General features: G+C 62.2%; 85 protein-coding genes, 1 rRNA gene and 1 pseudogene (1 of these 87 only partly in view). 54 read left to right on the top strand and 33 right to left on the bottom strand.

Going from position 1 to position 95,380, the window contains the following annotated elements; translation table 11 throughout:
* The 3 genes from F6S08_RS04140 to F6S08_RS04130 form a co-directional block, all read right to left on the bottom strand.
* A 16S ribosomal RNA gene (locus tag F6S08_RS04140) occupies positions 1-378 on the bottom strand; the annotation flags it as partial.
* 627 nt (positions 379-1,005) lie between these two features.
* A complete protein-coding gene (locus F6S08_RS04135) occupies positions 1,006-2,499 on the bottom strand; it encodes a CoA-acylating methylmalonate-semialdehyde dehydrogenase (protein WP_065925519.1) in 1,494 nt (497 codons plus the stop codon).
* A 39-nt stretch (positions 2,500-2,538) separates the two neighbouring features.
* Complete coding sequence (locus F6S08_RS04130) at positions 2,539-3,888, bottom strand: aspartate aminotransferase family protein (RefSeq protein ID WP_065925520.1); 1,350 nt, start codon at positions 3,886-3,888, stop codon at positions 2,539-2,541.
* 126 nt (positions 3,889-4,014) lie between these two features.
* Between F6S08_RS04130 and F6S08_RS04125 the strand changes: the two genes are divergently transcribed.
* From F6S08_RS04125 to F6S08_RS04100, 6 genes are all read left to right on the top strand, one after another.
* Positions 4,015-4,935 (top strand): LysR family transcriptional regulator, encoded by a 921-nt coding sequence (locus F6S08_RS04125; RefSeq protein ID WP_027607943.1) that lies wholly within the window; start codon positions 4,015-4,017, stop codon positions 4,933-4,935.
* A gap of 88 nt (positions 4,936-5,023) precedes the next feature.
* The gene (locus tag F6S08_RS04120; RefSeq protein ID WP_065925521.1) at positions 5,024-6,418 is read left to right on the top strand and encodes a uracil-xanthine permease family protein; all 1,395 of its coding nucleotides are present in this window, start codon (positions 5,024-5,026) and stop codon (positions 6,416-6,418) included.
* 87 nt (positions 6,419-6,505) lie between these two features.
* Entirely contained in the window at positions 6,506-7,165 is a 660-nt protein-coding gene (locus F6S08_RS04115; protein ID WP_027607945.1) for a TetR/AcrR family transcriptional regulator, read from the top strand.
* A 12-nt stretch (positions 7,166-7,177) separates the two neighbouring features.
* Complete coding sequence (locus tag F6S08_RS04110) at positions 7,178-7,759, top strand: IMPACT family protein (RefSeq protein WP_065940975.1); 582 nt, start codon at positions 7,178-7,180, stop codon at positions 7,757-7,759.
* A gap of 56 nt (positions 7,760-7,815) precedes the next feature.
* On the top strand, positions 7,816-8,502 hold the full coding sequence (locus F6S08_RS04105; protein WP_315871309.1) for an SDR family oxidoreductase: 687 nt from the start codon (positions 7,816-7,818) through the stop codon (positions 8,500-8,502).
* A 146-nt stretch (positions 8,503-8,648) separates the two neighbouring features.
* A complete protein-coding gene (locus tag F6S08_RS04100) occupies positions 8,649-10,007 on the top strand; it encodes an 8-oxoguanine deaminase (RefSeq protein WP_065925524.1) in 1,359 nt (452 codons plus the stop codon).
* A gap of 104 nt (positions 10,008-10,111) precedes the next feature.
* Here F6S08_RS04100 and F6S08_RS04095 read toward each other — a convergent pair whose 3' ends face one another.
* On the bottom strand, positions 10,112-11,203 hold the full coding sequence (locus F6S08_RS04095) for a calcium:proton antiporter (protein WP_065925525.1): 1,092 nt from the start codon (positions 11,201-11,203) through the stop codon (positions 10,112-10,114).
* A gap of 194 nt (positions 11,204-11,397) precedes the next feature.
* Between F6S08_RS04095 and F6S08_RS04090 the strand changes: the two genes are divergently transcribed.
* Positions 11,398-12,351: an adenosine deaminase gene (locus F6S08_RS04090; protein ID WP_043051475.1), complete on the top strand. Its 954-nt coding sequence runs from the start codon at positions 11,398-11,400 to the stop codon at positions 12,349-12,351.
* A 72-nt stretch (positions 12,352-12,423) separates the two neighbouring features.
* Here the strand turns inward: F6S08_RS04090 and F6S08_RS04085 are convergent, their stop codons facing one another.
* Both F6S08_RS04085 and F6S08_RS04080 read right to left on the bottom strand, forming a co-directional pair.
* The gene (locus F6S08_RS04085) at positions 12,424-13,119 is read right to left on the bottom strand and encodes an ArsR/SmtB family transcription factor (RefSeq protein WP_065925527.1); all 696 of its coding nucleotides are present in this window, start codon (positions 13,117-13,119) and stop codon (positions 12,424-12,426) included.
* A gap of 134 nt (positions 13,120-13,253) precedes the next feature.
* Entirely contained in the window at positions 13,254-14,183 is a 930-nt protein-coding gene (locus tag F6S08_RS04080; protein WP_065925528.1) for a LysR family transcriptional regulator, read from the bottom strand.
* Positions 14,184-14,298: 115 nt separating this feature from the next.
* Here F6S08_RS04080 and F6S08_RS04075 point away from each other — a divergent pair, with 115 nt between their 5' ends.
* From F6S08_RS04075 to F6S08_RS04065, 3 genes are all read left to right on the top strand, one after another.
* On the top strand, positions 14,299-14,592 hold the full coding sequence (locus F6S08_RS04075; protein ID WP_065925529.1) for a putative quinol monooxygenase: 294 nt from the start codon (positions 14,299-14,301) through the stop codon (positions 14,590-14,592).
* A 24-nt stretch (positions 14,593-14,616) separates the two neighbouring features.
* On the top strand, positions 14,617-15,630 hold the full coding sequence (locus F6S08_RS04070) for a zinc-binding alcohol dehydrogenase family protein (RefSeq protein WP_315871308.1): 1,014 nt from the start codon (positions 14,617-14,619) through the stop codon (positions 15,628-15,630).
* A 147-nt stretch (positions 15,631-15,777) separates the two neighbouring features.
* Positions 15,778-15,960 carry a hypothetical protein gene (locus F6S08_RS04065; RefSeq protein ID WP_027607955.1) on the top strand — a complete coding sequence of 61 codons (183 nt, stop codon included), beginning with the start codon at positions 15,778-15,780 and terminating at the stop codon, positions 15,958-15,960.
* Positions 15,961-15,968: 8 nt separating this feature from the next.
* Here F6S08_RS04065 and F6S08_RS04060 read toward each other — a convergent pair whose 3' ends face one another.
* Positions 15,969-17,162, bottom strand: a complete 1,194-nt coding sequence (locus F6S08_RS04060) for a multidrug effflux MFS transporter (RefSeq protein ID WP_027607956.1) — start codon at positions 17,160-17,162, stop codon at positions 15,969-15,971.
* A gap of 85 nt (positions 17,163-17,247) precedes the next feature.
* The gene (locus tag F6S08_RS04055; protein WP_027607957.1) at positions 17,248-17,445 is read right to left on the bottom strand and encodes a heavy-metal-associated domain-containing protein; all 198 of its coding nucleotides are present in this window, start codon (positions 17,443-17,445) and stop codon (positions 17,248-17,250) included.
* A gap of 147 nt (positions 17,446-17,592) precedes the next feature.
* On the opposite strand from F6S08_RS04055, the gene F6S08_RS04050 reads away from it, so the two are divergent.
* The 3 genes from F6S08_RS04050 (at position 17,593) to cueR (ending at position 20,653) form a co-directional block, all read left to right on the top strand.
* Positions 17,593-17,973, top strand: a complete 381-nt coding sequence (locus tag F6S08_RS04050; RefSeq protein WP_027607958.1) for a hypothetical protein — start codon at positions 17,593-17,595, stop codon at positions 17,971-17,973.
* Between the two features lie 65 nt (positions 17,974-18,038).
* A complete protein-coding gene (locus F6S08_RS04045; protein ID WP_315871307.1) occupies positions 18,039-20,255 on the top strand; it encodes a heavy metal translocating P-type ATPase in 2,217 nt (738 codons plus the stop codon).
* Positions 20,252-20,653: a Cu(I)-responsive transcriptional regulator gene (gene cueR / locus F6S08_RS04040; RefSeq protein ID WP_065925533.1), complete on the top strand. Its 402-nt coding sequence runs from the start codon at positions 20,252-20,254 to the stop codon at positions 20,651-20,653. Before F6S08_RS04045 ends, cueR begins: the two co-directional genes overlap by 4 nt.
* A gap of 97 nt (positions 20,654-20,750) precedes the next feature.
* On the opposite strand, the gene F6S08_RS04035 is transcribed toward cueR, so the two are convergent.
* Together F6S08_RS04035 and F6S08_RS04030 are read right to left on the bottom strand one after the other, a co-directional pair.
* Positions 20,751-21,650: a PA4780 family RIO1-like protein kinase gene (locus F6S08_RS04035; protein WP_027607961.1), complete on the bottom strand. Its 900-nt coding sequence runs from the start codon at positions 21,648-21,650 to the stop codon at positions 20,751-20,753.
* Positions 21,651-21,783: 133 nt separating this feature from the next.
* A complete protein-coding gene (locus tag F6S08_RS04030; RefSeq protein WP_074848679.1) occupies positions 21,784-23,061 on the bottom strand; it encodes an acetyl-CoA C-acetyltransferase in 1,278 nt (425 codons plus the stop codon).
* A 103-nt stretch (positions 23,062-23,164) separates the two neighbouring features.
* Between F6S08_RS04030 and F6S08_RS04025 the strand changes: the two genes are divergently transcribed.
* Together F6S08_RS04025 and F6S08_RS04020 are read left to right on the top strand one after the other, a co-directional pair.
* On the top strand, positions 23,165-24,508 hold the full coding sequence (locus F6S08_RS04025; protein ID WP_315871306.1) for a 3-oxoacyl-ACP reductase: 1,344 nt from the start codon (positions 23,165-23,167) through the stop codon (positions 24,506-24,508).
* A gap of 2 nt (positions 24,509-24,510) precedes the next feature.
* Positions 24,511-25,359 carry a MaoC family dehydratase gene (locus tag F6S08_RS04020; protein ID WP_065925536.1) on the top strand — a complete coding sequence of 283 codons (849 nt, stop codon included), beginning with the start codon at positions 24,511-24,513 and terminating at the stop codon, positions 25,357-25,359.
* Between the two features lie 128 nt (positions 25,360-25,487).
* On the opposite strand, the gene F6S08_RS04015 is transcribed toward F6S08_RS04020, so the two are convergent.
* Positions 25,488-25,661, bottom strand: coding sequence for a hypothetical protein (locus tag F6S08_RS04015; protein ID WP_155954386.1), 174 nt, complete (start codon positions 25,659-25,661; stop codon positions 25,488-25,490).
* Here F6S08_RS04015 and F6S08_RS04010 point away from each other — a divergent pair.
* A complete protein-coding gene (locus tag F6S08_RS04010) occupies positions 25,660-27,129 on the top strand; it encodes a collagen-like triple helix repeat-containing protein (RefSeq protein WP_137211571.1) in 1,470 nt (489 codons plus the stop codon). The two genes, F6S08_RS04015 and F6S08_RS04010, sit on opposite strands and share 2 nt — an antisense overlap.
* A gap of 185 nt (positions 27,130-27,314) precedes the next feature.
* Positions 27,315-28,997, top strand: coding sequence for a ShlB/FhaC/HecB family hemolysin secretion/activation protein (locus tag F6S08_RS04005; protein ID WP_315871305.1), 1,683 nt, complete (start codon positions 27,315-27,317; stop codon positions 28,995-28,997).
* 8 nt (positions 28,998-29,005) lie between these two features.
* Here the strand turns inward: F6S08_RS04005 and F6S08_RS04000 are convergent, their stop codons facing one another.
* Together F6S08_RS04000 and F6S08_RS03995 are read right to left on the bottom strand one after the other, a co-directional pair.
* Positions 29,006-29,410 (bottom strand): response regulator, encoded by a 405-nt coding sequence (locus F6S08_RS04000; RefSeq protein WP_027607967.1) that lies wholly within the window; start codon positions 29,408-29,410, stop codon positions 29,006-29,008.
* 53 nt (positions 29,411-29,463) lie between these two features.
* The gene (locus tag F6S08_RS03995; protein ID WP_065947179.1) at positions 29,464-29,661 is read right to left on the bottom strand and encodes a Flp family type IVb pilin; all 198 of its coding nucleotides are present in this window, start codon (positions 29,659-29,661) and stop codon (positions 29,464-29,466) included.
* Between the two features lie 319 nt (positions 29,662-29,980).
* Between F6S08_RS03995 and cpaB the strand changes: the two genes are divergently transcribed.
* From cpaB to F6S08_RS03955, 8 genes are read left to right on the top strand one after another with little or no spacing between them, the layout of a single operon-like run.
* Positions 29,981-30,913: a Flp pilus assembly protein CpaB gene (gene cpaB, locus F6S08_RS03990; protein ID WP_065925539.1), complete on the top strand. Its 933-nt coding sequence runs from the start codon at positions 29,981-29,983 to the stop codon at positions 30,911-30,913.
* Positions 30,914-30,932: 19 nt separating this feature from the next.
* Positions 30,933-32,150, top strand: coding sequence for a type II and III secretion system protein family protein (locus F6S08_RS03985; protein ID WP_315871304.1), 1,218 nt, complete (start codon positions 30,933-30,935; stop codon positions 32,148-32,150).
* Positions 32,147-33,340, top strand: a complete 1,194-nt coding sequence (locus tag F6S08_RS03980; protein WP_065947176.1) for a pilus assembly protein — start codon at positions 32,147-32,149, stop codon at positions 33,338-33,340. Before F6S08_RS03985 ends, F6S08_RS03980 begins: the two co-directional genes overlap by 4 nt.
* Positions 33,337-34,605 (top strand): CpaF family protein, encoded by a 1,269-nt coding sequence (locus F6S08_RS03975; protein WP_065925542.1) that lies wholly within the window; start codon positions 33,337-33,339, stop codon positions 34,603-34,605. Before F6S08_RS03980 ends, F6S08_RS03975 begins: the two co-directional genes overlap by 4 nt.
* Before the next feature lie 10 nt (positions 34,606-34,615).
* Positions 34,616-35,497, top strand: a complete 882-nt coding sequence (locus F6S08_RS03970; protein WP_315871303.1) for a type II secretion system F family protein — start codon at positions 34,616-34,618, stop codon at positions 35,495-35,497.
* Between the two features lies 1 nt (position 35,498).
* Entirely contained in the window at positions 35,499-36,386 is an 888-nt protein-coding gene (locus F6S08_RS03965; protein ID WP_027607974.1) for a type II secretion system F family protein, read from the top strand.
* 11 nt (positions 36,387-36,397) lie between these two features.
* A complete protein-coding gene (locus tag F6S08_RS03960; RefSeq protein ID WP_074848671.1) occupies positions 36,398-37,108 on the top strand; it encodes a tetratricopeptide repeat protein in 711 nt (236 codons plus the stop codon).
* A 10-nt stretch (positions 37,109-37,118) separates the two neighbouring features.
* Positions 37,119-37,379, top strand: a complete 261-nt coding sequence (locus tag F6S08_RS03955) for a DUF3613 domain-containing protein (RefSeq protein ID WP_027607976.1) — start codon at positions 37,119-37,121, stop codon at positions 37,377-37,379.
* 10 nt (positions 37,380-37,389) lie between these two features.
* On the opposite strand, the gene F6S08_RS03950 is transcribed toward F6S08_RS03955, so the two are convergent.
* On the bottom strand, positions 37,390-38,169 hold the full coding sequence (locus F6S08_RS03950; protein WP_065947172.1) for a response regulator transcription factor: 780 nt from the start codon (positions 38,167-38,169) through the stop codon (positions 37,390-37,392).
* Between the two features lie 126 nt (positions 38,170-38,295).
* Positions 38,296-38,745, bottom strand: coding sequence for a prepilin peptidase (locus F6S08_RS03945; RefSeq protein ID WP_315871302.1), 450 nt, complete (start codon positions 38,743-38,745; stop codon positions 38,296-38,298).
* Positions 38,746-38,817: 72 nt separating this feature from the next.
* Here F6S08_RS03945 and F6S08_RS03940 point away from each other — a divergent pair, with 72 nt between their 5' ends.
* Complete coding sequence (locus F6S08_RS03940) at positions 38,818-39,261, top strand: TadE/TadG family type IV pilus assembly protein (protein ID WP_065925547.1); 444 nt, start codon at positions 38,818-38,820, stop codon at positions 39,259-39,261.
* A complete protein-coding gene (locus F6S08_RS03935; RefSeq protein WP_315871301.1) occupies positions 39,258-41,996 on the top strand; it encodes an ATP-binding protein in 2,739 nt (912 codons plus the stop codon). The genes F6S08_RS03940 and F6S08_RS03935 overlap by 4 nt, the downstream gene beginning before the upstream one ends.
* Here the strand turns inward: F6S08_RS03935 and F6S08_RS03930 are convergent.
* From F6S08_RS03930 to pbpC, 6 genes are all read right to left on the bottom strand, one after another.
* A complete protein-coding gene (locus F6S08_RS03930) occupies positions 41,981-43,930 on the bottom strand; it encodes a pilus assembly protein TadG-related protein (protein ID WP_315871300.1) in 1,950 nt (649 codons plus the stop codon). The two genes, F6S08_RS03935 and F6S08_RS03930, sit on opposite strands and share 16 nt — an antisense overlap.
* Positions 43,931-44,015: 85 nt before the next feature.
* Positions 44,016-44,573: a DUF4136 domain-containing protein gene (locus F6S08_RS03925; protein WP_065925550.1), complete on the bottom strand. Its 558-nt coding sequence runs from the start codon at positions 44,571-44,573 to the stop codon at positions 44,016-44,018.
* A 44-nt stretch (positions 44,574-44,617) separates the two neighbouring features.
* On the bottom strand, positions 44,618-45,220 hold the full coding sequence (locus F6S08_RS03920) for a DUF4136 domain-containing protein (protein ID WP_065947169.1): 603 nt from the start codon (positions 45,218-45,220) through the stop codon (positions 44,618-44,620).
* Positions 45,221-45,244: 24 nt separating this feature from the next.
* Positions 45,245-45,994: a methyltransferase domain-containing protein gene (locus F6S08_RS03915; protein WP_315871299.1), complete on the bottom strand. Its 750-nt coding sequence runs from the start codon at positions 45,992-45,994 to the stop codon at positions 45,245-45,247.
* Complete coding sequence (locus tag F6S08_RS03910) at positions 45,987-46,295, bottom strand: MazG-like family protein (RefSeq protein WP_058423592.1); 309 nt, start codon at positions 46,293-46,295, stop codon at positions 45,987-45,989. The genes F6S08_RS03915 and F6S08_RS03910 overlap by 8 nt, the downstream gene beginning before the upstream one ends.
* Positions 46,296-46,390: 95 nt before the next feature.
* Positions 46,391-48,721, bottom strand: a complete 2,331-nt coding sequence (pbpC, locus tag F6S08_RS03905; protein ID WP_083244880.1) for a peptidoglycan glycosyltransferase PbpC — start codon at positions 48,719-48,721, stop codon at positions 46,391-46,393.
* Between the two features lie 90 nt (positions 48,722-48,811).
* Between pbpC and F6S08_RS03900 the strand changes: the two genes are divergently transcribed.
* Positions 48,812-49,105: a hypothetical protein gene (locus F6S08_RS03900; RefSeq protein WP_027607987.1), complete on the top strand. Its 294-nt coding sequence runs from the start codon at positions 48,812-48,814 to the stop codon at positions 49,103-49,105.
* 138 nt (positions 49,106-49,243) lie between these two features.
* Here F6S08_RS03900 and F6S08_RS03895 read toward each other — a convergent pair whose 3' ends face one another.
* Positions 49,244-54,139, bottom strand: a complete 4,896-nt coding sequence (locus F6S08_RS03895) for an alpha-2-macroglobulin (protein ID WP_315871298.1) — start codon at positions 54,137-54,139, stop codon at positions 49,244-49,246.
* 213 nt (positions 54,140-54,352) lie between these two features.
* Between F6S08_RS03895 and F6S08_RS03890 the strand changes: the two genes are divergently transcribed.
* Complete coding sequence (locus F6S08_RS03890; RefSeq protein ID WP_065925554.1) at positions 54,353-55,690, top strand: MATE family efflux transporter; 1,338 nt, start codon at positions 54,353-54,355, stop codon at positions 55,688-55,690.
* Positions 55,691-56,114: 424 nt separating this feature from the next.
* Here F6S08_RS03890 and F6S08_RS03885 read toward each other — a convergent pair.
* The 5 genes and pseudogenes from F6S08_RS03885 to F6S08_RS03865 form a co-directional block, all read right to left on the bottom strand.
* Positions 56,115-56,702, bottom strand: a pseudogene (locus F6S08_RS03885) (alpha/beta hydrolase); the annotation flags it as partial.
* Between the two features lie 155 nt (positions 56,703-56,857).
* Positions 56,858-58,771 (bottom strand): arginine decarboxylase, encoded by a 1,914-nt coding sequence (gene speA / locus F6S08_RS03880; protein ID WP_315871297.1) that lies wholly within the window; start codon positions 58,769-58,771, stop codon positions 56,858-56,860.
* A 143-nt stretch (positions 58,772-58,914) separates the two neighbouring features.
* Positions 58,915-59,286 (bottom strand): translation initiation factor Sui1, encoded by a 372-nt coding sequence (locus F6S08_RS03875; RefSeq protein WP_027607992.1) that lies wholly within the window; start codon positions 59,284-59,286, stop codon positions 58,915-58,917.
* 316 nt (positions 59,287-59,602) lie between these two features.
* Entirely contained in the window at positions 59,603-60,139 is a 537-nt protein-coding gene (locus F6S08_RS03870; protein ID WP_065925557.1) for an NUDIX hydrolase, read from the bottom strand.
* A gap of 2 nt (positions 60,140-60,141) precedes the next feature.
* Complete coding sequence (locus tag F6S08_RS03865; RefSeq protein ID WP_370671257.1) at positions 60,142-61,119, bottom strand: DUF2333 family protein; 978 nt, start codon at positions 61,117-61,119, stop codon at positions 60,142-60,144.
* 389 nt (positions 61,120-61,508) lie between these two features.
* Here F6S08_RS03865 and F6S08_RS03860 point away from each other — a divergent pair, with 389 nt between their 5' ends.
* The 13 genes from F6S08_RS03860 to F6S08_RS03800 all read left to right on the top strand — a co-directional run bounded on the left by F6S08_RS03860 (position 61,509) and on the right by F6S08_RS03800 (position 78,443).
* Positions 61,509-63,179, top strand: a complete 1,671-nt coding sequence (locus F6S08_RS03860) for a PleD family two-component system response regulator (protein WP_074848656.1) — start codon at positions 61,509-61,511, stop codon at positions 63,177-63,179.
* 53 nt (positions 63,180-63,232) lie between these two features.
* Entirely contained in the window at positions 63,233-65,194 is a 1,962-nt protein-coding gene (locus F6S08_RS03855) for a methyl-accepting chemotaxis protein (protein ID WP_315871296.1), read from the top strand.
* Between the two features lie 319 nt (positions 65,195-65,513).
* Positions 65,514-65,969, top strand: coding sequence for a type II 3-dehydroquinate dehydratase (aroQ, locus tag F6S08_RS03850; protein ID WP_065925560.1), 456 nt, complete (start codon positions 65,514-65,516; stop codon positions 65,967-65,969).
* Positions 65,970-65,993: 24 nt separating this feature from the next.
* The gene (gene accB / locus F6S08_RS03845) at positions 65,994-66,455 is read left to right on the top strand and encodes an acetyl-CoA carboxylase biotin carboxyl carrier protein (protein ID WP_027607997.1); all 462 of its coding nucleotides are present in this window, start codon (positions 65,994-65,996) and stop codon (positions 66,453-66,455) included.
* A 17-nt stretch (positions 66,456-66,472) separates the two neighbouring features.
* Entirely contained in the window at positions 66,473-67,834 is a 1,362-nt protein-coding gene (gene accC, locus F6S08_RS03840; RefSeq protein ID WP_027607998.1) for an acetyl-CoA carboxylase biotin carboxylase subunit, read from the top strand.
* 174 nt (positions 67,835-68,008) lie between these two features.
* Positions 68,009-68,887: a 50S ribosomal protein L11 methyltransferase gene (gene prmA, locus F6S08_RS03835; RefSeq protein ID WP_027607758.1), complete on the top strand. Its 879-nt coding sequence runs from the start codon at positions 68,009-68,011 to the stop codon at positions 68,885-68,887.
* A gap of 30 nt (positions 68,888-68,917) precedes the next feature.
* Complete coding sequence (locus F6S08_RS03830) at positions 68,918-70,156, top strand: DUF3426 domain-containing protein (protein WP_065925561.1); 1,239 nt, start codon at positions 68,918-68,920, stop codon at positions 70,154-70,156.
* A gap of 185 nt (positions 70,157-70,341) precedes the next feature.
* Positions 70,342-71,355 (top strand): tRNA dihydrouridine synthase DusB, encoded by a 1,014-nt coding sequence (gene dusB, locus F6S08_RS03825; protein WP_065925562.1) that lies wholly within the window; start codon positions 70,342-70,344, stop codon positions 71,353-71,355.
* The gene (gene fis / locus F6S08_RS03820; protein ID WP_002555375.1) at positions 71,352-71,672 is read left to right on the top strand and encodes a DNA-binding transcriptional regulator Fis; all 321 of its coding nucleotides are present in this window, start codon (positions 71,352-71,354) and stop codon (positions 71,670-71,672) included. Before dusB ends, fis begins: the two co-directional genes overlap by 4 nt.
* 81 nt (positions 71,673-71,753) lie before the next feature.
* On the top strand, positions 71,754-73,361 hold the full coding sequence (gene purH, locus F6S08_RS03815; protein ID WP_315871295.1) for a bifunctional phosphoribosylaminoimidazolecarboxamide formyltransferase/IMP cyclohydrolase: 1,608 nt from the start codon (positions 71,754-71,756) through the stop codon (positions 73,359-73,361).
* A gap of 171 nt (positions 73,362-73,532) precedes the next feature.
* Positions 73,533-74,825, top strand: a complete 1,293-nt coding sequence (purD, locus tag F6S08_RS03810; protein ID WP_065925564.1) for a phosphoribosylamine--glycine ligase — start codon at positions 73,533-73,535, stop codon at positions 74,823-74,825.
* A 102-nt stretch (positions 74,826-74,927) separates the two neighbouring features.
* Complete coding sequence (locus F6S08_RS03805) at positions 74,928-77,699, top strand: hybrid sensor histidine kinase/response regulator (RefSeq protein ID WP_027607753.1); 2,772 nt, start codon at positions 74,928-74,930, stop codon at positions 77,697-77,699.
* Positions 77,700-77,846: 147 nt separating this feature from the next.
* A complete protein-coding gene (locus F6S08_RS03800; protein ID WP_003217330.1) occupies positions 77,847-78,443 on the top strand; it encodes a MarC family protein in 597 nt (198 codons plus the stop codon).
* Here the strand turns inward: F6S08_RS03800 and F6S08_RS03795 are convergent.
* From F6S08_RS03795 to cobG, 5 genes are all read right to left on the bottom strand, one after another.
* Positions 78,440-79,219, bottom strand: coding sequence for a hypothetical protein (locus F6S08_RS03795; protein WP_065925566.1), 780 nt, complete (start codon positions 79,217-79,219; stop codon positions 78,440-78,442). The two genes, F6S08_RS03800 and F6S08_RS03795, sit on opposite strands and share 4 nt — an antisense overlap.
* Positions 79,220-79,456: 237 nt before the next feature.
* On the bottom strand, positions 79,457-81,094 hold the full coding sequence (cobJ, locus tag F6S08_RS03790; RefSeq protein WP_315871294.1) for a precorrin-3B C(17)-methyltransferase: 1,638 nt from the start codon (positions 81,092-81,094) through the stop codon (positions 79,457-79,459).
* The gene (locus F6S08_RS03785) at positions 81,094-81,825 is read right to left on the bottom strand and encodes a precorrin-2 C(20)-methyltransferase (RefSeq protein WP_065925568.1); all 732 of its coding nucleotides are present in this window, start codon (positions 81,823-81,825) and stop codon (positions 81,094-81,096) included. The genes cobJ and F6S08_RS03785 overlap by 1 nt, the downstream gene beginning before the upstream one ends.
* The gene (locus tag F6S08_RS03780) at positions 81,825-82,451 is read right to left on the bottom strand and encodes a precorrin-8X methylmutase (protein WP_065925569.1); all 627 of its coding nucleotides are present in this window, start codon (positions 82,449-82,451) and stop codon (positions 81,825-81,827) included. The genes F6S08_RS03785 and F6S08_RS03780 overlap by 1 nt, the downstream gene beginning before the upstream one ends.
* Entirely contained in the window at positions 82,444-83,790 is a 1,347-nt protein-coding gene (gene cobG, locus F6S08_RS03775) for a precorrin-3B synthase (RefSeq protein WP_074848646.1), read from the bottom strand. The genes F6S08_RS03780 and cobG overlap by 8 nt, the downstream gene beginning before the upstream one ends.
* Before the next feature lie 38 nt (positions 83,791-83,828).
* Between cobG and cbiE the strand changes: the two genes are divergently transcribed.
* The 4 genes from cbiE (at position 83,829) to F6S08_RS03755 (ending at position 86,648) form a co-directional block, all read left to right on the top strand.
* Positions 83,829-85,034, top strand: coding sequence for a precorrin-6y C5,15-methyltransferase (decarboxylating) subunit CbiE (gene cbiE, locus F6S08_RS03770; RefSeq protein WP_074848644.1), 1,206 nt, complete (start codon positions 83,829-83,831; stop codon positions 85,032-85,034).
* Entirely contained in the window at positions 85,031-85,756 is a 726-nt protein-coding gene (locus tag F6S08_RS03765; RefSeq protein WP_065925572.1) for a cobalt-precorrin-6A reductase, read from the top strand. Before cbiE ends, F6S08_RS03765 begins: the two co-directional genes overlap by 4 nt.
* Before the next feature lie 128 nt (positions 85,757-85,884).
* Complete coding sequence (locus F6S08_RS03760; protein ID WP_065925573.1) at positions 85,885-86,163, top strand: hypothetical protein; 279 nt, start codon at positions 85,885-85,887, stop codon at positions 86,161-86,163.
* Complete coding sequence (locus F6S08_RS03755; RefSeq protein WP_027607744.1) at positions 86,160-86,648, top strand: PIN domain-containing protein; 489 nt, start codon at positions 86,160-86,162, stop codon at positions 86,646-86,648. Before F6S08_RS03760 ends, F6S08_RS03755 begins: the two co-directional genes overlap by 4 nt.
* 58 nt (positions 86,649-86,706) lie before the next feature.
* Here F6S08_RS03755 and F6S08_RS03750 read toward each other — a convergent pair whose 3' ends face one another.
* A complete protein-coding gene (locus tag F6S08_RS03750) occupies positions 86,707-86,958 on the bottom strand; it encodes a DUF6124 family protein (RefSeq protein ID WP_027607743.1) in 252 nt (83 codons plus the stop codon).
* Between the two features lie 518 nt (positions 86,959-87,476).
* Here F6S08_RS03750 and F6S08_RS03745 point away from each other — a divergent pair.
* The 8 genes from F6S08_RS03745 to F6S08_RS03710 form a co-directional block, all read left to right on the top strand.
* Positions 87,477-87,785 (top strand): type II toxin-antitoxin system RelE/ParE family toxin, encoded by a 309-nt coding sequence (locus F6S08_RS03745; protein WP_065925574.1) that lies wholly within the window; start codon positions 87,477-87,479, stop codon positions 87,783-87,785.
* A gap of 3 nt (positions 87,786-87,788) precedes the next feature.
* Entirely contained in the window at positions 87,789-88,076 is a 288-nt protein-coding gene (locus tag F6S08_RS03740) for an addiction module antidote protein (protein ID WP_065925575.1), read from the top strand.
* Positions 88,077-88,173: 97 nt separating this feature from the next.
* Complete coding sequence (locus tag F6S08_RS03735) at positions 88,174-88,569, top strand: DUF2946 domain-containing protein (protein WP_065925576.1); 396 nt, start codon at positions 88,174-88,176, stop codon at positions 88,567-88,569.
* Positions 88,570-88,616: 47 nt separating this feature from the next.
* Complete coding sequence (locus F6S08_RS03730) at positions 88,617-89,099, top strand: copper chaperone PCu(A)C (protein ID WP_074848636.1); 483 nt, start codon at positions 88,617-88,619, stop codon at positions 89,097-89,099.
* 11 nt (positions 89,100-89,110) lie between these two features.
* Positions 89,111-89,512: a DUF2946 domain-containing protein gene (locus F6S08_RS03725; RefSeq protein ID WP_108573609.1), complete on the top strand. Its 402-nt coding sequence runs from the start codon at positions 89,111-89,113 to the stop codon at positions 89,510-89,512.
* 93 nt (positions 89,513-89,605) lie between these two features.
* Complete coding sequence (locus F6S08_RS03720; RefSeq protein ID WP_315871293.1) at positions 89,606-91,675, top strand: TonB-dependent copper receptor; 2,070 nt, start codon at positions 89,606-89,608, stop codon at positions 91,673-91,675.
* A 132-nt stretch (positions 91,676-91,807) separates the two neighbouring features.
* On the top strand, positions 91,808-93,190 hold the full coding sequence (locus F6S08_RS03715; RefSeq protein ID WP_315871292.1) for a PepSY domain-containing protein: 1,383 nt from the start codon (positions 91,808-91,810) through the stop codon (positions 93,188-93,190).
* A gap of 152 nt (positions 93,191-93,342) precedes the next feature.
* Positions 93,343-95,380, top strand: the 5' portion of a protein-coding gene (locus F6S08_RS03710; protein WP_315871291.1) for a TonB-dependent receptor. Its footprint extends 71 nt past the window's final position; the window shows 2,038 of its 2,109 coding nt (coding positions 1-2,038); it begins with the start codon at positions 93,343-93,345; its stop codon lies beyond the right edge, outside the window.

Below are 95,380 nucleotides of genomic sequence, written 5' to 3'. Positions count from 1 at the left end.
CTTTCGCCCATTGTCCAATATTCCCCACTGCTGCCTCCCGTAGGAGTCTGGACCGTGTCTCAGTTCCAGTGTGACTGATCATCCTCTCAGACCAGTTACGGATCGTCGCCTTGGTGAGCCATTACCCCACCAACTAGCTAATCCGACCTAGGCTCATCTGATAGCGCAAGGCCCGAAGGTCCCCTGCTTTCTCCCGTAGGACGTATGCGGTATTAGCGTCCGTTTCCGAACGTTATCCCCCACTACCAGGCAGATTCCTAGGCATTACTCACCCGTCCGCCGCTCTCAAGAGAAGCAAGCTTCTCTCTACCGCTCGACTTGCATGTGTTAGGCCTGCCGCCAGCGTTCAATCTGAGCCATGATCAAACTCTTCAGTTCAAACATCTTTGGGTTTTTAAGAAACCCTAAACTTGGCTCAGCAATCGTTGGTTATTCTTTGATTTCTCGCGGAGTAACTTGTGATGCTGATAATCTTGTTGACTATCAGTCTGACTCCACAAGCACCCACACGAATTGCTTGATTCAGTTGTTAAAGAGCGGTTGGTTAAGAGCTTTCGTCTCAACCGAGGCGCGCATTCTACAGCAGCCTCATTTGCTGTCAAGTGATTATTTTCAGAAGCTTTCGAAGATTTCTTCAACAACTTCAACCACTTGCGCTTCCGATCTCTCGTTAGCGGGAGGCGAATTCTACAGCGTTACACGCTGCTGTCAACACCTCTTTTTCTCCGCTTTCGACCGAGAAGATCGAATCGTTAATAGCGTCAAACAACATGACTCTATCAACTCCTTCTGGGCTTCGATGAACTGAAGCAATCCGCTGCCTTATTCTGCATAACTCTTTGTTTACCAAGGAGTTTTACGTTTCGACTGCGCCGGAAGTGGGGCGAATTATAGACTTCCAGGATCTGCCGTCAACCTTCTTTTTCATCTTTCTGTCATATAAGTCAAAAACGCCCAAAAACGCAAAAGCCGGCCCCAAGGGGCCGGCTTTCTGCTTGCTGAGCCTTATAGGCTAGGGAACGCGAATTGCGACGCTTCATGGCTGGCCCGCTGCGGCCAACGCTGGGTGATCGCCTTGCGGCGGGTGTAGAAACGCACCCCATCCGGCCCATAGGCGTGCAAGTCGCCAAACAACGAACGCTTCCAGCCACCAAAGCTGTGATACGCCACCGGTACTGGCAATGGAACATTCACACCGACCATACCCACTTCAATTTCGTCACAGAACAGACGCGCCGCTTCCCCGTCACGGGTGAAGATGCACGTACCGTTGCCATACTCGTGATCGTTGATCAGTTGCATCGCCGCTTCCAGGCTGCTCACCCGGACCACGCACAATACCGGCCCGAAGATCTCTTCCTTATAGATGCGCATCTCAGGCGTCACACGGTCAAACAGACTGCCCCCCAGGAAGAAGCCGTCTTCATTCCCGGCAATACTCAGTCCACGACCATCAACCACCAACTCCGCACCAGACGCAACACCGTCCTCTATATAGCCGCTGACCTTATCCCGCGCCTGGCCCGTCACCAGTGGCCCCATATCCAGCCCACAGGTAGTGCCCGCACCGATCTTCAGCGCCTTGATCTGCGGCACCAGCTTGGCGATCAACGCATCCGCCACCTGGTCACCGACACACACCGCCACCGAGATCGCCATGCAGCGTTCGCCGCAGGAACCATAGGCCGCGCCCATCAAAGCACTGACCGCGTTATCCAGGTCAGCATCCGGCATCAGCACCGCATGGTTCTTCGCCCCACCGAGCGCCTGTACGCGCTTACCGCGCTTGGTCGCTTCGGAATAGATGTACTCGGCAATCGGCGTCGACCCCACAAAACTCAACGCCTTGACTTCCGGCGCCTCGATCAACGCATCCACCGCGCCCTTGTCGCCATGTACAACACTGAGCACACCTTTGGGAAGACCGGCTTCCTGCAGCAGTTGCGCGATCAACAACGTCGAACTCGGATCACGCTCCGAAGGCTTGAGGATGAAGCAGTTACCGCAAACAATCGCCAGCGGATACATCCACAGCGGCACCATCGCCGGGAAGTTGAACGGGGTAATACCCGCCACCACACCCAACGGCTGGAAATCAGACCAGGCATCGATATTCGGCCCAACATTGCGGCTGTACTCGCCCTTGAGAATCTCCGGCGCCGAACACGCGTACTCCACGTTCTCGATCCCGCGCTTGAGTTCGCCTGCGGCATCTTCCAGCGTCTTGCCATGCTCCTCACTGATCAGCTGCGAGATGCGCGCTTCGTTCTGCTCCAGCAATTGCTTGAACCGGAACATGACCTGGGCGCGCTTGGCTGCCGGTGTGTTACGCCAAGCCGGAAAGGCCGCCTTGGCCGAGTCGATAGCACGTTGAATGGTTTCGCGGCTGGCCAGTGGCACCTGGTGAATCACCAGGCCGGTGGACGGGTTATACACATCGGCAGTACGGCCGGATTCACTGACCAACTCCCCGTTGATCAAATGCTGGATAAGGCTCATGCAGGGCTCCTGAAAAGTTGTTCTATATAGAAGGAGAAATCAGTCGATCTTGCTCAGCACTTCGCCGACCGCATCGAACAGACGATCCAGGTCCTGCGGTTTGCTGTTGAAGGTTGGCCCGAACTGCAGAGTGTCACCACCAAAGCGCACATAGAAGCCGGCTTTCCACAGAGCCATGCCGGCCTCGAATGGACGCACGATGGCATCACCGTCACGCGGCGCAATCTGAATCGCACCGGCCAGGCCGTAGTTACGGATGTCGATCACGTTCTTGCTGCCCTTCAGGCCGTGCAGCGCATTCTCAAAGTGCGGGGCGACTTCGGCCACGCTCTGCACCAGGTTTTCCTTCTGCAGCAGGTCCAACGCCGCCAGGCCGGCCGCGCAGGCAACCGGGTGCGCCGAGTAGGTGTAGCCGTGGGGGAATTCCACAGCGTACTCAGGCGTCGCCTGGTTCATGAAGGTCTGATAGATCTCGCTGCTGGCAATCACCGCGCCCATGGGGATCGCGCCGTTGGTGACTTGCTTGGCGATGCACATCAGGTCCGGGGTCACGCCAAAGCTGTCAGCGCCAAACATCGAACCGGTACGACCAAAGCCCGTGATCACTTCGTCGAATACCAACAGAATGTTGTGCTGGTCGCAGATCTCACGCAGGCGCTTGAGGTAACCCTGTGGCGGCACCAGCACGCCAGCGGAGCCGGCCATTGGCTCGACAAACACCGCGGCAATGTTCGACGCGTCGTGCAGTTCGATCAGTTTGAGCAACTCATCGGCCAAGGCGATACCGCCCTGCTCCGGCATGCCCCGGGAGAACGCATTGCTCGCCAGCAGGGTATGCGGAAGATGATCAACATCCATCATCGCCTGACCAAACATCTTGCGGTTGCCGTTGACGCCGCCCAGGCTGGTACCGGCGATGTTCACACCGTGATAACCACGGGCGCGACCGATCATCTTGGTCTTGGTGGCCTGGCCCTTCAGACGCCAGTAGGCACGCACCATCTTCACCGCGGTATCGGCGCACTCGGAACCGGAGTCGGTGAAGAACACGTGATTCAGGTTGCCTGGGGTCAAATCGGTAATTTTTTCCGCCAGCTGGAAGGACAGTGGATGGCCGTACTGGAAGCCTGGGGAGTAGTCCAGCGTGCCCAGTTGCTTGGCGACCGCCTCCTGGATTTCCTTGCGCGTATGCCCGGCGCCACAGGTCCACAGGCCCGACAACGAGTCGTACACCTTGCGCCCCTTGTCATCGGTCAACCAGCTGCCTTCGGCGGCCACGATCAGGCGCGGGTCACGCTGAAAGTTACGGTTGGCGGTGTAAGGCATCCAGTGAGCGTCCAACTTCAATTGGCTGGCCAGGGACGATGGGGCGTTTTCGGGCATGTTCATCAGCAAAACCTCGCAGGGCAAAAGGCAGCGTCGGGATTGAAAAAGCGTTGTTGCAGCTAAATTGCCACGGGGATAAAGTCGGTGAAATCCAACTCTTCTAACCTTCAGTCAGGCCTTCACTAAACTATGAGCAGCCGTCGACCCGATCCCCTGGCCCAAGTCAGCGACTTCGATATTCGTCTGTTGCGCATCTTTCGCAGCGTCGTGGAGTGCGGCGGCTTCTCGGCAGCGGAAACCGTGCTCGGCATCGGCCGTTCCGCCATCAGCCAGCAAATGAGTGATCTTGAGCAGCGGCTCGGATTAAGGCTTTGCCAACGCGGCCGTGCCGGTTTCTCGCTGACCGAAGAAGGCCGCGAGGTCTACCAATCGGCCCTGCAACTATTAAGCGCCCTGGAAAGTTTCCGCACAGAGGTGAACGGCCTGCACCAGCACTTGCGCGGCGAGTTGATCATCGGCCTCACCGACAACCTGGTGACCCTGCCCCACATGCGCATCACCCACGCCCTGGCACAGTTGAAGGAGCGTGGACCGGACGTACAGATCCAGATCCGCATGATCGCCCCCAACGAAGTCGAACAAGGCGTACTCGACGGCCGCCTGCATGTCGGTGTGGTGCCCCAGGCCAGCGCCCTGTCCGGCCTGGAGTACCAGGCGCTGTACAGCGAACGCTCACTGCTTTACTGCGCGGTTGGCCACCCCCTGTTTTATGCCGACGACAAGCAACTGGGCGACGAGCGCATCGACGCCCAGGACGCCATCGCCCCCACCTTCCGCCTGCCCGCCGAGATCCAGGCCCACTACCAGGCGCTCAACTGCACCGCCAGCGCCTCGGACCGCGAAGGCATGGCATTCCTGATTCTCACCGGTCGCTACATCGGTTACCTGCCCGACCACTACGCCAGCCTATGGGTACAACAAGGCCGACTGCGCGCGCTGAAACCGGCTACGCGCTTTTACGATTTAAGCCTCGCATCGGTCACGCGCAAAGGCCGTCGCCCTCATTTGGTGCTGGAAAGCTTCCTGGAAAGCCTGGCAGCAACGCGCTAACTCGGGCTTCGCGCAAAAAGCTGAGCACCTGGACAGCTTTTTGCAAGGACACAGGGACCTAGAACCGTCCGCCTCGAGTTTGCTTGCCATGCCACCAGAATCCTCCAGCCCCAGCGACCTGATCTACGGTCTCAATGACCGCCCCAAACCCGCCCCTGCATTGCTGGCCGCACTGCAACATGTGCTGGCCGCCTTTGTCGGCATCATCACGCCACCGCTGATCATCGGCTCCACATTGGGCCTGACCGCACACTTGCCCTACCTGATCAGCATGGCGTTGATGGTGTCCGGTGTCGGCACATTTATTCAAGCGCGCAGGCCATTCGGGATCGGCGCCGGAATGATCTGCCTGCAAGGCACCAGCTTTGCGTTTCTCGGCGCGGTGCTGTCGGCCGGGTTTCTGGTCAAGCAACGCGGCGGCAGCCCGGAAGACATCATGGCAATGATCTTCGGCGTGTGCTTTTTCGGCGCTGCCGTGCAGATCATTCTCAGCCGCTTTATTGGTCAACTGCGCCGAGTGATCACCCCGCTGGTGACCGGGATTGTCATTACCCTGATCGGCATCAGCCTGATCAAGGTCGGTATCACCGACCTGGGCGGCGGTTTCAACGCACCGGACTTCGGCGCACCGGCCAACCTTGCGTTGGGCCTGTTCGTGGTGCTGACCATCATCTTGCTCAACCGCTCCAACACACCCTGGGTGCGCCTCTCGGCGATCATCATCGGCCTGGCCCTCGGCAGCCTCGCCGCCTGGTTCAGCGGCAAGCTGGTGCCCCAGGCCCTGGGCGACTTGCCTTTGGTCAGCCTGCCGATCCCGTTTCGATTCGGCTTCAACTTCGACTGGAGCGCCTTCCTGCCGATCGCGCTGATTTATCTGATCAGCAGCATCGAAACCGTCGGCGACCTCACCGCCAACTGCATGATCGCGCGCCAGCCCATCAGCGGCCCTTCTTATATAAGCCGGCTCAAAGGCGGCGTCCTCGGCGATGGCGTCAGTTGCATGATCGCCGCCACGTTCAGCGCCTTCCCCAACACCACCTTTGCCCAGAACAACGGCGTGATCCAACTGACCGGCGTGGCCAGCCGTTACGTCGGCCTGTACATCGGCGTGGTGCTGTTCTGCCTGGGTTTGTTCCCGCTGATCGGTGCCGTGCTGCAACAAATCCCCAAGCCCGTGTTGGGCGGCGCGACCCTGGTGATGTTCGGCAGTGTGGCCGCCGCCGGCGTACGCATCCTCGCCCAGGCACCACTGGACCGTCGCAGCATGCTGATCATCGCCACCTCGTTCGGCGTCGGCCTGGGCATCGCCGCCCAACCGAACCTGCTGCACCTGATGCCAACCCTGGTGCAGAACCTGTTCGACTCAGCCATCACCAGCGGCGGCCTGACCGCCATCGTGTTGTGCCTGTTACTGCCGGAATCCAAGGTGCCCGCTCCTGACGCAAACCACGCGCAGGAAAGCGACACCCTGGAACCGCTTTGACGGTTTTATTGCATCGGGACTTGTCTGAGGCTTGAGGGTGGGTTATCTGTGCACACGTCGTCTCTATCGATCAGCACGGAAACCTCCATGAGCCTCGAAGTTCCTGCCCACAGCAACCACGCCGGTAAGCCCGCCAGCCGCATTCGGCAAAAGAACGAACAAGCGATTCTCCAGGCTGCTGAAGATGAGTTCGCGCGCCATGGCTACAAGGGCACCAGCATGAACACCATTGCTGCCAGCGCCGGGCTGCCCAAGGCCAACTTGCACTACTACTTCACTAACAAGCTGGGCCTGTATATCGCGGTGCTCAGCAATATCCTCGAACTGTGGGACAGCACCTTCAACACGCTGACCGCCGAGGACGACCCGGCCGTAGCCCTCTCCCGCTACATCCGCACCAAGATGGAGTTTTCGCGGCGCCAGCCCCAGGCCTCGCGGATCTTCGCCATGGAGATCATCAGCGGCGGCGAATGCCTGACCGAATACTTCAGCCAGGACTATCGCGCCTGGTTCAGTGGTCGGGCGGCGGTGTTCCAGGCCTGGATCGACGCCGGCAAGATGGACCCCATCGACCCCGTGCACCTGATCTTCCTGTTGTGGGGCAGCACTCAGCACTACGCCGACTTCGCCACCCAGATCTGCCGCGTCACCGGTCGCACCAAGCTGACCAAGCAAGATATGGAAGACGCCGGCACCAACCTGATCCACATCATTCTCAAGGGCTGCGGCATCAAGCCGGCCCTCTAGACGAAGCCACTTATGTCTTTCACGCTCACCGGCCTGTGCGAGTTCCGCGAAGAAATTCGCAAAAGCCGCTTCATTACCCTGGCCGCACCGATCACCAGCCCGCAAGAAGCCCAGGCATTTTTCGAGCAGCACAGCGACCTTAACGCCACGCACAACTGCTGGGCCTGGAAGCTGGCCGATCAATACCGCAGCAGTGACGACGGCGAACCCGGCGGCACCGCAGGACGGCCCATCCTGGCGGCCATCGAGGCCCAAGGCTTCGATCAGGTCGCGGTGCTGGTGATTCGCTGGTATGGCGGCATACAACTCGGTACCGGCGGCCTGGCCCGCGCCTATGGCGGCGGTGCGAACAAGTGCCTGCAAAATGCCGAGCGCATCGAACTGATCAGCCGCGTGCCGCTGAGTTGCGCCTGCGGATTCTCCGAGCTGAACCTGGTCAAATTGCGCGTCGCCGAGTTGGGCGGGCTGGTGCTGGAGGAAACCTTCACCGCCAATGGCGTGGAGTTACAACTGGCCCTGGGCGATGCCCACATCGACACCCTGCAAACCCAGCTCGCCGACCTGAGCCGTGGGCGCATCCTGCTGCAACGCTGAAACTGCTAATGTTGTTCGCTGAACACCCTGAACCGCGACTTTTAAAGGAAGCCTTCATGTCTACGCCAAAAACCGCACTGATCATCGGCGCCTCACGCGGGCTGGGCCTCGGCCTGGTCAAGCAATTGCTCCAGGACGGCTGGGACGTGACCGCCACCGTGCGTGACCCGAACAAGGCCGATGCCCTGAAAGCCGTGGGCCCGGTGCAGATCGAGAAACTCGACATGGACGATCAGCAAGCCGTGATCGCCCTGAACCAACGCCTCAAGAACCGCACCTTCGACCTGTTGTTCGTCAACGCAGGCGTCAAGGGCCCCGCCAATCAAGAACCTGGCCATGCCACCCTGGCGGAAGTCGGCCAGCTGTTCTTCACCAACGCCGTGGCGCCGATCAACCTGGCCCAGCGCTTCGTCGGGCAGATCCGCAAGGACAGCGGCGTGCTGGCGTTCATGAGTTCAGTACTGGGCAGCGTGACCATCCCCGACGGCTCGGACCTGGCGCTGTACAAGGCCAGCAAGGCCGCACTCAACTCCATGACCAACAGCTTCATTACCCAACTGGGCGATCACAAACTTACCGTGCTGTCGCTGCACCCGGGCTGGGTGAAGACCGACATGGGCGGCGAAAATGCGCACATCGATGTCGACACCAGCGTGCGCGGCCTGGTAGACCAAGTGAACGCCTACACCGGCAAGGGCGGCCATCACTTCGTGGACTACAAAGGCGACACCATCGCCTGGTAAGCCGCACAGGGTCGTTATCGAGCGATTGCCGTCGATAACGATCCGCGCGTAGACTGCCCACCTCGCCCTCACCGGCGACCCTGGATCAGCAGACAGGGCATCACTGAGCTGGCAAACCTGAACCCATCATTCAGAGGAGCCGGCCAATGCCTGCGACCCGTATCTGGTTAAAAACCCCCCTCGCGATTTTCACCGCCAACGGCCTCGACGCCCGTGGCGGCCTGGTGCTGCAAGACGGTGTGATCGCCGAAGTGCTGGCACAGGGTCAGGAACCCGCACAGCCCTGCGCCCAAGTGTTCGATGCGCGTGAGCATGTGGTCCTGCCCGGGCTGATCAACACCCACCATCACTTCTATCAAACCCTGACCCGCGCCTGGGCGCCGGTGGTCAATCAGCCTTTGTTTCCCTGGTTGAAAACCCTGTACCCGGTCTGGGCACGACTGACTCCGGAAAAACTCGCCCTGGCATCGAAGGTGGCGCTCGCGGAGTTGCTGCTCTCGGGCTGCACCACGGCGGCAGACCACCACTATCTGTTCCCCGACGGCCTGGAAAACGCCATCGATGTGCAAGTCGACAGCGTGCGCGAATTGGGCATGCGCGCCATGCTCACCCGCGGTTCCATGAGCCTGGGTGAAGCCGACGGCGGCCTGCCACCGCAACAGACTGTGCAACAGGGCCAGGTCATCCTTGACGACAGCCAGCGCCTGATCCGCGAATATCATCAGCGCGGCGACGGCGCGTACATCCAGATTGCCCTGGCGCCCTGCTCACCGTTTTCCGTCACCCCGCAAATCATGCAAGCCAGCGCCGAACTGGCCAACAGCCTGGATGTGCGCCTGCACACCCACCTGGCCGAAACCCTCGACGAAGAAGATTTCTGCCTGCAGCGCTTCGGACTGCGCACGGTGGATTACCTGGACAGCGTCGGCTGGCTCGGCCCGCGTACCTGGCTGGCCCATGGCATTCACTTCAACCCGGATGAAATTGCGCGCCTGGGCGCCGCCGGTACGGGCATCTGTCATTGCCCAAGCTCAAATATGCGCCTGGCCTCCGGCATCTGCCCGACCCTGGACCTGATGGCTGCCGGCGCGCCCATCGGCCTGGGTGTTGACGGCTCTGCCTCCAACGATGCGTCGAACATGATCCTCGAAACCCGTCAGGCCCTGTACATCCAGCGCCTGCGTTACGGTGCCGAAAAGATCACCCCTGAAGGCGTGCTGGGTTGGGCGACCAAGGGGTCGGCGCAGCTACTGGGGCGTACGGACATTGGTGAATTGGCCGTAGGCAAACAGGCCGACCTGGCGCTGTTCAAACTGGATGAGCTGCGTTTCTCCGGCAGCCATGATCCGATCTCCGCACTGCTGCTGTGCGGCGCGGATCGGGCGGACCGGGTGATGATCGGCGGCAAATGGCGGGTTATCGACGGACAGGTGGAAGGCCTGGACCTGAAAGGCTTGATCGCCGATCACAGCCAGGCGGCGCGTAACCTGATCCATCCCCTGTAGGAGCGAGGGGGACGCCTAGTTCTTGCTCGTGAAAAACGTCAACGATAACGCGGGTTTTCTGGTTTAACGCGGCGCTCTCAGGTTCTTCGCGAGCAAGCTCGCTCCTACAGGCCCAACAGCGACAACATGATAAAGGTCGCAAACAACACAAAATGGGTCATCCCTTCGATGGCATTGGTTTCGCCATCGTTGAGGTTGATCGCACTGACGATCAGCGTGATCAACACCATCACCGTTTGCACCGGCGTCATCGCCATCTGGAACGGCTGGCCGGTATAGAGCGCCATGGCTTCCATCACCGGCACCGTCAGGATCACCGTCGACAACGACGCACCCAGCGCGATGTTCACCACCGACTGCATGCGGTTGGCCAGCGCAGCGCGCAAGGCCGTCAGAATCTCCGGTGCCGCCGAAATAGCCGCCACCACAATCGCCGTGATCACCGGCGGTGCACCCGTACCTTCCAGGCCCAGGTCGAGGGTCTTGGACATCACCTCGGCCAGCGCGCCAATCACAATTACGCCAAACACCAGGGTACCGATGGAGAACGCCAGGTTCACCGGCGGCGACTCTTGTTCCTCCGGCAGCTTCTTGCGACGCTTTTCCGGGTAGCTGTAGCTGAAGAAATAACTGTGGGGCCCTACCTGCATGCGCAGGAACAAGGTGTAGAGCACCACCATCGCGCCGATGGTGAAGGCCGAGTAAATTTTCCAGTCGGCTTCTGGGATAAATTCCGGCACCACCATCGACACGCCCATGGCGGTCAGGATCATTACGCTGTAGGTCCGCGCCGAATCATCATTGTAGGACTGTTCGCCATGCTTGATGCCGCCCATCAACGCTGCCAAACCGAGGATGCCGTTGATATCGAGCATCACCGCCGAATAGATGGTGTCGCGCACCAGAGTGGGTGACGGCTCATTGCTCATCATGATCGCCAGGATCACCACCTCCACCAGCACCGCGGCAAGGGTCAGGATCATGGTGCCGTAGGGATCGCCGACTTTTTCTGCCAGTTGCTCGGCGTGGTGGGCCACGCGCATCGACGCCACGACGATAAAACCGATCAACACCACGCCGGCCAACAGTGCCACCATTTGCCCGCTGTGCAGCATCCAGTGCTCCAGCGGGTAGGCGGCGATGGCGGCAATCAGCGCCAGCAGCATGAATTTTTCTTGCTTGAGGGATGTGAGCATTCCGGGCCTTTTAGTACGGCAAATCAGTCATTGATGGGGTACAGACTGCGCCAAGCCGCTAACGTTTCGTTACACCTTAGTTCACACAGCCCTTGCGTGAATAAATCGAATACTCTCCTGCTGGTCAGGTTTTGCCGATTATTTAAGCCACGGCCTGTAGAATGCCGCCATTGCACCTGATGAGAATTTAGAAAATGTACGATTGGCTCAACGCCCTGCCCAAGGCTGAATTGCACCTGCACCTGGAGGGCTCGCTGGAGCCTGAGCTGCTGTTCGCCCTGGCCGAGCGCAACAAGATCGCGCTGCCGTGGAACGACGTCGAAACCCTGCGCAAGGCCTATGCCTTCAACAACCTGCAAGAGTTTCTCGACCTGTATTACAAGGGCGCCGATGTGCTGCGCACCTCCCAGGATTTCTACGACCTGACCTGGGCTTACCTGCTGCGCTGCAAAGCCCAGAACGTGATCCACACCGAGCCCTTCTTCGACCCCCAAACCCACACCGACCGTGGCGTACCGTTCGAAGTGGTGCTCAACGGCATCGCCGCTGCGCTCAAAGATGGCGAACAGCAACTGGGCATCACCAGCGGTTTGATCCTCAGTTTCCTGCGCCACCTGAGCGAAGCCGAAGCCGAGAAAACCCTCGACCAGGCACTGCCGTTCCGTGACGCGTTCGTGGCCGTGGGCCTGGACAGTTCAGAAATGGGTCACCCGCCGAGCAAGTTCCAGCGTGTGTTCGACCGTGCCCGTCACGAAGGCTTCCTCACCGTCGCCCACGCCGGCGAAGAAGGCCCGCCCGAGTACATCTGGGAAGCCATCGACCTGCTGAAAATCCAGCGTATCGACCATGGCGTACGTGCCATCGAAGACGAGCGCCTGATGCAGCGCATCATCGATGAGCAGATCCCGTTGACCGTCTGCCCGCTGTCCAACACCAAGCTCTGTGTGTTCGACGACATGGCCCAGCACAACATCCTCGACATGCTCGAGCGTGGCGTGAAGGTCACGGTGAACTCCGATGACCCGGCGTACTTCGGCGGCTATGTCACCGAGAACTTCCACGCGCTGTACACCTCGCTGGGCATGACCCAGGACCAGGCCAAACGCCTGGCGCAGAACAGCCTGGATGCGCGCCTGGTAAAACCCTGACCGGACGCAAAGCCATCATCGCCAGGTCCATGGAATCAAAAAGGCCAGGGCGATGATGGCAAACCCTCAAGGCTAAGATTGTTCGGACATGGCCAATCGGGCGATTTCTGCCAGCCCGTTGTCGTTGAGCTGCACCGCCTGGGACTCATTGACCAGGCTGATCCAGTTCGATTGCAGGAACAACTGCAACAGCCCCGCACCCAGCGCGCCGCCCAGGTGCGGTTGCCGCTGGCTCCAATCGAAGCAGTCGCACACCAGTGGCGACGCCAGCGCCTGGGTGTAAATACCCAGGCCCGCCAGGTGCTGTGCGCCCTTGATCGTCACCTCAATGCGTTGCTCATGACGCTCGATCCACCCCGCCACCAACATCCGCTCACGCAGCTGCGCCGCCACTTCGCCGCCGAGGTGGCCCTGGCACAGCCGCGCATGTCGCAACAATGGCGGCGCCACCAACACCGGCGGTGAAGCATGCGGCGCACTACGTGCGGCGCTGGCCAGGGTCGTACTGGCCAAGGCATCGATGGCGACGCTGACATCGGCCGCCGCCACGCGGAACAGTCGCTTGCCACGCCGGCCCTCGGTACGCAGCAAGCCACTCCCCGTCAGCCGTGCCAGATGGGCATTCGCCGAGGCAGGTGACAACCCGGCAAGCAGCGCCAGTTCCTCCGATGACTTGGCCGAGCCGTCCATCAGGGACCAGAGCATGGCGGTGCGTTTGGGTTCGGCGAGCAAGCTGGCGATCTGACTGATGCATGGTGCCTGTTCCATCGATTCACTCCCTGTCGAATTATTTTTCTGCTGTGGTGGGCGCCAAAGTATAGGTGCGTAAACCAGCGGTTCCGCGGCGTCTGACAGCATGAATAGGGACATGAGCTGAGTGAAATTTCCTTGTGTGATGGAGGCTAATACGTCGTACCCAATCGCTCCGGCAATTGAGCGGTCAATGTCGCACAGCGCGACACGAGCATTTCCCGCAGCAGGTTGATGGGTTTGCTCAACTGGGCCCGATGGGCGCACAACAAATTGAGCGGTGTGCGCTCGCCACGCAATTCAGGCAAGACCAGGCGCAAGCGCCCGGCCAGTACATCGGTGCTCACATCCAGCCAGGATTTGTAGGCAATGCCCACGCCCGCCACCGCCCAGCGGCGCACCACATCGGCATCGTCGCTGAAGCGATCACCACCGACCGTGAGGCTGACTTCGCGTTTGCCATCGTGGAAGCTCCAGTGGTCATGCACTCGGCTGCCAAGCATGTAAAGCAAGCAATTGTGCTGGGCCAATTGCTCCAGCTGTCGCGGCTCGCCATAACGCGCGAGATAGCTGGGGGCTGCGCACAACACGCGAACGTTGTGCGGCGCGACGGGCAGGGCGACCAGGCTGGAGTCTTCGGGCTCGCCATAGCGCAGGGCAATGTCCACCGGCTGGCGGAACAGGTCGGCAATCCGATCGCCCAGCAGCAGGCGCACGGTGAGTTGCGGGTACTCGTGCTGAAATTCGTCCAGCCAGGGCAGTAGTTGGTTGCGGCCGAAATCCGAGGGGGCCGAGAGTTGCAACACCCCACTGACATGGTCCTGGCCACTGGCCAACAATCGCCGTCCTTCGTCCAGGGCGCTCAACGCAGTCCGGGCATATTCCAGGAAGCCTTCACCTTCGGCGGTCAGGCGCAGGCTGCGGGTGGAGCGCGCCAGCAAACGCGTGCCCAGTTGCTGTTCGATACGCTTGAGCGCCGCGCTGGCCACGGCGGGCGAAAGGTCCATCACCCGCGCCGCCGCCGACAAACTGCCCAGGTCCGCGGCGCGTACAAACAACTGCAAATCATCAAAACGCAGCATTCAACCACCCATTATCAAAATATTATTGAAACAGAGTGCTGTTTTAGCCGCTTTTATCTTGCAGGGAAATGGCCAATCATCTGCCCATCCCGTTATCACGTCTCTGGAGTTGAATATGTCCACAGCCTTTAACGTCATCGCCACGCTGATCGCCAAACCTGGCCAACAGGCCACCCTGGAGCCGCTGCTGCGCGACCTGCTGGAACCCACCCGTCTTGAAGCCGGCTGCGAGCAATACGACCTGCACCAGGACCTGCAACACCCTGAGACCTTCTACATGCTCGAACGCTGGAGCGATGACGCCGCACTGGCCGACCACGACCAGAGTGCGCATATCCAACATTTTCGCGCCAAAGCCGCTGATGTCATCGAACACTTCGAACTCAAGCGCCTGAAGTTTCTCGCCTGATCACCGCCTTTTTCCGGAGCCCCCATGAAAGCCATTGCCTATTACGCATCACTGCCGATCAACGATGAAAAATCCCTGCAAGACATCCAGCTGCCGGAGCCCGTCGCCGGCCCCCGTGACCTGCTGGTAGAAGTCAAAGCCATCTCGGTCAACCCGGTGGACACCAAGGTGCGCCAGAACGTCGCCCCGGAGAACGGCGTGGCCAAAGTGCTGGGCTGGGACGTGGCCGGTGTGGTCAAGGCCGTCGGCAGTGAAGTGAGCCTTTTCAAAGTCGGCGACAAGGTGTTCTACGCCGGTTCCCTGGTCCGCCCGGGCGCTAACAGCGAACTGCACACCGTCGATGAGCGCATCGTCGGCCATATGCCCAAGAGCCTGGGCTTTGCCGAAGCCGCCGCGCTGCCGCTGACCGCCATCACCGCCTGGGAGCTGCTATTCGAACGCCTGCAAGTGCGTGAAGGTAAAGAGGCGCAAGGCCAGAGCCTGCTCATCGTCGGTGCCGCCGGTGGTGTGGGTTCGATCCTGACCCAACTGGCCAGCCAGCTCACCGCCTTGACGGTGATCGGCACCGCGTCGCGCCCGGAAACCCAGGAATGGACCAAGGCACTCGGCGCCGACCTGGTGATCGACCACAGCCAACCGCTGAGCGAAGCGCTGAAACAAGCCGGCCACCCGCAGGTGACCCACGTCGCCAGCCTGACCCAGACCGAGCATCACCTGGACCAACTGGTCGAAGCGCTGCAACCCCAAGGCAAGCTGGCGCTGATCGACGACCCCAAGGCGCTGGACGTGAGCAAACTCAAGCGCAAGAGCCTGTCGCTGCATTGGGAGTTCATGTACACGCGCTCGATGTTCGAGACCCCGGACATGATCGAGCAGCACAACCTGCTTAATCGCGTGGCCGAACTGATCGACGCCGGCACCTTGAAAACGACGGTGGGCGAGCACTTCGGCGTGATCAATGCGGCGAACCTGCGCCGTGCCCATGCCCTGCTGGAAAGCGGCAAAGCCAAGGGCAAGATCGTGCTGGAAGGGTTCTGAAGATAACGTCTATCAGTGTCGTCCGTTATTCGTGTAAGTGAGGGACGACACCGCTAGTCAGAGAGTTGATCTTTGTCATATTTGTGAGCGTATTCGGGTTTATATTGGCCGCCTTTGCCACGATTCTTTTACGTGAGGAAGTCAGCAATGAAAATCCTGATAAAAGCGTTAGCAAAATCCCCAGGCAATAAATGGCAGGTTCGTCTCGACGGCGACGCGTTCACCTTCCGCAGCGAGGCCGAGGCCCGCGCCTTCGCCGATACCCTGCAAGCCCGCATCCAGGCTCCCCACCGCTTCCCGCTCAGCCAGCAACGCTCCGCCGCTGGCTGACCTGCATTTCAGCCCTGCGCCTGCGTGGCTCTTGCCCGTTGCAGGCGCTGGGTCGACATCGCAATCGTCACCGCCAACACCCCGCACAAGCTGATGACCATCGCCATCGGCATCGCCGTGCCGTCGTGCAGCACGCCCACCAACGAAGCCGCCCCTGCCGCCACGCCAAACTGAATGCAACCGAGCAAGGCCGACGCGCTGCCGGCCCGGGCGCCCTGCCCGCTCATGGCACAGGCCGAGGTGTTGGGCAAGATGCAGCCCAGGCTGGCGATACAGATGAACAGCGGTACCAGCAACGGCCATAACGCTTCGGTGCGCAAGGCCGCGATGCCCAACAGTGACAACGCCGCCAGCAGATAGACCCACACCGTGCGCGACAGCAGAAACGCCGGGCCACGCTTGGCCAGCAGCCGCGCGTTAACCTGTGCAACCAGGATGAACCCCGCGGCGTTGGAACCGAACAGCCAGCCGTAATGCTCGGCGGGCACGCCATAGAGTTTGATAAATACGAACGGGGAGCCGGCGATGTAGGCAAACATCCCGGCAATCGAAATGCCCCCGGTCAGGGCGTAACCGAGGTAGACCCGGTCTGACAACAGCGCGCCATAGCGGCGCAGCGATCCGGACAAGGGTTGACGCGGCTGATGGGCCGGAAAGGTTTCCGGCAAACCGACCGCCACGGCGATCGCCGCCATCACGCTGAAGATCGACAGTGCGAGGAAAATCGACTGCCAGCCCCACAACCCGACCATCACACCACCCGCCAATGGCGCAAGGATCGGCGCCAGGCCGGTCACCAGCATCAGTTGCGAATACACCTTGGCCGAGCCCACCGCATCACATTTGTCACTGACCACGGCGCGGGAAATCACCATGCCCGCGCAACCGCCGAGGGCCTGCACGAAACGTGCGCCAATCAGCCATTCCAGGGACGGCGCGTACGCGCAGGCAAAGGACGCCAGGGTAAACAGGGTTACGCCGCTGAGCAGCGGGCCGCGTCGACCAAAGCGGTCTGCCAGTGGGCCGTAGATCAGTTGGCCGATGGCCAGGCCGGCGAAATACACCGCCAGGGTCAACTGGATATGTTTTTCGTCGGTCCCGAAGGCCGTCGCCATGGCAGGAAAGCCAGGCAGGTAGAAATCGATCGCCAGCGGCGCGAAGGCGCTCAAGGCGCCCAGAATCAGGATTATGCGGAGGTTCATCAGGCACCCAAGTGTGTCGGCAGCCCGACAGTTTAGCCGCGCTTGGGTGCATTGAATACGATAGCTCGCTAACTATTTGAATGAGTCAGGCGAGCTTGGCGCTGTAGCCCTCTTCGCTGATCAGGCTGATCACTTCCTCGGCAGACAGGCGGCTTTCGACGCCCACCTCTTTCGCCGCCAGGTCGACCTTCACGCTGGCCGCCGGATCCTGGCTCTGCACCGCCTGGGTCACGGCCCGAACGCAGTGGCCGCAGGTCATTCCTTCAACGCTGAATATTTGCATGACATGACTCCTTTGATGAGGTTGAACCCAGTCTTGACCTTGCCACGATGGCAAGGTCAAGTTCTGAAACTTTCGGCCGGGCTGGTATTACACCGCGGCGTCGGCCAAGCTTCACCCATCTTCGATTCAAACCACGGAGCATTCGCCATGCGCTGGTCGTTTTTTGGCCTTGTCGGCCTGATGAGCTTGTCTGCCGCTGCGCCCCAGGCCCTCGCCGCAGAAGACTATGCGGTGCTGATCATTTCCCGCGAACGCCTGGAAGTACCGACCAATTGCGAGATCGGCCTGTACATCCAGGACCAGTTGGCCGGGCGCCTGTTCCAGGAACAGTCCACCTCGTTCAACCTGCCCGCCGGCAATGTGTCGCTGCGCCTGAAACTGCTGCCGGGCCAGTCACCGGGTTGCTTGCCGGGCCTGCTCGCGCCGCCGGCGCAGAACATCACGCTCAAGGCCGGTGACGTACGCAAGTTGCGCATTGCCCAGGGCCCGGAAGGCATGTACCTCAAGCCTGCCGCACTGGAATACTGAAGACACTTGACCTTCCCCACAGGTCAAGGTTGATCCTAGGGGCAACTTCTCTGGAGGACTGCCCCATGAATGGATCCACCACCTTTGACCTGCCCATCGGCGGCATGACCTGCGCCAGTTGCGCCGGGCGTGTCGAGCGCGCGCTGGGCAAAGTCCCGGGGGTGCAAAGCGTCAGCGTCAACCTGGCCAACGAGCGCGCCCACGTCGAAGTGCTGGGCCAGATCGACCCGGCCGTGCTGATCGCCGCCGTCGACAAAGCCGGCTACACCGCCAGCCTGCCGCAAAGCGAAACCAGGACCGAGGCCGATCAGGCCCAACGCCTGCACCGCGAGCGCTGGTCGCTGCTGCTGGCGATTGTGCTGGCATTGCCCCTGGTGCTGCCGATGCTGGTGCAACCCTTCGGCCTGCACTGGATGCTGCCGGCCTGGGTGCAGTTCCTCCTGGCGACCCCGGTGCAATTCATCTTCGGTGCACGCTTCTATATCGCAGCCTGGAAGGCCGTGCGGGCCGGCGCCGGCAATATGGACCTGCTGGTGGCCATCGGCACCAGCGCCGGTTACGGCCTGAGCCTCTATGAATGGCTGACCGCCCCCTCGGGCACCATGCCCCATCTGTACTTCGAAGCGTCGGCCGTGGTGATCGCCCTGGTGCTGCTCGGTAAATACCTGGAGAGCCGCGCCAAACGCCAGACCGCCAGCGCCATCCGCGCCCTGGAAGCCCTGCGCCCTGAACGCGCCATGCGTATACAGGCTGGCCGCGAGGAGGATGTGGCCATCAGCGCGCTCAAGCTTAATGACCTGGTGCTGGTCAAACCCGGCGAGCGCTTCCCGGTGGACGGTGAAGTGGTAGAAGGCCAGAGCCATGCCGATGAGGCACTGATCAGCGGCGAAAGCCTGCCGGTGCCGAAACAGCCCGGCGACGCCGTCACCGGCGGTGCCATCAATGGCGAAGGTCGCCTGCTGGTGCGCACCACCGCGCTCGGTGCCGAAAGCGTACTGGCGCGCATCATCCGCCTGGTGGAAGACGCCCAGGCCGCCAAGGCACCGATCCAGAAGCTGGTGGATAAGGTCAGCCAGGTATTCGTGCCGACCGTGCTGGTGCTGGCGTTGATCACACTGGTGGGGTGGTGGCTGTACGGTGCGCCGCTGGAGACCGCGATCATCAACGCCGTGGCGGTGCTGGTGATCGCCTGCCCGTGCGCACTCGGGCTGGCTACACCGACCGCCATCATGGCCGGCACCGGCGTCGCCGCACGCTATGGCATCCTGATCAAGGACGCCGAAGCGCTGGAGCGCGCCCATGAAGTGAGCACCGTGGTGTTCGACAAAACCGGCACTCTAACTTCCGGCACCCCAAAAATTGCCCATTTGGCGGCAGTGGATGGCGATGAAGCCACATTGCTGCAACAGGCCGGTGCGCTGCAACGCGGCAGCGAACACCCGTTGGCAAAGGCCGTGCTGGATGCGTGCAGCGAGCAAGGCCTGACGGTGGCGGACGTAAGCACCAGCCAATCCCTGACCGGACGTGGCATTGCCGGCACCCTCGGCGGGCGCCAACTGGCCCTGGGAAATCGGCGCCTGCTGGAAGAAAGCGGCCTGGACGCGGGTGGGCTGGCCGACTCTGCCACGGCCTGGGAGGCCGAGGGCCGTACCTTGTCCTGGCTGATCGAGCAAGGCGCACAACCCCGTGTGCTCGGGCTGTTTGCCTTTGGTGACACGCTCAAGCCTGGCGCGCTGGAAGCGGTGGCACAACTCAAGGCCCGGCACATCGGCAGCCACTTGCTCACCGGCGACAATCGCGGCAGCGCCCGTGTCGTTGCCCAAGCGCTGGGCATTGATGACGTACACGCCGAAGTCCTGCCCGCCGATAAAGCCGCCACCGTCGCCGAACTGAAAAAAACCGGCGTAGTGGCCATGGTCGGCGACGGCATCAACGACGCCCCGGCCCTGGCCGCCGCCGACATCGGCATCGCCATGGGCGGCGGCACCGACGTGGCCATGCATGCCGCCGGCATCACCTTGATGCGCGGCGACCCACGCCTGGTCCCGGCCGCCCTGGAGATCAGCCGCAAGACCTACGCCAAGATCCGCCAGAACCTGTTCTGGGCCTTTGTGTATAACTTGATCGGCATTCCCCTGGCCGCATTCGGCCTGCTCAACCCGGTGCTCGCGGGCGCGGCCATGGCCTTGTCCAGCGTCAGTGTCGTGAGCAACGCCTTGCTGTTGAAAACTTGGAAACCAAGCACTTGGAAACAGTCGCACTTGGAGGATCAACGCCCATGAACATCGGCCAAGCCGCCCGGCAAAGCGGGCTGAGCGCGAAGATGATTCGCTACTACGAATCCATCGGCCTGCTCAAGGCGGCCCATCGCACCGACAGCGGCTACCGCATCTACGGCACCGACGACCTGCACACCCTGGCGTTTATCAAACGCTCGCGGGACCTGGGGTTTTCATTGGAAGAGGTGGGCAAACTGCTGACCCTGTGGCAGGACCGGCAACGGGCCAGCGCCGATGTGAAAGCCCTGGCGCGCCAACATATCGATGAGTTGAACCAGAAGATCCTGGAGTTGGGGCAATTGCGCGATACGTTGCAGGACCTGGTGGAGCACTGCCAGGGCGATCACCGGCCGGATTGTCCGATTCTCAAGGAACTGGCATCGGGAAGCTGCTGCGCGTGACGGAATCTATCTGAATGCATGCAAAACCAAATGTGGGAGGGGCGGTGCGACGATTCGACTTGCCCCTCCCACATTTTGATCCTCATCCAGCCAGGGATCACTGCATCCAGGGCGGCGGCGGTGGCTCTTCCGACGCTTTGCTCGGCGGCGCATCATCCGCCGCCCGAATGGCCTGGCGCCGTTCTTCGTCCAGCCTTGCCGCTTCGATCTCGCGGATCACACCGCCTACGTCTGCCAGTTCTTCCGGCTCGTCGAACTCGCCGGTCAAGACACTGGCCGGGTGCAAGGTGCCGGCTTCGTAGAGTGCCCACATTTCCTTGGCGTACTTGGTCTTCTTCAACTCCGGGGCAAAACGCCCGAAATAGGAAGCCATGTTGCCCACATCCCGCTCCAGCATGTTGAACGCGTGGTTGTTGCCCGCCGCATCCACCGCCTGGGGCAGGTCGATGATGACCGGACCGGTCGGCGTGAGCAGTACGTTGAACTCGGACAGGTCACCGTGCACCAGGCCGGTACACAGCATCAGCACGATCTGGGAAATCAGGAAGGCGTGGTATTCACGCGCCTGATCCGGCTCCAACGTCACGTCATTCAGACGTGGCGCGGCATCACCGTACTCGTCGGCCACCAGCTCCATCAACAACACGCCTTCGAGGAAGTCGTACGGCTTGGGCACGCGAACGCCCGCACCGGCCAGGCGGAACAACGCCGCTACTTCGGCGTTCTGCCAGGCATCTTCGGTTTCTTTCTTGCCGAATTTCGAGCCCTTGGCCATGGCCCGGGCCTGCCGGCTGTTACGGACCTTACGGCCTTCCTGGTATTCGGACGCTTGACGAAAACTTCGTTTGTTCGCCTCCTTGTAAACCTTGGCGCAACGCAATTCATTGCCGCAGCGCACCACATAAACAGCTGCTTCTTTACCACTCATGAGTGGGCGCAGCACTTCGTCGACCAGACCGTCTTCGATCAGGGGTTCAATGCGTTTAGGAGTCTTCATCAGCTTTTATTGTGGGTCCTTTATTACCAAATACGCGTATGGCACTCGTTATACGGCAATCGGCTCGCCGGTGGGAGGGGCTACCGACCTCTGACCACTCAAGAATGCATCCAATATGCCAATTTCGACGAATTCAACGTTCGATGATCGCCGTCACGCCCTGGCCGCCGGCGGCGCAGATCGAAATCAGCCCGCGCCCCTTGCCCGCCGCGTCGAGCAACTTGGCCAGGTTGGCGACGATGCGCCCACCGGTGGCGGCAAACGGGTGCCCGGCCGCCAGGGAACTGCCCTTGACGTTCAGGCGGCTGCGATCAATGGCCCCCAATGGTGCGTCCAGCCCGAGGCGCGTCTTGCAGTAATCCGCATCCTCCCAGGCCTTGAGCGTGCACAACACCTGGGCCGCGAAGGCTTCGTGAATCTCGTAGTAATCAAAGTCCTGCAGCGTCAGGCCGTTGCGCGCCAGCAAGCGCGGCACCGCATACACCGGCGCCATCAGCAGGCCTTCGGCGCCGTTGACGAAATCCACCGCCGCCGCTTCGCCATCGCGCAGGTAGGCCAGGATCGGCAAACCACGCGCCTGGGCCCACGCCTCGCTGCCCAACAACACCAGGGATGCGCCATCGGTGAGCGGTGTGGAATTGCCGGCCGTCAGCGTGCCTTTTTCGCTGCGCTCAAACGCAGGCTTGAGCGCGGCAAGTTTCTCCAGGCTCAGGTCGGGGCGCAGGTTGTTGTCGCGAGTCAGACCCAGAAACGGCGTGAGCAGATCGTTATGCCAGCCTTCGGCATAGGCAGCGGCCATTTTCTGATGACTTTCGAGGGCGAGTTGATCCTGCTCGGCACGGGGAATCTGCCAGGTCTGTGCCATCAATTCGCAATGCTGGCCCATGGACAAACCGGTGCGCGGCTCGCCGTTACGCGGCAGCTCAGGCTTGAGGTGCTGGGGACGAAGTTGTAACAGGACTTTTAATTTATCCGCCATGGACTTGCTGCGATTGGCTTGCAGCAGGATCTTGCGCAGCCCTTCATTCACGCCGATAGGTGCGTCGGAGGTGGTATCCACCCCACCGGCAATCCCGCATTCAATCTGGCCCAGGGCGATCTTGTTGGCCACCAGCAACGCCGCCTCGAGCCCCGTGCCGCACGCCTGCTGAATGTCATAGGCCGGGGTTTGCGGCGACAGGCGTGAACCCAGCACGCATTCACGGGTGAGGTTGAAGTCGCGGGAATGCTTGAGCACCGCGCCGGCGGCCACCTCGCCCATGCGCAGGCCGTGCAGGTTGTAGCGTTCGATCAGGCCCTCCAGGGCCGCGGTCAGCATCGCCTGGTTGCTCGCCGTGGCGTAGGGGCCATTGGAGCGGGCGAAAGGAATGCGGTTACCGCCAATGATCGCTACACGGCGCAATTGAGTCATGGAAAGCTCCCTGTCGGTTGTGGTCTGGATAACTGAGCCTAGTCGAACGACTGCTACCCTGGGATGGTCAACCCTTTGAACCCCAGCCTTCGGAGAGCGTTCCATGTCTGACCGTTATATCGACTTCGCCAACTCAAGCCTCGGCCATCGCCTGGTCGCCGCCCTTGGCCTGCCGTCACCGGTACGCCTGGAACGCTGGCAAGCCGGGCGCCTGCGCCCGGTGGAAGGTGCGCTGTTACTGGGTGGTGGCGCGCTGGCAACGAACGTGAAAGCGTTTGCCAACCGGCTCACCGACGCCATTTACACCTACGGCGCCGACACTTCGACCTGGATTCCCGGCCACGGCCCCAAGCTCAAGGCCGTGGTATTCGATGCCAGCGACCTGCAACACACCGACCAGCTCAAGCCACTGCGTGAGTTTTTCCAACCGTTGCTGAAAAACCTGGATCACAGTGCACACCTGGTGATCCTCGGCCGCGCGCCGGAAAGCCTCAGCGACCCGTTCGCCGCCAGCGCCCAGCGCGCCCTCGAAGGTTTCAGCCGGTCACTGGCCAAGGAACTGCGCAACGGCGGCGTGCTGCAATTGCTCTACGTCGGCGACGGTGCCGAAGACCAACTGGAAGGCGCGCTGCGCTTCTTCCTCTCACCGAAAAGCGCCTATATCTCCGGCCAGGTGATTCGCCTCAAGGCCTGTGCCACGCCCGTCGAAGACTGGACTCGCCCCCTCGCCGGGCGCAAGGCATTGGTCACCGGCGCAGCCCGTGGCATTGGCGCGTCCATCGCTGAAACCCTGGCCCGCGACGGCGCCGAAGTGATCCTGCTCGACGTGCCCCAGGCCAAGGCCGACCTCGAGGCCCTGGCCGCACGCCTGGGTGCGCGCACCGTGGTGCTGGATATCTGCGCCGAAGACGCCGCCGGCCAGTTGATCGGACACCTGCCAGACGGCCTCGACATCCTGGTGCACAACGCCGGGATCACCCGTGACAAGACCCTGGCCAACATGACCCCGGAATACTGGGACGCGGTGCTGGCGGTCAACCTCAATGCCCCGCAAGTGCTGACCAAGGCACTGCTGGACAGCGGCACCCTGCACGACAACGCCCGCGTGGTGGTGCTGGCCTCCATCAGCGGCATCGCCGGCAACCGTGGGCAGACCAACTATGCCGCGAGCAAGGCCGGCTTGATCGGCCTGGTACAGGCATGGGCGCCGTTATTGGAAGAACGCGGGATCAGTATCAACGCCGTAGCCCCAGGCTTTATCGAAACCCAGATGACCGCGCATATTCCCTTTGCCCTGCGTGAAGCCGGGCGGCGCATGAGCTCGCTGGGCCAGGGCGGTTTGCCGCAGGACGTCGCCGAAGCAGTGGCCTGGCTGGGCCAGCCGGGTTCCGGTGCGGTCAGCGGGCAAGCGCTGCGGGTGTGTGGGCAAAGTCTATTGGGAGCGTAAGCATGGATTGGCAAACCTTAGGCAGTACGCCGTTTCTGCCACCGTTGTATTGGCGGGCAGCGCTCAAGCGCAAGATCACCGGCAACACGCTGCCCGAGCAAGGCTTGCGCTGTCGGGTAAGCGTCGACCCCAAGCAGGTGGCGGCGTACCGCCAGGTCTGCGGGTTTACCGAGAGCCCCATGCTGCCGGCGACCTATCCGCACATCCTGGCATTCGGTCTTCAGATGCAGTTGCTCACCGATAAGAAGTTTCCCTTCCCTCTGCTGGGATTGATTCACCTGAGTAACCGTATCCGCATCCATCGCCCACTGGGCGGAGTCAGCGAATTGTCCATCGGCGTGCACACGCAGAACCTCAGGCCCCACCCCAAGGGCGCGACCTTTGAAGTGGTCACCACAGTTGAAGACTCTCTCGGCCTGCTGTGGGAAGCCGAGAGCCGAATGCTGTGCCGGGGTGTAAAGCTCGAAGGCGAAGCGACCGATGATGCCCGTCCCAGCCCTGCCGAGATCAGCGAATTGACTCGCTGGAAGGCCCCAGCCGATATCGGCCGCCGCTACGCACGGGTGTCAGGAGACTACAACCCGATCCACCTCAGTGCGCCGACCGCCAGACTGTTCGGCTTCCCCCAAGCCATCGCCCACGGGCTGTGGAACAAGGCGCACACCCTCGCCGCCCTGGGTGAACACCTGCCTGCGGCCAATATCGAGATAGACGTGGAGTTCAGGAAGCCCGTGCGCCTGCCCAGTGAAGTCAGGTTACTGGCCAGCGCCGCCGGTTCCAGCGGCGAATTCTTATTGAAAGGCGCGGGTGACATCGAGCATATGCTGGGTAAATGGCAGCCCATTGCATAAAAGCGACTGATAAATTGTATATATACACCCTAAGTGATAGCGGGCCTTTTCAGGCTCGCTTTTTATATGCAGGTTTTTGATTTTAAACATATATACATCCAGAAACATCATGCCCTATACCTTTGGCATTAGTCGCTTAAACGGTACAACCCAGCCGTATATAAATCATTAATACCAAGTTGAGCATTGAGAGAAAGAGCGCCCGGGCCTGTTATAGCCACACGGACAAACGCATCGCTATCCGCAGAAATAGCCAGCGTTTGAGACAACTCAGGTTGTACAGGTGCAAGGAACTCAATCATGAAGACTCAAGTCATGTTCTGGAAAGCAAGTACCACGCTGGCACTGGCAATCGCACTCACACTCGGCGGTTGCAGCAGCGGTGGCGGCGGACATCACAGTGGGGGCTCTACTTCCTCGGATACTGCTGCTGGCGGTGGCGGCAGCGGTGGTGGCGGTACAGACGGTGGCGGTACCGGCACAACCAGCACCCTGGTAACGGCCAGCGTGGCCGACACCCTCGGCGATACCGTGACCGACCTCGGCGGCACCGTCAGCAGCCTGGGCACTACCCTTGGCAGCCTGCCTATCGTGGGTGCAACCACGCGCAGCCTGGTGCGTGCTACCGGCAACGCCGTCAGCAGCATCGGCGAAGGCCTGTCGGATGGCCTCGGTTCACTGGGTACCGACAGCAATGCACTGGGCAACACCGTCGCGGGCGTGGCCGACGGCGTCTCCGACCTCGGTGCAGGCGTGACCGCCACCGGCCAGAACGTCGCCACCTTGCTGGGGCACGTGCCGGTGGTCAGCGGCGCGGCACCGGTGGCAGGCAACGTCGTCGGCAAGCTCGGCAATGCCGTGACCATGCTCGGCGACACCCTCAGCACCGCCAGTACCACCGGCCCGCTGGGCTCGGCCACCCATACGCTTGGCGCAAAGGTATTGGTCCCGGTGGTGTCGCTGGTGGAAAGCACCACCGCTAAAGTCGGCAGCACGACCGGCCTGGACAGCCCCGTGGGCGGCCTGCTGCAAAAGCTCGGCGATACCGTCGATAGCCTGGGCAATCAAGTCGCCGACACCGGTGGCAGCGGCAACCCGGCGACCGGCGCCGTGGGCGGCGTGCTCAATGGCGTGGGTACCGTGGTCGGCAAGGCCAGCGGCTATGTCGACGCCACGGGTAACAGTGGCGGCAGCAACCGCAGACCGGGCCTGGCGGAACTCATCGGCGGCGTGATAGCGGGCGCCGGCAGCGGCCTCAATGCCGGCAGTAGCAACGGTCTGGTCAGCGCCACCGGCGTCACCGGTGTGAAGGCGGGCACTACCGTGGCATCCCTGGGCACCCTTCTGGGCGGCAGTGGCGTCCCCAACACCGCCGCAGGCACTCCCATTGCCACGTTGACCAGCCAGGTCGGCGGCGCGTTGAACCCCGTCACCAGTGGCGTCACCCGCCTCACTCAAACCGTCGGCAATGCCACCGGCCTGGGCACTCCAATCAACGGCCTGGCCACCAACGCCGGCGGTGCCGTCAGCAGGCTGGGCAGCCAAATCACCAGCACCAACGCCAACCCGGTCATCAACGCCTTGGGGGGTACCGTCAACGCAGTGGGTGGCACCGTGGCCTCGGTCGGAGGATTGGTCAGCGGCGGCCCCAACACCGGTGGTGGTTTGCTCGGCGGCGGCCTGGCCGTGACGACCTCCGCGGGTGCCAGCACCAGCACGAATGGCGGTGCCCTGGGCGGGCTGCTGGGTGGCCTGACCGGCAGGAAATGATTGCACCTGGCCGATTAGACGGCCTCACCTACAGCGCCTACGCTTGGTTGAGACGAGAGACCAGCTAAGTCTCTCGTCTTTTTTTCATGGGTCAATGATCGACCCCTGAAAACACCCAGACCGCGCTCCCCGAGCCCGACGGGAACCTGCAAAACGCTGCAGCAGTTTTGACCATGGAGTGTCCTATGCGCGCTTTGACACCGTTGTTACTGCTCACCCTCAGTGCTTCCGTCCACGCCGACCCCCTGCCCAGTTTCCTCAATAGCAACGACACCGTCCGCAACCTGCCCGTGCCTAACCTGCCCGCCGACGCGTATCGACCGGCGCCCCCGCAGACCCGACTGCCCGCCCCTGCTGCCAGCGCGGAGCAGCCGTTGCTGATGGACACCAAGGTGACCATTCGAAAGCTGCAGATCGACGGCGGCACGGTCTACCCGCTCAAGGACGTCGCCCAGGCATTCGAACCGCTGATCGGCCATGAAACCAACCTGGCGCAATTGATCGAAGCCACCCGCAGCATCACCCGCCGCTACCAGGAAGATGGCTACCTGCTGTCCTACGCCTTCCTGCCGGAACAGCGCTTCGACGGCGGCCTGGTGCATGTGGTGCTGGTCGAAGGCTATATCCGCGATTACCAGCTGCAAGGCGACATCGGCCCGGTTTCGTCCTACGTCGACAAACTCGGCGAAAAACTCAAGGCCGAACGTCCACTCACCCGTAAGACGTTCGAGCGTTACACGACACTGATGAGCGCCATCCCGGGCGTAACCTTGCAGGCCCAGGTACCGCCGCCCGCCACCACCGACGGCGGCACGCCGATGCACATCACCGCCAGCCGCAAACCCTTCACCACCAGCATGAGCCTCAACGAGGCCAGCCGAGGCGGCACGCAGGCGCTGCTCACCGGCACCGGCAACTCCTGGACCTCCATGGGCGAACAACTGAGCCTCAGCGGCCTGTTCCCGCCCGGCGACGACAAAGAACATTACTACCGCGCAGCCTACAGCCAATTCATCAATGCCGAGGGCACCCAGCTCACGCTGGCGGGTGAACGCTACCGCGCCGATCCACGCACCAGCCTGCAACTGGGCGAAGGCCTGGAGCTCAAGCCACACCAGGAAATCGACCGCTACGCCATCGGCTTCAGCCACCCGCTGATCGCGTCGCCCAACGAGTCATTGAACCTCGGCGCGCGCTACTATGCCGTCGACCAGACTACGCGCTACAAGCTCGAAGGTTTCCCGCAACGCCTGGCGCTGCAAACAGACCTGCGCGCACTGGCGTTCGAAGGCGATTGGCGCAAGGCCGACACGACCCAGTTGCGCATCCTCAGCGCCGGTGTGTACCAAGGCATCAACGGCATGGGCGCCAAGACCCGCACAGACTTCGGCGGGCTCAAGCCGGACCTCGACTTCTTCCGCCTGCGCCTCTCCGGCGTGCAGAGCAACAGGCTCTTCGATAACTGGCAAGGTGTACTCTCCGGCGCACTCTACTGGAGCCACCACGACCTGCCCGACAGCGAGCGTGCCACCTTCGGCGGGCAGAATTTCGGCCGTGGCTACCCCGATGACCAGGGCTCCGGCGACAAAGGCTGGGGCGTGGCGTATGAGATCAACTACAGCTACAACCGTGCTGGCGAGTGGGTGCGGATCCTGCAGCCCTATATGGTGCTCGACCGCGCCAGGGCCTGGTTCAACGACCTGCCGGTCAAGGGCAGCGATATGTCATCGGCGGCCCTGGGCCTGCGTTTTGGCGACGCCAGGTACTACAACATTTCCGTGGAAGCGGCCAAGCCGATGGCAGATGTGGCGCGGGATAACTTCGACCGACGGCCGCGGTATACGCTGAGCTTCACTTATCAGCTGTGAATGAGCGCTTAATACCTGGAGTGAGAGAGAGGAAACAGGTTGTTGAGCGTATCGATCAGGCGCACCAGATAGATCGGCTTGCGGAACAGGTCCAGCACCTGCAGGCGCAGCATGTCGCTGACGTCATCCATCTCGGCATGGCCGGACATCACGATCACCGGCAGGTGCGAGCGCGAGGTGTGTTCGCGCAGGCGCTTGATCAAGGAAATGCCGCTTTCCTCAGGCATGCGCAGGTCGGTAATGACCAGGGCGATATCCGGATGCAGTGTCAATTCTTGCAAGGCGAAGGTCACGGAGGTGGCGGTAAAACAGACAAAGCCCTCGTGTTCGAGGGATTCGGCCAGCTCAACCAGAGCATCCTCTTCGTCGTCCACCAATAGTATTTGTTGGCGAGACAAAGAAGATGTGCTCATGGCCGTACCTGGAAGAATGGGGTAATTGAAGAATAGCTGCTGCAACTTGGCAGTCAGGTCGCCGTTGGCAGCTTGGTAGCGATCGACGTGAAAATTCCACTTATCTTGGTGCCCAGGCCGGTTCCGGCACCCACAATGACAAGGGCCACCAGCGCCACGATAATGGCGTATTCAATACCTGAAGCAGCCTCTTTGCGTTTGAAGAACAGTTGTATCTGAACATATAACTTCAACATCAGGTCAAGGAACATACGACTTCTCCCTAATACGCCACTAAAAGCCAGTACGGCTCTAGCACGATGTTTGCGACGTGCAATTAGAGCATTGCCAACAAACCTCAGCCTCACAACTGTAAGAACTCATTAATCACAAAGTATTAGTCGTCGGTGCATGCCTGACTACCCGGCTGCAAATAGCGTTCAAATAAAATTTTATCCGTGACAAATGGCGTTTCGTCCTGGCTGAGCTACCTTCAAATAGCCAAATCGTTAGATGTTCATCACAGCCAGGTTGCGAATTAGTTCGTTTGGATTGACGAACAGGTAGTGCAACGGGAAAGGGAGAGCCGTCATGAACAGTCGCATCAGCATGGCCCTGGCCGCTGTGCTGCTAATCGGGGCATTGATTGCAGGGTACTGGGGGCTGGTGTTGAGCCGCCAACCGGAGCCCGTCGCAACACCTGTCATTTCTGCCGAAAAGCCCACTGCTGTCGTCGAAGACCAGACCCGCCAACCAGTGGTCGTACTGGCGCATGACGTCCCTGCCTTCGTTGCACTTACCGCTGCCGACCTGGTCGTGGAAAAACTCCGCACGGTGCCCGCCGGCAGCCTGACGCGGCTGGACCAGGCCATCGGCCGCCAACCACTGCGCGCACTGGGAGCAGGTACCTGGCTCAGCGAAGAAAGCTTCAGCGCCGGCGGCCCGCTTGCCCGCATGATTCATCCCGATGAGCGCGCATTGGCCGTGGCCGTCGACGAGGTGATCGGCGCGGCAGGCCAACTGAGCCCCGGCGACTATGTGGATGTGCTGCTGTTCCTGCGCCAGGATGCTGGCAACGCGGAGCAGTCGGCACAAATCGTCCTTCCAGCCCTGCGCCTGCTCAGCGTCGGTGACCAATTGGGCCTGGCCAACGATGGCTTGCCGGCCGTGCCGCCCGCCGCCACGCCCGAGGAGCGCGCCCAGGCTGCCCAGCGTCGCGCTGCTGCACGCACCGTGGTGTTGGCCGTGCCGGAGCCTCTATTGAGCCGCCTGATGCTGGCGTCGCAAGCCGGTACCTTGCGCCTGGCCGTGCGCAGTGCCGAGGAGCAACTGCTCAGCCAGTACTGGGCCGGGGAAAACGACGCTTCGGACAAACTGGCCAATGCCAATCGTGACCTCTACCAATTCACCCAGCTTGCCCTTGTGGGACCGCCCAAAAGCGTCGCGCAAATCAGCGGCGCACCCGCTGTACGCCGGGGCGTCGAGGTGATTCGCGGCGCGCAGGCCACTGAACAAACCCCGTGATTGAGCAAGGATGCCTTGAATGAGCCATCGCTACGCCCTCATGTTCACGCCAATTGCCTGGGCCTTGATGCTGACAAGCCTGCCAGCCGCCATGACCCTGGCGGCACCCGGCAATTGCAGCGCCCTGGGCCAGTTGCCTGCCGTGGTCGAGGTGGGCGAAGGCTTGCAACAGGAGCTGCAATCGCCGGTGCCAATCACCCGCCTGGCGATTGGCGACCCGAAGATCGCGGATGTGCGCGTCAATGGTGACCGTCATTTCCTGCTGACCGGCGTCGCCAGCGGCGCTACCAGCCTGATGGTGTGGACTGCCTGTACCAAGGCGCCGCGCCAGAGCATGGTGTTCGTCAAGGGCAAGGCCACGTCGGCACTGACCAGTTTGTCGCGGCCACCCTCCGAAGACCCATTGCTGCCCAGCCAGGTGCAGACGGATATACGCTTTGTAGAAGTCAGCCGCACCAAGCTCAAGGAAGCCAGCACCCAGTTCCTGGGGCTGAGCAACAATTTTTTCCTCGGTAGCCCCAACCTTCTCTCCCCGGCAGAAGGCGTGTTCAAACTGCCGGTGAGTGCCGAGTCTTTCAATGTCGGTTTTGGCGGCGGTCGTGTCAAAGCGATGATCAACGCCCTCGAGAGCAGCGGTTTTGCCTACACCCTGGCGCGTCCCAGCCTGGTAGCGCTGAGCGGCCAGAGCGCAACCTTCCTGGCCGGCGGTGAAGTACCTATACCCGTACCCAGCGCCGGCAGTGACACCATCTCCATCGAATACAAGGAATTCGGCATTCGCCTGACCCTCACGCCGACGGTGATTGATCGCAACCGCATCACCCTCAAGGTAGCGCCGGAGGTCAGCGAGCTGGACTACAGCAACGCCGTACAGATCCAGGGCATCCAGGTGCCGGCCCTGACCGTACGCCGCACCGACACCAGCGTGTCCCTGGCCGATGGCGAAAGCTTTGTGATCAGCGGCCTGATCAGCACCAACAACCGCTCCAGCATCAGCAAGTTTCCGGGGTTGGGCGATATCCCGGTCCTGGGTGCGTTTTTCCGCGACACCAATATCCGCCGCGAAGAAAAGGAGCTGCTGATGATCGTCACGCCGCATCTGGTGCAACCGCTGGCGGCCAACGCTCAGCTGCCTTCCTTGCCCGGCGAAAAACTGCGCAACTATGACCCCAACTGGTACCGCCTGTTTTTCCTCGAAAACGGTAATTTCGACCGCCGCAGTGGACTTTCCCAATGAGCGATAGCTTGAGCCAGACGTTCCTCGCCATCACTCGCAACACCATCGACCTGGAGTGGCTGCAGGGTGCCCTGGCGCCCCTTGGCCAAGTCGTGAGCGCTGGCACCGGCAGCCTGGACGAGCTGCTGGCGCTGGTCGACGTGACCTTTGCCAACCTGGTCTTCATCGGCCTGGACCGTGAAAACCTGGTGGCCCAGAGTGCGCTGATCGAAGGCGCCCTGGAGGCCAAGCCGATGCTCGCCGTGGTCGCCCTGGGCGACGGCATGGACAACCAGTTGGTACTCAACGCCATGCGGGCGGGCGCCCGGGATTTCGTCGCCTACGGCTCACGCTCCAGCGAAGTGGCCGGCCTGGTGCGCCGCTTGAGCAAGCGCCTGCCGACCATCACCCCCAGTGCACACTTGGGCGGCCTGACCGTTCTGTTTGGCACCCAAAGCAACGCGGACGGCGCGATGCTGGCGACTCACCTGGCCCTGGTGGTGCAAAAAAGCGGCCAGCAGACCCTGCTGCTGGATCTGGGCCTGCCACGCAGCGACAGCCTGGCGCTGCTGGGGCTGGAGAGCACCTTCAACTTCGGTGACGCGTTGCGGCATTTGCGCCGCCTCGATACCACGCTGATCAACAGCGCCTTTACCACAACCGTGGATGGCCTGCGCATCCTGGCGTATGCCACCGGCGACGAACCGCTGAAACTGACCAGCGCCGCCGAGCTGTACATGCTGCTCAGCGCACTGCGCCAGCACTTCCAGCACATCGTCGTGAACCTTACCGGGCAACCGGACAGCGACGCACTGCGCACCTTTGTCGGCCACTGCGACAAACTGCTGTGGTGCACCGACCAGAACGTACTGGACTGTCGCCGCAACCTCGCGGTGCTCAATCGCTGGCGCGACAAAGGCATGAAACTCGACCACGCCAGGCTGGTGGTCGACCGTTATATCAAGTCCTGCGTACCAGACACCGACACCCTGGAAAAAAGCTACGGCCTTGAGTGCATCGCCGTGCTGCCGCTGAGCGCCGAACTGCGCCTGAACGTAAAGAACCAGGGCCAGACCCTGTTTGCCCTGGCCCCACGTGAAGCGTTGAGCCAGGCCGTGCGCACCTTGGGCGAACGCCTGGCGAAACGTTCCGAGGGCTTGGAAAAACCATCAATGCGTTGGTTCGAACGCATCCTGGGGACGGTGCGATGAACGGCGAGAAACTCTTCGGCGGCCCGGCCCGCAGCGGCGGCAACACGGATCACGATGGCTTGAAGCTGGTGCTGCATCGCTACATCATCGACGCTATCGAGGAGTCGGGTAAGAACCTGCTTGAAGACACGCGCCAATCCCTGGCGCAATTTGTCGTCGACAAGGTGTCCGAGTACATCACGCGCATGCGCCTGGCGATCTCGCGCTATGAGATGGAACGCCTGGCCGAAGAGATCGTCGACGAACTTACCGGTTTCGGCCCGCTGGAGGTGCTGCTGCGCGACCCTTCGGTCACCGAAATCCTGGTCAATGGGCCGCACCGGGTGTTTATCGAACGTGAGGGCCTGCTGCATCAGAGTGACCTGCGTTTTATCGACGACCATCACGTGGAGCGCGTGATGCAGCGCATCCTCGCGCCGTTGGGCCGGCGCCTGGACGAATCCTCGCCGATGGTCGATGCACGCCTGCCTGACGGTAGCCGGGTCAACGCGATCATCCCGCCGATTGCCCTGGATGGGCCATGCCTGTCAATCCGCAAGTTCCGCAAGGACATGCTCAAGAGCAGCGACCTGGTTGCCATGCAGACCATCGACCAGAGCATCTTCGAGTTTTTCCAGGAAGCCGTCGGCAGGCGCTGCAATATCCTCATCAGCGGCGGCACCGGCACCGGCAAGACTACGTTGCTCAATATTCTCAGCCAGTTGATCAATCCCCACGAGCGTCTGGTGACCATCGAAGACGTTGCCGAATTGCAACTGGGGCATCCCCATGTGGTGCGCCTGGAAACCCGCCCGCCCAATGCCGAGGGCCACGGTGAGGTCAGGTCCAGCGACCTGATTCGCAACGCCCTGCGGATGCGCCCGGACCGCATCATCCTGGGGGAAATCCGTGGCGTGGAAGTGCTCGACGTAATGACGGCCATGAACACCGGCCACGACGGTTCCATGAGCACCGTGCACGCCAACAATGCCCAGGATGCGTTGCTGCGCCTGGAAACCCTGGTGGGCCTGACCGGCCGCGTGATCGCGGAAAAAACCCTGCGCCAGATGATCTGCGCCGCGCTGGATGTGGTGATCCAGCTGACGCGCATGCCCGATGGCCGTCGTTGCGTGAGCGAGGTGGTGGAAGTGGTCGGTGTGCGCGATGACGTGTATGTCACCAATACCCTGTTCCGGCTGGACCGGCGCACCGGCGTCGGTTTCCTGCGCGAAGCCATCAACCCGGCCGGCGATAAGTTGCGCCGCGCCACAGCCATGCCGCTGTAGGGAGCGCCTGATGACCGGACCTGTATTGCTGCTGGTTTGCCTGTTGCTGATCGGTCTGTCGTTCTGGCTGTTTCAGCATGGCCTGCGCAAGGCCCGGACCAGTCGCGTGCTGGAGCGCCTCGGCGATGGCCAACCCGAGGCACAGGAGCAGCCCGGCACCTGGACCGGCCTTGAGCGCATGTTTCTGCGCGCCGGGCTGGGCAAACCCAAGGAACGCCTCGGCCTGTGGCTGAGCGCGTGGGTGGTCGGCGCCCTGCTGGGCTACTTGGTCGCCGACGGGCTGGGCCTGGTGTTGATGGCCCTGGGCCCGCCCCTGGCATTGCGTGCGTATATCGCCTGGCGTTACCAGCAGCGGGTGCAACGCATGGTCGAGCAACTGCCGCAGTTGTTGGACCATAGCGTACGCAGCCTCAAATCCGGCCGCACCCTGGCCGACGCGGTATTGGGCGGTATCGAAAGCGTGGAAAACCCGCTCAAGCACGCCATGGGCCGCATGCAGCGCAACGTGCGCCTGGGGGTGAGCCTGCCGGATTCGGCCAGCGACTTCGCCGATTTCTACGAACAGGACGAGTTCCGCCTGTTCGCCCTTGGCCTGAAGGTCAACCACCGCTACGGCGGCAACGCCAGCGAACTGCTGGAAAACCTGATCAAGATGATCCGCGAGCGGGACCAGGGCGCCCGGCAACTCAAGGCGATGACGGGCGAGACCCGCATGACGGCCTACGTGCTGGGCGGTTTGCCGATCCTGATCGTGGGCTACTTCATCATGGTCAACCCTGGCTACTTGATGACCATGTGGAACGATGACACGGGGCGCTCCCTGCTGTTCGGCGCACTGGCGATGGACCTGACGGGCACCTTTGCCATGTGGCGCATGCTGAGGAGTGTGTGAGATGGCCCTGATGGTCAGCCTGTTGCTGGCACTCGCCGCCATGGTACTGGTGGGCGGGCAATGGCTCGAACATCGCCGTCGTGATCGCCGGGTCGTTGAGCGCTTGCAAGGGCGCAGCGCCAGCGATGACAAACTTGGCACGTTCATGCGCCAACTGGGCGCAAGCACGCTGGCCCAGCGCTCAGTCAGCCTGGATAACGAGACCCAGGTCCTGCTCAACCGGGTCGGTTGGCGCAAGGCCAGCCAGCGCTCGCTGTTTGCCGCCTTCCAGATCGGCGTGCCTGTCGCGGCGATGGGCCTGACCCTGCTCGGCCAGCAACTACTTTTCCCTCACGCCAGTCCCGCCTGGATTGCCCCGGCGGTCGCCCTGGGCATCGGCTACCTGTTGCCAAAACGCGTGCTCGCCGCTGCCGCCAAATTCCGCCAGCAGCGCATCGCCAAGGAAATCTCAACCTTCATTCCGCTGCTGCGCATCCTGTTCGAGTCGGGCATGGCGATTGAACAATCCCTGCGCGTGATGGCCAACGAAGCCCAGCGCTTGCTTCCAGACCTGACCCACGAATTGCGCCTGATCCTGGCACGCGTCGACTCCGGCCTGGAACTGAGCGAAGAACTGGGCAAGACCGCGCGCATATTGGAGGTGGATGAGTTCACCGACACCTGCATCATCCTCCAGCAATTGATCCAGCAGGGGGGTGGCGCGATGAAATCCCTGCTGACGCTCAAGCAATTGCTCGACGACCGGCGCCTGACCCGCATGCAGGAATACATCTCGAAAATGTCGGCCAAAATGTCGGTGGTGATGATGGTTTTCCTGTTTCCCGCCTTGCTGATCGTGCTCGGCGGCCCCGCCTTTATCGGCATCGCCCGCGCCTTGAGCCAATTCTGAGGACCACCTTGATGAAACCACTGATTGCCGGCCTGACCCTGCTGATGCTCGGCGGATGCGCCACCAACGGCCACACCCCATGGGCCGCGTTGACCGCGCCGGGCAGTTGCGCCAAACCCAGTGCGGAGCAGGAACTGACGCTGAACCTGTCCGATGACCTGGCCAACGAGGGCAAGCTGCACGCCAGCCTGGCCAACCTGCAGAACCTGCCCGACAGCTTGCCCCAGGTGCGCCAGCGCCAGGCCCGTAACTTTCGCTTGCTGGGCCGCAGTGAGGCCGAACCCTTGTATCGCAGCCTGCTGGGTACTTGCATGACCGCCGAAGGCGAACATGGGCTGGGGCAACTGGCAGCGGCCAAGGGCGACCACCCACAGGCGATGGCTCACCTGCAAAGGGCCGCGCGCCTGGCGCCCACCGATGAAAAAATCCGCAATGACCTGGGCGTGGTGTACCTCAACCAATTGCGCCTGGAAGACGCGCGCTTTGAGTTCATGACGGCTATCGAGCTCAAACAGGGCGACACGCTGGCTGCGGTCAACCTGGTGACCTTGCTGATTTATCAGGATGACTGGGGGCAAGCGGCCAGAGTGGTCAGCCAGCTGGGCTTGAACCCCGGCCAGGTCACCGAGGCACAGGCCCGCGCGGCCCGGCTCAAGCACTCAGCCAGGACCGCGCGCAACGTCGCGACGGCCGCCGATGCCCTGCCGGTGAGTATCAAGTAAGGAGTCGATGATGAAAGCCCATTACGTTGTGTGTCTGGCGCTGCTGCCATTGAGCGCCTCGGCTATTCCACCGGGGCCTTCGTCCCCGCAGCAGGCCGAAACGGAAAACTGGATGGCGTTGCAGGTCGATGGGCGGGCAGCCTCGCCGACACCGCAGAGCACCACCCCGGCAGAAAAGGAGCAGGCATTGCAGCGTTGGCTGGACAGTCACAAGCACCCGATTCCGGAGTTCTTTGAAACCAAGTCGGAGGCGGGCGGCAAGAGCCAGTGAACCCCGTGCGTCAGTGCGCACTCACCTGCTGGCGCATCGGCGAGTGGCTTGGCGACAACGCCAGCGCCAACTGGGTGCGGTTGTGCATATGGGTCAGGCGCAACACCTGGGACACATACAGTTTGACGGTGTTTTCGGTGATGCCCAATTCGCAGGCGATCTGGTAATTGGTCTGGCCCTTGCCTACCAGCCACGCCACCTCCATCTGACGGGGTGACAGCTGGTTGAAGATGGATGGAACCTGCGCCGCTCCGGCGTCTTGCCGCCCCTCGCCGTCAGCCTCCTGCAGCGGGCCGCGCCGTACCTTGTCGAGGTCCTGGTACAAGTCATTGATGGATTCGGAAAGGTACTGCAGTTTCTGGTTCAAGTGCCCCAGTTGCAGCTCCTTTTGCCGCTCTTCCAGCGCCGCTTCCTGGCGCTGCAGGCCCTCGAGCAACTCATCGAGGTTGATCGGCTTCTGGTAGTAATCCGAGATGCCCGCGCGCAGGGCCTTGATCACGTCCTGTTTGTCGGCACGCCCGGTGAGCATGATGGCCTCGAACGCACGCTGCTTGCCGGCGATCTTCTGCATCGACTGCACCAGCTCGATCCCATCCATGTCCGGCATGTGCAGGTCACACAGCACCAGGCCGACCTCGGCGTCCTCGCTGAAACGCTGCAAGGCCTGGCGGCTGGATTCGCACGGGACGCAGTGGTAGCCACTGCTTTCGAGGAACTCGCAAAGCTCCTCAACGATCAGCGGTTGGTCATCGACCACCAGCACTTTTACAGCCGATTTCAGCTTGTTCACACGCGACTCCATGCCTGGCAAGCCAAAAGACTGACCTATCCGTTTGGACGAAGAATCCTATACATCCGTTCCATAAACGTAGACCTACTTTCCGACTCTGTACATAGCAATAGAGGCATTGTGCGACTAAAGGGTCCATACCCCATACAGCACAAAACCCGCGAATAAAAACGCGGCGAAAGGCTGCTTGGCAGGCGGGCCTTGCACCCGATCAGCAGCGCGCGGACCGAGCTGTTGACGAACGACCAACCAGCCGACCAGGGTGATGGCGGCACCGATCAGGGACCACAACACATGATCCACCGTGGTGGCCAGGCCCAGCGCCGCGAGCAGCTTCACGTCGCCCGCACCGAAGCGGTCCAGCGCATAGCCCGGCAGGGTGAACAGCAGCGCCAGGGCAAACGCCAAGAGACCGGCGCTCGCCGGCGCGCCCAGCCAGGTGGCACCTGTGCACAACAGGTATAACAGCGCCAGCAACGCCACGCCCAGGGTCAAGCCATTGGCGATCTGTCGCCGGCGAATATCCTGCACCGCACAGACTCCCAGCCAGATCACTATCACTACGCCATGAATCACGTAAAAAACGTTCCTTTTCGCTGAATGATTCTATGCTGATATCGAGTCGTAGACGTCAGGGTAGACGCAGTCATGAAAACAGGCCTGCCGGCAAAGCAAAAAGGGGCTGCGGCGATCGAGTTCGCCTTGGTCTTCGGGATCTTTTTTGCGGTGTTCTATGGCTTGATCAGCTTCAGCCTGCCGCTGCTGTTGATGCAGTCGTTCAACCAGGCAGCGGCCGAGGCCGTGCGCCAGGCCATGGCGGTAGACCCGGTAGCGGCAGGATCGGCCTACCCCACCCTTGTCACCCAGCGGGCGAAAGATGCGGTAGCGGCGCAATTGAGCTGGATCCCCGCCAACTTCCAGTTCCAGCCGTCCTTCATCAGCGCCACCTACACCGGCACCACGCTGACTGTCACGATCAAATACCCCTCCTCCAACCTCTACTCCGTATTCCCGGCGCTGGTGGTGCCAGGCATTGGCACTGTGCCGAACCTGCCGACCAACCTTTCGGCCAGCTCGAGTCTTCAGTTTTGACTGCGGGGAATAATTTCTTCGAGCGCCTGCGGGGCCGTGTCGGCACCCAGGCCTTCGAGGCGCCCACTGTCCCTGCGGCAGGGCTGCGCGTGTTATTGGATCATCAAGGCCATGTGGTGGACATCAGCGGCACACTGCGTTCGCAACTCGCCATGCCCGTCGCGGGTGAAGCACGGCCGCTGCTGCGGGAGTTGCTGTGCGCCAGCAGCGCCTTGAGTATCGAAGGCAGCCCTGCCGACTGGCAACGCCATACCCTGGACCTGGACTTCCAGGGCTCTGCCGGCCAGGTCCTGCCCACCCGTGGCTGGGTCGAGCCGGAGGGCGACCGCTGGGTGCTGCACCTGCTGGACATCGGCGACTTGCTCGCCGGCCGCCACCTGGCTGAACAGCGCGAGCAGAACCACCAACTCGCCTGCAGGATGAGCGAACAGTTGCGAGTGTGCAGCCTGAGTCGCCTGCCCGAGACGTTCAACGAGCAACTGCGCAGCCTGGCCCAACGCTGGCGTATCCCCTGTGTGGCCCTGGCATTGCTCGATGAAGCCAACCAGGGTTGGCGGATCTACAGCCAATACACCGCTCACGACGCCCCGGGCTTGTGGCAAACCGGCCAACATCTGGGGGCCAGCCTGGACAGTGTCAACGGCAACGCGCTCCTGAGCCTGGCCCACGGGCGCATTGACAACCCCCGCCTGCAGAGCATTTTCGGCGATATCGACGGTTTGCTGGTGCCCTACCGTGACAGCCAGGGCGTGGCAGCCTGGTTGCTCTGCGGTTTCTACGGCGGCGAACCGCACACCCGCGAACGTGACTGGCTGGACCTCACCGCCGCACTCGCCGCCCCGCTGCTGAGCCGCCTGCGCGAACAACGCAGCCATCAGCAACTGGAGCGCATGGAGGCCCTGCAAGAACTGCTCGGCACCGGCTGGTGGGAACTGCTGCCCGCCACCCAGGAGATCCAGCTCGCCCCCCAGTTGCTGCATAGCCTGGGCCAGGAACACGGCGCCACGCGCCAGGCACTGGCCCTCTGGCTGGAGCTGATCCACCCCGCTGATCGCCAGGAACTGCTCAGCCACCTGCAAGACCTGCAGGCACTGGACAAACCCCTGCTGACCAGCGTGCGCCTGCCAGGCAGTGACGCGGACCACACGCCCATCTGGTATCGCGTGCAGGGCCAGGTACTGGGCGTGGGCGACAACCGGCGCTGGGTCGGTTTCATGCTCAACATCAGCGACATCAAGAACCAGCAACTGCAAGCCGCCGCCGCCCATGCACGCCTGGATAACCTGATCGCCAGTTCACCGGCGGTGATCTACGTGCAGCGCTATGTCGGCGGCGCGCTGCACCCGGTGTTTTTCAGCGACAGCCTGTTGCCGCTGCTGGGCTGGAGCCTGGCCGATTGCAGCCACGACGGCCTGGCCTCGTTGATCCATCCCGAAGACCGTGAGTTGTACTTCCAACGCACCCGTCAATTACTACGCGAAGGGAATGTACGCAGCCGCTACCGGGTGCGCGACACCCGCGGCGACTACCATTGGCTGCTCGACGAGGCCAAGCTGCTGCGCGATGACCTGGGCCTGCCGGTGGAGGCCGTGGGGCTATGGCTCGATGTGACCGACGCGACCCTGGCCGCCGAACAGGTCAGGCAGAGCGAAGAGCGCTACCGCATCCTGGTGGAAGACTCGCCGGCAATGATCTGCCGTTATCGCCCGGACCTGACCCTGACGTTTGGCAACACGCCGCTGGCCAACTACCTGGAGTGCTTGCCCGCGCAACTGCCGGGGCGGCAATTGGACGCGTGGCTGTCGGATGAACAGCGCCAGGCATTTATCCAACGCATCCGCCGACTGACCCCCGAGTTTCCGGTGAGCACCGCCGAAATCAGCCTGCAGCTGCCCGGGCGCGAACATGCCTGGTGGGTATGGTCCGACCGTGGTGTGTTTGATGAACAAGGTCAACTGGTGGAGGTGCAGGCCGTGGGCCGCGACAACACCGAAGTGCGTCGCTCCCAGCAGCAACTGACCCAGAGCGCCAAGATGGCGACCCTCGGCGAAATGGCCACGGGCCTGGCCCATGAGATCAACCAGCCGCTGAACGTGATGCGCATGGCGATCGTCAATGTGCTCAAGCGCCTGGCCAACGGCGACGCGCAGATCGACTACCTCACCGAAAAACTCAAGCGCATCGACACCCAAGTGCAACGCGCGGCGAGGGTGGTGGACCATATGCGCGTGTTTGGCCGCCGTTCGGAAATCGAACAGCAACCGTTCGACCCAGCGCAAGCCGTGGAAGGGACCATATCGCTGCTGAGTGAGGGCCTGCGCGGCAAAGGCGTGGACCTGCGCATCACACCTGCAGACTTCAGGGTGCAGGTCAAAGGTCATGTCGACCAGCTTGAGCAGGTGTTGATCAACCTGATGGTCAACGCCCGCGATGCGCTATTGAGCCAGCGCGAAACAGCCGCGCAATTGCGCCCCTGGATTGCACTGCACTGCGAGCACGACAGCCGGCATGTGCGCATCTGGGTCGAGGACAACGGTGGCGGCATCGACCCACGATTATTGGAGAGGATTTTCGAGCCGTTTTTTACCACCAAGCCGATTGGGGTGGGGACCGGCCTGGGGCTGTCGGTAAGCTACGGGATCGTGGAAAACATGGGTGGGCGCTTGAGCGTGATCAATGGCGAGGAAGGCGCACGGTTTTGTGTGGAACTGCCGGTGGTTCAGATCACCAGGTAGGCGCGGCCCATCTGACACGTCAGGTTGGCGCCGACTTCGGCGTTGCCCAGGTTGATGCCCAGGGCCGGGAGCAGCGTGTTGACAATGGGGTCGAGCAGCGGTGACAGGACGTCCTGGACAAGGGTGACCACCGCGCTGGTGATGGTAGCCAGGGCCGTCGTAACAGTGCCGTTCGCCGCACCGGGTGTGCTGCCGCTGGGCGGTACGTAGGTAACCTGCAGGCCGCTCAGGGTTGCTCCCAGGCTATTGACGATATTGGCGGTGCCGGTTGGACTTTTGTAGGTCGGCGCGGCATTCATATCGGCGACCGGTAAAAACAGCAACGAGCTGGTCTGCGCTGCCACGGTAGACAACGCCTTCACATTCAAACCACCGCCTACACCCGCTGTACGCGTGCCGCATATCAGCGACAGCACAATGCAGTAGCGCTGGCCAAAATCGATCAGCCTGACCGGCTGCACGGTGACTGGCGCCGATGATGAAAACGCGGTGGCAGGGTCGACATAGCCCACGCCCAAGGTAGCCATGGCGGTGGTGGCCTGCACCGTTAGCGACTTTGTGGCCGGCGTGGCACAGCTGTAGTCCGTCACTTGGCTCTGCGCACTGGCCGCTTCGATGTAGATGGACAGTGATTGCGTGATATCCACGTCGGTGACGTTACACGCCACCAGGCACAACACGCCGCCCACCACTGCCGGGATGTTCAGGTTCAACAGGCCGCCGACCACCTTCGACACCGGTGTCGCCAACCCGGTCAGGATTGATGAAACCCCCGACACCAGCTTGATGATCGGCGCATCCACCGTAACCAATGTGCGCACTTGCGCGGTTCGGACAACAATCTGATCCGTCTGCGGGTTATTCAGAAGCCCCGCCTTGGCCTTCGCCGGATTACCGATCGCCGACAATTGCGGCGGCTCGATGACTTTGGTCTGGATCGAGACATTGCCCACCAGGGGAATATTCACCTGAGCGGCCGCACTCACCGCACTCTTGCTATTGGACAGCTGCGCAACGGCCTCCAGCAATTGAAACAACTGCACATTGGTATTCAACGCCGCGGCCGGTGTTCCGCTGGCAACCTTCAGCAGGTCTGCGACTTTCAGCAGCTGGGTATTGGGCGCGATGGCTTTCAATGAAATCACATCGTTGATGACCGCCGTCGCCACCGCGCCGTTTTTTTGCAGCACCTTTACCGCGGCATCGATCAACTGGTTGGCGGATACGGCGGCGTTGAGCAGCGCATCGTAGTCACCCGCCGTCACGTTCAGCTCAATCGCCAACTGATCCAGGTAGCCGAGCAGGTTGACGTTCGTCGCCAGCAAGCCATTCCAGCCCGCCGCCGTCAGCGACAGGCTGCCGCCCAACAGGTTGCCAATGACCATGTTCAATAGCGGGGACTTCGCCGAATCCACCGTCGCCAGGTTGCTGCGAATCGTCAGTTGCGCCACTGGCGGCGCGTACGCGGCCACGGCGGTGGCACCCAGGGTCATCTGGGTGGACGCCGGCGTACCGCTGAACATATTCCAGATACCGGTGGCGACGCTGGTTACTACGCTGCGCGTCGCCACTACCCGAATGGCCTCGTTTTTGCTGGCGTCGGCGCTGAATACGCGGATGTTGCCGGCATTGGTCGTCAATGTGCCGCAGGTCACGGCCAGGCCACGACTGCTGTCGCCGGCAACCACGGTGAAGCCATTGCGCGCAGCGTTCTGCACGGCATAGTCGTTGGCGCTGGTGGTCGGGCTGCACAGGCCACCACGCCCGGCGGCCTCCAGGGCGGCGGTGTCGGCAATGGACTGCAGCTTGCGCTTTTCCAGGTAGAGGCGGCCGCTGTCCACCGCCAGCAGCAGGAACACCAGCGCTAACGCCAGGGTGCCCGCTGCCATCAAGCCAATCGCACCACGCTGCCTGCAACCGAGTCGGGGAGACATCAGGCACTCCTTAGCGCTTACTCTCCGTGTTGCCGTGGAGTGTAGACAAGGCTTGGCAGGTGCGCCGGCCGGTCGCTGCAAACGGTCAGTGCGGTGGGTAGCTGGAGAGGATGCGGGTCACCGTCGTGCGAATCGCGTTATTACGATCCTGGGGGTTGGGCGTGCTGCTCATCATCTGTTCATCACTGCCGCGCCACACCAACTTGCCGTCCTTGCCGTCGAGCAGGTCGATCTGGATGGTCGCCACCTTGTAGGTGATGTTGCGTGTTTCGTTGTACATCGGCGCGCCCCAATAGCCGTTCCACGGACCACCCCAGGCGCCGCCATAGTTGGTGGTGACTTGTTGCTGGCGGTCTTCGACGATCAGGTAGGCCTGCACGTTCAGGTCAGCCCGGGTGCCTGCGGCTGCCGGGCGCAGGCCGCGCTGGTCAAGCTGTTCACCCACGGCCTGGCGGATGCGTTGTTCGGTGAGGTCGCTCTTGATCCGCGGATCATCGGGGCGGTATTGCAGCGCCGGGTCTTTCCAGGCCCAGTTGCGGTAGGCGCCGAAGTCGCGGCTGGCATCAAAATCGTGGTTGACCTGGCTGGTCTGGCAACCGCCCAGCAGCACAACAAAAGCTAGCGTAGCGATACGACGAAACATGGTTGATCTCCAACAAGGGACCGGGCTTTAGATGAGAATAGCTGTTAACTCGGAGGATAGGCGGTCATCGCCTTTTGCACGGCCTGGCGCAACGCATCCGCGCGCTCGCTGAGGCTGCCCTGGCTGCCGGTTTCCGCGCTGGCACTCCACACCGGCTGGCCGCTGCGGGCGTCGAACAGATTAACCCGCACCACCACCACTTGAACTTCATAGGTGCGCACGATCGGCACCGAGTTGTACATGCCGTAGCCCGGGCCGTAGCGGTTATAGCCGCCGTATCCGTAGCCGTAATCGTCCCGGACCTGCTTGAGACGCTTCTCCAGGCGTACATCGGCGCTCACCAGCAGGTCCGCCGGGCGGTTGTCGTGCAAGGGCCGCAGGCCGCGCTGGTCGAGGGCACCGCTGACCGCTTCGGCGACCTGCGCCGAGTCCGCCCAGGCCGTGCCGGCCGGGAGCTGGCCGTTGCGCCAGGCCCAATTGCGGTAGGCGCCATAGTCGCGCACCGGTGCCGGGTAGGCGCTGGCGTCGAAGGTCGTGGCCGCCTGCGCGGGCGCCGGTGGCATGGGCGCAGAAGCCGCCACATAAGGGTTGGGGCTGGAGCAGGCGCCCAGCCCGAGGGATAACAGGATCAAACAGAGACGACGCATTTCGACCTCCGCAGACTGGGCCGCTTATACCGGACGGCAGATCCAGTGCAAATAACGCCCAAGTCCGGCAAAGCTTGGGTGACGACGGTGAGCGAGCTCCATCTCTACAAGGTCCTTCAAGTCGGCGCGGGCCTGGAATTCCACCGGCATATAGTCGTGGAATACCCGCACGCCACTTTGGCTTTCGACCTGCCAAAGCCCTTCGAGTTGCGCCGCCAGCTCGCGCGGGTCGAGGGGCTGTTGCGGGGTCAGGCTCTGCTTTTCGCCGGCCATGTCGTTCTTGCGCATCTTGCGGAAATGGCCTTTGAGCAGGTTGCGATAAATCAGTGCATCGCGGTTGTAGAAAGCCAGCGACAACCAGCCACCGGGCAGCGTCAGCTGGTGCAGCACCGGCAGGATACCGTGGGGTTCGGCCAGCCATTCCAGCACGGCATGGCACAGCACCAGGTCGTAGGGCTCGGTGAGCTGGCCGAGCAGATCTTGCCAGGGCGCATGAATGAAGGTGGCGCTCTGTCCGGCTTCGGCGAAGCGCTGGCGCGCGCCTTCGAGCATCGGGCCGGCGGGTTCGGCCAGGGTCACCTGATGGCCGCGCTCGGCCAGCCACAGCGACATATGCCCCAGGCCCGCGCCGATATCCAGCACGCGCAACGGACGCTCCGGCAGGGCCTCAGCCAGGTCGGCCTGGAGCACAGCCAGGCGAATCGCGCCTTTTGCGCCACCGTAGATTTTCTCGGCGAAGCGCGTGGCCAATTGGTCGAAATGCCGGTCACTCATGGGCAAACCGCCGCTCGCTGTCGGCCAGTTTGGCGCGCACCACCTCGTTCATGTCCAGGCCCAGCTCGCTGCACAGCAACAGCAGGTACAGCACGATATCGCCCACTTCCTGGCCGGCGTGGGCAAGTTTGTCGGCGGGTAACTGGCGGGACTGGTCTTCGGTGAGCCACTGGAAGATTTCCACCAGTTCGGCCATTTCCACGCTGGCGGCCATGGCCAGGTTCTTCGGGCTGTGGAATGGCTTCCAGTCGTTGGTATCGCGGATGCGGTGCAGACGTTCGGTGAGGTGTTCGAGGTTCATGGGGGGCTCCTGAATGGGTATAGCTTCAGGGGGATGGAGAGTGAAGGCAAGTGAATAGCGGCGGTGCGACGATTCGACTTGCCCCTGATGAGGCCCTAATCCACCACGCTGAATTCGAGCCGGGCGGTCTGGCCGGCTTCGTCGAGGACGCTGAGTTGGTAGCGGCCCAAGCGCTCGAAACTGGCATTGATGCTGTCCTGGTTGGCGCTGTCGCCCAGGGGGGCGCCGTTGAGGAACCACCAGCGCCGGCCGCTGCCGCCCAGGGCGGAAAGCTTGAGGCGCAGGGTTTGCTGACTGGCGGCGGGCAGGCGCAGTTGGTCGCCTTCGCGCACGCCGACAATCGACAGCGGCGAAGACGCCGCCAGCGCCGGTGGTGGGCAGTCGGGGTCGGCGGCGGGAATCCGCGCTTCACGGCGCTCGATTCTGGGCAACCATGGCTCCAGGGGTGCGGGCCACAAGGCGATATTTTTAGACACAGCGCCAGGGCAATGGGCATCCACCCTCAAGCCCTTGGCGTTGACCCAGACGCTTTCCATCAAGCCGACGCTCAACGGCTGATCCAGCGCCTGCAAGGTCGGCGGCGTGGTGTTGTCCAGGGTCCAGGCAAAGCGCTGGCGGCGGCAATTCGGATCGCTGCGGTTCATGGGCTGGCCCAGCGGCCAACAGATCGCCGCCACGCCGACATTGGTCGGCACCGCCACCACCTGCGCGCTGATGCCGCGCTGGCTGTCGCGATTGGTCAGCACGTCATGCACCTGCAACATCAGCGGCGCCGCCGAGGCCAAACCGAACTGCCCCGGCACCGGCGTGCCGTCCGGGCGACCGATCCACACACCGATCAAATAGCGCGGCCCCACGCCAATCGCCCAGGCATCGCGAAAACCGTAGCTGGTCCCGGTTTTCCAGGCCAGGACCGGGCGCTGCACCAGCTCGGCACGCGGGTCGCGATCAGGCCGCGCCTGGCCACTGAGGATGCGCCGAATAATCCAGGCGGACCCTGGCGACAGCAAGGGCCGCTCTCTCAGCGTATCGTCCGGCTGTAATCGAAGGGTGGCGCTCCTGCCGTCGCGGGCAAAGGCGCTGTAGCCGCTGACCAGATCCTCCAGGCGGCTGCCCGCGCCGCCGAGGATCAGCGCCAGGTTGGGCTCGGCCAACGCCGGCAGGGCCAATGGCACGCCGCCGATGCGCATCTGCGCGGCAAACCGCTTGGGCCCGTAGGCTTCCAGCAACTGCACCGCCGGCAGGTTCAGCGAACTGGACAGCGCCGTGCTCGCCGGCACTGCGCCGGTAAAGCCCATGGAAAAGTTGCCCGGCCGATAATCGCCATAACGCCGGGGCACGTCCTGCAACAGCGATTCGGAGTGAATCAGGCCCTCGTCCAGGGCCATGCCATACAGGAACGGCTTCAAGGTAGAGCCCGGCGAACGCAGCGCGCTGATCATGTCCACGTGGCCAAAGCGCTTCGCGTCGTTGATGTCCACTGACCCCAGGTAAGCGCGCACGGCCATGTTTTCTTCTTCCACCACCAGGATCGCGGCCGAGGTGTATTCCGGCAACCGCGCACGCCAGCCCAGCAACAGGTCTTCAAGACGGCGTTGCAGGGTGGCATCCAGCGTGGTGCGAATCAGCGGCGGGCTGTCCGGACGGTTAAGGCGGCGGGCAAGCAGCGGCGCCAGGCTCGGCTCCAGGCGCGGGGCGAGCAGCAACGGCTCCTCCAGCGCTTCGTCGACGGCCGCTTGTGGCCACACCTGGAACTCGGCGAGGCGGCGCAGTACTTTGTCGCGGGCCTCCTGGGCGCGCTGCGGGTGGCGATCCGGGCGCAGGCGGCTCGGCGCCTGGGGCAATACCGCGAGCAAAGCGGCTTCGGCGTGGGTCAGTTGCGCCGGGGACTTGCCCAGGTACGCCCAGCTGGCGGCCGCCACGCCCTGCAACGTGCCGCCGAACGGTGCGCGGTTCAGGTACAGGTTGAGAATCTGTTCCTTGGACAGGTGCCACTCCAACTGCGCCGTGCGCCACAGTTGGCGCAACTTGCCGTGGAAGGTCCGCGAGTGAGGATCCAGCAGACGCGCCACCTGCATCGACAACGTACTGCCACCCGACACCACCCGCGCGCCCGTCAGGTTCTGCCACGTCGCCCGCACCAGCGCCAACGGGTTAACACCGGGATGCTGATAGAACCAGCGGTCTTCGTAGGTGAGCAGTGCATCGAGGTAATACGGCGACACTTCGCTGGTTTGCACCGGGTAACGCCACACACCGTTGGCATCGGCAAACCGCCACAACGGCGTGCCATCCTCGGCCAGCACTACCCGCGCCAGGTCGTCCCTGGGCAACGGCAACGGCCAGATACGATCGGCCAGCCACAGCAGGGCAATCATCAAGACCAGGCTCGCCAGGGTCCAGCGGACAAGTAAACGCAAATTCAAGCGGGCAAACCTCTATGCTTGTAGGGAACTAGCCTGTTGCAATAACAACCAAAGGCACAGATACGCCCACCTTCTTATCAGGACACACATATGCAGGTAGAAAGCTTTTTCGAATGGTTGGGCCAGGCGCTCGGTTCCGTCATCCGCTTTATCGTCGACGGGCTCAGCGGATTGTTCGGAGCCTTGACCCACGCCGGCGGCAACTTTGTCGAAGGCCTGTCACGCACATTGGGCATGGACACCTCGATCATCAGCATCCTCACCCTGATCGTCGGCCTGCTGTTTCTGTACTCAGCCGTACGCGCCTTCATGCGCGCTTCGATCATCTTCGGAGTGATCTGGCTGATACTTGGCCTGTGGCTGCTCAGCTGGGTCGTCCACTGAACCCAAAAACACCCAGCCACTGTAGGAGCGAGCTTGCTCGCGAAGGACGTCAACGATAACGCTGACATCCGGAATAAACGCGGTGCCCTTGCGTTCTTCGCGGGCAAGCCCGCTCCTACAGTGATCAACCGTCAAATTTCAGCGTCCCTTGATCACCAGATCCGCCGGCGTCTCCCCCACCGCCTGCCAGTTCGGCCGATACATCGACTCCACCTGCGGCGGTGGCACGCGGTAAGTACCCGGTGTCACGGCACGGGCCAGGTACAGCAAGTGCGTGGTGCCATCGCCGTCAAGGTTGATGGCCGCCACGTAACGGTCATCACGAAACTCCTGATGCTTGAGCGCCGCGTTCTGCATCGACTCACGCCACTCCTTCACCTGGCTGCTGGCGTTTTCCAGGCTGGCGGCACTTTGTGCCAGGTTCTGGTTTTCCAGCTCCAAGCCCGCAGGCAACAGATCGACCACCAAGGCATCCGGCACGCGCTGCCTGGCGCTCACGGCCAGGTGCACCAGCACCAGATCGCCGCTATTGAGGTTGCGCAGGTTCAGCGGTTGGCCATTCATGCCCAGGTATTCCCGGCGGATGCTCAGGTTGTCGCCACCCGGTGCCGGTGGCACCTGGGGATAACCCGAGATCGTCAATTGCTGGTAGACCGGCACATCGCCCTGATTGGTCAGGTTCAGATCGCCAGAAAGCAGCTTGCCTTCCAGGTCCAGCGTCGACTGTTGATTGTTCAGCTCATGTTCCCCACCGCTGCCATTGAGCAGGACCTTCCAGGCAGACTCGGGCTGGGCGAACCCCAGGCGCCCGGCCAGGAACAGCGAATTGCGCTCCTGGGTCGACAGGTACGGGCTGGCCGCCAACTGATCGGACAGGCTAAACAAGCGCTCCTCACGCTTGCCCTTGGCCAAGTCGTTTTCTTCCAGCAATGCCAGGATCATCGCCTGGTCGCGCAGCGGGCTGCCGTAGTCGGCCAGCCATTCCTTGGCGCTGCGTTGCGCCGCCAGGCCGGCCAGCAAGGCTTGATCCGCACGGGGCTGGTCACCCATCTTCTGTAATGCGATGGACAACTGCACCAACGGCAACCCGGAACGCGCGTCGCTGCGTCGCTCGAAAATACTGCGCAGCGCCCCCAACGGCGCCTGCTGACTGCGCGCCAGTACCATGCCGGCGTAGGCCTGCACGGCAAAGCGCGTGTGGTCAGCGTTGTCGCTGTAGTCGACTTCGATCAGGTTGCGCTCCTGCACATAGCGCAGCAGGCGCTCGCTGGCTTTTTTCAGCGCTTCGGGTGGTACAGCGAAGCCCTGGTCACGGGCACGCAACAGGAAGTCGGTGACATAAGCCGTCAGCCAATATTCCTCTTCGCCATCGGCGCCCCACAAACCGAAGCTGCCGTTGTAGCGCTGCATGCCCAGCAGGCGTTCGATGCCCAGCTCGATCTTGCGTTTGCGCTCGGCATCCGGCTCGCCCTTGATGCTCAAACGCTTGAGCAGCGCGTCGTCGGCGTACAGCGACGGGTACAGACCACTGGCGGTCTGCTCCAGGCACCCATACGGGTAGGCCTTGAGCGCCGAGATCTGCGCACCCAGGTTCAGCGGCGGCCGGCTCGACAGGCTCAGCAGCGCCTCACGCCCAGAGGCATCGAATTGATCCAATGCGCCGGCGGGCAAGCTCCACGGCTCGCCCTTGAGCACCGCGCGGTAATGCTTGAGCAACGCCGGGTAGGCCGGGCGCACGCCCAGGGTCCATTCGCGGCTGAACGGCGGCAGGTTCTCACCGGGCAGGTCCAGGCCATTGACCGTGACCTTCACCTTGCCTTGACCCAAGCCACCCCAGGCTTTCACCGGGATACGCAGGGTGGTGCGCTGGCCTTGCTTGAGCTCGACGCTTTGCGCGCCGCTGTTGACCAGCTCCAATTGCCCTTCGGCACTCAGTTGCAGATCGAGTTTCTGCGCCTTGCCCGACAGGTTGGACAGGTCCAGGGCCAACGTCGTCTGGTCACCGCCGGCGAGGAAGCGCGGTGCCGATAGCTCGGCCACCAGCGGCGCGGCGATCAAGGTCTTGCCTTCGGCCATGCCGTAGCGGTCATCGCTCCAGGCCTGGGCCATCAGGCGCAATTCGCCGTTGAAGTCGGGGATGTTGACGCTGACTTCACCCTCGCCCTGCTCATTCAAGGTCACCGGTGCGCTTTGCAGGGCGACGATGGTCACACTGGTGTCCGGACGCTTGCCGCCCTTGGCCAGCGCGGCGTCGCCCCCAAAGGCCAGGCTGGCCAGGCGGCCCTGCCCGGCTTCGATCAACTGGCCGTAGATATCGAACTGGTCCACGCCATAGGCCTTGCGGCCGAACAGGCTGGAGTACGGGTCCGGCGTCGGGTATTCGGTGATATTGAGGATGCCCACGTCCACCGCCGCCACCAGCACGTGCACCTGTTTCGGCACGCTGCCATCGGCGTTTTTGGCGGCGATCTTCACCGTCAGCGGTTGTTTGGGGCGCATTTTTTCCGGCGCGGCCAGGGTCACGCCAAGCTTGCGCTGGGTGCGATCCAGCGGCAGATGCAGCAGGCCTACCGCGCGCTTGGGAGTGATATTGGCTTTGCGCTCGCCGGGACGAACCACCAGGGCGCTGACGTACAGGTCATGGCGCGACCATTTCGGATCAAGCTTCACGGCAAAGCTTTTACCTTCGGCCGGCACGTCGATTTCCTGCCACCACAGCGGCCCTTCGGCGGATTCCACCAGCAGGTAGCCTTTACCGGCAGCCGGCGGCGTGACCGTGACGTTGGCGGTGTCGCCGTCGCCATAGGCGGGTTTATCCAGCGCCAGCTTGACCTGATCGGGCCGCACGGCGCCGCCTTCGGTGTTGTCCTGGGCCTGGTAGCCGGCCCAGAAGCGCAGGCTGCTGACCAGGCCGGTCTGCGGGTCTTCGACCTCGACGCGGTACGGGCCCCACTCCACCTGGAAGCTGACCTTGGCAGTATCGCCGGCCTTGATGCTCAGGGTCTGTTCATCGAGGTTTAGGAATTTCTCGTTGTAGTGATAGCTCCAGCCATCGCTGTCGGAGTAGTTCCAGTAGTAGTCACGGCGCTCGCGTACCAGGCGGACCTTGAGGTTTTGCGCGGCGAGTTTCTGCCCGTCCTGGTTGGCCAGCAGCACTTCGAATTCCGCCGGGCCGTCGCCATTGGTTTCCTTGCCGTCAAACAGGCCACGCAGGCCCGGCAGTTGCTCGGCCGGCCAGATCGGCTGCACCAGGCGCCGGGTGATCGGCCGTCCGCCCGACTCGTGCAGGCTGGCTTGCACGATCAGTTGCAGGGGAGATTTGGCCTCCGCCCATTTGCTTTCCAGGGTCAGTTCTTCCTGGCCCTTGGCGTCGAGCACGCTTTCGTCCAGCTCGAAGTCCTGGCTCAGTTCCTCTTCGGTGACGGAGCCGAATTGATAGCCCGGCAGCGACTTGACCGCTTCGCGCAGGGGGCGCACATAGACTTGCCCGCTGACGCGGTTGCCCGACGCCGGCGCACCGTAGAGGTAGCGACCGTTGACCTTGATCACCGGGTTATCCGCCGGGCTCAATGCCGTGTCGCTGCCCCTGAGTTCCAGCGCCAGGCGCTCGGGCAGGAAGTCTTCGACGAGGAACTCATACAGCTGCGGCTTGCCATCGCCCAGGTCGAACACCAACTGCCAGCGGCCGGTCGGTGCTTCGCCGGCCAGTTGCAGTTGATATTGGTAGAGGCCCGAGGCATCGGCATCCCAGACAAACTTGCGGCTCACCTGTTCGTCCGGGCGACGCACTTCGACGCTCACCGGTTGCGGCTTGACCGCGTTGCCGTCCTTGTCCCGCAGCAGGGCGTTGAGCAGCACGGTTTCGCCGGGGCGATACAGGTCGCGCGGGCCGAACACAAAGAATTGCAACGGATGGGAAGGTTGGCCGCCGATATCGAACTCGGCCAGATCCAGCGCGGCACTGTCCAGGCGCAGCAGACTGGTCTGCTCACCCTGTTTGGCCAGCAGCACCTGGGCCTTTTTCGGCAACGGCAACTCAGCGTGGCCGCCCTTCTCGGTCTTGCCCTGGCCCAGCACACGGCCGTCGGCATCGAGCACTTCAAGGTCGACGCCATCCAACGCCTTGCCACCTTCCAGCGCCTGGGTAAACACATCCAGGCGATTGGCGTAGCGGTGCACCGACAGGCCGATATCGCTCAAGGTAAACAGCGTGGCCGGTTGCGAATAGTTGTAGGTGCCCGAAGCGCGCATCACCGCCAGGTACACGCCCGGTTGCTGCAATTGCTTGAGGCCGGCGATCGGCAGCAGCAGGGTTTCACGGGTATTGCGCGCCGGGTTCAGGTCGAAACGGCCGCCGTAGACCAGGTCGGCCAGCGGCAGCAGTTCGCGGGATTCATAACTTTGCAGGCTGGTATTGCGCCCCCACTGTGCCAGGAACGACGGCAGGGATTCGGGCTTGATCCGGAAGAATTCAACGTCGATCTTGTCGACGTTCAGCGCGATCACCGGCAGGCCTTCGGCCAGGCGCGTCGGCAACAATGTGCCACGGCTGGCGAAGCCGACGGTGGCTTGCAGGTCACGGGTTTCCAGGCGCGCGATGTACTCGGCGGCGAGCGTGTTGGCGTTGACCGCCTTCACCCCGGCATCCACCGTCAGCACCAGTTTGCGCTGGGGCTCCAGGTGGCGCAGGCGCAGTTCCATCAGGTTATCGGACAGCTCCCAGGCGCCATCGACCTTGCCGGACTTGCTGTCGACCAGATGGAGTTTGTCGGCAAACTTCTGCTCCGGATCCAACGGAATGGAAAAACTCACCGACAAGGTGCTGGCCCCGTCCAACTGCACCTCGGACACGTCCACCACACTCAACTCACGCCCGGCATAGCGCTGCTTCAGCGCCGCCACATCCACTGCCGCCTTGGCCGGTTTCGGCGCTGCCGCCACGGTGGGCGCAGGCGGTGCTGCCGGTTTATCGGAAGAATCGCAGGCGCTCAGCAGGGCCAGCGCGCAGGCCAGGAACAATCCTTTGTTAAGCATGGGGCACTCGTAGTCAGAGGGAACCGAGGGGTGAACTATATATCAGCGCCGGCCAAGCCGATGTGGCGCTGGTCACATTGACCGACGGAGGGTGAGTTGGTTCTCAACGGTCTCAAGTCCCAGCCAAATCCCACGGACATTGGGCCCCATGCCACATTGACCCTGTTGCGTTGCCAATGGCCGGTTACAATGCCGCTCCCCCAAGGAGCCTGCATGTCCACCTTACTCACCGACTGGCGCGACCGCCCTACCCATCGCCGCGTATGGGCTTTGGCTGCGCCGATGATCCTGTCGAACATTTCGGTGCCGCTGGTGGCGTTGGTCGACAGCATGGTCATCGGCCACCTGCCCCACGCCCACCAACTGGGCGCCGTGGCCGTCGGTGCCAGCTTGTATACCTTCCTCGCCTGGGCCATGGGTTTTCTGCGCATGGGTTCCACCGGTTTCGCCGCCCAGGCCGCCGGGCGCAAGGACGGTGCGGCACTGCGGCAAATCCTGCTGCAAGGCTTGCTGCTGGCGCTGGGGTTGGCGATGGTGCTGGGCACCGTCGGCATTCCGCTGAGCCATCTGGCCCTGGAATGGATGCAGCCTTCCCCTGAACTCAATCAACTGACCCGCGAGTTCTTCCATACCCGTCTGTTCGGCCTCCCCGCCGCCCTGGCCAGCTACGCGCTGGTGGGCTGGTTCCTCGGCACGCAAAACGCCCGGGCGCCATTGGCAATCCTGTTGACCACCAACCTGGTCAACATCGCCCTGAACCTGTGGTTTGTACTGGGCCTGGACTGGGGCGTGGTCGGCTCGGCCCGCGCATCGGTGATCGCCGAATGGACCGGCGCCCTCCTCGGCCTTGCCCTCACGCAAAAAGCCCTGCGCGCCTACCCCGGGCATATCGCCTGGGCCGCGTTGAAACGGTGGCAAAGCTGGCGCCCGTTGCTGGCGGTGAACCGCGACATCTTTATCCGCAGCCTGGCGCTGCAGTCGGTGTTTTTCATGATCACCGTGCAAGGCGCGCGATTGGGGGATGCGACCGTGGCCGCCAACGCCCTGCTGCTCAACGGCCTGCTGCTGACGGCCCATGCACTGGACGGTCTGGCCCACGCAGTCGAGGCCCTGTGCGGCCACGCCATCGGCGCCCGCGACCGCCACTCACTGCGCCGTTCATTGGTAGTTGCAGGTGGGTGGTCGCTGATCGCAAGCGTCGGTTTCGCGCTGTTATTCACGGTTGCCGGGCACCTGTTTATCGCCATGCAGACCGACATCCCCAGCGTGCGCGACACCGCCGATATCTACCTGCCGTATCTGGCGCTGCTGCCGTTGATTGCGGTGGGGAGTTACCTGCTGGACGGCCTGTTTATCGGTGCCACCCGTGCGCGTGAAATGCGCAATGGGATGCTGCTGACGTTATTGCTAACACTGCCGTTTGCCTGGGCGTTGCAAGGCTTGGGCAATCACGGACTGTGGATCACTTTCCTGCTGTTCATGACGTTGCGCAGCCTGACCTTGGGCGTCATCGCCTGGCGGCTCAAACGCCAGGACCAATGGTTCAACTGACCCCACCTGTTAGTTCTGACAGGTTACAAACCGACATTCCAAGCGTTGAATGGTCAGGGATCTACCCTTTCATATATGCATGGAGAGTCGGATATGAACATCACAAAAACCCTGTGGGTTGCTGCGATCTGCACATTGGCAACCCTAGTCGGATGCACCAATGGGCAAGGGCCCAACAACATCGCCGGGATACAACGGATCGAAAACAAAACAGCGTTCGCACTCGTGGTAGCGCAAGGGACTGAGATGCATCAGCTTGCCCCCGCAACGTCGATTGACCTGGAAATAAACAGCGCAAATATCACAATAATGCGTGTCAACAGCGTGGGAACTATTGACCGAATAGTCATGAGATACAACCCAGGCCGGTGCGCAGTCGCACATTGCCTCGAACTCAATTGACCTGAGCCAACGCCTTGTCAGCTCACTGCCCGGCGGTGGACTCGATAAACCCCGTCACCCGATCCAGCACCGGCGCCAGCCAGCACAACGGCTTGGCGATGGACGCGACCAATGTCGCGTGGCGGGTTCGGGTGAAATAAAACACCTCGACCGGCCCCCCCGCTTCCCGCAGTTTTTTCGCCAACCCACCCGTGTTGCGGGTGGGGTTGACGAGCGTGTCATCGGTCGAGGCAATCAACAGGCTTGGCGGTGCATCATGGCTGACATGGTTGATCGGCTGCGACTCCGGCGGTGAGTCGGGGAAGAAGAACACCGGGCGCACGTCCTGGTTTTCAATCGGCAAGAAGTCATAAGGCCCGGCCAGGCCGATCCAGCCTTTGAAGATCGACGGCGCCAAGCCCACTGCCTTGAGCCAACGCCCATCCAGCGCCAACATCGCGGCGTTATAGGCGCCAGAGCTATGGCCCATCACGTAAAGCTGCTTGGGATCTGCACCGTATTCAGCGCTGTGGTTGACCGCCCACGCAACGGCCTGGGCGCCATCCTGGAGAAACGCGGGGTAACGCACCTGCGGGTACAGCCGGTAATCGGCGATCACCGCCACAAAACCTCAGCAATAGCAGTGTTCCAAATGTGGGGTGGGCATGCCCCCGATGGCCATAGGTATCTACACAACTCTTAAAGGCTGACACATAACTCTGTGGTGAGCGGGCTTGTCGAATCGTCGCACCGCCCCTTCCACAGTTGGATGTGTTTCAGCTCAGCTTACGAGGACAAGTACGACGACCGCGTCAACCCAAGGCGCAAGGCATCAAGGAACTGGGTACGTTCCGACGCGGAGATCTTCGCGCTCGCACACTTGTCACGGTAGTGCGTCATCAACTCCTCCGGCGACAAGTGCACATAGCGCAGCATGTCTTCGATGGTGTCGTGGGTCTCGATCCCGGCGCTGTACACCGAACCGTCTTCGCGCTGGTAGATGTTCACCGAGTCGGTGTCACCGAACAGGTTGTGCATGTCGCCAAGGATTTCCTGGTAGGCGCCGACCAGGAAGATGCCCAGCAGGTAGTCTTCGCCTTCGTTCAAGGCGTGCACCGGCAGGCTGGTCTCGATGCTCTGCTCGTCGACGTATTGCTTGATCTTGCCGTCGGAGTCGCAGGTCAGGTCTTGCAGCACGGCGCGGCGCAGCGGCTCTTCGTCGAGGCGGTGCAGCGGCAGGATCGGCAATACCTGGCCGATGGCCCAGGTGTCCGGCAGGCTCTGGAACACCGAGAAGTTGCAGATGTACTTGTCGGCCAGCTTGTCGTTGAGTTCGTCCAGCACCTGGCGGTGCGAGCGCTGGCGGGCTTTCAGCGAGTTGTGCAGGCGGCGGCACACGGCGAAGTAGCACTGTTCGGCCAGGGCTTTTTCGGCCAGGGTCAGTTTGCCGTCGGCGTACTGGGTGGCCACGTCGCTCATGTAGTGGGTGGCGCGCCAGTAGGTTTCGGTGACCATCTCGATGTCGGTCGGGCCCAGCAGGTCTACCAGCCACTGCACGGTTTCCGGCAGGCTTTCCTTGTTTTCGATGGTCGGGATTTCGTCGTTGTGTTTCTCGACGTCGGTCACCTGCACCACCAGCATGGCGTGGTGCGCGGTCAGGGAGCGGCCGCTTTCAGAGAAGATATTCGGGTGCGGCAGGCTCTGCGCGTCGCAGAATTCCTTGAGCATGCCCACGACCACACCGGCGTAGTCGTCCATGTCGTAGTTGATCGAGCTGGCGTTACGCGAGTGAGTACCGTCGTAGTCCACGCCCAGGCCACCGCCGACGTCGATGTGATCCACCGGCAGGCCGAGGTTGCGCAGTTCGCCGTAGTAACGAATGGCTTCCTTGAACCCGTGCTGGTAGTCGGCCAAGTTGGCGATCTGCGACCCCATGTGGAAGTGCAGCAGGCGGACGCCCTGGTCCAGGCCCGCCGCGCGGAAGCGCTCGACCACCGACAGCAGTTGCGCCGCCGACAACCCGAACTTGGACTTCTCGCCACCGGTGTCCGCCCACTTGCTCGACGCCAGGGAAGACAGGCGCACGCGCAGGCCCACCTGTGGCTTGACCTTGAGGCTGGCGGCCTCTTCGATCACCAGTTCAACCTCGGATTCTTTCTCGATCACGATAAATACGTTGTGGCCGAGCTTCTGGCCCATCAGCGCCAGGCGGATGAACTCGCGGTCCTTGTAACCGTTGCAGACGATGGTGCCGCCCTTCGGCGCCAGGGCCAGCACGGCCAGCAGCTCAGGCTTGGAGCCGGCTTCGAGGCCGATGGAAACATTCTGGGTGGCGATGATGTTCTCGATCACCGCTTCCTGCTGGTTCACCTTGATCGGGTACAGTGCGGTGTACTTGCTCTGGTACTCCAGGCGCTCGATGTTGGCATCGAAAGCGCCGGTCAGCTGGCGTACACGGTCTTGCAGGATGTCGGGAAAACGCACCAGCAGCGGCAGGGAAAGGCCGCTCTTGCGCAGCTCGTCCACTTGCTCGTAGAGGTCGACGGGTGTGCTGTTCGGGCCGTTCGGACGGACTTCAACGCGACCGGCATCATTGATCGCGAAATACCCGGCCCCCCAATGGCGAATCCCGTAAACACTGCGGCTGTCCGCAACTGTCCATTGGCTGCCATCGTCTTTGCGTGTGCGTCGTACGGACATCGAAGTCCCCTATAAATGAAGGCGAAGGCGCCACCTCTCGTTCGAGGCTGGCGCAGTCTAAAGAATGAAAATGACGATTTGCCTGTAAGCAAGGTAGACCCCACTCGCAGGACAGAGTTTAGACACAGGTTGGGAAGAGGCTTTCAGCCGCCGGACTTCTTGGCCTTGTAACCCAGCCTGATCAGCTCGGCCAACAGCAGTTCGACGTGATCGCCCTGGATCTCGATGACACCGTCTTTCAACGCGCCACCGGTGCCACAGCGCTTTTTCAGCGTGGTGGCCAGTGCCTTGAGCGGCTCTTCGGCCAACGGCACGCCGGTGATGGTGGTCACCGTCTTGCCGCCACGGCCTTTGCTTTCGCGGCGCACGCGGGCAATACCGTCGCCTTCGGGGATCAGGGTCTGTTTGCAGGTACACGAATCCACGGGCTGACGACAGTCCGGGCAGTGTCGACCTGCGTCGGTGGAAAATACCAGGCCGCCGAGGGCGGCGAAGGATGCGGCTTTTTTGGCCACCGGCAATCCTCTCGGGAGGACAAAGACTGATCGGCCTCCGCTAAGGGACGACCGACCGCGAAGCCCCACTCAGGCAGGGGCAGCGCTACCGAGCCGCCAAGGCTGATCCCCACCTGTAGGAGCGAGCTTGCTCGCGAAAATCGTCAACGATGAAGCGTGCATTCCGAATGCACGCGGCGTTCTTGAGTTTTTCGCGAGCAAGCTCGCTCCTACAGTGATCCCAGGGTGAAACAATGGCGGTTCGGGTGAAAAGTCGCGCAGTGTAACGGCAAAAAGCCCACTTGCTAAGAGCCAAATGGCGCCAATTTATGCAGCTTTAGCGACGCGAGGCCAGATAGCGCCGCAAGCCCTCCTGGGCGTCCGGGCAGTAAGGCTTGTGCTCGGCTTCCTGCAGGACCGTTTCTACGGGCAAAAAGCGCGCCTCCATGACTTCTTCAGGCTGCAGGCGCAATGGCCCATCCCAGATCGCCGAGTAGGATTTGCACCAGAGCCGACTCTCGCCATCCTCAAAGTAGAAATGGTCATGCTCGGTCAGTTCCACCCCGCCAACACCCAGTTCCTCTTCCAGCTCGCGGGCCGCAGATAAGGCGTAGGACTCTCCCGCCGCGACCATCCCGCCCGCCGCCGTATCCCAGAACCCCGGGTACAGGGCCTTGCTCAGGGTGCGCCGATGCACGCACAGCTCACCCTTGGAATTGAACAGGAAGATAAAGGTGCAACGGCCGATCAGGCCGCGCTGGCGCAAATCGGACCTGACGAGGTGGCCGAGCAGGTTGTCCCGCTCGTCGACCCAGCAGATCAGTTCGGCATCAGAGGCCGCACGGTGCGCGGCCTCGTTTTGAGCTGCGTCCATCATCAACCCTGGTTGAGCAGTTGACGCAAATCGATCACCGCCGCGTTGGCCCGGGAAATGTAATTGGCCATGACCAGCGAATGGTTAGCCAGCACGCCGAAACCGCTGCCGTTGAGGATCATTGGGCTCCAGACCGGCTCTTGCGAAGCCTCCAGCTCACGAATGATCTGGCGCACGCTGACGGTGGCGTTTTTCTTGGCCAGCACGTCGGCAAAGTCGACTTCGATGGCACGCAACAGGTGGGACAGCGCCCAGGCCTGGCCACGGGCCTCGTAGAACACGTTATCGATCTGCATCCAAGGGGTTTCCACCACTTCTTCGTCGACCTGCGGCACTTCACCCGGCGCCAGGGCTTCGGTTTTCAGTGCGGTGTTCAATTTGACCCGGCCCACGCTGGCCGACAGGCGTTGCGACAGCGAGCCCAGGCGGGTGGCCACATCGCCCAGCCAGTTGTTCAGGTTGTCGGCGCGGGCATAGAACAAGGCGCCACGCTGATTCGGGTCGGACAGGCGTGCTTCATAGCGGTTCAGGGAGTTGATGCCCTCCTGGTACTCCGACTCACTGGACGGCAGCACCCAGCTCTTGTTGTCGAAGTTGAAGCGCGGCTCGGCCTTGGCCAGATCGGCGTCTTCGGCCGACTGCGACTGGGAGCGGGCGAAGTCTTTACGCAAGGCGCGGGTCAGGTCGCGCACCTGCACCAGCACGCCGTATTCCCAGCTGGGCATGTTGTCCATCCACAGGCCCGGCGGGAAACGGTCGTTGGAAATATAGCCACCGGGCTTGTTCAGCAACGTGCCGACCACGGTCTTGAGGGTTTCGACGGTGGTATAGCCCACCACCATCTGCTTGCCTTCCTTCTCGGCGGCAAGCTGCGCATTCTGCTGGACCGGGAACAGCGCCGGCTCTTCGCTCCAGTACCAGCCCAGGGCGCCGGTGACCAACAGATACAGGCCGAGCACGCTGAGCACGGCTCGGCTCATCAGCAGGGTACGAAAATAGCTGCGGTTGGCCGACTTGGGCTCAGGGGCAGGGCCTTTGGCACTGCCCGCACGGTTTTTCCAGTCCAGCATGGCGATATCCTTTCAATCACTTGAGTTCATGCACTTGAATTGAGGGCGTGCGTTCAAACACTCCGACCACAACCCTACCCCATCGTGCCCGCCCATGCGGGGCTTTTCACCAAACGTGCATACGGCAAGCATTCGACTATAAAGGATGCACGCTTTTTAAGCTGCGCGACCGTCAGGTCACCAACTGAATATCAGGGACACGCAGTTAATTGACATATGACACTCATCCCATTGGAAAGAGGTGCTAGCATAGAGCCATCAGTTCGACCTCAGCATGCACCCTCACTAGTAGTCAGGATATGACCGAGCCAGAAGACCCCAGCCGTGAGCGTCTCAAGCAGCATTTTGCCCAGCGGGTAATTCATCAGGCACGTCAAATTCTTGAGATCTGGCAGCGCCTGCAACGCAGCGAATGGTCAGGCGCCGACCTCTCCGAACTCAGCGAGGCCAACCTGCGCCTGCAACGCTTCGCCGAGCGCTTCGAACAACCCGAACACGGCCAACTGGCCCGGCACATCGGCGAATCGCTCAAGGCCGTCGACGAAAACCGCGGACGCCTGAGCAGCCACCTGATCACCGAACTCAACCGCTTGATGCAGCGCCTGTCCCGCACCGGCCTGCGCCAGGGCGACCAGCTGGAACAAACCTTCCTGCCGCCGATGCGCAAGCCGATCTACGTGATGCTGGCCGATCACGACCGCGCCGAGCGCCTGGCCAAGCAGCTGGAATTCTTTGGCATGAGCGCCCAATCCCTGGACAGCGTCGCTGCGTTTCGCGCGTCCCTGGCCGAGCGCCTGCCGTCGGCGATCGTGATGGACGTGGATTTCTGCGGCGCCGGCCTGGGCCTCAAGCTCGCCGCCGAAGCCCAGGAAGGCCTGGAGCATAAACTGCCGCTGTTGTTTTTCAGCCTGCACGAAACCGACACCCCCACTCGCCTCGCCGCCGTGCGCGCCGGCGGCCAGGAATTCCTCACCGGCACGCTGGAAGCCTCCAGCCTGCTGGAAAAGATCGAAGTGCTGACCTGTGTCGCCCAGTACGAACCGTACAAAGTCCTGATCATCGATGACTCGCGGGCCCAGGCGCTGCACACAGAGCGGCTACTCAACAGTGCCGGCATCGTCACCCGCACCTTGATCGAGCCGATCCAGGCCATGGCCGAGCTGGCAGACTTCCAGCCCGACCTGATCATCCTCGACATGTACATGCCGGCCTGTACCGGCACCGAACTGGCCAAGGTCATTCGCCACAATGACCGTTACGTCAGTGTGCCGATCATCTACCTGTCGGCCGAAGACGACCTGGACAAGCAGCTGGACGCCATGAGCGAAGGCGGCGACGACTTCCTCACCAAACCGATCAAGCCGCGCCACCTGATCACCACGGTGCGCAACCGCGCCGCCCGTGCGCGCAACCTCAAGGCGCGGATGGTGCGCGACAGCCTGACCGGGTTGTACAACCACACCCATATCCTGCAATTGCTTGAAGACTGCAGTTTCCGCGCGCGCCGCGAGAACAAGCCGTTGAGCTTTGCCATGCTCGACATCGATCACTTCAAGCGGGTCAATGACAGCCACGGCCACCCCATGGGCGACCGCGTGATCAAGAGCCTGGCGCTGTTTCTCAAGCAACGCCTGCGCAAGACCGACTACATCGGCCGCTACGGCGGTGAAGAATTCGCCATCGTGATGCCCGACACCGACCTGGAATCGGCCTGCAAGGTACTGGATGAAATTCGTGGGCGCTTTGCCGAGATTCACTACCCGGCGCAGCCGCAGGATTTGTGGTGCACCTTCAGCGCCGGGGTGGTGGAGCTGTGTGACGGCTCCGACAGCCTGATGATGGCCGCCCAGGCCGACGAGGCGCTGTACCGCGCCAAGGATGCCGGGCGTAACCGCGTGCAAGCGGCGCGCACGTCAAAGCAAAGTGCCACCTTTTCACCAGAATCCACTGATTCCGTCATAACCCTGTAATGAAAACGCAATAACTTCAGGCACTTACCTTTTGCTGTCGGTTGATACCCCGCATGCGCCTGAAGCTGCTGACCAATCTCAATACCCTCCTGCTGGTGGCCGTGTGCCTGGCACTTGGAGCGACGCTGTGGTGGTCGCAACGGGCGCTGGAACGGCCTTATTTGCTGATGGAGCGCTACCTCGGCCTGTCACAGACCTTCCAGAACCAGGCCGCACGCAATATCGACGACTATCTGGGCAGCGGTGATGCATTGCGCTTGAGCAGCGCCAGCCAGAGCCTGGAAAGCCTGTTGCAGCACCTGGATGAACTGCCCGCCGACCTCGCGCAGAACCTGCGCCCCAGCCTTGCGGACCTGAATGCCTTCAGCAAGACCGACCTGCTGGCGGCCGGTAAGTTGGCAGGTGACCCACAAGCCCTGTTGCTGCAGGCCGAGCGGGAGCTGGGCGCCAACCTGGAGCAGTTGAGCCAGTACGCCAAGGGCGTCAACAGCGCCGAGGCCGCGCGCTACCTGCCGCCGCTGCTGGCGGCCTCACAGCACCTGGGCAAGCTGTCCCTGGCTCGCGACAAACTGGTGAGCAGCGGCCGCGCGGAACTGGCGGACGATGTGGAACGCGAAGTCAGCAATATGCGCAGCCAGGCCGACCTGCTGGAGCAACTGCCATTACTCGGGGTAAAGGCCAGCGCAGAATCCAACACCGATGACTTTTCGGCCTTGATGGGCCTGGAAAACAGCGCAAAAACCGAAGCCCAGGACACCGGCGTCGACCTCAAGCGCGAACTCAACGGCCTGCTGGCCCGCTACCCCGCCGAACTCCAGCGCACCCGCACGCAGATCCAGCAGCGTGCCGACCTGGCCGCCGCCACCCACTTGAAAATCGCGGCCGTTCAGCAGGCCATCGCCGGCCTCGAGCCGGCGGTGCGCGCGCAACACGGTAAGATCCAGGGCGAAGTGCGCCTGATGCAAGGGGTGATGATCGGCCTGATTCTGCTGATCGCCCTGTTGATCGACACCCTGCAGCGGCGCCTGGCGCGGGTGCTGACCAACCTGGCCCCCGCCTTGTCGACCTGGGGCGAGGGCAACTTCAGCCAACCGATCACCTTGGGCAAGACCAACCGCGAACTGCGCGACATCGAAGCGTCCCTCAACCGTTTACGCGCCTATCTGGTGGATCTGGTGGGTACCATCCGTGGCAATGCCGAAGAAGTGGCCGGCAGCAGCCGCGCCCTGGCCGAACTGAGCAGTGGCCTGCACGACGGCGCCGAGCGCCAGGCCGGGGATACTGCGCAGATTCGTGATTCCCTGGGCGAACTGGAAGCCACCATCCAGCAAGTCGCCGGTGATGCCAGCCAGGCGGCCGGCGCCAGTCGCAGCGCGGGCCAGGCGGTCGAGCAAGGCCAGCGCGTGATCGGCCTGAGCCTGACCGGCCTGCACGCGCTGGTGGGTGAAGTGCAGCAAAATGCGCAGATGATCGAAAAACTTGCCGAGGAGTCCGCCACCATTGGCGGCGTATTGACCGTGATTCGCTCGATTGCCGACCAGACCAACCTGCTGGCGCTCAACGCCGCCATCGAAGCCGCACGCGCCGGTGAGGCCGGGCGCGGCTTTGCCGTAGTCGCTGACGAAGTGCGCACCCTGGCCCAACGCACCGCTGGCGCCACCGCCGAAATCCAGGGCTTGATCACCGGCCTGCAAACCGCTGCGCACCAATCGGTGCAGGGCATGCGCGCCCAGGTTGAACACGCCGAGGCTACCGCCCAGCAAGCCCAGGCTGCGGATGGCGCGCTGGATGAAATCGTCGGCGCGATCCAGACCATTTCCGACACCGCCGTGCGGATTGCCGATGTAACGGCGCAGCAAAGTGGCGCCGTGAGTGAGATTCGCGACAACAGCGAGCGGATTCATCAGCTCGGCGAGGATAATTTGCTGCGCATCGGCCAGGGCCGCAGCCAGGGTGAGCATTTGCTGGTGCTGGGTGGGCAGCTCAATACGGCTGTGCAGGCGTTCCGTGTCTGACCGGCCCCATGAAGATCCAAAATCAAATGAAGATCAAAATGTGGGGGGGCTTGCCCCCGATAGCGGTGGATCAGTTACAGATGCGAGACTGACACACTGCAATCGGGAGCAAGTCGAATCGTCGCACCGCCCCTCCCACATTTGATCTCCACGGGATTCAAGGGCGTATTACCCATGACCGGATCCCGACCCCCAGTCACAAATTTTGCGCAATCCTCGCTAATCGTGCCGCCTACTGCATAGAACTGGACAGTCACAAAGGCTTTGCGGCATAGTCGCCGGGTTCTGCCTTGCCCACATCAATAACAAGGAACAGCCGATGGCGACCTTACTGGTTCTTCACGGACCCAACCTGAACCTGCTCGGCACCCGTGAACCGGGCGTCTACGGGGCAGTGACCCTCGATCAGATCAACCTTGACCTGGAACGACGGGCACGTGAAGCCGGCCACCATCTGCTCTACCTGCAAAGCAATGCCGAGTATGAATTGATTGATCGCATCCATGCCGCCCGTAGCGAAGGCGTGGACTTTATCCTGATCAATCCCGCCGCTTTTACGCACACAAGCGTTGCATTACGTGACGCGCTGCTGGCGGTGAGCATCCCATTCATCGAAGTGCATTTATCGAACGTGCACAAACGCGAACCTTTCCGCCATCACTCCTACTTCTCCGACGTTGCGGTAGGAGTGATCTGCGGCCTTGGCGCCAGCGGTTACCGACTGGCCCTGGAGGCCGCCCTGGAACAGCTTGAAGAACAGGCCAAGCGCCCCTGACCGACCCTTGGGAGTTGATGATTCATGGATATCCGTAAAGTTAAGAAACTGATCGAACTGCTGGAAGAATCCGGTATCGACGAGCTGGAAATCAAGGAAGGCGAAGAGTCCGTACGGATCAGCCGCCACAGCAAGACCCCGGCCCAACAGTTCTACGCACCACAGATGCAAGCACCGGCACCGGCTGCTGCTCCGGCCGCCGCGCCTGCTGCCGCCGCCGCACCTGCCGCACCGGCAGCCCCTGCGCTGAACGGTTTCGTGGTCAAGTCGCCAATGGTCGGTACGTTCTACCGCACCCCGGCACCGACCTCGCCAGCCTTCGTTGAAGTAGGCAAGACCGTGAAAGTGGGCGACACCATCTGCATCGTTGAAGCGATGAAGATGATGAACCACATCACGGCCGAAAAAGCCGGCGTCATCGAATCCATCCTGGTAGAAAACGGTCAGCCGGTTGAGTACGACCAGCCGCTGTTCACCATCGTTTGAACCGCGGAGCGCCTTCGATGTTGAAACCTGCGAAGAAACTGCAAAAAGTCCTGATCGCCAACCGCGGCGAGATCGCGCTGCGTATCCTGCGCGCCTGTAAGGAAGAGGGCATCAAGACCGTCGCTGTTTACTCGACGGCCGATACCGAATTGATGCACGTGAAACTGGCGGACGAGAGCATCTGCATCGGCCCGCCACTGGCCACGAACTCGTACCTGAAAGTCTCGAACATCATCGCCGCCGCTGAAGTGACCGGCGCTGATGGCATCCACCCGGGCTACGGCTTCCTCGCGGAAAACGCCGATTTCGCCGAACAGGTGGAAAAATCCGGGTTTGCCTTCATCGGCCCGAAAGCCGAAACCATTCGCCTGATGGGCGACAAGGTCTCGGCCAAGGACGCCATGATCGCCGCCGGCGTGCCAACCGTTCCTGGCTCCGACGGCCCACTGCCTGAAGACGAGGAAACCGCACTGCGCATTGGTCGCGAAGTCGGCTACCCGGTGATCATCAAGGCCGCCGGTGGCGGTGGTGGTCGCGGCATGCGCGTGGTGCATAAGGAAGAAGAGCTGATCGAAGCGGCCAAGCAGACTCGCTCCGAAGCGGCTGCCTGGTTCGGCAACCCGATGGTCTACCTGGAGAAGTACCTGACCAACCCACGTCACGTGGAAGTGCAGGTACTGTCCGACGGCCAGGGCCACGCCATCCACCTGGGCGATCGCGATTGCTCGCTGCAACGTCGTCACCAGAAGGTGTTGGAAGAAGCCCCGGCACCGGGCCTGGATGAAAAAGCGCGTCAGGAAGTCCTGGCTCGCTGCGTCAAGGCGTGCATCGACATCAACTACCGTGGCGCCGGTACCTTTGAGTTCCTCTACGAGAACGGCCGTTTCTACTTCATCGAGATGAACACTCGCGTGCAGGTAGAGCATCCGGTGTCGGAGATGGTCACCGGTATCGACATCGTCAAGGAGATGCTCAGCATCGCCGCCGGCAACGTGCTGTCCTTCACCCAGGACGACGTGAAGATCCACGGTCACTCCCTGGAGTGCCGGATCAACGCCGAAGACCCGAAGACCTTTATCCCAAGCCCTGGCCTGGTCAAGCATTTCCACGCGCCCGGCGGCAACGGCGTACGTGTGGATTCGCACCTGTACAGCGGCTACAAGGTTCCGTCCAACTACGACTCGCTGATCGGCAAGCTGATCACCTGGGGCGCGACCCGCGACGAGGCCATGGCCCGTATGCGCAATGCCCTGGACGAAATCGTGGTCGACGGCATCAAGACCAACATCCCGCTGCACCGGGACCTGGTTCGTGATGAAGGCTTCTGCGAAGGTGGTGTGAACATTCACTACCTGGAACACAAGCTGGCCAACCAGTAAGTGTTCCACCCAACAAAGCCGCCTTCGGGCGGCTTTGTTGTTTCTGCACACCGCCCCTCCCACATTTGGTCCGCATTCACTCAGTAATGTCGTCTTATGCTGTTCGCTCGCGTAAACTTGCGCGCTTTCGCAGCCTACCCCGCTGCACACTCATTTTTTTCAAAGGTGCCCGCCATGCCTTGGCTGCAAGTCCGTCTCGCCATCAGCCCAGAACAAGCCGAAACCTACGAAGACGCGTTCCTCGAAGTGGGCGCCGTCTCGGTGACCTTCATGGACGCCGAAGACCAGCCGATCTTCGAACCCGAGCTGAATACCACCCCGCTGTGGTCCCACACCCATCTGCTGGCCCTGTTCGAAGACGGCACCGATGCCGCCGCCGTACTGGCCCATATGGAATTGCTCACCGGCAGCCCGTTGCCCGAGCATCACAGCGAAATCATCGAAGACCAGGACTGGGAACGCAGCTGGATGGACAACTTCCAGCCGATGCGCTTCGGCCAACGCCTGTGGATCGTGCCGAGCTGGCATGCCGCCCCGGAGCCGAACGCGGTCAACCTGCTGCTGGATCCGGGCCTCGCATTCGGCACTGGCACCCACCCCACCACCGCGCTGTGCCTGGAGTGGCTGGACGGCCAGGACCTGACGGACAGCCACGTGCTGGATTTCGGCTGCGGCTCGGGGATCCTGGCGATTGCCGCCCTGTTGCTGGGCGCCAAGGAAGCCGTGGGCACCGACATCGACGTGCAGGCCCTGGAAGCGTCCCGGGATAACGCCGGGCGCAACAACATTCCTGAAGGCAAATTCCCGCTCTACCTGCCGCAGGATTTGCCCCAGGTGCAGGCCGACGTGCTGGTCGCCAATATCCTCGCCGGCCCGCTGGTGTCCCTGGCGCCACAACTGTCGAGCCTGGTCAAGCCGGGCGGGCGCCTGGCGCTGTCGGGCATCCTCGCCGAGCAGGGCGAAGATGTCGCCGCCGCCTACGCCAAGGATTTCGAGCTGGATCCGATCGCTAACCGTGATGGCTGGGTACGCATCAGCGGGCGTCGGCGCTAGAATGAGCGCTTGCCTGAATCGGATGGCCGCATGACCGACAGTTTCGTCACCCAGTGCCCGCATTGCCAAACCCGCTTTCGCGTCAACCACGCCCAATTGAGCGTGGCTCGCGGCGTGGTTCGCTGCGGCTCGTGCCTGCAAGTCTTCAACGCTGCCCGCCAGCTGCTGGAGCAGCGCGCCCAGGCGCCTGCGCCGGAGCAGCCGGCCACGATCGAGCCCGTGCGCGAAGCCGCGCCTGAGCCGCAGCGGGCAATCAGCCAGAAGCAGTGGAGCGCCGAAGAGCTGGACCTGGACAACCTGGATCTGGACAAGGAACTGGCCAAGCTGGAACGCCGCGAGATTCAGCACACGCTGCCCGTGGGCGCGGAACGCCGCCAGCCCGGTGCCGACCGTCGGCAGAAAGAAGACGCTCTCAGCGCCAGCCGCGAAACCGTCAAGGCCGAAGAAGAAAAATGGGCCGCCAGCCTGTTCAGCGAACCGCCTGGAGAACGCGCCAACGCTTCCGAAGACGAACCTGAACCGGCCAAAGCCCCTGCGACCAGGCAGCGCACCGAGCCCTCCATGTCGTTGCACCTCGACGATGAGCCTGCGCTGCGCTCAACCCCGGAAGATGAACACTCCGACCCGCCGTTCACGCCCCTGACAGCGGCAGCGGATGAAGCGGAGCCCGAAGAGCGTGTGCAATCCCATCGCAAGCGCCCACGCCCCGAGGCCGGCGTCCATGACGACCTGCTCCAGGACCTGGAAGACGACCCTCTGCACCTGTACGCGCAAAAACGCCCGCAGGGCCTGGGCCGTCGCCTGATCTGGATACTGCTGGTACTGATCGCCGCCGCCGGCCTGGCTGCGCAGTACATTGCCTATCAGTTCGACGATCTGGCCCGCCAGGACGCTTACCGCCCGTGGTTCCAGCAACTGTGCCCCACACTGGGCTGCACGGTGCCGTCGCGGGTCGATATCGCCCATATCAAGAGCAGTAACCTGGTGGTACGCAGCCACCCGGAGTTCGCCGGGGCGCTGGTGGTGGATGCGATCATCTATAACCGCGCGACGTTCTCCCAGCCCTTTCCGCTGCTGGAACTGCGTTTCGCCGACCTCAACGGCAACCTGATTGCCAGTCGTCGCTTCAAGCCCGCCGAATACCTGAGCGGCGAGTTGGCCGGGGTGAGCGAAATGCCATCACAAACCCCGATCCATATCTCCCTGGATATCCTCGATCCGGGCAATAAAGCCGTGAATTACAGCCTGAGCTTCCACTCGCCCGAGTGAATCGGCCTACGCACCGTCGCTTGACGGTGGAGTATTGACTGGGCCCCGCCCATCCAAACCGGCGGCGATAAAGAAATAACTGTTCAGATTTTATCCAATTCAGCCTTTATCCAGTCATCGAGAGCGGGTATCATGCCAACCCTTTTTCGAACTCTAATGATCCGGCCCCACAACAGGGAAGTCCTATGTCGGCGGTACGCATCGGCCCATATACATTGCAGAATGGCTTGATTCTCGCCCCGATGGCGGGCGTCACCGACCAGCCCTTTCGTCAGCTGTGCAAGCGTTTGGGCGCGGGTCTAGTAGTCTCGGAAATGGTCACCAGCGACATGAGCTTGTGGAACACCCGCAAATCGCGGATGCGCATGATCCACGAAGGTGATCCCGAGCCCCGCTCGGTCCAGATCGCCGGGGGTGATGCGCAGATGCTGGCGGATGCGGCCCGGGCCAACGTGGCGTTGGGCGCACAGATCATCGATATCAACATGGGCTGCCCGGCCAAGAAGGTCTGCAACAAGGCCGCCGGTTCCGCGCTGTTGAAAGATGAGCAGTTGGTTGCCGAGATCCTGCAGGCCGTTGTTGCCGCAGTGGATGTGCCAGTGACCCTGAAGATTCGTACCGGTTGGGACCGGGACAACAAGAACGGCCTGACGGTGGCGAAGATCGCCGAACAGGCAGGCATTACAGCGCTGGCGGTGCATGGTCGCACCCGCGCCGACCTTTACACCGGTGAAGCCGAGTACGACACCATCGCCGCGATCAAGCAGGCGGTGTCGATGCCGGTATTTGCCAATGGCGACATCGACTCGGCCGAAAAAGCCCGGCGCGTGCTGCACGCCACCGGTGCCGATGGTGTGTTGATTGGCCGGGCCGCCCAGGGGCGGCCGTGGATTTTTCGTGAGGTCGAGCATTTCCTGCGTACGGGTGAAGTCCTGCCGGCGCCGGAACTGGTCGAGGTGGAACGTATTCTGCTAGAGCATCTGGCTGCACTTCACACCTTCTATGGAGAGGTGATGGGCGTGCGTATTGCTCGCAAGCATGTGGGTTGGTATCTCGCAACCCTGCCAGGCGCCAGGGAGTTTCGCGCCGGGTTCAATCGTTTGGATGAAACGCAAGCACAGGTCACCGCCGTTCGTGAGTTTTTTGCCGAACGAGACAAGAGCCTGAGAGCAGGGGACGGAGAATGGGTGGCCGCATGACGATGATGACCGAGACTTTAGTGAGTGGAACAACACCCGTGAGCGACAACGTCAATTTGAAACAGCACCTCAACACGCCGAGCGAAGAAGGCCAGACCCTTCGCGGGAGTGTCGAGAAGGCGCTGCATAATTATTTCGCCCACCTTGAGGGCGCTTCCGTCACGGACGTGTACAACCTGGTGCTCTCCGAAGTCGAGGCGCCCCTGCTCGAAAGCGTGATGAACTACGTCAAGGGCAACCAGACCAAAGCCAGTGAGCTGCTGGGCCTCAACCGTGGCACCTTGCGCAAAAAGCTCAAGCAATACGATTTGCTGTAAGCATTCAATCAAACCAGAAAGGCGCCCGCGTAAAACCGGTCGCCTTTTTTGCTGACTCCTTTGCTTTTGATGGAAATTGAAATGACCGACCAGACTACCCGCCTGCCGATCCGCCGCGCCTTGATCAGTGTCTCCGACAAGACCGGGATCCTCGAATTTGCCCGGGAGCTGGAAGCCCTGGGCGTGGAAATCCTCTCCACGGGCGGGACCTTCAAGCTGCTGCAGGACAACGGCGTGGCCGCAGTGGAAGTGGCGGATTACACCGGTTTCGCAGAAATGATGGACGGTCGCGTCAAGACCCTGCACCCGAAAATCCACGGCGGCATCCTCGGCCGTCGCGGCATCGACGACGCCATCATGACCGAGCACGGCATCAAGCCGATCGACCTGGTGGCCGTCAACCTCTACCCGTTCGAAGCCACCATCAACAAGCCGGGCTGCGACCTGCCGACCGCCATCGAAAACATCGATATCGGCGGCCCGACCATGGTTCGCTCGGCGGCCAAGAACCACAAAGACGTGGCCATCGTGGTCAACGCCGGCGACTACGCCCACGTGCTGGAAAGCCTGAAAGCCGGCGGCCTGAGCTACGCCCAGCGTTTCGACCTGATGCTCAAGGCGTTCGAACACACCGCCGCCTATGACGGCATGATCGCCAACTACATGGGCACCGTGAACCAGGCCGCCGAAACCCTGAGCACAGAAGGCCGCAGCCAGTTCCCGCGCACCTTCAACAGCCAGTTCATCAAGGCCCAGGAAATGCGCTACGGCGAGAACCCGCACCAGAGCGCGGCGTTCTACGTGGAAGCCAAGCCTGCCGAAGTGGGCATCGCCACTGCGACCCAACTGCAAGGCAAAGAACTGTCCTACAACAACGTGGCCGACACCGACGCCGCGCTGGAATGCGTGAAGAGCTTCGTCAAGCCGGCCTGCGTGATCGTCAAGCACGCCAACCCGTGCGGCGTGGCCGTGAGCCCGGACGCTGAGGGCGGCATCCGCCAGGCGTACGAACTGGCCTACGCCACCGACACCGAATCGGCCTTCGGCGGCATCATCGCCTTCAACCGTGAACTGGATGCAGAGACGGCCAAGGCCATCGTCGAGCGTCAGTTCGTCGAAGTGATCATCGCCCCTTCCGTGAGCGAAGAAGCCCGCGCCATCGTGGCCGCCAAAGCCAATGTGCGCCTGCTGGCCTGCGGCGAGTGGTCGGCTGAACGTGCCGCTGCCTGGGACTACAAGCGCGTCAACGGCGGCCTGCTGGTACAGAGCCGCGACATCGGCATGATCGGCAGCGCAGACCTCAAGGTAGTGACCAAGCGCGCCCCGACCGAGCAAGAGATCAACGACCTGATCTTCGCCTGGAAAGTGGCCAAGTACGTTAAATCCAACGCCATCGTCTACGCCAAGAACCGCCAGACCATCGGTGTCGGCGCTGGCCAGATGAGCCGCGTGAATTCGGCGCGTATCGCCGCGATCAAGGCCGAGCATGCCGGTTTGCAGGTAGTGGGTTCGGTGATGGCTTCCGATGCGTTCTTCCCGTTCCGCGACGGCCTGGACAACGCTGCGAAAGCGGGCGTGACTGCCGTGATCCAACCAGGCGGCTCGATGCGTGATGCCGAGGTGATTGCCGCTGCTGATGAAGCCGGCATTGCCATGGTCTTCACCGGCATGCGCCACTTCCGTCACTGATCCAAATGTGGGAGGGGCTTTTTGTGGTGAGCGGGCTTGCCCCGCGCTGAGCTGCGCAGCAGCCCCACTGGATCTCCAGTGAACACAGCGGGGGGCAAGCCCCCTCACCACAAAAGCCCTCCCACATTTAAAAGCGCTCCAGCGGCGCCTACAGAATTTGAGGTTTTTGAAATGAATGTTTTGATCATTGGCAGCGGTGGCCGTGAACACGCCCTGGCCTGGAAAGTTGCCCAGGACCCACGGGTCCAGAAAGTCTTCGTCGCCCCCGGCAATGCCGGTACCGCCATCGAAGCCAAGTGCGAAAACGTCGCCATCGACGTACTGGCCCTTGAGCAACTGGCCGACTTCGCCGAGAAAAACGTCTCCCTGACCATCGTCGGTCCGGAAGTGCCATTGGTTGCCGGTGTCGTAGACCTGTTCCGCAGCCGCGGCCTGGATTGCTTCGGCCCAACCGCCGGCGCCGCCCAGCTGGAAGGCTCGAAAGCCTTCACCAAGGATTTCCTGGCGCGCCACAAGATCCCGACGGCCGACTACCAGAACTTCACCGAGATCGAGCCCGCCCTGGCCTACCTGCGTGAAAAAGGTGCGCCGATCGTGATCAAGGCCGACGGCCTGGCCGCCGGTAAAGGCGTGATCGTCGCCATGACCCTGCAGGAAGCCGAAGACGCCGTGCGTGACATGCTCGCCGGTAACGCCTTTGGTGACGCGGGTTCGCGCGTCGTCATCGAGGAATTCCTCGACGGCGAAGAAGCCAGCTTTATCGTGATGGTCGACGGCAAGAACGTGCTGCCGATGGCCACCAGCCAGGACCACAAACGCGTCGGCGACGCCGACACTGGCCCGAACACGGGCGGCATGGGTGCCTACTCCCCTGCCCCGGTGGTGACCGCCGACGTGCACCAGCGCGTGATGGACCTGGTGATCTGGCCGACCGTGCGCGGCATGGCCGATGAAGGCAATGTGTACACCGGCTTCCTCTACGCCGGACTGATGATCGACAAAGCCGGTAACCCGAAAGTCATCGAGTTCAACTGCCGCTTCGGCGACCCGGAAACCCAGCCGGTGATGCTGCGCCTGCAATCGAGCCTGGTGCTGCTGGTGGAAGCCGCGCTGGCCCAGGCCCTGGACAAGGTTGAAGCGCAGTGGGATCCACGTCCGAGCGTCGGCATTGTGCTGGCCGCCGGTGGCTACCCGGCCGACTACGCCAAGGGCGATGTGATTGAAGGCCTGGACGCGGCGGCCACCTTGGAAGGCAAGGTGTTCCATGCGGGCACCGCGCTCAAGGACGGCAAGGTCGTGACCGCCGGAGGCCGTGTGCTGTGCGCCACCGCCATGGGTGCCAGCGTCGACGCCGCACAGCAACAGGCGTACAAGCTGGCCGCAAAAATCGACTGGCAAGGCTGCTTCTACCGCACGGACATCGGCTACCGCGCCATTGCCCGTGAACGTGGCGAAAGCCAGTAACGCTAGCTATCCGTTCGGTTAGGCAAGGGCTTCTGGCCCTTGCCGTATACAGGCCTCCCCGCGCATAGTTAACCGTGCATCAACCTACGAAGGGATTTCGCCGTGCGCTGGCTCAGGATCGCCATAGGTTTTACTGTCAGTCTGCTGACGCTGCTCTGCCTGTTCCCGGCCCAGGCCGCCGCGCAAGGCAGTGGCTGGGCAGTATTGCTTGATGAACAGGCCGACCTGCAGCTGAGCGACATCCGTTCCTCGCGCTACACCAATCAATTCAGCCCCATCGAACTGGACCGCATTACCGCCGCGGAACCGGACGGTGCGTTGTGGGTACGTTTCAAGCTGCAACCCGGCAAGCACGAGCAGGTGCTGCGGGTATTCGCCCCGGACCTGGCGCACCTGAGCCTCTATGTGCTGGACGGCGACACCCTGATCGAGCAACAAAGCAGCGGTAACCGCCAGCCCCAGGCGGAACGCCCTCTGCCCAGCAACGACTTCATGCTGCCGATGCCCCAGAGCCAACAGACCCTCGACGTCTACCTGCGCCTGGTTTCCGAGCACGAACTGCGCCCCTATATCACCCTGGAACCGGCCGTGCTGGCCGCCGCCGACCAGACCCAGACATTGATCTACGGCCTGCTGTTCGGCTGCCTGCTGATGCTGATCCTGCACAACCTCACGCGCTTCGCTTACCACCGCTCGCGCAGCAGCCTGTGGCTGGCGGCCTGCGAACTGCTGCTGATGCTCAGCCTGGCGCTGCTGCTCAACCTGGTAGGCCCATGGCTGCCGAACTGGCACGCGGTCCAGACCCCGGGCGCCTACCTGGCCCTGCTGCTGACAGCGCCCTGCGGGCTGATGTTTGCCTATCGCTTCTTCATGCCCCTGGGTCCGCACCCGCTGAACAAGCTGTTGATGGCCGACATCCTGTTTATCGTGCTGTGCGGCCTGCTGCTGTTGTTCGTCAGTACCCTGCCGCTGAACATCATCACCTACGCGCTGGTGGCCCTGGCGGGCCTGAGCATGCTGTTTGTCTCGGCGTATCACTGGCAGAAAGGCTATCGCCCGGCGCGCTTGTTCGTGGCGGGCATGGTGGTGTTCAACATCGGCACGCTGATCATTCTCCCGGCGTTGCTGGGGCTGACGATGGTGTCGCCCCAGGGGTTGATCGTCACATTGCTGGCCTTCATCTGCCTGAGCGGCCTGTTGATGAGCCTGGCCCTGGGCGAGCGCCAGCGCGCGATTGTCGAGGCCCGCTTCAGCCTCAGCCGCGACCTGGCCGCCAGCAATGCCGAGATCGCCGCCAAGGCCGAATTCCTGGCCAAGATCAGCCACGAAATCCGCACCCCCATGAACGGCGTGCTGGGCATGACCGAACTGCTGCTGGGCACGCCACTGTCGGTGAAACAGCGCGACTACGTGCAAACCATCCACAGCGCCGGTAACGAGCTGCTGACATTGATCAACGAGATCCTCGACATCTCCAAGCTCGAATCCGGGCAGATCGAGCTGGATGACGTGCAATTCGACCTCAATGCGCTGATCGAAGACTGCCTGAGCATCTTCCGCGCCAAGGCCGAGCAGCAGAACGTCGAGTTGATCAGCTTCATCCAGCCACAGGTGCCCCGCGTCATCAGCGGCGATCCGACCCGCCTGCGCCAGGCGCTGTTGAGCCTGCTGGAAAACGCCCTGCACAAAACCGACGAAGGCGAAGTGCTGATCGTCGTCGCCCTGGATGACCGCAGCACCAAGCCGCGCCTGCGCATTGCCGTGCAGGACAGCGGCCTGCCAATGGAAGCCGCTGAACGCGAGGCCCTGCTGCACAGCGAACTGCACAGCAAGAACTTCCTCTCGGCCACCCGCTTGAGCGGCCACCTGGGCCTGGTGATCGCGCGCCAGCTGATCCTGTTGATGAACGGTGAGTTCGGCATCAAGAGCGGCAGCCATCAGGGCAGCACGTTATGGCTGACCCTGCCGCTGGACCCGGAACGCCTGGAACACCCCACCTCCGACCTCGACGGCCCGCTCAAAGGCGCGCGCGTGCTGGTGGTGGACGACAACGATACGTGCCGCAAAGTGTTGGTGCAGCAATGCTCGGCCTGGGGCCTGAATGTCAGCGCCGTGCCGTCGGGTAAAGAGGCCTTGGCCTTGCTGCGCACCAAGGCGCACCTGCGCGATTACTTCGATGTGGTGCTGCTGGACCAGAACATGCCCGGCATGACCGGCATGCAACTGGCGGCGAAGATCAAGGAAGACCCGAGCCTGAACCACGACATCCTGCTGATCATGCTCACCGGCATCAGCAATGCGCCGAGCAAGATCATCGCGCGTAACTGCGGGATCAAGCGCATCCTCGCCAAGCCGGTTGCCGGTTACACCCTCAAGACCACCCTGGCCGACGAGTTGACCCAACGCAGCAAAGGTGGCGTGCAGCCCCGTCCGCCCCTCAGCGTCCCGGCGGCGGTGACCGTGCCCAGCGACTTCAGGATCCTGGTGGCCGAAGACAACAGCATCTCCACCAAAGTGATTCGCGGCATGCTCGGCAAGCTCAACCTCGACCCGGATACCGCCAGCAACGGTGAGGAAGCCCTCGAGGCGATGAAGGCCCAGCGTTATGACCTGGTGTTGATGGACTGTGAGATGCCGGTTCTCGATGGTTTCTCGGCTACCCAGCAACTGCGGGCGTGGGAAGTCAGCCACCAGCGCATTCGCACACCCGTGGTAGCGCTCACGGCGCATATCCTCTCGGAGCACAAAGAACGCGCACGCCAGGCGGGGATGGACGGGCACATGGCCAAGCCGGTGGAGTTATCACAATTGCGTGAGCTGGTGGAGTTCTGGGTGGCGCAGCGTCAACAACGGCCTGAACACGCCCCGTCCTGACTTTAAATGCAATTCCAATGTGGGTGGGGGCTTGCTTCAGTCAAGAGCGAACACTGTAACTGACTGGCATTAGGGCGAGCCCCCTCCCACATTTGATCTCTGGCGCCTGATAGACTCTCCACACTTTCCCCGCCTGCGAGCCCCCCCATGCTCCACGTGTTATTCAGCGTTTACCTGAAGATGCTGGTGCTCTACAGCCCGTTCTTCGTGCTGTCCTGCTTTATCAGCCTGACCCGTGGTTATTCGAGCAAAGAGCGGCGGCGCCTGGCCTGGAAAGTAGCGCTGGCGACCCTGGTGTCGAGCGTGTTGCTCTACCTGTTCGGCCGGGTGATCTTCAGCGTGTTCGGCATCACCGTGGATGCCTTTCGCATCGGCGCCGGCAGTGTGCTGTTTATCTCCGCCCTGGGCATGGCCCAGGGCAAGTCGGCCGTGCAGACCGACAATGTGCAGCAGGACGTGACCATCGTGCCGCTGACCATTCCCCTCACGGTCGGCCCCGGCACCATCGGTGCGCTGTTGGTCATGGGCGTCAGCCAACCGCACTGGGATGACAAGATCACGGCCATCCTCAGCATCGCCCTGGCCAGCCTCACGGTCGGTGTGGTGCTGTACCTGTCCAACCGTATCGAACGGATTCTCGGTGACCAGGGCCTGCAGATTGTCAGTCGGTTGATGGGATTGTTCGTGTGTGCCCTCGCCGCGCAAATCATCTTTACCGGGGTGCGCGGCTACCTGGTGCCTTAGATCCGGTATTTGGCAATCGCCGACTGCACCTTGTCGCCCGCGCTCTCGCGCATCAGTTGGAGGGTTTTTTCGTTGACCATCGAGGTATTCAGCACCAGGCAGGTCTGCCCGCTGAAGGCCTCGAACGAGGAACTGTCCCACTCCAGAAACGGCAGCCCAACCTGTTTGTTCACGCCTTGGGTGCTGTACGTCACCAGCACCATCATCAATTCGCCGTCGGTTTCGGCGCAGGATGCCAGGCCGAAATCACCGCCCTGGTGCACCGTACTGTTGCGCTTGAACAGTTCGAAAGAACTCGGTTGCTGCTTCAGTGCCTCCAGCGCATCGGCCGCCAGTTTCGGCAGCGCCGTAACCAGCGGTCCCGAAACCGACACCCCCGCCAGTATCGCGGTGATGATATTCAACGCCGCCAGTTGCACGGTCAGGCCCTTGCCCGACTGTGAGACCCGCTCGAAACTGCTGCGCACCGGTAGCCAGCCCAGGCTGATCATCACCTTGATAAATTCGTCGTACCAGGCCTCGGTACCTCGCTGGATTTTCAATACATCGCTGACGTAGCCGCTGGCCAGCAGATAGCTTTTGCGGATGTATTCCCGGTTCAACCCGGACAGCCCCTCGGCAAACGAAATCACGCTGTTGTTGACTACCGCCGCGTTGCAGTCGTCCTCCGTGTCGAGCGGCAATGAGGGCTGCGCACCTCGCGCCCTCGGCAATGTGTAGCGCGCAATCAACTTGCGCCGTTTTGTGTTGTTGATCCTTCTGTGATGTCGCTCCATTTCAGTTCTCCACAAACACCCCGGCTCGGGGCTTGTGTCCACACTAGTCCAGTCAGCGGCGGCTCTTCCATCCCACAAACATCGCTTGCCGGCACGCGGCAAAAAACGCTGCCCAGCAATGACAGGGCGCCCCTCGGGGCCTTCCGGCTTTCGTCACTCAAAAAAGAAAAAGCCCCGAGCAACAGCAGGTGATCACCCATTGTCATTCGGAGCTTTCGTGCAGCCACCCAAGCGTTTTCAGGAGGCAGGCTTTGCACCGTACCAGCGCGGCGTGTACACCCATTCACCGCCATCGGCGCGAGGGAATGTGCAGGTAGTGGATGAGCCGACCAGCACCATGGTGCGCATGTCCACCTGGTCTGGCGTGAGTTGCCCGAGGGTGGTGACGCGCAGGGTCTGGCCGGGGCGACCGATATCGCGACCCAGCACTACCGGGGTCTCAGGCGTGCGGTGTTGCGCGACTATTTCCAGGGCGCGCCCCAGCTGCCAAGGCCGCGAACGCGAAATCGGGTTGTAGAACGCCAGGGCCAGGTCGGCCTGGGACGCGAGGTCCAGGCGCTTTTCGATGATCGACCAGGGCTTGAGGTTGTCCGACAGCGACATCACGCAAAAGTCGTGGCCCAACGGCGCGCCGGCCTGGGCCGCGGTGGCCAGGGAGGCCGAAACCCCCGGCAGGATTTCCAGGTCGACCTGATGCCACGCCGGATCGCCGGACTCGTGCAACGCCTCGATCACCGCCGCCGCCATGGCGAAGACGCCCGGGTCGCCGGACGACACCACCACCACCGAACGCCCCTGGGCGGCCAGCTCGAAGGCGTGGCGGGCGCGCTGCATCTCTTCGCGGTTATCGGTGCAATGCTGTACCTGATCGTCACGGAACGGCCCGGCCATGCGCACATAGGTTTCATAGCCCAGCACATCGGTGCAGCGCGCCAGTTCGGCCTTGACCGCCGGCACCATCAGCTCGGCGGCGCCAGGGCCCAGGCCAATCACGGCAAGGCGGCCACGGCGGCGGCCGACCTGGGCCAGGTCCAGCGGTTGATCAGCCACCTCGATGACAATATCGGCAGCCTGGGTAACGCCGCCAAAGCGCAGCGGCACGCCCAACGCCGACGCGGCTTCGTGCAACGACGGGTCAGCCATCTGCGTATCGCTGGCCAACAGGCACGCCAGGGATTGCACGGCAATGCCCGCCTCGTGCAAGGCCGCGCGCACACGCTCGGCCAACTGCGTACCCGGCTTGCAGGTCACGCACACCGTCTTTGGATAGATCAGCAACTCGTTGGCGGAAGGCACACGCTCGGCACTGCCCACGTGAATGGCTAGATGCGCTTGCTGGTCCTGAGGCAAATTCGCCTGGTCCAACCACGGTGCCGCACCTTCGATGCGCACGCTTTCGCCGGCCAGCAGGTCGGACACGAAGCGCTTGCCCAGTTCCAGGTCCGCCAGCTCATAACCCGCAGGCGGGTTGAGCAGGCAGGTGCCGAAACGCAGCTCGCCACTGGTGGTGATCGCCGCAGCGACACCCAGTGCTGCCGCGATGTCCCGCGCCATGACGTTCACACCGCCAAGACCACCGAGCAACGGCACCACGGCGCTGCCATCTTCCGCCACGGCCAGCACGGCGGGTTCTTCGCCTTTCTCCAGCAGCAGCGGCGCCAGGGTGCGGATCACGATGCCGGCGGCACACAGGGCGATCAGCGGCGTGCCCTGCTGGTAGAGCTGACGCAGGGTCGCGCCGAATTCGCCGTAAGGCTGGTCCGCCCCCTCAACCCGCCCGGCCAGGCCGTGGATCAGTGCCCCAGGGTAAACCTGCTGGATCCTGCGCGCGGTGGCCAGGCTACCCTGGCCCAGAATGACAATCGCCGGGTTCATCAACCTTGCCACCTTTCACCCGGCACGATGATCAGCGAGAAGTACGGCGAAGACATCGGCTCCACCTGGTCCAGCGCCACGATTTTCTGGTTGGCCATGGTCGCGCGCTCCACATACAGCGCGCGCTCGGCCAGGCCAAGTTCTTCGAGTACCTGGCGCACCTTGGGGAAGTTGCGCCCCAGCTTCATGATCACCGCCGCGTCAGCATCCGCCAGGCGGCGCTTGAGGTCTTCGTGGGGCAATACGCCCGACAGCACCGACAGGCTCTGGTTGCGATACACCAACGGCGCGCCCAGCACCGAGGCGCCGCCAAGCATCGAGCACACACCGGGGATAACCTGGGCTTCGTAGCGCTCGGCCAAGCGGTCATGCAAATACATATAGGAGCCGTAGAAGAACGGATCGCCTTCACAGATCACCGCCACGTCGCGACCGGCGTCCAGGTGCACGGCCACCTCGACACTGGCGGTGTCGTAGAAGTCGCTGATCACTTGTTCATAGGACAACGGCGCCGGCAGCGCTTCGGTGGTTACCGGGTACACCAGCGGCATCAGGGTTTGTTGCGGCACCAGGTGGTCTTCGATGATGCCGAAGGCGTTACCCTTCTTGCCCTTGGCCACGAAATAGGCCACCACCGGCGATTCGCGCAGCAGGCGCAGGGCCTTGAGGGTAATCAGTTCCGGGTCGCCGGGGCCGACGCCCAGGCCGATCAAACGTCCGCGTGCCGGCATTATTCGACCTCCGTGGCGAGCGCATTCACCGCCGCCGCGGCCATGGCACTGCCGCCCAGGCGGCCCTGCATGATCACGAACGGTACGCCACGGCTGTCCGCCGCCAGCATCGCCTTGGATTCGGCAGCGCCGACAAAGCCGACCGGGAAGCCGAGGATCAACGCCGGTTTCGGTGCCCCCGCGTCAAGCATTTCCAGCAGGTAGAATAACGCGGTCGGCGCGTTGCCGATTACCACCACGCTACCTTCCAGGTGCGGACGCCACAGCTCCAGGGCCGCAGCGGAGCGGGTATTGCCCAGCTCCCGCGCCAACTCCGGCACGCTGTCGTCGCGCAGGGTGCAGATCACCGGGTTGTTGGCGGGCAGGCGCGCACGGGTCACGCCTTCGGAGACCATCCGCGCATCACACAGAATCGGCGCGCCAGCGGCCAGCGCATCGCGCCCGGCCTTACCCGCACCTTCGGAGAACTGCAGGCCGTCGATGGCCTCGACCATGCCGCAGGCATGGATCACCCGCACCGCGAGTTTCTCCAGGTCGGCCGGGATACGCTCCAACTTGGCTTCCGCGCGAATAATGGCGAAGGAGTTGCGATAGATCTCCTGACCGTCGCGGATGTAATCAATCATCGGTGTTGCTCCGTGGGTGAGCGCGCAGCAAGGCGCCCGCCGCTTCAATGGAAAGGGTGCGTGCGCGCAGCCGGCCGAAACCGGGGTGGGCTGCATCGCGAAAATACAGGTCGTAGTGGCCGGGGCTCACCGCCAGCAAGGTGACCGGCGCGATATGTGCGGCGGCGCAGGAACGTGGGCAGCCGGACAGGTGCACGTCATGGCCGGGATGCAGCGCGGCCAAGCGCACGGCGTCGGCCTTGGTGTCGGCGAGGGCTTTGGCGCAGCCGCTGGAACCGGTGCAGGCGATCACGCGGGCCAAGGGTTGGTCGACGGTGCAGAGGAAGCCCAGTTGCGCCAGGCGTTGGGTCACGGCGTGAGGTTTTTCGACGTTGGGCAGTAACACACCTTGCCAGGGGGTGAAGCGCAAGGTGCCGTCGCCATATTCGCTGGCGAGCTGCGCCACGCCTGTGAGCATCGTCGAATCCAGGCGCCCCAAGGGTGCGATGGCCGCGACGTAGAATTGATTGCTTTGAGCCTGTGGATAACTCCCGAGGTGCAGCAAAGCGCCGCTGGGCGGGCGTTTGAAGCCATCGGCCGGCAGCAGCGGCAGGCTGAGGCGGCTCAACAACTTATCCACAGCCAGGTGGCGCATGCGGGTTTGCTCGGGGGTGGCGAGGTCAAGAAACGCCTCCAGCACTGCCACCACCAACCCATGACCCTGTGCCAACGGCACGGCGGCCAACGGTGCATCCAATCCTGGACAACCTGCCAGGCCGAACGCGAGGAGTGTCTCGCCATTGCGTACGAACGCCGACAGCCACAGATCATGATGATGCTCGAGCATCGCCAGGGCCTCACCGCCATCCAGTTGCACGGCGAACTTGGCCGACAGCTCATGGAAACGCGGACGGTTTTGCAGGGTGGCGAGGATCTGCTCGGCCAGCGGCCGGGTGTCGAACAGCATCTGCGGGTCGATACCGGCGCTGGGGCTGAGCATCAGGTTGCGCACGTCATCGCCAGCGGCGTTACTCGGGCCCAGATCGGCGGCCAGCAGCATGGCGATCAAGGCGTCTTGCTCGGCACCGATCCCACGTATCTGCAGGTTGGCGCGGTTGGTCGCCTCGATCACCCCGCCCGCATAGGCCTGGGCCGCGTCCGCCACGGCACGGGCCTGGGCGGCGCTGATCGAGCCACCGGCCAGTTTGATCCGGCAGATGCCGCCATCCAACGCCTGGACGATACGCAGCAACCCCGGACAAGCCGAGGGGCGCAAGGTATTCACAGCGGGCGTTGGGTTCACGGGGCTACCGGTTGACGGGTAAAGGCGCGGTATTATGCCTGCTTTGTCCGGCGGCATGAAAAGCCTGCCCGTCGGATGTCGCTCAAGGAATTGATATGTCGCCCTGGCTGACGGTTGTAGGCATCGGTGAAGACGGCTTCAAGGGGCTGGGCAGGAATGCCCGGCATGCCCTGTTGCGCGCTTCGCGGATTATAGGTGGCCAGCGCCAGTTGGACCTGTTGCCGGTGTGTATTCGCGGTGAGCGCCAGGTGTGGCCGAGCCCGTTCTCCCTGGAACCGGTACTGGCGCGGCGTGACGAGCCTGTGTGCGTGCTGGCCAGTGGTGACCCGATGTTTTATGGCGTGGGGGCCAGCCTGGCGCGACAGGTGGCGGCTGAAGAACTGCTGGTTTTACCGGCGCCGTCGTCGGTGTCGTTGGCGGCGGCGCGGCTGGGCTGGCCGTTGCAGGAGGTGGTGACGCTGTCCGTAGTGGCACGGCCAGTGGCGGCGATCAATGCGCATCTGGCCACAGGTGTGCGTTTATTGGTACTGAGTAATGACGGCGGCAGTCCCGCGTTGATTGCTGCGTTGTTGGCTGAATCCGGGTTTGGGCCCAGCCGATTGACAGTATTTGAACACCTGGGCAGCGCGAATGAGCGGCGCATCGACGGTTTGGCTGAGGATTGGCAGCACGCCTGTGTCGCCGATTTGAACCTGGTCGCCATCGACTGCCTGGCCTCCAGCGACACACCACGTCTGTCGCGCCTCGCTGGCTTGCCCGATTCCGCCTTCCAGCACGACGGCCAACTGACCAAACGCGATGTGCGCGCCATGACCCTCGCCCGCCTCGCCCCGATGCCCGGCGAACTGCTGTGGGACGTGGGTGCGGGCAGCGGCTCCATCGGTATCGAATGGATGCGCGCCCATCCGAGCTGCCGAGCATTGGCAATTGAAGCAGACGAAGGCCGCCAGAGCCTTATTGAACACAATCGCGACGCCCTCGGCGTGCCCGGTTTGCAGTTGATTCGTGGCAAAGCCCCGGAAGCGTTGCACGGCCTTACAGCTCCCGACGCCATCTTCATCGGCGGCGGCGTCACCCGCGACGGTGTGCTCGACACCTGTTGGCAACACCTGCGCCCCGGCGGTCGGTTGGTGGCCAATGCCGTCACCCTGCAAAGTGAAATGACCTTGATGAACTGGCGCGCGGCGCATGGCGGCGAACTGACGCGCATCCACGTCGCTCAGGCCCAGCCACTGGGTGAGTTCGATACGTGGCGGCAGGCGCTTCCAATCACCCTGCTGGAAGTGGTCAAGCCGCGATGAAACGCATCCTGCTGCTGGGCGGTGTGACCGAAGCGCTGGCTATCGCGCGCACCTTGGGGCCGGAGCATATCTACAGCCTGGCGGGTGTGGGGCGTGTGCCTACCGATCTTACCTGCCAAGTGCGTGTCGGCGGTTATGGCGGCGCCGAAGGGTTGGCGCAGTTTGTTCGCGACGAACAGATCAGCCTGATCCTCGATGCGACCCATCCGTATGCGGCGCAGATCAGCCAGAACGCCGCGCTGGCGGCGCAGTTGTGCGGTGTCCCCTGCTGGGCGTTGCGCCGACCGGCGTGGCAGCCGCAGGCCGGCGATGACTGGCGGGAGGTCAGTGACTGGGCTGAATTGATCGACGCCTTGAAACCCTTCAAGCGTCCGCTGTTCACCTTGGGTCGCGAGCCATTGCAGCATCTCGACGAAATCCCCGCCGAGCAGTTCTGGACGTTGCGCGCGCTGGATGTGTATCCGGGCAATGAGCGGTGTGAAGTGATCGGCGCGCGCGGGCCGTTTCTGATCGAAGACGAACGCTCGCTGTTTGAACGGCGGGGGATTGATGTGCTGATCAGCAAGAACAGTGGCAGCACCGCCACTGAGCCGAAGCTGGAAGTGGCGCGGGAACGGGGGGTGCCGGTGTTGGTGTTGAAGCGGCCGGTATTGGCGGCGGTGGATCGGGAGCTTTTGTCGCCCGCAGAAACAATCGATTCGTTGGCAGATTTCATTCGATAGATCAGGATCATCCGCCACCCTCTATCCAATCTATTTTGTTACCTCAAGGGACGGCGATGAACCCACAACACGAAGTGCTAAACTCCAGGAACAGTTCAAGCCAGGCCCAACGGTATTCAGGAGCTGACATGATAGAAGTTAAAGAAGCCGTACAAGTCGCCAAGGCGGTCGCAAACGACTTTCTCGGGCAAGAAACAGCACTACAAGACCTGATGCTTGAGGAAGTAGAGTTAGACCCAGACAATAAAACCTGGGCAATAACACTGGGCTTCAATGTCCCCAACCCTAATAACTATGAAAGGCTAGGCGCATCTTTAGCCGGACAAATGCATGCAAGAAAATACAAAACATTCATCATCGACTCGGAGACTGGCGAGTTCCGCTCCATGAAGATCCGCGAAGTATGATCGAAGCCTACATCAAGCAATACCGAAGAAAAGGAATCATCGTTGATACTAACTTGCTGCTTCTGGCACTGATAGGAGGAACGTCCAGCATCGTGGAGTTCAAGAGAACACGCGGCTACAGCGATGCAGACTATCAACTTTTGCTCAAAGTGATTGACCAGTTCGAAAAACTTGTTTCAACCCCTCACATTCTCGCTGAAGTCAGCAACCTGACAAATGGACTTCATGGAAACAAGCTGCGCGATTTTTATGCAACGTTAAAAAACTCACTATCAACAATAATCGAAGTCCATCATCCAGCCTTGGATATAAGTCGCGATTATGAGCTGTCACCCTACGGCCTTACCGACGTTGGCATTGTTGCCGCAGCAAAAGATAACTATCTGGTTTTGACTGACGATCTCAGAGTCGCTGGGTTTGCTCATCAGCACTGCGTAGATGTCGTCAACTTCAATCATATACGGGAAGCCAGCTGGGAGGTCTAAGACCTGCCACACGATCATTCCCACACATATGCGCAGGAACGATCGCTCATCGAACTTGTTAACTACTCGCGGCGGTTGCCTGCCCTGCGCCTTCGTGCACCCTGTCAGCGAGCAATTGTGCCAGCTCGATCAACTGCGCAACGCCCAGTAATTCCTCGCGTGGTGCGCCTTCCAGGTTAAAGGCAAGGTCGCAACTCAGCGCGTTGGCCGAAGCAAGTGTTTCACTGAGGTTGACCAGCAGGTCTTCGGTGCTGATGCCATCGGCCACGGTGAAGAGCCGAACGGGGGGATTTGGGGTGGGTTTGATCATTGTGAAGCTCCTTAGAAAGGTGGAGCTGCCACTGATTCGCCGCGACGCGATAGGGTGGCAGCTGTACGCAGGTTCGCGGACCGGTCTAAGGCATCCCGGCATACCCGAAGGTATCCCGCGCACAGCCACCATTTAGCCGCACAGTAGACGATAAAAAAGCATCAACTGAAAGCAGGCGATAGCGCTTTTGCTCTTAGAAAACCCGGGCCGCGACGCCCGTCCGCCGCGTTGGCAGCGGTGCACGGAGACTAGAGATCAAGCGTCCTAGGGACAACCTCAAAGGCTTGTCGGAAATTTCTTTTTAGACGAATAGCCAACCGGACATCCATCTATCAGGCTTGACCGTCGAAAGGCGAATGCCCCTACAAATACTTCCGAACAAGCTGGCTGGCTCAGCCAAAAGCCCCCGCCCTAACCTCCCCCCTCGCGGTTTCGCGTCAGCCATCCGCGAGGGGGACGCCTGCTTTTTGCAGCGCGTCGAAACTTGCCAACATGTATCCCAAGGAATACGATCCGAGATGATTCACTTCAAGAGATCTGATGAGTTTCAGGAATGGCTTTATTCGCTACGCAGTAAACCCGTCCATGGACGTGTGCTTACAAGATTGGACAACGCAAGAATGGGCAATTTTGGAGACTGCGAAAACGTCGGAAATGGCGTATCCGAAATGCGCATCCACTATGGTCCTGGATACCGATACCGGGTGTACTTCAAGCGTATAGGTGAGGTGGTTTATCTACTGTTGATAGGTGGCGATAAATCAACGCAAAAACGCGACATCGAGCGAGCTAAAGAAATTGCCGAAGAATTTGAGAAAAAGGAGTGACCCATGACTCAATTTAAAGATTTCGACATAGCCGAGCATCTGACGACTCCTGAGGACATGGCGGAGTATCTCGAAGCTTCTTTCGAAGAGGATTCTGGTGACGGATTGCTGATTCGTTCAGCGCTCAACAACATCGCCCGCGCCCAAGGCATGACCCAAATTGCTCGCGACGCCGGCCTCGGAAGAGAAAGTCTATACAAAGCCCTCTCCAGCAATGGCAATCCCGAGTTCGCGACTATCATGAAAGTCATGAAGGCTTTGGGCCTCAAGCTTCACGCTACAGCGATCTGATAGCACTGCGACACCAAACCACACCACCACTTTTTACTTATCCCCCCCGATCAGGCTAAATACCCGCCTGATCGTTTAACCCTACGGATTGTCCGCCATGGCCCGTCAACGCGTTGCAATTGCCTGGATCGCCTGCCTTGCAGTGCTGTTCAACGCCTTTGCCATGCCAATGGCCAGCGCGATGCAGCAGTCCAAGGACCCCGTGCAGCAATTGCTGTGGGGCAGTTTCTGTTCGTCCACTGGCGCCAGCCTGAAGACCATTGCCCTGGGCAAGCTGGAGATTCCGGCGCCGCAGCCGGACGATCATTCCACCATGCAGCATTGCTGGTGTTGCTCGGGCTCGGCGCCGTTGGTGGCGTTGCCGGGGCATGTGCCGCAGTTGTATCTCACGCGATTCGAGACGGTACAGCGTCAACCACACACACCATTGCAAACCCCAACCCCGCGCCAGCAATGGCCGAGCCTTAACCCCCGCGCCTCTCCGACGGCCTGATCTTCTTCGCAAGTGAACTGCGTTTAGAACCGTTCTGGAGAACTGCCATGCTTAAATCTTCCCTGCTTCTGGCTGCGTTGCTGCTGCCGGTGTTCAGTGCTGCCAATGCCGAAGACTACAAGGCCGGCGACCTGCTGGTCAGCGATCCCTGGTCCCAGGAATTGCCGCCCAACGCGCCCACCGTCGCCGCGTATTTCGTGATTCATAACACCGGTGCGACACCGGATCGCCTGCTCAGTGTCGACACGCCAGTGGCCGATAAGGCCGAGCTGCATGAGCATGTGATGCAGGGCGACTTGATGAAGATGCAGCAAGTCCCCAGCGTTGCCGTACCGGCCAAGGGTGACTTGACCTTCGCGCCCATGGCGTATCACGTCATGTTGCTGGGCCTCAAGGACCGCAGCCTGCTGGCCGATGGCAAGCAATTCCCGCTGACCCTGACCTTTGAAAAAGCCGGCAAGGTCGAGGTGGAAGTCTCGGTACAGAAAGTACCGCCGATGGTCGGCCACGAGCACAAGCACCCTCAATAGACTGACTCCAGATGGGCGCCCCTCGCGCCAGGCTATCCCCACACCGCCGCGTGAAGCGCGGCAGTTGGATCAGCCTGTTCGCCATGCTGATGATCTTTATCGGTCCGCTGATTTCCCAAGCGATGCCGATGGATCATCACGCCGGTATGTCGATGAACATGTCCATGGACATGCCCGGCGACCACGGCGACGCCCATCACAAGAAAGCCCCTGACGAACACCACGCCCTCTGGTCCAAGTGCGGCTATTGCGACTTGCTCTACAGTTGCCCGGCCCTGCCCGGCAGCGTGTCATTCACGGCCATCGGTACCCCGCCGCCGGCCAATGCCCTTACCCCCGCACCGCGCCTGGGCCATGCCCGGCAGAGCATCTTCCCCGGCGCCCGCAGCCGCGCCCCGCCCATCGCCTCGTAAGCCCCTGCCACCGTTACTTCACCCCGGCCGACTTTAGACAGACAGCCGCAGGCTGCTGGCCGTGTTGTTTACGATTGATTGATGGAATTTGTCATGTCCAGGTTTACTGCTGACTCCCGTTTGGGAAGCACCTCTGTGCTCGCTGCCCTATGCGGCGCCCTGCTCGTTCCCTACGCCCAGGCCGATGAACACGCCGAGCATGAGCTGACGCCCACCGTGATCACCGCCATTGCGCCCAGCTCGCCGCTGACCGTGGTCACCAACCCCAAGGACCCGCGCCAACCGGTGCCCGCCAGCGACGGCGGCGACTACCTCAAGACCATCCCCGGCTTCGCCCTGGTACGCAACGGCGGCACCAATGGCGACCCGGTACTGCGCGGCATGTTCGGTTCGCGCCTGAACATCCTCACCAACGGCAGCATGATGCTCGGCGCCTGCCCCGGCAGGATGGATGCGCCGACCTCGTACATTTCGCCGGAAACCTACGACAAGCTCACCGTGATCAAGGGCCCGCAAACCGTACTCTGGGGCCCCGGTGCTTCAGCCGGCACCATCCTGTTCGAGCGCGAACCGGAACACTTCGGTGAACTCGGCACGCGGCTCAACGCGAGTGTGCTGGCAGGCTCCAACGGGCGCTTCGACAAGGTCATCGATGCCGCCGCCGGTGGGCCGCTGGGCTATGTGCGGGTGATCGGCAACCAGGCCCATGCCGATGACTACAAGGACGGCAACAACGACACCGTCGCCTCGCGCTACGACAAATGGAATGGCGACGTCACCGTCGGCTTCACCCCGGATGCCGACACCCTGCTGGAGCTCACCGCCGGCCGTGGCGACGGCGAAGCGCGTTACGCCGGGCGCGGCATGGACGGTTCGCAGTTCCTGCGCGAAAGCCTGGGCCTGCGCTTCGAGAAATCGAATATCGGCGAAGTGCTGGATAAGGTCGAAGCCCAGGTCTACTACAACTATGCCGACCACGTGATGGACAACTACAGCCTGCGCACGCCCTCGGGCACCGGGATGATGGCCGGGCCCATGGCCTCCAACGTCGACCGCCGCACCCTCGGCGCGCGCATCAAGGCCACCTGGCGCTGGGCCGATGTGCAACTGATCAGCGGCCTGGATGCGCAGACCAACGAACACCGCCAACGCAGCAGCATGGGCATCGACACCTACAAGGATTTGCCCAAGGTCAAGGACGCCAACTTCCACAACTACGGCGTATTCGGCGAACTCACCTGGTACGCCGCCGAGCGTGATCGCCTGATCACCGGCGCACGCCTGGACCGCGCCTCGGCCAAGGACTTCCGGCAAACCACCGGCTCCGGGATGAGTGCACGCGCCAACCCGACCGCCGACGACACCCGCGCCGACACCCTGCCCTCGGGCTTTATGCGTTACGAGCACGACCTGGCCGACAGCCCGACCACGCTCTATGCCGGCCTGGGCCACTCGGAACGCTTCCCGGATTACTGGGAGCTGTTCTCGCCCAACACCGGCGCGGTTGGTTCGGTCAACGCCTTCGATGGCGTGAAACCGGAGAAAACCACCCAACTCGACTTCGGCGCGCAATACAAAGCCGACGACCTCGAAGCCTGGGCGTCGGGCTACGTCGGCCAGGTGCGTGATTTCATCCTGTTCGATTACCGGGCGGGGATGATGGGCACCACCTCCCAGGCGCGCAATGTGGACGCACGCATCATGGGCGGTGAAGTGGGCGCGGCCTACAAGCTAACCCCCAATTGGAAAGCCGACGCCACCCTCGCCTACGCCTGGGGCAAGAACAGCAGCGACGGCAAGGCCCTGCCGCAAATGCCGCCGTTGGACGCACGCTTCGGCCTGACCTACAGCGAAGACGACTGGAGTGCCGGCGCGTTGTGGCGGGTAGTGGCGGCGCAGAACCGCATCGACCAGAACAAGGGCAATGTGGTCGGCAAGGACTACGACAAGAGCGGCGGCTTTGGCGTGTTCTCGGTCAATGGCGCGTATCGCATCAACAAGAATTTCAAGGTCAGCACCGGCGTCGACAACCTGTTCGGCAAGGCCTACGCCGAACACCTGAACCTGGCCGGCAACGCCGGATTCGGCTACCCGGCCAACGATCCGCAGTCCATCAAGGAGCCGGGGCGGACCCTTTGGACCAAGGTCGACATGAGCTTCTAAACGCATCGGGGGCGCCCCCCTTCCCACATAGGAACGCACTCCAAATGTGGGAGGGGCGGTGCGACGATTCGACTTGCCCCCGATAGCGGCCTGATCAACGACAAAAAATTCAAGCTTTGCGGAGCATCCCCGATGACCACTCAAAAAGTTTCCTTCTACAACCTGGCCTGGCGCTGGCACTTCTACGCCGGCCTCTTCGTCGCCCCCTTCATGGTGCTGCTGGCCCTGACCGGCATCATCTACCTGTTCAAACCCCAGCTCGATCCGCTGATGTACGGCGACCTGCTCAAGGTGCAAAGCGCCGAGCACGCCTTGAGCGCCGACGAGCAATTGCAACGCGCCCAGGCGGCCTTTCCCCAGGGCAAGATCAGCAAGTACCTGCCACCCGTCGACGCCACCAGCAGCGCGCAGTTCGTGATGCACGTCGGCGGGCGCGAAGTGACGGTGTTCGTCGACCCCTATCGCGGCACCGTACTCGGCGAGCAGGATGCGAAAAACAACCTGCAAGCCATCGCCCGCGCCCTGCACGGCGAGCTGATGATCGGCACCGTCGGCGACCGCCTGGTAGAGCTCGCCGCCGGTTGGGGCGTGATGCTGGTGGTGTCCGGCCTGTACCTGTGGTGGCCGCGCGGCAAAACGTCGGCCGGGGTGTTATGGCCGCGTTTCACGAGCCGTGGCCGCGTGTTCTGGCGTGACCTGCATGCCTTCGCCGGCTTCTGGGGCGCGGCGTTTCTGCTGGTGATGCTGCTCAGCGGCATGACCTGGACCGGCTTCTGGGGCAAGCAATACGCCGACCTCTGGAACACTTTCCCGGCGGCGATGTGGAGCAACGTGCCGCAGTCCGATCAGCAGGCGCGGGTACTTAATACCGCAACGCAACAGACCGTGCCCTGGGCGATGGAAAACACGCCGATGCCGATGTCCGGCGACCATGCCGAACACATGAACCACGGCGCCATGCACGCTGCTCCCGCCGCGCCCACGGTGCGCCTGCAACAGGTGGTGGACCTGGCCACGGCACGCAAGGTCGAGCCCGGCTACAGCATCACCTTCCCCACCACCGCCGAAGGCGTGTTCACCGTCGCGGTGTTCGCCGACGACCCGCGCAACGACGCTACCCTGCATGTGGACCAGTACACCGGCAAGGTCCTCGCCGATGTGCGCTGGGCGCACTACAACACTGTGGCACGGGCCACCGAGACCGGCGTGATGCTGCACGAAGGCAAGATGTTCGGCTGGGTGAACCAGCTGATCGTGCTGCTGATCTGCCTGATGATCCTGCTCAGCGCGGTGAGTGGCGTGGTGATCTGGTGGAAGCGTCGGCCCCAGGGCGGCCTGGGTGTTCCGCCGTTGCGTCATGACCTGCCGAAGTGGAAAACCGCGATGGTGATCATGCTCGCGCTGGCGCTCCTGTTCCCGCTGGTGGGCGCCTCATTGATCGCGGTCTGGGCGCTGGATCGCCTGGTGTTGTCACGGTTGTTCAGCCAACGTGAATCCACCTCAGGTTCGCTATGAAGTAGGCGAGATGCCCTACATAGAGGCGTTAGGTAGTCTTACGCGGGCTTTCGCCAAAGACGCAGGAAGTGTTAACTTATAACACTTGCTGCATACCTCAGCTCGCCGCGCCCAGCGGCGAGCACCGCCTCGAAGAAGCGATTTTCCGCCCAATGAACAAGTACCTAGTGTCCGGCCTGTGCCTGCTCGCCCTGCATGACAGCGCCCAGGCCCTGACCCTGCCCGCCAGCCCGGTGACCGCAGCGGCCGTGGATGACCAACACGTCGACCTGAACACGCCGACCACCGCAGGCTCGCGCCTGAATCTCAGCGCGCTGCAAACCCCGGGCAGTGTCGAAAGCCAGACCGGTACGCAGATCCGCGAGCGTGGCGACGCCAGCGTGCAGGACGCCATTTCCCGTGCCACCGGCATCAGCCGCACCGGCACACCGGGCGATGGCGGCACCTCGCTGTCGGCCCGTGGTTTTACCGGCCAGGGCTCGGTGATGCAACTGTACGACGGCACCCGCATGTACATGGGCATGGGCACCTCGACCTTCCCGGTGGACACCTGGGCGGTGGAACGCGTAGACGTTTTGCGCGGCCCGGCCTCGGTGCTGTACGGCGAAGGCGCCACCGGTGCGGTGATCAATACCGTGCCGAAAAAACCCTTCGAAGGCGAGATCGAAAACCACCTCCGCCTCGGCTACGGCGCCTACGATCGCCAGCAACAAGCTCTGGACAGCGGCGGCTCGCTGACCGACACCCTGAGCTATCGCCTGAACCTCAACCGCCTGCGCAGCCACGGCTTTATCGACCATGGCGACTCCAGCAGCGACTTCGTCAGCGGCGCCCTGCGCTGGCAGGCGGCGGACAACCTGAGCTTCACCCTGGCCAGCGACTATGGCGACCAGCGCCCGCAGAACTACTTCGGCACGCCGCTGATCAATGGCCAGTTGCACAAGGGCCTGCGCCACAAGAACTACAACGTCAGCAACGACACCCAGCACTACAACGACCAGTGGACGCGCCTGACCAGCGAGTGGCAGATCAATGACAACGTCAGTGCCACCAATGAACTGTTCTACCTGAAGAACCAGCGCCGCTGGCAGAACGCCGAGAACTACAACGTCACCAACGGGCAACTGACCCGCAGCGGCAACTTCGGCATCAAGCACAACCAGGAACAGGTCGGCGATCGCCAGACCTTCACCTTCAAGCACAGCCTGTTCGGCCTCGACAGCCAGACCGTGACGGGCGTGGAATACAACCGCATCCGTTTCCGCCTGGCCAGCAACTCACCGTTCAACGACGTGCTGCCCGGCGGCCAGCCGGTGGATATCAACGATCCGGCGCCCGCTCGGTTCGACAGCCAGAACCCGTTCAAACCGCTGTTCGCCACCACCACCAAAACCGTTGCCGGTTTCGCCGAAAACCGCCTGCAACTCACCGACCAACTGGCGCTGGTCACCGGCATCCGCCGCGACTACGCCCACGTCGAGCGCGATGATTTACGTGACGCCAGCCAAAGCGACAAGACCCTCACCGGCAATAACTGGAAGGCTGGCCTGGTCTACGCAATCACCCCCGACACCTCGGTCTACAGCCAGTACGCCACCAGCACCGACGGGGTCGGCGGCCTGATTTCCCTGAACCCTGGCCAGCAGCAGTTCGACCTCTCCACCGCCAGGCAAACCGAGATCGGCCTCAAGCAGGCCTTCTGGGATCAACGCGGCGAATGGACAGTGGCGGCCTACCATATCGTCAAGAAGAAACTGCTCACCGACGTCCCTGGCAACCCGGACCTCAAGCAGCAAGTCGGCCAGCAATCCTCCAGCGGCCTGGAAGCCAGCCTCGACCTGCAACTGCCGCACGCCTGGGCGCTGCAAGCCAACGCAGCCATCGTGCGGGCGCAGTACGACGACTTCAAACAGGCTGTCGACGGCGTACAAGTGTCCCGCGACGGCAACCGCCCGGTGGACGTGCCACGCCGCACCGCCAACCTGTGGCTGAGCAAGGCCCTGAGCGACGACATCCGCGCCGGTGCCGGAGTGCGCTATGTCGATGCACGGTATGCCGACATGGCCAACCAGAACGAGCTGCCGAGCTACACCGTGGTCGATGCCACGCTGTCGTGGAAGGCGATGCGCAACACCACCCTGGGCCTGCAACTGAACAACCTGTTCGACCGCACCTACGCGGTCAGCCAGT

The sequence above is a fragment of the Pseudomonas sp. JV449 genome (assembly GCF_032424295.1).
GTDB lineage: Bacteria > Pseudomonadota > Gammaproteobacteria > Pseudomonadales > Pseudomonadaceae > Aquipseudomonas > Aquipseudomonas marginalis.
The sequence above is the reverse complement of the archived record's forward strand: the minus strand, read 5'-3'. Positions and strand labels throughout refer to the sequence as shown.

Coding starts and splice junctions, on each gene's coding strand:
- F6S08_RS04135 (WP_065925519.1), bottom strand. CDS start 2,499: ATGAGCCTTATCCAGCATTTGATCAACGGGGAGTTGGTCAGTGAATCC.
- F6S08_RS04130 (WP_065925520.1), bottom strand. CDS start 3,888: ATGAACATGCCCGAAAACGCCCCATCGTCCCTGGCCAGCCAATTGAAG.
- F6S08_RS04125 (WP_027607943.1), top strand. CDS start 4,015: ATGAGCAGCCGTCGACCCGATCCCCTGGCCCAAGTCAGCGACTTCGAT.
- F6S08_RS04120 (WP_065925521.1), top strand. CDS start 5,024: ATGCCACCAGAATCCTCCAGCCCCAGCGACCTGATCTACGGTCTCAAT.
- F6S08_RS04115 (WP_027607945.1), top strand. CDS start 6,506: ATGAGCCTCGAAGTTCCTGCCCACAGCAACCACGCCGGTAAGCCCGCC.
- F6S08_RS04110 (WP_065940975.1), top strand. CDS start 7,178: ATGTCTTTCACGCTCACCGGCCTGTGCGAGTTCCGCGAAGAAATTCGC.
- F6S08_RS04105 (WP_315871309.1), top strand. CDS start 7,816: ATGTCTACGCCAAAAACCGCACTGATCATCGGCGCCTCACGCGGGCTG.
- F6S08_RS04100 (WP_065925524.1), top strand. CDS start 8,649: ATGCCTGCGACCCGTATCTGGTTAAAAACCCCCCTCGCGATTTTCACC.
- F6S08_RS04095 (WP_065925525.1), bottom strand. CDS start 11,203: ATGCTCACATCCCTCAAGCAAGAAAAATTCATGCTGCTGGCGCTGATT.
- F6S08_RS04090 (WP_043051475.1), top strand. CDS start 11,398: ATGTACGATTGGCTCAACGCCCTGCCCAAGGCTGAATTGCACCTGCAC.
- F6S08_RS04085 (WP_065925527.1), bottom strand. CDS start 13,119: ATGGAACAGGCACCATGCATCAGTCAGATCGCCAGCTTGCTCGCCGAA.
- F6S08_RS04080 (WP_065925528.1), bottom strand. CDS start 14,183: ATGCTGCGTTTTGATGATTTGCAGTTGTTTGTACGCGCCGCGGACCTG.
- F6S08_RS04075 (WP_065925529.1), top strand. CDS start 14,299: ATGTCCACAGCCTTTAACGTCATCGCCACGCTGATCGCCAAACCTGGC.
- F6S08_RS04070 (WP_315871308.1), top strand. CDS start 14,617: ATGAAAGCCATTGCCTATTACGCATCACTGCCGATCAACGATGAAAAA.
- F6S08_RS04065 (WP_027607955.1), top strand. CDS start 15,778: ATGAAAATCCTGATAAAAGCGTTAGCAAAATCCCCAGGCAATAAATGG.
- F6S08_RS04060 (WP_027607956.1), bottom strand. CDS start 17,162: ATGAACCTCCGCATAATCCTGATTCTGGGCGCCTTGAGCGCCTTCGCG.
- F6S08_RS04055 (WP_027607957.1), bottom strand. CDS start 17,445: ATGCAAATATTCAGCGTTGAAGGAATGACCTGCGGCCACTGCGTTCGG.
- F6S08_RS04050 (WP_027607958.1), top strand. CDS start 17,593: ATGCGCTGGTCGTTTTTTGGCCTTGTCGGCCTGATGAGCTTGTCTGCC.
- F6S08_RS04045 (WP_315871307.1), top strand. CDS start 18,039: ATGAATGGATCCACCACCTTTGACCTGCCCATCGGCGGCATGACCTGC.
- cueR (WP_065925533.1), top strand. CDS start 20,252: ATGAACATCGGCCAAGCCGCCCGGCAAAGCGGGCTGAGCGCGAAGATG.
- F6S08_RS04035 (WP_027607961.1), bottom strand. CDS start 21,650: ATGAAGACTCCTAAACGCATTGAACCCCTGATCGAAGACGGTCTGGTC.
- F6S08_RS04030 (WP_074848679.1), bottom strand. CDS start 23,061: ATGACTCAATTGCGCCGTGTAGCGATCATTGGCGGTAACCGCATTCCT.
- F6S08_RS04025 (WP_315871306.1), top strand. CDS start 23,165: ATGTCTGACCGTTATATCGACTTCGCCAACTCAAGCCTCGGCCATCGC.
- F6S08_RS04020 (WP_065925536.1), top strand. CDS start 24,511: ATGGATTGGCAAACCTTAGGCAGTACGCCGTTTCTGCCACCGTTGTAT.
- F6S08_RS04010 (WP_137211571.1), top strand. CDS start 25,660: ATGAAGACTCAAGTCATGTTCTGGAAAGCAAGTACCACGCTGGCACTG.
- F6S08_RS04015 (WP_155954386.1), bottom strand. CDS start 25,661: ATGATTGAGTTCCTTGCACCTGTACAACCTGAGTTGTCTCAAACGCTG.
- F6S08_RS04005 (WP_315871305.1), top strand. CDS start 27,315: ATGCGCGCTTTGACACCGTTGTTACTGCTCACCCTCAGTGCTTCCGTC.
- F6S08_RS04000 (WP_027607967.1), bottom strand. CDS start 29,410: ATGAGCACATCTTCTTTGTCTCGCCAACAAATACTATTGGTGGACGAC.
- F6S08_RS03995 (WP_065947179.1), bottom strand. CDS start 29,661: ATGTTCCTTGACCTGATGTTGAAGTTATATGTTCAGATACAACTGTTC.
- cpaB (WP_065925539.1), top strand. CDS start 29,981: ATGAACAGTCGCATCAGCATGGCCCTGGCCGCTGTGCTGCTAATCGGG.
- F6S08_RS03985 (WP_315871304.1), top strand. CDS start 30,933: ATGAGCCATCGCTACGCCCTCATGTTCACGCCAATTGCCTGGGCCTTG.
- F6S08_RS03980 (WP_065947176.1), top strand. CDS start 32,147: ATGAGCGATAGCTTGAGCCAGACGTTCCTCGCCATCACTCGCAACACC.
- F6S08_RS03975 (WP_065925542.1), top strand. CDS start 33,337: ATGAACGGCGAGAAACTCTTCGGCGGCCCGGCCCGCAGCGGCGGCAAC.
- F6S08_RS03970 (WP_315871303.1), top strand. CDS start 34,616: ATGACCGGACCTGTATTGCTGCTGGTTTGCCTGTTGCTGATCGGTCTG.
- F6S08_RS03965 (WP_027607974.1), top strand. CDS start 35,499: ATGGCCCTGATGGTCAGCCTGTTGCTGGCACTCGCCGCCATGGTACTG.
- F6S08_RS03960 (WP_074848671.1), top strand. CDS start 36,398: ATGAAACCACTGATTGCCGGCCTGACCCTGCTGATGCTCGGCGGATGC.
- F6S08_RS03955 (WP_027607976.1), top strand. CDS start 37,119: ATGAAAGCCCATTACGTTGTGTGTCTGGCGCTGCTGCCATTGAGCGCC.
- F6S08_RS03940 (WP_065925547.1), top strand. CDS start 38,818: ATGAAAACAGGCCTGCCGGCAAAGCAAAAAGGGGCTGCGGCGATCGAG.
- F6S08_RS03930 (WP_315871300.1), bottom strand. CDS start 43,930: ATGTCTCCCCGACTCGGTTGCAGGCAGCGTGGTGCGATTGGCTTGATG.
- F6S08_RS03925 (WP_065925550.1), bottom strand. CDS start 44,573: ATGTTTCGTCGTATCGCTACGCTAGCTTTTGTTGTGCTGCTGGGCGGT.
- F6S08_RS03920 (WP_065947169.1), bottom strand. CDS start 45,220: ATGCGTCGTCTCTGTTTGATCCTGTTATCCCTCGGGCTGGGCGCCTGC.
- F6S08_RS03915 (WP_315871299.1), bottom strand. CDS start 45,994: ATGAGTGACCGGCATTTCGACCAATTGGCCACGCGCTTCGCCGAGAAA.
- F6S08_RS03910 (WP_058423592.1), bottom strand. CDS start 46,295: ATGAACCTCGAACACCTCACCGAACGTCTGCACCGCATCCGCGATACC.
- F6S08_RS03900 (WP_027607987.1), top strand. CDS start 48,812: ATGCAGGTAGAAAGCTTTTTCGAATGGTTGGGCCAGGCGCTCGGTTCC.
- F6S08_RS03895 (WP_315871298.1), bottom strand. CDS start 54,139: ATGCTTAACAAAGGATTGTTCCTGGCCTGCGCGCTGGCCCTGCTGAGC.
- F6S08_RS03890 (WP_065925554.1), top strand. CDS start 54,353: ATGTCCACCTTACTCACCGACTGGCGCGACCGCCCTACCCATCGCCGC.
- speA (WP_315871297.1), bottom strand. CDS start 58,771: ATGTCCGTACGACGCACACGCAAAGACGATGGCAGCCAATGGACAGTT.
- F6S08_RS03870 (WP_065925557.1), bottom strand. CDS start 60,139: ATGGACGCAGCTCAAAACGAGGCCGCGCACCGTGCGGCCTCTGATGCC.
- F6S08_RS03865 (WP_370671257.1), bottom strand. CDS start 61,119: ATGAGCCGAGCCGTGCTCAGCGTGCTCGGCCTGTATCTGTTGGTCACC.
- F6S08_RS03860 (WP_074848656.1), top strand. CDS start 61,509: ATGACCGAGCCAGAAGACCCCAGCCGTGAGCGTCTCAAGCAGCATTTT.
- F6S08_RS03855 (WP_315871296.1), top strand. CDS start 63,233: ATGCGCCTGAAGCTGCTGACCAATCTCAATACCCTCCTGCTGGTGGCC.
- aroQ (WP_065925560.1), top strand. CDS start 65,514: ATGGCGACCTTACTGGTTCTTCACGGACCCAACCTGAACCTGCTCGGC.
- accB (WP_027607997.1), top strand. CDS start 65,994: ATGGATATCCGTAAAGTTAAGAAACTGATCGAACTGCTGGAAGAATCC.
- accC (WP_027607998.1), top strand. CDS start 66,473: ATGTTGAAACCTGCGAAGAAACTGCAAAAAGTCCTGATCGCCAACCGC.
- prmA (WP_027607758.1), top strand. CDS start 68,009: ATGCCTTGGCTGCAAGTCCGTCTCGCCATCAGCCCAGAACAAGCCGAA.
- F6S08_RS03830 (WP_065925561.1), top strand. CDS start 68,918: ATGACCGACAGTTTCGTCACCCAGTGCCCGCATTGCCAAACCCGCTTT.
- dusB (WP_065925562.1), top strand. CDS start 70,342: ATGTCGGCGGTACGCATCGGCCCATATACATTGCAGAATGGCTTGATT.
- fis (WP_002555375.1), top strand. CDS start 71,352: ATGACGATGATGACCGAGACTTTAGTGAGTGGAACAACACCCGTGAGC.
- purH (WP_315871295.1), top strand. CDS start 71,754: ATGACCGACCAGACTACCCGCCTGCCGATCCGCCGCGCCTTGATCAGT.
- purD (WP_065925564.1), top strand. CDS start 73,533: ATGAATGTTTTGATCATTGGCAGCGGTGGCCGTGAACACGCCCTGGCC.
- F6S08_RS03800 (WP_003217330.1), top strand. CDS start 77,847: ATGCTCCACGTGTTATTCAGCGTTTACCTGAAGATGCTGGTGCTCTAC.
- F6S08_RS03795 (WP_065925566.1), bottom strand. CDS start 79,219: ATGGAGCGACATCACAGAAGGATCAACAACACAAAACGGCGCAAGTTG.
- cobJ (WP_315871294.1), bottom strand. CDS start 81,094: ATGAACCCGGCGATTGTCATTCTGGGCCAGGGTAGCCTGGCCACCGCG.
- F6S08_RS03785 (WP_065925568.1), bottom strand. CDS start 81,825: ATGCCGGCACGCGGACGTTTGATCGGCCTGGGCGTCGGCCCCGGCGAC.
- F6S08_RS03780 (WP_065925569.1), bottom strand. CDS start 82,451: ATGATTGATTACATCCGCGACGGTCAGGAGATCTATCGCAACTCCTTC.
- cobG (WP_074848646.1), bottom strand. CDS start 83,790: ATGCCGCCGGACAAAGCAGGCATAATACCGCGCCTTTACCCGTCAACC.
- cbiE (WP_074848644.1), top strand. CDS start 83,829: ATGTCGCCCTGGCTGACGGTTGTAGGCATCGGTGAAGACGGCTTCAAG.
- F6S08_RS03765 (WP_065925572.1), top strand. CDS start 85,031: ATGAAACGCATCCTGCTGCTGGGCGGTGTGACCGAAGCGCTGGCTATC.
- F6S08_RS03760 (WP_065925573.1), top strand. CDS start 85,885: ATGATAGAAGTTAAAGAAGCCGTACAAGTCGCCAAGGCGGTCGCAAAC.
- F6S08_RS03755 (WP_027607744.1), top strand. CDS start 86,160: ATGATCGAAGCCTACATCAAGCAATACCGAAGAAAAGGAATCATCGTT.
- F6S08_RS03750 (WP_027607743.1), bottom strand. CDS start 86,958: ATGATCAAACCCACCCCAAATCCCCCCGTTCGGCTCTTCACCGTGGCC.
- F6S08_RS03745 (WP_065925574.1), top strand. CDS start 87,477: ATGATTCACTTCAAGAGATCTGATGAGTTTCAGGAATGGCTTTATTCG.
- F6S08_RS03740 (WP_065925575.1), top strand. CDS start 87,789: ATGACTCAATTTAAAGATTTCGACATAGCCGAGCATCTGACGACTCCT.
- F6S08_RS03735 (WP_065925576.1), top strand. CDS start 88,174: ATGGCCCGTCAACGCGTTGCAATTGCCTGGATCGCCTGCCTTGCAGTG.
- F6S08_RS03730 (WP_074848636.1), top strand. CDS start 88,617: ATGCTTAAATCTTCCCTGCTTCTGGCTGCGTTGCTGCTGCCGGTGTTC.
- F6S08_RS03725 (WP_108573609.1), top strand. CDS start 89,111: ATGGGCGCCCCTCGCGCCAGGCTATCCCCACACCGCCGCGTGAAGCGC.
- F6S08_RS03720 (WP_315871293.1), top strand. CDS start 89,606: ATGTCCAGGTTTACTGCTGACTCCCGTTTGGGAAGCACCTCTGTGCTC.
- F6S08_RS03715 (WP_315871292.1), top strand. CDS start 91,808: ATGACCACTCAAAAAGTTTCCTTCTACAACCTGGCCTGGCGCTGGCAC.